A 99,273-nucleotide genomic window follows, 5' to 3' on the forward strand; every position below is an offset into this window, starting at 1 on the left:
ATCCTCTCTGAGCCGCAGGTGGTGATTCTTGATGAGGCCACCTCGGCGCTGGATGCTGCGACCGAGTACAGCCTGCACCAGGCTCTGGGCCGCTTTCTGCAAAGCCGGACCACGCTGATCATTGCCCACCGCCTGTCCGCCGTGAAGCAGGCTGACCGGGTGCTGGTGTTCGATGGCGGGCGCATTGCCGAAGACGGCGACCATCAGCAACTGATCGCTGACGGCGGTTTGTATGCTCGGTTGTACGGGCATCTGCAGCAGGTTTGAGACGCGTTGCAGCATTTCTGGCAATTGTCGCCAATCGCCCTGCCGCGATCATGGATTTGGCCTAGGCTTGGCTGAGGATCATCAGTCAGGCAATCGGTGAAACGAACTTCATGAAGCCCGCACGGACTCTTGCCCGACCGCGTTTGCTGGGCATCGTATGGCCTTTTATTGTCGTGGTGCTGTTTCAGGCGCTGCTCGGCTGCTTCAGCCTGTACATGATGTCGGCCATGCGCAGCTATGTCGGTGGTGAAAGCCTCTGGTCCAAAGGCCAGAAGGACGCGGTCCGTTATCTGGACCTGTATGCCTTGAGCCATGACCCGCACGACTACCTCAGGTATCGCCAGGCGATTGCCATCCCTGAGGGCGGGCGCAAGCTGCGCGAGGCGCTCGATCTCCCTGAACCTGATCTCGCCGCGGCGCGTGCGGGTGTTCTACAAGGCGGCAATCATCCTGAAGATGTCGCACGCATCATCTGGCTGTATCGCCATTTCCGTGACATCGGGGCCATGCAGCAAGCGTTGCATTGGTGGTTGCAGGGCGATGCTTATCTGGCCGAGCTTGATGAGCTGGCGAGCAGCATGCGCCAGCACATCGCTCAAGGGCAGCCTGATGCGCAGACCGTGGCGCAATGGCGCGAGCGAATCGAGCAGCTCAATGCCCGTATCACCCCGGCGGCCATGGCCTTCAGTGAGGCGCTGGGGCAGGGGTCTCGATCGTTATTGCGGGTGCTGATCGTCATCAATCTGCTGACGGCCCTGATCCTGATTGCGCTGGCCTTGCTGCGCACCCACAACCTGTTGGTGCTGCGCCGGGCGATTGCCGATGACTTGCAACGCGAAAGAAAACGCGCCCAGGTTACGCTGGAGTCAATTGTTGACGGGGTCATTACCACGGATGTGCAAGGCAATATCCTGTACCTGAACCCGGCCGCCGAGCAACTGACCCACTGGCAGAGTGACCAGGCGGCCGGCACGCCGCTGGCAGCGCTGTTCAACCTGCTGGACGAGCATGCCCGGCGCGAGAGTGCCACGCTGATCGAGCATGTCCTCGGCGGTCAATTCAAGAGCGGCGCGTTGCATTGCAAACTGATCCAGCGCCTGGACGGCAGCACTGTTGCGGTTTCTCTGGTCGGTGCGCCGATTCTCACCGACGGCCAGATCAGCGGCGCGGTATTGGTGCTGCACGATCTGACCCAGGAGCGCCAATACATCGCCAATCTTTCCTGGCACGCCGCTCATGACCCTTTGACCGGGCTGGTCAACCGCAGCGAGTTCGAATATCGGCTTGAGCAACTGCTTGAACAGCCGGTGGCGCAAGAGCTCGAGCGAGTGCTGATGTTGCTCGATCTGGACCAGTTCAAGCTGATCAATGACAACTACGGACATGCGGCCGGTGATGCCCTGTTACGACACCTGTGCACGGTGCTGCCGCAAGGCTTGCGTGAGGGTGACACCCTGGCGCGGCTGGGCGGCGACGAGTTTGGCATTTTGCTGCACGATTGCCCGGCCGATTCAGTGCAGGGCGTCGCTGAAGGGCTGCGCAGCGTGGTGGAGAACCTGCATTTTGTCTGGAAAGGCCGCGCGCTGGTGACCACTGTGAGCATCGGTGTGGTACTGATCGGCGCGGCTCAGATCAGCCTGGAGGATGCCCTGCGCGCCGCCGACCTGGCGTGTTATATGGCCAAGGAAAAGGGCCGCAACCGTATCCAGCTGTATCACCCCAATGATTTGGAGTTGTCGCTGCGCTCTGGCGAGATGGCCTGGATTCAGCGCCTGCATCGTGCGCTGGAAGAAAACCGTTTCTGTCTGTACGCTCAGGAAATTGCCCCGCTCGGTGATGATGGCGACCCGGTACGGCACATCGAGATTCTCCTGCGCCTGCGTGACGAGTCCGGCAACATCGTGGTTCCGGATCGCTTTATCCCTGCTGCAGAGCGCTTTGGCCTGATGACCTCGCTGGATCGCTGGGTGGTGCGTAGCGTGTTCAAACTGATTGCCGAGTGCCGGAGCGACGAACAGCATGCCGAGCCCAGGGTGTTATGTGCTATCAATCTGTCCGGTGCCAGTATTGGCGACACGGCCTTTCTGGGCTACCTCAAGGAGCAGTTCAGCCAGTACGCCGTGGCGCCGCAGACCATCTGCTTTGAAATCACCGAAACCACGGCCATCGCCGATCTGGGCAGTGCGATCGTGTTCATCAACGAACTCAAGGCATTGGGATGCCAGTTCTCGCTTGACGATTTTTGTGCGGGCATGTCGTCGTTTGCCTACCTCAAGCATTTGCCGGTGGACTTTCTCAAAATTGATGGCAGCTTCGTCAAGGACATGCTCGACAACGCGGTCAATCGCTCGATGGTGGAGGTCATCAACCACATTGGCCATGTGATGGGTAAGCGGACCATTGCCGAATATGTCGAGACGCCTTTGATCGAAGCGGTTCTGCAGGAAATGGGCGTGGATTTTGCGCAGGGTTACCTGATCGGTCGCCCCGAATTATTGACTCGCGAAAGTCTTTATAAGGAGCCCGTGCGGCGTGGCGTGCAGCCAGCACGGGAAAGGATGGCTCCGGCAGGGGGGGAGGAGGTTTCGCTCTACCGGGGCAGGATCGAAACGTAGCACCCGTGAGGTGCGAATAAATGGAGTTATACAATGATCGACACTTTTGTCCGAACTGGCCCACTCATGGAACCGGGCAGTTACCCGGGTTGGGCACAGCAATTGATCAACGATTGCAGTGGCGCCAAGGCTCGCGTGGTCGGGCATGAGCTGTACCAGCGGATGCGTGACGCACGCCTGAGCCCTACGGTCATGCGCCATTACCTGATTGGCGGTTGGCCGGTGGTGGAGCAGTTTTCGGTGTACATGGCGCAGAACCTGATCAAGACCCGTTTTGGCCGTCATCCCGGTGAAGACATGGCGCGCCGCTGGCTAATGCGCAATATTCGCGTCGAACTTAATCACGCTGATTATTGGGTCAACTGGTGCGAGGCCCACGACGTCAGCCTCAGCGACCTCAAGGCGCAGCGCGTTGCGCCTGAGCTGCATGCGTTGAGCCACTGGTGCTCGCAGAGCTGCACCAGCGACAGCCTGGCAGTGGCCATGGCGGCGACCAACTATGCTATCGAGGGCGCTACCGGCGAATGGGCTGCCCTGGTGTGCTCCACCGGCACCTACGCCGAAGCCTTCCCGAATGAGTCCCGCAAACGGGCCATGAAATGGCTGAAGATGCACGCCCAGTATGACGACGCCCATCCATGGGAAGCGCTGGAAATCATCTGCACCCTGATCGGCAACCATGCCAGCGAAGCGCAGCAATATGAATTGCGTCAGGCCATTACCCGCAGCTACGACTACATGTACCTGTTTCTGGAACGCTGTATGCAACTTGAACGCAGCAGTAAGCCGGTACGTGAACTGCTCGCCGAACCTGCGTAAAGATACGGGTCGGGTGGGGATGTGCGGGAGCGGATTTATCCGCGAAGAACATTCGAAACACGCAATGTATCGTGGCTAACGCCGCTCCTGTGGCGGGCTCAGCCCGCCATCATCATCCGGTTGCGGCCTTCACGCTTGGCCGCATACAGCGCACTGTCAGCCCGGCGCAGCAAGCTGTCGACCGATTCGGCCGGCAATAATGTCGCGCAGCCCAGGCTGATACTTGGCCGCAGGCCATCCAGACCAACAACCTCCAGCGCCTCCACCGTCTGGCGCAAACGTTCGCCAATCATCGCCGCGGCCTCGCGATCAGTGTTCACCAGAATGATCACGAACTCCTCGCCGCCATAGCGAAATACCCGGTCGACATTACGCACTTGCTGCTTGAGCGTCTGCGCCACACTTTTGAGTACCTGGTCACCATTGACGTGCCCATGGGTGTCATTGATCTGCTTGAAATGGTCGATATCCAGCATCAGCAACGACAGCGGCTGGCGATAACGCCGCGAGTCATCCACCTCCCGGGTCAGAACCTGGTCCATCGCCACACGATTGCCGGTATCGGTCAGCGGGTCACGCAACGCGCTTTTGATCGCCATCCGGTACAGCAAGGCATTGCGCAAAGGGTAGAGCAGGCAACTGACCAGCCCTTGCAGGTCATCGCCCAGCGCAGCACTCAACGGATGGCGGTGATGCAGTTCCAGTTGCCCGAGCGGCTCACCAGCATGGCTGAGATCGTAACGGGTGCCAGGTGGGGTGCAGTCGCCGAACGACAGTTGCAGGTCACTGGCGGCATGGCTGTAAGTGAGGCCATCGAGCAGCCCGGCCTGGGTCAGCCCCTTGCAGAACATCTCCAGGATGCGGTCGGCCTCCAGGCTGGTCTGCAGTTGCTGAGCCAGTTGATAACCCAGTTGACGCATGTCCACAGGGTGTTCCTGAACTGACAGGCGAGGGCGCGCCGGTGGGCGCGGCACGCTGCTGGTATCAATGACCACTGGGTCGATCCGGGGTGGAGAACTCATCTATTCACTCCTCAGCACATTCCTTGAGGCTGGTTTGGTTAGAGCGAAATGCATGCCAATCGGTTCATTCATCCTGAATGCTAGAAAAAACAACGTCTTACAGATGAGATGGCGCCCAAGATAGCGGCAGCGGCTTGACGCAGGGGCATGTTTTAACAGATTTCGGCGTCACTATGCGTCGTTTTGCCGCCGCATGTGACGCCTTGCACATCATTTTTGGGCGTTGAACGCCTGGCCGTTGATGCCAGCGCTGTCCGGCCCCATCAGGTACAGGTACACCGGCATGATCTGTTCGGGAGTGGGGTTGTCGAGGGGATTCTCGGCAGGATAGGCCTGGGCGCGCATGTCAGTGCGGGTCGCGCCGGGGTTGACGCTGTTGGCACGGACCGCCGCCACACCGTCCAGTTCATCGGCCAGGGTCTGCATCAGCCCTTCGGTGGCAAACTTCGACACGCCGTAGGCGCCCCAGTAAGCACGGCCCTTGCGTCCGACGCTGCTGGAGGTGAAGACCACCGAGGCGTCACTCGATTGCTTGAGCAACGGCAGCAGCGCCTGGGTAAGCATGAACATGGCGTTGACGTTGATGTGCATCACGCGCATGAAGTTTTCACCCGACAGCTGTTCCAGCGGCGTGCGCGGGCCAATGATCGAGGCATTGTGCAACAGGCCGTCAAGCTGGCCGAATTCGGCTTCGAGCATCGCTGCCAGTTCGTCGTACTGATGTGGCAGGGCGGTCTCCAGATTGAACGGGATCACCGCCGGGCGCGGATGGCCGGCTGCTTCGATCTGGTCGTAGACCTGGCTGAGGTTGGCTTCGGTCTTGCCCAGCAACAGCACCGTCGCACCGTGGGCGGCGTAGCTGCGTGCTGCGGCAGCACCGATACCGCGGCCGGCACCGGTGACCAGAATGACCCGGCCTTTGAGTAGCTCGGGGCGGGCGCAATAGTCGAACATTGTCAGTCTTCCTTGGAGTCGGGCAGTGCTCAGCAGCTGCACAGAGCGTTATCGAGGACCTGGCGCAACTGCAGCGGATGATCCACCACCACATCGGCGCCCCAATGGTTCGGGTTGTCGTTGGGGTGAATGTAGCCATAGCGCACGGCGGCCGTGCGGGTGCCGGCATCGCGGCCCGACTCGATGTCGCGCAGGTCGTCGCCGACGAACAGCACGCTGGCAGGATCCAGGTCCAGGCGGCTGCAGGCCAGGATCAGTGGCTCGGGATGCGGTTTGCTGTGGGTCACATGATCCGGGCAGATCAACAGTGCCGAGCGCTGCGCCAGGCCCAGTTGCTCCATGATCGGTGCGGCGAAGCGCACCGGCTTGTTGGTCACCACGCCCCAGATCAGCCCGGCTTTTTCGATGTCGGCAAGCAACTCGGCCATGCCGTCGAACAGGCGGCTGTGCACTGCGCAGTTGTGTTGGTAACGTTCGAGAAACTCCAGGCGCAGGGCTTCGAATTCCGGAGCGCTGGGCGACAGGCCGAAGGTTGCCGAGACCATGGCCTTGGCGCCGCCGGAGATTTCGTCGCGGATCAGCTTGTCGTCCACTGGCGCAAAACCGCGCTCGGCCAGCATCGCCTGGCAAATGGCGATGAAGTCCGGGGCGGTGTCCAGTAACGTGCCATCCATATCGAACAGGACCGCTCTCAAGCGCATGCTCAGGCCTCCTTCACGGTCTGGATCATGTAGTTGACGTCAACGTCGGCGGCCAGCTTGTAATGCTTGGTCAGCGGGTTGTAGGTCAGGCCGATGATGTCCTTGACCTGCAGTCCGGCAGCGCGGCTCCAGGCGCCCAGTTCCGAAGGGCGGATGAATTTCTTGAAATCGTGGGTGCCACGCGGAAGCATGTTGAGGATGTACTCGGCCCCGACAATGGCGAACAGGTAGGCCTTGGGGTTGCGGTTGATGGTGGAGAAGAACACCTGGCCACCCGGTTTGACCATACGGCAGCAGGCCGCGATCACCGAGGACGGGTCAGGCACGTGTTCGAGCATTTCCAGGCAGGTGACCACATCGAACTGTTCGGGCATTTCCAGCGCCAGGTCTTCGGCAGTGATCTGCCGGTATTGGACTTGCACCCCGGATTCGAGCTGGTGCAACTGGGCCACCGCCAGCGGCGCTTCGCCCATGTCGATACCGGTCACGGTGGCACCGCGCAAGGCCATGGCCTCGCTGAGGATGCCGCCGCCGCAGCCGACGTCGAGGACGTTCTTGCCGGCCAGGCTGACCCGCTCGTCGATCCAGTTGACCCGTAGCGGGTTGATGTCGTGCAGAGGTTTGAACTCACTTTCGCGGTCCCACCAGCGATGGGCCAGGGCCTCGAATTTGGCGATTTCAGCGCGATCGACGTTGCTCATCGGATGTCCCTCTTGAAGATGTGAATTCGGTGGAGTCCGGCAGCCGCCAACAGACGGATGGTCAGGGGGCGCTGGACAGTCATTGAGTGCGGTCGGCAATGCGCCGACCCCATGCCATGGCGCTTGCGCACAGGGCTTGTTCATCCATGCGGGTCAGGCGGCGATCTTCCAGTAATGGCTTGCCGGCGACCCATACGTGGCGGACGCAATCGCGGCCGCTGGCGTAGATCAATTGTGATACCGGATCATAGACCGGTTGTACGGCCAGCCCTGACAGGTCGAACGCGACCAGGTCGGCAGCCTTGCCAAGCTCCAGCGAGCCGGTTTGCTGCTCGATACCCAGGGCACGGGCGCCGTTGAGCGTGGCCATGCGCAATGCGCGGTGCGCGTCCAGGGCGCTGGCCGAGCCGGCGACGGCCTTGGCCAGCAAGGCGGCGGTGCGGGTTTCACCCAGCAGGTCCAGATCGTTGTTGCTCGCCGCGCCATCGGTGCCCACTGCGACATTGACCCCGGCTTGCCACAGTCGCTCTACCGGGCAGAAGCCGCTGGCCAGTTTAAGGTTCGATTCCGGGCAGTGAATGACACTGGTGTTGCTTTCTACCAGCAAGGCCAGGTCTTCGTTGCTGATCTGGGTCATGTGCACGGCCTGGAAGCGCGGCCCCAGCAGGCCAAGGCGCTGCAGGCGGGCCAGTGGACGCTCCTGGCGCTGCTCGACCGATTGTTGCACTTCGAAGGCGGTCTCGTGCACATGCATATGGATCATGGCGTCGAGTTCATCGGCGATGACCCGCACCCGTTCCAGGTTCTCGTCATTGACCGTGTAGGGCGCGTGGGGGCCGAAGGCGACGTTGATGCGCGGATGGTGGAGCAGGTCATTGAACAGTTCGATGCCGACATGCAGCGCTTCGTCGATGTTGCGTGCGCCGGGCACCGGAAAATCCAGCACCGGCACGCAGATCTGGGCGCGCATGCCGCTGTCGTGCACCCGCTCGGCAGCCACTTTGGGGTAGAAGTACATGTCCGAAAAACAAGTAACGCCGCCCTTGAGCTGCTCTGCAATGGCCAGGTCGGTGCCGTCGCGCACGAATGCTTCATCGACCCAGCGGCTTTCGGCCGGCCAGATGTGTTCCTGCAGCCATGTCATCAGCGGCAGATCATCAGCCATGCCGCGAAACAGGGTCATCGCCGCGTGGCCGTGGGCGTTGATCAGGCCGGGAGCCAGCAGCATGCCCGGCAGCTCGCGGGTTTCTGTTGGTGACAGGCGCAGGGCATCGGTCCTTGGGCCGATCCAGACGATGCAGCCGTCGCGGATGCCGATGCCATGTTCCCTCAGCACCACCCCGGCAGGTTCGACCGGCACCAGCCAGTCCGGCAGGAGCAGAAGGTCAACGGGTGTACTGGCTGTGGGCATGACAGACTTCCGGGGTTGGTTCAGATTGTGTACAACGACAGCGTGAGTCGGTGGTCAGGCAAGGTGGTGGGTCACTTGCAGCACGGGCTTTGAGCCTGGTAATGGCGAAGTATACCCGAGCGTCTGGTTGGCCGGCTCGCTATAATCGGTCGCTTTTTTATTCAGGTTCTGGATTGTTGACGATGGAGTGGGCGATGCGCGATCAGTTGTTGGCTGCGGAAAAAGTAAAGGCCATCGATTGGCGGGAAGACGCCCTGTACTTGCTTGATCAGCGGGTATTGCCGCGCGAAGAGGCCTGGCTGGCCTGTCATGATGTCCAGGCGGTGGCGGCCGCGATCAGCGCCATGGTGGTGCGCGGCGCGCAGGCGATCGGCGTCAGTGCTGCCTATGGGGTGCTGCTCGCGGCGCGGGCGCGGATGGCGGCCGGTGGCGACTGGCAGTCGGCGCTGGACGCCGACTTCGCTTTGCTGGACGCTGCGCGGCCCACGGCGGTCAACCTGTCCTGGGCGCTGAACCGCATGCGAGAGCGCCTGCAACGTCTGAAGTCTGATGACGACCCGTTGCGAATTCTGGCGGCCGAAGCGGCGGCTATTCATCTCTCTGATCGCGATGCCAACCTGACCATGGCACAACTGGGGGCCGAACTGATCCGCAAGCAGCAGGGCAACCTGCAGGCGGTGCTGACCCACGGCAACGCTGGCGCGCTGGCCACCGGCGGGTTCGGTACGGCGCTGGGGGTGATCCGCGCCGCGCACCTGGAAGGCATGATCGAGCAGGTCTATGTCGATGAAACCCGGCCCTGGTTACAAGGCTCGCGGCTGACCGCCTGGGAGCTGGCCAGCGAAGGCATCCCGGTCAGTGTGATTGCCGACTCGGCGGCGGCGCATCTGATGCGTACCAAGGGGATTACCTGGGTGGTGGTCGGTGCTGACCGGATCACCGCCAACGGTGATGTGGCAGCCAAGATCGGCACCTATCAACTGGCGGTGGCAGCGATGCATCACGGCGTGCGGTTCATGGTCGTGGCACCGAGTTCGTCGATCGACATGGACACCACCAGTGGTGACGGCATCGTCCTCGAAGAGCGCGATGGCCTTGAATTGCTGGATGTGGGCGGCCAGCCACTGGCTGCCAGAGTCGGCGCGTTCAATCCGGTGTTCGATGTCACCCCGGCGGATCTGATTGACGCCATTGTCACTGAAAAGGGCGTGGTCGAACGGCCCGATACCGCCCGGCTGGCGCAGTTGATGAGCCGCAAGCACCTGCATTGATTGCCGTTCGTCGCCTGCCAGGCAGGATTGTCGGTGGTTCTCTGGCGGCCTGAGAGCGTCTCTCGGCGTTGCCGCGCTCAAGTGGCTCACATCCATTGCTTGCAAGGGATGTGAGCGTGACGGCGATTGTGCTAACATCCGGCGGTTTTCGGGGGCGCTATTCGCAGTCCCTCCAACTGCGCAGATCCATGGCGTAACCCGTTGATTTGTCGTAAGTCGTCGCCTGGTGTCAACCGGGGGCGGCGAGCCTTGATCGTTCCGCAGGGGGCGTTGGGGTTTCACCAGAAAAAGGAATCAGGCTTCTCATGGGTGAACTGGCCAAAGAAATTCTTCCGGTCAATATCGAAGACGAGCTGAAACAGTCCTACCTGGATTACGCCATGAGCGTGATTGTCGGGCGGGCACTGCCGGATGCTCGCGATGGCCTGAAGCCCGTGCACCGGCGTGTGCTGTACGCCATGAGTGAACTGGGCAACGACTGGAACAAACCGTACAAGAAATCCGCCCGTGTGGTCGGTGACGTGATCGGTAAGTACCACCCCCACGGTGACACTGCGGTCTACGACACCATCGTGCGGATGGCCCAGCCTTTCTCGCTGCGCTACCTGCTGGTCGATGGCCAGGGCAACTTCGGTTCGGTCGACGGCGACAACGCGGCGGCGATGCGATACACCGAAGTGCGGATGACCAAGCTCGCCCACGAGCTGATGGCCGATCTGCACAAAGAGACTGTCGACTGGGTGCCCAACTACGACGGCACCGAGCTGATCCCGGCGGTCATGCCGACCAAGATTCCCAACCTGCTGGTCAACGGTTCCAGCGGTATTGCCGTGGGCATGGCGACCAACATTCCGCCGCACAACCTCGGTGAAGTCATTGACGGTTGCCTGGCGCTGATCGACAACCCCGAGCTGTCGGTCGACGAACTGATGCAGTACATCCCCGGCCCGGATTTCCCGACCGCCGGTGTAATCAACGGGCGTGCCGGCATTCTTGAGGCTTATCGCACTGGTCGCGGGCGCATCTACATGCGGGCCCGCTCGATCGTCGAAGACATCGATAAAGTCGGTGGCCGCCAGCAGATCGTCATCACCGAGCTGCCGTACCAGCTCAACAAGGCCCGGTTGATCGAAAAGATCGCCGAGCTGGTCAAGGAAAAACGCCTCGAAGGCATCACCGAGCTGCGTGACGAGTCCGACAAGGACGGCATGCGGGTGGTCATCGAGCTGCGTCGTGGCGAAGTGCCTGAGGTGGTGCTCAACAACCTCTACGCCCAGACCCAACTGCAAAGCGTCTTCGGCATCAACATTGTCGCGCTGATCGACGGTCGTCCACGGATCCTCAACCTCAAGGACCTGCTGGAAGCTTTCGTTCGTCACCGTCGCGAAGTGGTTACCCGCCGCACCGTGTTCGAACTGCGCAAGGCGCGTGAGCGTGGCCACATCCTTGAAGGCCAGGCGGTTGCGCTGTCGAACATCGACCCGGTCATTGCCCTGATCAAGGCTTCGCCGTCGCCGGCCGAGGCCAAGGAAGGGCTGATCAGCACGCCTTGGGAATCCAGTGCGGTGGTGGAAATGGTCGAGCGCGCCGGCGCCGATGCCTGCCGTCCGGAAAACCTCGATCCGCAATATGGCCTGCGTGATGGCAAGTATTTCCTGTCGCCGGAACAGGCCCAGGCGATCCTCGATCTGCGTCTGCACCGTCTGACCGGTCTGGAGCACGAGAAGCTGCTGGGCGAGTATCAGGAGATCCTCAACCAGATCGGCGAGCTGATCCGCATCCTCAACAGCGCCACGCGCCTGATGGAAGTGATTCGCGAAGAGCTGGAACTGATCCGTGCCGAATACGGCGATGCGCGCCGCACCGAGATCATCGAGTCGACTGGCGACCTGACCCTGGGCGACCTGATTACCGAAGAAGACCGTGTGGTGACCATTTCCCACGGTGGCTACGCCAAGACCCAGCCGTTGACCGCTTACCAGGCCCAGCGCCGTGGCGGTAAGGGCAAGTCGGCTACCGGGATCAAGGATGAGGACTACATCGCGCACCTGCTGGTCGCCAACAGCCACACCACGCTGATGATGTTCTCCAGCAAAGGCAAGGTGTACTGGCTCAAGACCTACGAGATTCCTGAAGCGTCGCGTGCCGCCCGCGGTCGTCCGCTGGTTAACCTGCTGCCGCTGGATGAGGGTGAGTACATCACCACCATGCTGCCGGTCGAGGAGTACACCGTCGGCCACTTCATTTTCATGGCCACCGCCAACGGGACCGTGAAGAAGACGCCGCTGGAGCAGTTCGCCCGTCAACGCAGTGTGGGCCTGATCGCCCTGGAACTCGATGAAGGCGATGTGCTGATCAGCGCTTCGATCACCGATGGCAGTCGCGAAGTCATGCTGTTCTCTGACGGTGGCAAGGTCACCCGCTTCAACGAGAACGAAGTGCGTGCCATGGGGCGTACCGCTCGTGGTGTGCGCGGTATGCGTCTGGCTGAAGGGCAGAAGCTGATTTCCATGCTGATCCCGGAAGAGGGCAGCCAGATTCTCACCGCTTCCGAGCGTGGTTATGGCAAGCGTACGGCTATCAGCGAGTTCCCCGAGTACAAGCGTGGCGGCCAGGGCGTGATTGCCATGGTCAGCAACGAGCGTAACGGCCGTCTGGTCGGGGCGATCCAGGTGCTCGACGGTGAAGAGATCATGCTGATCTCCGACCAGGGCACTCTGGTTCGTACCCGGGTCGACGAAGTGTCCAGCCTGGGTCGTAATACCCAGGGTGTGACCCTGATCAAGCTGGCCAGCGATGAAACTCTGGTTGGCCTGGAGCGGGTTCAGGAGCCTTCCGAGATCGAAGATGAAGAGCTTGATGAAGACGCGGCTGCCAGCGAGACGGATGATGAGCAACCAGCGGACGCTGCGGGTGACGAAGAGTCCGCAGACTGAAGCAATGCAGTAAATAGCTCGGGGGCAGGTTCGTTCGTGAAAACGCGTGCCTGCCCCTGCGCCTTTGCGGTGCAGTAAGGTGTGATGCCTGTGCACCGGTCCCGGATTGAGGTGCCTGCCGGCCATCCAGCGCTGTGCTGGCAGGCTGCCTGTAGCGTGAACAGACCCGAAGCATTTGACGAGAGTGGATATGAGCAAGCGAGCCTTTAACTTCTGCGCAGGTCCTGCTGCGCTCCCTGAAGCTGTTCTGCTGCGCGCCCAGGCCGAGCTGCTGGACTGGCAAGGCAAGGGCCTGTCGGTCATGGAAATGAGCCATCGCAGCGACGAGTTCGTGTCCATCGCCGAAAAGGCCGAGCAGGATCTTCGTGATCTGCTTCATATTCCCGCCAATTACAAAGTGCTGTTCCTGCAAGGTGGTGCCAGCCAGCAGTTCGCCCAGATTGCCCTGAACCTGCTGCCGGAAAACGGTGAAGCCGACTACGTCGACACCGGTATCTGGTCGCACAAGGCCATGGAAGAAGCGGCCCGCTACGGCAAGATCAACCTGGCTGCCACTGCCAAGCCTTACGATTACTTCGCCATTCCTGCTCAGCAAGAGTGGACGCTGTCGAAAAGCGCGGCGTACGTCCACTACGCGCCGAACGAAACCATTGGCGGCCTGGAATTCAACTGGATTCCAGAAACCGGCGACGTGCCGCTGGTTGCCGACATGTCGTCGGACATTCTCTCGCGTCCGGTGGATATCTCGCGGTTCGGCATGATCTACGCCGGCGCGCAGAAAAACATCGGCCCGAGCGGCATTGTTGTTGTGATCATTCGCGAAGACCTGCTCGGTCGTGCCCGTGCCCTGTGCCCGACCATGCTCGACTACAAGGTCGCAGCTGACAATGGCTCGATGTACAACACGCCGCCGACCCTGGCCTGGTATCTGTCCGGGCTGGTGTTCGAATGGCTCAAGGAGCAGGGTGGCGTCGAGGCCGTGGCCAAGGTCAATGATCTCAAGCAGCGCACCCTGTATGACTACATCGATGCCAGCGCGCTGTACAACAACCCGATCAACAAGGCTGACCGCTCGTGGATGAACGTGCCGTTCCGCCTGGCTGACGACCGCCTGGACAAACCGTTCCTGGCCGGTGCCCAGGCCAATGGTCTGCTCAACCTCAAGGGGCATCGCTCGGTAGGTGGCATGCGTGCCTCGATCTACAACGCCGTGGGCCTGGATGCCGTCAATGCGCTGGTCGCCTACATGAAAGACTTCGAGAAGGAGCACGGTTGATGTCCGATCAGGAACTCAAGGCGCTTCGCGTGCGCATCGACGCACTCGACGAGAAGATCCAGGAACTGATCAGCGAGCGGGCACGCTGCGCCCAGGACGTGGCGCGGGTGAAGATGGCGACCCTGGCCGAAGGCGAGGCGCCGGTGTTCTATCGGCCCGAGCGTGAAGCTCAGGTGCTCAAGCGGGTCATGGAGCGTAACCGTGGCCCGTTGAGCAACGAAGAAATGGCGCGTCTGTTCCGTGAGGTCATGTCTTCGTGCCTGGCGCTGGAGCAGCCGCTCAATGTTGCCTATCTCGGTCCTGAGGGCACCTTCACCCAGGCAGCGGCCATGAAGCACTTCGGCCATGCAGTGGTCAGCCGGCCGATGGCCGCGATCGACGAAGTGTTCCGCGAAGTGGTTGCCGGTGCGGTGAACTTTGGTGTGGTGCCGGTCGAAAACTCCACCGAGGGTGCGGTCAACCACACGCTCGATAGTTTTCTTGAGCATGACATGGTGATCTGTGGCGAGGTCGAGCTGCGCATCCACCATCACCTGCTGGTGGGCGAAAGCACCAAGACCCAGAGCATCACCCGCATCTACTCCCATGCCCAGTCCCTGGCCCAGTGCCGCAAATGGCTGGATGCGCACTACCCGAATGTCGAGCGCGTGGCGGTGGCAAGCAATGCCGATGCCGCCAAGCGGGTGAAAAGCGAGTGGAATTCGGCAGCGATTGCTGGCGATATGGCGGCTAGCCTGTATGGCCTGACCCGTTTGGCAGAAAAGATCGAAGATCGTCCAGACAACTCCACGCGTTTTCTGATCATCGGCAATCAGGAAGTGCCGCCGACCGGTGATGATAAAACCTCGATCATCGTGTCGATGAGCAACAAGCCGGGTGCCCTGCATGAGCTGCTGGTGCCGTTCCATGAAAACGGCCTGGACCTGACCCGCATCGAGACCCGTCCTTCGCGCAGCGGCAAGTGGACCTATGTGTTCTTCATCGATTTCGTCGGGCATCATCAGGACCCGCTGGTCAAGGCCGTGCTGGAGCAGATCCGCCAGGAAGCCGTAGCGCTCAAAGTGCTGGGTTCCTACCCCAAAGCGGTGCTCTGAAATCATGAGTGTGCAATCCAACGGGCCGCTGATCGGCCGCCTGGTGGTGGTCGGGCTCGGTCTGATCGGTGGCTCCTTTGCCAAGGGTATTCGCCAGAGCGGTTTGTGCCACGAGGTGGTGGGGGTTGACCTCAATGCCCAGTCGCGCCGCCTGGCGGTCGAGTTGGGCGTGGTGGACCGTTGCGAAGAGGATCTGGCCAAGGCCTGTGAGGGCGCCGACGTGATCCAGTTGGCGGTGCCGATACTGGGCATGGAGAAGGTCCTGGCGCGTTTGGCGCCGCTGGACCTTGGCAACGCCATCCTCACCGATGTCGGCAGCGCCAAGGGCAATGTGGTGCGTGCCGCGCAAGAAGCATTCGGTGCAATGCCGGCGCGATTCGTGCCTGGGCATCCGATTGCCGGTTCTGAGCAGAGCGGCGTCGAAGCCTCGAATGCTGACCTGTTCCGTCGCCACAAGGTAATCCTCACGCCGCTGCCGCAGACCGATCCGGACGCGGTCAGCGTGGTGCATCAGTTGTGGGCTGCACTGGGCGCGGATGTCGAGCACATGCGCGTCGAGCGTCATGATGAAGTGCTGGCCGCGACCAGTCACTTGCCGCATCTGCTGGCATTCAACCTGGTTGACTCGCTGGCCAAGCGTAACGAAAACCTGGAAATCTTCCGCTACGCGGCGGGAGGCTTTCGCGACTTTACCCGTATCGCCGGCAGTGATCCGGTGATGTGGCATGACATCTTCCTGGCCAACCGCGAAGCGGTGCTGCGGACCCTGGACACCTATCGCAGCGATCTGGATGCGCTGCGCGAGGCGGTCGAGGCAGGCGATGGTCACCAGTTGCTCGGTGTGTTCACCCGGGCGCGCATGGCGCGTGAGCATTTCGGCAAGATTCTTGCCCGGCGTGCCTATGTCGAACCTGAGGTGGCTGCTGATCTGGCGTTTGTGGCGAGCCCCGGCAGGCGGCTGGCTGGCCGGGTGCGAGTGCCGGGCGACAAGTCGATTTCCACCCGGGCGATCATTCTCGGCTCGCTGGCTGAAGGCGTTACCGAGGTCGAGGGGTTGCTTGAGGGTGAAGATGCCCTGGCGACCCTGCAGGCGTTCCGTGACATGGGCGTGGTTATCGAAGGCCCGCATCAGGGCCGGGTGGCGATCCACGGCGTTGGCCTGCACGGTCTGAAGTCGGCGCCGGGGGCGATCTACCTGGGTAACTCCGGGACCTCGATGCGCCTGCTGGCCGGTTTGCTGGCGGCGCAGAGCTTCGACAGCACCCTGACCGGCAATGCCACGTTATCGCGGCGTTCCATGAACCGCGTCGCCGAGCCATTGCGGGCCATGGGGGCGGTCGTCGAGAGTGGCGCTGAGGGTCGTCCGCCGCTGACCATTCGCGGTGGCCGACAACTGGTCGGGCAGGTCTTTGAGGCGCCGACTGCCAGTGCGCAGGTCAAGTCCTGCTTGTTATTGGCAGGGCTGTATGCCCAAGGGCGTACTACGATTATTGAGCCGACACCGACTCGCGATCATACCGAGCGGCTGCTGGAAGGGTTTGGTTACCCGATCCAGCGCAGCGCGGGGCGCTTGAGTATCGAGCCGGGGCATCGGCTGAACGGCACGCGCATCGAGGTGCCAGCGGATATGTCTTGCGCGGCGTTCTTTTTGGTCGCCGCCTCGATTGCCGAGGGTTCCGAGTTGCTGCTTGAGCACGTCGGCATCAACCCGGCCCGCACGGGTGTGATCGATATCCTGCGTCTGATGGGGGCCGATATCGAGCTGGAGAACCCGCGTCAGGCTGGCGGTGAGCCGGTCGCCGATCTGCGGGTGCGCTCGGCGCCGCTGACCGGTATCGAGATTCCCGAGGCGCTGATACCGCTGGCCGTCGACGAGTTTGCGGTGTTGTTCATCGCGGCAGCCTGTGCGCGTGGTCGCACGGTGTTGCGTGGTGCCCAGGAGTTGCGCGCCCGTGACAGTGACCGGATCCAGATCATGGCAGACGGTTTGCAGGTATTGGGTATCAAGGTCGAGCCAACCGCCGATGGCATCATTATCGACGGTGGTACTTTTACGGGCGGTGAGCTGGATGCCCGTGGCGATCATCGCGTTGCGATGGCGTTCAGCGTTGCCGCTTTGCGGGCCTCGGCGCCCATACGGATCCGCGACTGTGCCAATGTCGTGACATCCTTTCCCAATTTCCTGGCACTGTGCGCCCAGGTTGGCATGTCCGTCGCGCAAGAGGAACAATCGTGAAAATCAAAGCACCTGTCATCACCATTGACGGACCCAGTGGTTCGGGCAAAGGCACTATTGCCGGTTTGCTGGCGACCCAGTTGGGCTGGTGTCTGCTCGATTCTGGTGCGCTGTACCGTCTGCTGGCCTTTGCGGCGAGTAATCACGGGGTCGACCTGACCAATGAAGAGGCGCTCAAATTGCTGGCAGCGCACCTCGATGTGCAATTCGAGGTCGGTGACAACGGTCAGCAGCAGCGGATCATTCTTGAAGGTGAAGACGTGACCCATGCGATCCGCAACGAGCAGGTCGGCAGTGGCGCGTCTCAAGTGGCTTCGCTGCCGGCAGTGCGGGACGCTTTGTTGCAGCGTCAGCGGGCTTTTCAGGAGCAACCGGGTCTGGTCGCTGACGGTCGGGACATGGGAACCGTGGTATTTCCCGATGCCCCATTGAAGATTTTCCTGACCGCCAGTGCCGAAGAACGCGCGCGTCGTCGTTACCTGCAGTTGAAGGCCAAGGGTGATGATGTTAGTCTGTCGAGTCTGCTAGATGAGATACGTGTTCGCGACGAGCGTGACACCCAGCGAGCGGTAGCCCCGCTCAAGCCGGCGCACGACGCCATTCAGCTGGACTCCACCGAGTTATCCATCGACCAGGTGTTGCAACGCATCCTCAGTGAAGTCGCCCTGCGCGATATCACGGGATGATCAAGGAGCCATGCGGGAGACCAGACTACATCCTGCAGGCTTCCTTTTACATGAACGAAACCCACGTGGTCTGGAACGTGGCAGATGGGCGTATTCTTCGCCCTTGATCACACAGGAATTAAAATGAGCGAAAGCTTTGCAGAACTTTTTGAAGAAAGCCTGAAAACCCTGAATCTTCAGCCAGGCGCAATCATTACCGGTATCGTTGTCGACATCGACGGCGACTGGGTAACCGTACACGCTGGCCTGAAGTCCGAGGGCGTCATCCCGCTCGAGCAGTTCTACAACGACGCTGGCGAGCTGACCATCAAGGTCGGTGACGAAGTGCACGTTGCGCTGGACGCGGTCGAAGACGGCTTTGGCGAAACCAAGCTGTCCCGCGAAAAAGCCAAGCGCGCCGAGTGCTGGATTGTTCTGGAAGCAGCTTTCGCCGCTGAAGAAGTGGTCAAGGGCGTCATCAACGGCAAGGTCAAGGGCGGTTTCACCGTCGACGTCAACGGCATCCGTGCGTTCCTGCCGGGTTCGCTGGTCGACGTTCGTCCGGTTCGCGACACTACCCACCTCGAAGGCAAAGAGCTCGAGTTCAAGGTCATCAAGCTGGACCAGAAGCGCAACAACGTTGTCGTTTCCCGTCGCAGTGTCCTGGAAGCCGAGAACAGTGCAGAGCGCGAAGCGCTGCTGGAATCCCTGCAGGAAGGCCAGCAAGTCAAGGGTATCGTCAAGAACCTCACCGACTACGGCGCATTCGTGGATCTGGGCGGCGTCGATGGCCTGCTGCACATCACCGACATGGCCTGGAAGCGTATCAAGCACCCATCGGAAATCGTCAATGTTGGCGATGAGATCGATGTCAAGGTTCTGAAGTACGATCGCGAGCGCAACCGCGTTTCGCTGGGTCTGAAGCAACTGGGCGAAGACCCATGGGTTGCTATCAAGGCTCGTTACCCAGAGAGCACCCGCGTTACTGCACGCGTTACCAACCTGACCGACTACGGCTGCTTCGCAGAGCTGGAAGAAGGCGTGGAAGGTCTGGTGCACGTTTCCGAAATGGACTGGACCAACAAAAACATCCACCCGTCGAAAGTCGTTCAGGTTGGCGACGAAGTGGAAGTCATGGTTCTGGACATCGACGAAGAGCGTCGTCGTATCTCCCTGGGCATCAAACAGTGCAAGTCCAACCCATGGGAAGACTTCTCTGGCCAGTTCAACAAGGGCGACCGTATCTCCGGCACCATCAAGTCGATCACCGATTTCGGTATCTTCATTGGTCTGGACGGCGGCATCGACGGTCTGGTTCACCTGTCCGACATCTCCTGGAACGAAGCCGGTGAAGAAGCCGTTCGTCGTTTCAAGAAGGGCGACGAACTGGACACCGTTATCCTGTCGGTTGACCCGGAGCGTGAGCGCATCTCCCTGGGTATCAAGCAACTGGAAAGCGATCCGTTCTCCGAGTACGTCACTGTCAATGACAAGGGCGCGATCGTTCGCGGTACCGTGAAAGAAGTTGACGCCAAAGGCGCCATCATCGTTCTGGCCGACGACATCGAAGCGACTCTGAAAGCTTCCGAAATCAGCCGTGACCGCGTTGAAGACGCGCGTAACGTTCTGAAAGAAGGCGAAGAGATCGAAGCCAAGATCATCAGCGTTGACCGCAAGAGCCGCGTAATCAACCTGTCGATCAAGTCGAAAGACGTTGAAGACGAGAAAGAAGCCATTCAGAGCCTGCGCAACAAGCCAGAAGCTACTGAAAGCACTGGTCCTACCACTATCGGTGACCTGCTGCGTGCTCAAATGGAAAAGCAGAACTGAGTTCTGTGATCCATTGAAAAAGGGCGACTTCGGTCGCCCTTTTTTGTGCGCGCAAGAAATATTTCGTCACTCATCCCGGGCGCCCTTGTTGCGCGATGCAAATCCATCCGGTCTGGCGCAAAGCGAGGCGGGCTGCAAGCTGCCGCGCGTCATCCTCTCGTCACCTGAATATGCCGTATCAACCAGGCCGCACATAAGTCAAGATGCAGGCTGTTCAAAATCATCCGGTCATGCTAAAACCTTCGAAGCACTGATCTAGCTGCTTGAAAAAGAAGGGAAAAATATGACGAAGTCGGAGTTGATCGAACGAATTGTCACCCATCAGGGTCTTCTCTCATCCAAGGATGTCGAGTTGGCTATCAAGACCATGCTTGAACAAATGTCTCAATGTCTGGCTACCGGCGATCGAATCGAGATCCGCGGGTTTGGCAGCTTCTCGTTGCATTATCGTGCTCCCCGTGTTGGGCGCAATCCGAAGACCGGCCAGTCGGTAAGCCTGGACGGCAAGTTCGTTCCTCACTTCAAGCCCGGCAAAGAGCTGCGTGATCGGGTCAATGAGGAAGAAGAGGCGATGGGCTACAGCGTAGAAAAGGATCAGTGAATGCGTATTTTCAAACGAGTGCTGGCGGTAACCATCGTCTTGCTGTTGGTGCTGGTGACCACAGTGTTCGTCCTGGAGAACCGTCAGCCGGTAGGCCTGGTGTTCTTCGGTTGGTCGGCACCTGAGCTGGCGCTGGCTGTGCCTGTTATCCTGGCGTTGTTACTGGGCATGTTGATCGGTCCTGTGCTGGCCTGGTTTGGTAGCTTGCGGAACAAGCGTTCGGCCTCCAGTCGTACCGCCTGATGGGGATAGCGGTAGACGTCCTTTAGCTCAGGGCTATGGGTGCTGTGCCTGCTGCTGCCATGCTTGCCTACAGGCTTGGCTGATATTTTTCTCGCTACTGTGTGGCCTATGTTCTCTACGCTTGTAGGAATATTCATCACGTGCTGAGCGAATGTTCGATTAAGTGCTCAGGTTAATTCTTGGGTTTCAGCTTTTTCGGATTAAATCCGACCTTCTTCGGCTATCTTGCTGCAAAACTCCGGCTTTCTGGACATCCCCGTCCCGGCTTGAAAGTGCCTCTCCCCAAGGCACAATGCCTCCCGAACTGAACAGGTTGCTGGAGGAAGCTGCATGGATTACCCGCATATTGTTCACCATGGCGCGATCGAGCGGGTTACGGGGTCGTGTCACCAGCTGTTTATGGCGCCTCGTGAAAGTCTGCTGATTGACTGTGGTGCGGACAGTGGCGAGCTGAGCATGACAGCGCCTGATATGGATCTGGGCGTAATCAAAGCGCTGGTGATCAGCCATGTTCACAACGACCATGTCGGCCGCCTGCCAGCGCTTCTGGCTGCCGGTTACCGTGGGCCTGTGTTGTGCACCGAGCCTTCCGCCAGGCTGTTGCCGCTGGTTATCGAGGATGTGTTGAAGCACTGCGCTGTAGCGGACAAGGCTCTGTTGCGCCAGCTCGAACGGCAGCTGGTGGTCTTGGCCTTTGATCAGTGGTTCGAGTTGCCCGGCACAGCCCTGTCATGTTGCCGATTGCGTCTGCAAAGGGCGGGGCATATTCTCGGATCGGCCTATGTTGAATGTGATGTGCGCTATGGGGAGGACGGGCCTGCAACACGGGTGGTGTTTTCCGGCGATCTTGGCGCTTGCCAGACGCCTATCCTGCGCAGCCTGCGTGCACCTGAGTATGCTGACATCCTGGTGCTTGAGAGCACCTATGGCGACCGTTTGCATAAAGATCGCGGCAATCGTCAGCAGCGCCTGGAAAAGCTCATCGATCAGGCGCTGGTTGATGGCGGCACCGTGCTGTTGCCGGCATTCAGTATTGGCCGCACGCAAGAGCTGTTGTACGAGCTTGAGGATATTCTGCAGCGCAAGGCGCTAGCTGGGCCATTGCCGGCAGGTGATTGTCCGCAGGCGCTGGCCCACATCGACTGGCAGCAACTGCCAGTGATTCTTGACTCGCCACTGGCCAGCCGCTTTACCCAGGTCTATCAGGCATGCAAGGCGCACTGGGATGACGATGCGCAGCAACGACTGGCAGAGGGGCGGGCACCGTTGGCATTCGCGCAGTTGATTACCATCGACAGCCACGCGCAGCACCAGCAAGTGGTCAACTACCTGAGCAGTACGTTGCGCCCCGCCATTGTGATTGCCGGGCATGGCATGTGTGTGGGTGGCCGGATCGTCAATTACCTCAAGGCGATGCTGCAAGAGCCCCGTCACCATGTGCTGTTTGTCGGCTATCAGGCCAGGGGCACGCCGGGTTCACTGATACAGCAGGCGGCGGGGCAGGGTGAGGTGTCGCTTGACGGGCAACGCTTTGCCATCCGGGCAGGGGTCAGCACGGTGGCGGGTTACTCCGCGCACGCCGACCAATCGGGGTTATTGGCCTTCGTGCGTGACATGCAGCGTTGGCCCGCAGAAATACGTCTGGTGCACGGCGAAACACGTGCCAAACGTACGCTGGGCAAAGCGCTTGAACAGCTTTATGCGACCGTCGACCGGCCGCTGCAGTTGTTGATTCCCGGTGACTGCTGATCCTGCGTCCAGTCGGTCAGCCAGGCTGCCATGATGTTAAACTTGCTGCTTATTGGAATTACCCATCCGTGTTTTTTCCGTGTTCAGAGGTCAGATATTGAGAGTCAGGGAATGCGCCAGCCTGTAGCGGTTGCGGTAACGGGCGCGACAGGATTTGTTGGCCGGGCGCTGGTCCGGCGCCTGGTTGCCCTTGAGCTGCCCTGCGTGCGGGCGGCTGTGCGCAAGGTTGGGCACGGGCTGGACCCGGCAGTGGAAGTGGTCATGGTCGATGACCTGGCTGCCGATAATCGCTGGCATGAGTTTGTCGCAGGTATCGATGTGGTTGTGCACTGCGCCGCCCGGGTTCATGTGCTCGACGAGTCTGCCGGCGACCCGCAGGCGGAATATTTCCAGGCTAACGTGGCAGCGACGCTTAACCTTGCGGAACAGGCGGTTGCCGCGGGTGTCAGAAGATTCGTATTCATCAGCTCGATCAAGGTCAACGGCGAGTACTCGCTGGCTGGCTCGCCTTTCAAGGCCAGCGACCCCGGTCGCCCTGAAGATCCCTACGGCGTGTCAAAGCAGGCCGCCGAGCAGCAACTGCGTGAACTGGCTGCACGTACTGGCATGGAGGTGGTCATCGTCCGCCCGGTGCTGGTTTATGGGCCTGGGGTCAAGGCCAACTTTCTGAACATGATGCGCTGGCTGGACAAAGGTGTTCCCCTGCCGTTGGGGGCGATAAACAACCGGCGTAGCCTGGTGGCGCTGGAGAATCTGGTTGACCTGCTGGTGACTTGCCTGGCACATCCAGGCGCGGCCAACCAGACCTTGCTGGTCAGTGATGCGCAGGATCTGTCGACCACTGAATTGCTCAAGCGTGTCGGCAAGGCATTGGGCAAGCCCGCCAGGTTATTGCCAGTGCCAATGTGGTTATTGAGCACACTGGCCGCGCTATTGGGCAAGCGGGCGTTTTCGCAGCGCCTGTGCGGCTCTTTGCAGGTCGACATCGACCAGACCTGTACGCTGTTGGATTGGCGGCCGCCGGTAAGTGTCGATCAGGCGCTGCGCGAAACCGCGAATCATTATCTGGAAAATAAAAAGCATGGTTGAGTGGTTGTGGGTTCTCGGATTTGCGCTGTTGTCCTTGCTGTTGACTGCAGTCCTGCGCAGGTATGCCTTGGCTCGTAGCCTGATGGACATTCCCAATGCTCGTAGTTCGCATTCGATACCGACGCCCCGTGGCGGCGGAGTATCGATTGTCATCGCATTCTTGCTGGCAGTTTCGTGGTTAGGCGCGACAGGACGCATGCCTGCCGATCTGCTGATGGCCCTGGCCGGGGCCGGTGGCCTGGTGGCGGTTATCGGTTTTATGGACGACCACGGGCACATTGCGGCCCGCTGGCGTCTGCTTGGGCATTTTGCCGCAGCGATCTGGGCACTGGCGTGGCTGGGCGGTATGGCGCCGCTCAAGCTGCTGGGCTGGTCACTGGAGCTGGGTTGGCTGGGCAACGTTCTGGCGGTGTTCTATCTGGTCTGGATGCTCAACCTGTACAACTTCATGGATGGCATTGATGGTATCGCCAGCATTGAAGCGGTAACTGTGTGTGGCAGTGCGTGTCTGATTTATGCGCTGACCGGGCCTGGCGATCAGGTGCTGGTCGCCGCATTGCTGGCGGCTGCAGTGGCAGGTTTCCTGTACTGGAATTTTCCGCCGGCACGAATTTTCATGGGCGATGCCGGCAGTGGTTTTCTGGGCATGGTGCTCGGCGTACTGTCCTTGCAGGCTGGCTGGGTGTCGCCTTCACTGTTCTGGGCATGGCTGATCCTGCTCGGCGTGTTTGTGGTGGACGCTACCTTGACCCTGATCCGGCGTTTGCTGCGCGGCGAGAAAGTGTATGAAGCGCATCGTAGCCATGCCTATCAGTTTGCTTCGCGTCATTACGCCCGGCATCTGCCGGTAACCCTGGCGGTGCTGGTGATCAATCTGGTCTGGTTATTGCCTTGGGCACTGTTGGTGGCCAAAGGCTGGGTCGATGGTGTGACAGGTCTGGTCCTTTGCTGGTTGCCATTGGTGTGGCTGGCCTTGAAATTCAAGGCCGGGCAGGCTGAGCGGGGCTGATTTGACAGCGCGGACCAGCGGTTTTTCATATAGATTGTAACAATTGCTTCGACGAGCTCGGGGCCTGGATGGTTGTAGTGAGGTTTCAAACGAGGTGGCAAGGATTGATTGAGGACACCATGGACAAGATACGAACCTTTCTGCTGGCGCTGCCGCGTCGCCAGAAACGGATCATTCAGGTCGGCACTGACGTCCTGCTGGTCTGGTTCGCCTTGTGGATGGCGTTCGTGGTCCGTCTTGGGGTCGATGATCTGATCAACCCGCTGGACAAGTACACCTGGCTGTTTGTCAGTGCCCCGCTGGTTTCGATCCCGCTGTTCATTCGCTTCGGCATGTACCGGGCGGTGATGCGCTATTTCGGCAACGATGCGCTGATCGCAATCATCAAGGCGGTGACTCTTTCGGCGCTGATTCTCGGTTGCGTGGTGTACGTCTACAGCAACCATCAGCAGATCGTGCCGCGGTCGATCATGTTCAACTACTGGTGGTTGAGCATGGTCATGATCGGTGGGCTGCGCCTTGCCATGCGCCAGTATTTTCTCGGTGACTGGTTTGCTGCCGTGCAGCATGTGCCCTTCGCCAGCCGCGACGATGGCCTGCGCAAGGTGGCCATCTATGGTGCCGGAGCCGCCGGTAATCAATTGGTAGCTGCACTGCGCATGGGGCGGTTGATGCGCCCCGTGGCGTTCATCGACGACGATGAGTCGATTTCCAACCGGGTCATTTCCGGGTTGCAGGTCTACAAGCCCAAGCATATCCAGCGCATGATCGAGGTGACCGGCGCCCAGGAGATCCTGCTGGCGGTGCCTTCATGCACCCGTGGCCGGCGCCGCGAGATTCTCGGCTACCTGGAGGGCTTCCCGCTGCATGTGCGCAGTGTGCCTGGTTTCATGGACCTGGCAGCCGGGCGGGTCAAGGTCGATGACTTGCAGGAAGTTGATATCGCAGACTTGCTGGGGCGTGATTCAGTGCCGGCCCAGGACAACCTGCTGGAACACTGTATCAAGGCCCAGACCGTACTGGTCACCGGTGCCGGCGGCTCGATCGGTTCGGAGCTGTGCCGCCAGATCCTGCTGCTCAAGCCGGCCACGCTGCTGTTGCTGGATCACAGCGAATTCAACCTTTACACCATTGTCAGTGAGCTGGAGCAACGTCTGGCCCGTGAGGCGCTTTCGGTCAAGTTGCTGCCCATCCTGGGCTCGGTGCGCAACCATCCCCGGCTGCTTGATGTGATGAAAACCTGGAAGGTCGACACCGTCTACCATGCGGCGGCCTACAAGCATGTACCGATGGTCGAGCACAATATTGCCGAGGGCGTGGTCAATAACGTGGTTGGCACCCTCAATACCGCACAGGCGGCGTTGCAGGCCGGAGTTTCCAACTTTGTCCTGATCTCCACCGACAAGGCGGTGCGCCCCACCAATGTCATGGGCAGTACCAAACGCCTGTCGGAGATGATCCTGCAAGCGCTCAGCCGCGAAGCAGCGCCGGTGATGTTTGGTGATCAGTCCAATGTGTATCAGGTCAACAAGACCCGCTTCATCATGGTGCGCTTTGGTAATGTGCTGGGCTCTTCAGGCTCGGTGATTCCGTTGTTTCACAAGCAGATCCAGACTGGCGGGCCGTTGACGGTTACCCACCCGAAGATCACGCGCTATTTCATGACCATCCCCGAGGCCGCCCAACTGGTGATCCAGGCCGGTTCCATGGGGCAGGGCGGCGACGTGTTTGTGCTGGACATGGGGGAGCCGGTAAGAATCATCGAGCTGGCGGAAAAGATGATCCATCTCTCGGGCCTGAGCATTCGCTCGGAGAAAAACCCGCACGGCGATATTTCCATCGAGTTCACCGGTTTACGGCCGGGAGAGAAGCTCTATGAGGAGTTGTTGATCGGCGACAACGTGGTGGCTACCGAGCACCCGATGATCATGAGTGCCAATGAGGACTACTTGTCCTGGGATATGCTCAAAGTGTTACTGACCCGCTTGCTGACAGCGGTCGACAAGGACGATTACCACACGGTTCGGCAGCTGCTGCGCGAGACCGTCAGCGGCTATGCGCCGGATGAAGATATCGTTGACTGGATTCATCAGGAGCGTCGCCGGGAAACCTGAAAAAGCAAGGCGAAACGGGGTAGGAACTGGCTGTTTCGTGACTGTTTGTGAGGTAATTCCCTGACATGCTCAGGCACTTTTACAGGTTCGCTTACTGGATTAGCTTTCAGGGGCAGTATTGGAATGCTGCTTGAACCTATAAACCCAAGGAGTGCCTGTCATGCGTAATGTGTTGCTTTCTTCTGTTTTGTCCGTCCTGCTGGCAACTGCCTCCCTGACGGCTGTTGCCAACCCGATGGGGGCTGCTGCCAATCCCATGGCGGCTGAAACCATGCCCATGGGGGCTGGTGCCATGCCTATGGGGGCTGAATCCATGTCCATTGGGGCTGAAGCCATGGCCGGCCAGGCCCAGCAGGTCGCTGACAAAATCAACATCAATACCGCAGATGCCTTGACCCTGCAGAAAGCGCTGTCCGGCGTTGGCCTTAACAAGGCCAATGCCATCGTGGCGTACCGTGAAAGCAATGGTAACTTCACCTCGGTCGACGAGCTCATCGAGGTCAGTGGCATCGGCAAGACCCTGCTCGACAGGAATCGTGACAAGCTGGCCATCGAGTAACGTCAGCGCAGCATGAACGAGGCCGATCCTGATCGGCCTTTGTTTTTCAGCCCCACAGACGTTTGCTGCCTGCCTGGGTGTACCTCGCAATGCACGTTTTGTGCTGTCAACCAGATTAATGTGCTCGTTTTGCCATTTGTCACGGTGTTTTTCGCACGGTTGATCTGATATTCCTTGCTTTCCGGTTCTGATCACGGAAAATCGCGCCCCTGCTTTTCAGGGCGGGCGCCGCGCTGCCAATTCCATCCGTGGCGTCCTTGCTTGTGCAATTACCGGAAACGGAGACACGACCGGATGAACGATCAGGCCAATAGCGTCGTAGAACGCCTGGATACAGTCCCCGCAGAGAATGCTGCTTGGAATCGCAACGATACCACCTGGATGCTGGGCCTGTTCGGCACCGCCATCGGCGCAGGTACCTTGTTCCTGCCCATCAGTGCCGGTATCGGCGGCTTCTGGCCTTTGATGGCGCTGGCGATCCTGGCTTTCCCGATGACCTTCTTTGCCCACCGCGGCCTGACCCGTTTCGTACTTTCGGGTCGCAGCGGCGGCGATATCACCGAGGTGGTCGAAGAACACTTTGGTAAAGGCGCCGGGGCAATGATTACCCTGCTGTATTTTTTTGCGATCTTCCCGATCCTGCTGATCTACAGCGTTGGCCTGACCAACACCGTCAGCAGCTTTCTGGTCAACCAGTTGCACATCGCGCCGCCACCACGTGCATTGCTGGCGTTCGCGCTGATCCTCGGCCTGCTGGCGGTGGTCCGTTGCGGCGAGCGGGTCATCGTTAAAGTGATGAGCATGATGGTCTATCCGTTCATCGTCTCGCTGCTGTTTCTGGCGGTGTTCCTGATTCCGCACTGGAATGGCGGTATCCTCAGCACGGCCTCCACGTTGCCTGAGCCTGCGACCTTCCTGCCAGCCCTGTGGCTGGCGATCCCGGTGATGGTGTTCTCCTTCAACCACACGCCAATCATCTCGGCGTTCGCGGTGGACCAGAAGCGCCTGTACGGTGAACAGGCCGATGCACGCAGTTCCAGAATTCTGTCCCGCGCCCATTTGCTGATGGTATTGATGGTGCTGTTCTTTGTGTTCAGTTGCGTGCTGACCCTGTCGCCCGCTCAACTGGCTGAAGCCAAAGCCCAGAACCTTTCAGTGTTGTCCTACCTGGCTAACCACTTCCAGAACCCGACCATCGCGTTTGCCGCGCCGCTGATCGCGCTGGTGGCGATCTCCAAGTCGTTTCTGGGGCATTACATCGGCGCCAGCGAGGGCTTCAAGGGTCTGGTGCTGAAGTCTGGCGCGCGTCCGGGCAGCAAGGCTCTGGATCGTCTGACAGCGCTGTGCATGCTGGTGGTGTGCTGGATCGTTGCGACCATCAACCCAAGTATCCTGGGCATGATCGAAACCCTGGGCGGGCCGGTGATCTCGGTGTTGCTGTTTCTGATGCCGATGTACGCGATCCGTAAGGTGCCGGCCATGCGCAAATACTCGGGCAAGCTGTCCAACGTGTTTGTGGTGATGTCCGGCGTGGTAGCGATTTCTGCGCTGGTCTGGTCGTTGACCCACTAAACGACCTGCAGCGACAGGCGGCGGGCGTGCTCGTCGCCTTGCTGGATGGGACGGTGGCGCTGGTCAATCCTGCGGCGCAGGATGCAGTGGCCGGGTCAGGCTCATGAGATGGGCATAGTCGTAGATGTACTGCCGGCCGGCATGGCTGGTCAGGCGCAACTGCTCGATCAGTTGCAGTTCCTTCTTGCTCAGGTACTTCAGCGCCGGATGCTCATTGGACTTCAGGCGATTACGTTCATGGGCGTCAGGAAATGCGATGACGTTCGTCATGAAAAATCTCCTTGGGTAATTAGTCCTTCAAACTGCCCCGTCACTTTCCTACAGCGACAACGAACCTTACCCACAAACTCTCCGCACCCGCAAGCCCACTAATGGGTAGGACATCACAGTGCTTGCGTGACCTCGAAGACCTGACGCTGACCGCTGACGACGATTTCCACGCTATCGCCTTCAGCCTTGCCCAGCAGGCTGTGGCCCAGCGGTGCGCGTGAGGTGATCACCGTGATCAACTGGTCATCGGCCTGAATCTTCAGGCCTGCGGCATCGGGTCCCAGAAATAGCTGGCGCGAGTCACCGTGCTCGGTTTCGAGCATCACCAGATCGCCGACCTGAATCCCGCGTTGTTCGTCGAAGGGTTTGCCCGCTGTCTGCTGATAAACGCTCAGCGCCTGACGAATCTCTTCGACCCGGCGTGCCTGGCCGGCGGCCAGATAGGAGGCCTCCAGGCCCAGCGTGTCGTACTTGTTTTCGGCGATGTTCTCTTCGTGGGTCGCGGCCTCATAGGCTGTTTGTGCGGCACGCACGGCAATGTCGAGGTCATGCTGCAAGCGTTCGACGATCAGGTGCAGCAGGTGATTCTTGTCCATGGGTTATCCGCAGAATTCATTGATGCTGGCCCGGCTTTTTTCGCTGGGAGCGGTGCGATCCTGTTGCATCCAGAAGTCGCACTTGGCGCGATTGAAGTGTTTGTTCTGCTGCGCCTCAGCGTATTCACGCGCCTGGCGTGCTTCACTTTCGCGCAGGCTTTGCTCGAATTTCTTGAACATCGCATCAGGTTGTTGAAGGGCCGGTTCTGGCACGGGTGCTGGTGCGACCCGGGTGACCGCTTCGGCCAGGGCGCGGGTCTGGGTTTCAGGCAAGGCCTTGAGCAGCAGCGGGCCGGTCAGGATCACGGCAACGGCGCCGAGCCAGATGCCCAGGGCAATGCACACAATCAACTTGAGTGACACGTAGAGTTCGTGACGACGGCTTTAGCTGGACATGGCGATCACTTCCTTTGACGGCGTAGGCGGTGGAGGGCGCAGTTGACTCATTGTGCCACGCCCGGCGCTGGTGCAAAGCGCTTGTTACGGGCGACAATCGCCGCTTTGAGGTTGGCTTCGGGAAGCGTAATGCAAGTTTCATGGGACATCTTTTGCGATGTCGTGGATAACTACGGCGATGTAGGCGTCACCTGGCGTCTGGCCCGCCAATTGGTGGCCGAGCATGGCTTTGCCGTACGCTTGTGGATCAACGATCTATCGGCCTTCGTGCGCCTGTGCCCGCAGGCCGATCCAGTGGCGGCCCGGCAGTGCCAGGCCGGCGTTGAGGTCTGCCACTGGCCTGAGGACTGGCAGCCTGCCTCAATTCCCGATGTTGTGCTCGAAGCCTTTGCCTGTCGCTTGCCCGAGGCCTACACCCAGGCCATGTTGCAACGCAGCCCGCGACCGGTATGGCTGAACCTCGATTATCTGAGTGCCGAGGACTGGGTCAGTGGCTGTCATGGTCTGCCATCGCCGCAAGCCAACGGCTTGAAGAAGTTCTTCTTCTTTCCAGGCTTTACCGGGCAGACTGGCGGTTTGCTCCGTGAGCAGTCGCTGATTGCCCAACGCCAGGCGTTTCAGGCCGACCCCGCTGCCCAGCAGGATTTCTTGCGCAGGCTTGGGGTACAGCCTGAGTCCGGTGCGCGGTTGATTTCGCTGTTCGCTTATGAAAATCCGGCATTAGGCAGTTGGCTGGACCAGTTGCTGGGCGAAGGCGTTGTCACCCACTTGCTGGTGCCGCAAGGGCGCATTGTCGGCGACTTGCAGCGCTGGCTGGGGGAGGGCGGCCTGCAAGCCGGTGCCATTCGTCGGCGCGGGGCTTTGACCATTCAAGTGCTGCCGTTCGTAGCTCAGGAACAATACGACCGCTTGTTGTGGTGCTGCGATTTCAATGTGGTGCGCGGCGAAGACTCGTTCGTCCGGGCGCAATGGGCTGCGCGGCCGATGCTCTGGCACATTTATCAGCAGCAGGACGATGCCCACCAGCCCAAGCTGGAGGCGTTTCTGGCGCTCTACCTCGCGACGTTGCCCGCAGAAGCTGCGCAGGCGACTGCCGAGCTGTGGCGCGCCTGGAGCGCCGGGGAGGAGCTGCAGGAGGGCTGGCAGCAACTGAATCGATATTGGCCGCAAATGCGTGAGCATGCAGAACATTGGTGCCAACAGCAGGCAGCGCGCAGCGACCTCGCCTCAGCGCTGGTACAGTTTTACCGAAATTCGCTATGATACGCGGCCTTGATATCAGGCTCTGTACGAAAAACCGCCTGCACAGGCTGCTTCTCGTACAGAGCCTTCGCTAACTCCATCCAAATTCGGATATCTGCAATGAAAACTGGTAAAGAGCTGAAACCCGGCACCGTGATTCGTATCGACAACGATCCTTGGCTGGTTCAAAAGGCTGAGTTCACCAAGTCCGGCCGTAACAGCGCGATCATGAAGACCAAGCTGAAAAACCTGCTGACCGGCTACAAGACTGAAACTGTCTACGGTGCAGACGACAAGCTGGACGATGTGATCCTGGACCGCAAGGAAGCCACCCTGTCGTTCATCAGCGGTGACACCTACACGTTCATGGACACCACCGACTACACCATGTACGAGCTGAACGCCGAAGACATCGACGCCGTTCTGCCATTCGTCGAAGAAGGCATGACCGACGTTTGCGAAGCCGTGTTCTTCGAAGAGCGTCTGGTTTCGGTAGAGCTGCCGACCACCATCGTGCGTCAGGTTGACTACACCGAAGGTTCCGCTCGTGGCGACACCTCTGGCAAAGTGATGAAGCCTGCCAAACTGAAAAACGGCACCGAGCTGAGCGTTGCTGACTTCATCGAAATTGGCGACATGATCGAGATCGATACCCGTGAAGGCGGTTCCTACAAAGGCCGTGCCAAATAAGCACAGCTTTGTAGCCACGCTTCACGAAAAAGCCCGCACAGTGTTGCGGGCTTTTTCGTTGCGGATGAAAAAACGGGAGATCCGCAAGGGATCTCCCGTTAGTGCAAGCCAAACCGTTTGCAGCAATCAGACGGTCACGTGCAGGCGTACATCAACGTTGCCACGGGTGGCGTTGGAGTACGGGCAGACCTTGTGCGCTGCATCGACCAGTTGCTGGGCGTCAGCCTGTTCCAGGCCCGGCAGGCTGATGTGCAGGTCGATGTCCAGGCCGAAGCCACCCTCAATCTGACCAATGCCCACGTGAGCGGTGATCGAGGCGTCTGCCGGGATACTACGCTTGCTCTGGCCGGCCACGAACTTCAGGGCGCCGATGAAGCAGGCCGAGTAGCCGGCGGCAAACAGTTGCTCAGGGTTGGTGGCTTCACCACCCGCGCCGCCGAGTTCTTTTGGGGTGGCCAGCTTCACATCGAGAATGTTGTCACTGGAGATCGCACGGCCGTCACGGCCACCGGTGGAGGTTGCTACTGCGGTGTAGAGCGCTTTCATGAGGTTTCCTCGCTGGTTTTGTTTAGCGCTAAAATTTAGCGTGCTAACTAATGTGAGGTGAAATGTATCCCGCAATTATCTTGCGCGCAAGTTAATTGTTGGGAATTTTTCGGGCTGGTGCGTAGCAAGGGTAGAAGAAGGTGTCAGAACCTGCACGCCGCAGGGCTAAACCGGTCCTGCGGCGTGCATACAGTCGTTGAACGATCCGGATCAGAAGCTATAGGTCCCGGTCACCACCAGGCTGCGCGGATCACCGAGACGGATCTGCCCGGCGCTGGTGGCCGAGCTGTAGTAGTTCTGGTCGGTCAGGTTATTCAGTGCCGCACGCAGGTCCCAGTCCTTCTGCCGGTAGCCGGCCAGGGCATCCCAGCGGCCGTAGCCAGGCAGTACCGTGGTGTTCTGGTTATCTGCATAGCGCTGGCCGACCAGGGTCAGGCCGGTTTCGGCGTACCAGCCGCTTTCCGGCTTCCAGGTCAGGAACACACTGCCGTTGCGCTTGGCGACGTTACTGACCCGGTTGCCCGCCAGGCCATTGTTGTCCTCGACGATGGTTGCGTTCTGAATGCCGATGCCGCCGCGCACGTACCAGTTGCCGGCCAGTTGCCCGGTCGCTGTCAGTTCCACGCCCCGCGAGCGCTGCATACCGGTGAGCACCGTCAGGCTCGGGTCGTTCGGATCGGTTGTGCGGCGGTTGTAAAGCTCCAGCTCATAAATGGCCAGGGTGGTGCTCAGACGATCATTGAGCCAGTCGCTCTTGACGCCGATTTCCTTCTGCTTGGTCAACTCGGGGCTGACATCATTGGTATTGCCGGTGGCTCCGGGGGTGATACCGATCAGGCCACCGCCGACCGGCGAGAAGGTCTTGGTCCAGGAGGCATAGAACGAATGTTCCGGCAGTGGCGTCCAGACCAGGCCGACACGCGGGCTGGTGCTATGGCTGTCACGGGCTTCGCTGATACCGCGCAGGCGGTTGGTGGTGTCGACCTCGAAGCGGTCGTAGCGCAAACCGCCAAGCAGTTGCCATTGGTCGTTCAGGCGCAGTTGATCCTGTACATACAGTGCGCGGCTGTCGACCTCGGTGTAGTTGTGGCTCGACGGGCTCATCAGCCCGGTGTGCCGCTGGTTGCGGTCCGGGTTATAGGGATCGAGCGAGGGCACCGAACCGTTGGCGGCGCTGTAGAGCTTGGGATCGCGGCGCTGGTTGCCCACTTCGATCCCGGTCAGCACCCGGTGTTCCAGGCCAAAGGTGTCGAAACTGCCTTCAAGCTCGATGTTGTTGAAGACATTGCGGGTATGCAGGTCTTGCTGGAAGCGCGCACGGGTGACCCGGTTGGTCGCGGCGGTATAGCCGGTCAGGTAGGTGTTATCAAAATCGCTGTCGAGTTTGAAGATCCCCAGGGTCTGGCGCAGTTGCCAGCGTTCGTTGAGCTCATAACTGAGCTTGGAGCGCAGCGACTGGGCCTTGTCGTCGATGTAGTCGCGGCTGTCGCCGTAAGTGGTGTCGCGGCTGACGTCCGCCGGGCGGCCACCGATACCCGGAATGCCACGATCCGGGGTGCGGTCGAAGCGGCTGTACTCGTACTGCACCAGCCAGTTCAGGTCCGGGGTCAGTTGCCAGCTCATCGACGGGGCGAACAACTGGCGATGGCTGGAGATGTCATCACGAAAGCTGTTGCTGTCCATGTTGCCCATGTTCAGGCGCAGGCTGATGTTCTCGCTGGGGTCGGCGCTCAGGTCGGCGTACAGGCTGCGCAGGTCATTGGTGCCGCCTTGGGCCTCGATGGTCGAGCGGCGCCCGGCCTGCGGTGTCTTGCTGACGCGGTTGACGATACCGCCCTGGCTGCCGCGTCCGTAAAGCACCGCCGCCGGGCCTTTGAGAACTTCCAGGCGCTCGGTGTTGTGCAGGTCGCGGACGTACTGGCTGTCGTCGCGGATGCCGTCCAGATAGAAGTCGTTGCTGGCATCGAAGCCGCGAATACGCAGGCCGTCAAAGCGGGTATCGGAACTGTCGCTGATGTTCGGCAGGCCGCTCAGCGCCGTGCCCAGGTCCTTGACACCATAGTCCAGCACGTTGGCGGTCTTGACCGTGTCGATGGCCTGCGGCACATAGCGGACCGGGGTTGAGGTGCGTGTCGCGGTGCTGACCTCTTTGACCCGTGGGCTGGTTTCTTCCTGTTCAGCGTTGGCGTTGATCGACAGTTCTGGCAGGGTGGTCGAGGCGGCGCTGACAAAACCTGCGCCAAGCAGGGCTGAGATGCCGATAGCCAGGGGCGAAAGGCGGGATGGGGCAGACATGGGTGATGCATCCTGAGTATGTGTAAGCGTTATTATTTAGGATGCGAATGTTAATGCTTGCCATTTACTATCAAGAAGGCATTCCAGCGTCGCCTTCTGCCGCGATTGTATCTTTATGTTTCAAATTGACATCAAAGGGTTATCCTAGACACTTGCCAGCCTGGCCGCGTTGGATCGGCATCAGCGATGCGCGCTCAGGTTGTCGCGCAGGTCCAGCAATTGCTCTTGCAGCTTGACCAGTCGATCCAGATCCAGGCCGCTGGCCGAGAGAATGCAATTGGGGACGGCTTGTGCCTTGAGTTGCAGGGCACGGCCCTGCTCGGTCAGGTGCAGCAGGACCACGCGCTCGTCGTCCTTGCTGCGGGTGCGACTGAGCAGGCCTTCGCCTTCCAGGCGCTTGAGCAAGGGGGTCAGGGAGCCGGGGTCGGTGAGTAGACGGGTGCTGATTTCTCCCACCGTCAGACCATCGCGTTCCCAGAGCACCAGCATGGCCAGGTACTGCGGATAGGTCAGGCCCAACGCCTGGAGCAGCGGTTTGTAGACCTTGGTCATCATCAATGAGGTGGAATACAGCGCGAAGCACAGCTGGTTATCCAGTTTCAGCGCGTCGCAGGTCGAAGGTGTGTCAGTCATGAAAACTCCTGGTGCATTCGAAGCAGGGGCGTAATTTAGTGTTGTGATCTTTAATGCGCCAGATAATTCAGGCCGGCGCACAGTCTGAACCGGGGAAGTGGCGTGATTGATGTGGTGATGTTTGTGGTGCTCGGTGCGGCGATGGGCACGCTGGGCGGCTTGTTCGGGATTGGTGGCGGGTTGGTGGCGATCCCGGCGCTGGGCGTGTTGTTCGGTCTGGATCAGCAACTGGCCCAGGGCACGGCGCTGTTGATGGTATTGCCCAACGTGTTGCTGGCGCTATGGCGCTATAACCAGCGCAACAGGATTCAACTGCGCCACGCGCTGATGCTGATTGTGCCCAGTTTCATTTTTGCCTGGCTGATGTCGCTGTGGGCGGTCAGCCTCGACCCGCAGAGCATGCGCCTGGGGTTTGTCGGCTTTCTGCTGATACTGATCGTTTTCAATCTGATGCAGATGATCCGCAGCACGACCCGGCTCGGGGCTGGCCTTCAGCGCGAGCGCTGGCTCTGGTTGCTGGGGGTTGGTTCAGGGATTACCGGCGGGCTGTTCGGTGTCGGTGGCGGCGTGGTGGCGACGCCGATTCTGACCAGCCTGTTCGGTGCCAGTCAGGTGGTGGCCCAAGGCCTGGCACTGGCGCTGGCCGCGCCAAGTACCGGCATCACGTTGTTGACCTATGCCTGGCACCAGCATGTCGATTGGCACATGGGCGTGCCACTGGCGGTAGGCGGTCTGGCCAGCATCAGTTGGGGCGTCAAGCTTGCGCATTCGCTGCCGGAGCGGCAGTTGCGCAAGCTGTTCTGCGTGTTTCTGATGGTTTGCGCGGTGATCCTTGCGCTCAAGGTCTGAGCACGCGGTGGTTCAACGCTTGACCTGTTTGAGCGTATCGGCAATCAGGAACGCCAACTCCAGCGACTGGTCGGCGTTCATCCGCGGGTCGCAATGGGTGTGATAGCGGTCTGACAAGCCATCCTCGGTGATCGGCCGTGCACCGCCAATGCATTCGGTGACGTTCTGCCCGGTCATCTCGATATGAATGCCGCCGGCATGGGTGCCTTCGGCCTGATGGACCTGGAAGAACTGCTTCACCTCACTGAGGATCTGCGCAAAGTCGCGGGTCTTGTAGCCGCTGCTGGCCTTGATGGTATTGCCATGCATCGGGTCGGAACTCCACAGCACCTTGCGGCCTTCGCGCTCGACGGCGCGGATCAGCCCCGGCAGGTGATCACCGACCTTGTCAGCGCCCATCCGCGCAATCAGGTTCAGGCGCCCTGGGTCATTGTCCGGGTTGAGAATATCGATCAGGCGAATCAGATCCTCGGTGTTCATGCTCGGGCCGACCTTGACCCCGATCGGGTTATGCACGCCGCGCAAGAACTCGACATGGGCGCCGTCGAGCTGTCGGGTACGGTCGCCGATCCAGAGCATGTGTGCCGAGCAGTCGTAAAAGTCCTGGGTCAGGCTGTCACGGCGCACGAAGGCCGCTTCATAGTTGAGCAGCAGCGCTTCATGTGCGGTGAAAAAACTGGTTTCGCGCAGTTGCGGGGCGCTGTCCAGGCCGCAGGCGCGCATAAAGGCCAGGGTCTCGTCGATACGGTCGGCCAGTTGGCTGTATTTTTCAGCCAGTGCCGAGTTGGCGATGAAATCCAGATTCCATTGATGGACCTGATGCAGGTCGGCAAAACCGCCCTGGGCGAAGGCGCGCAGCAGGTTCAGAGTGGCGGTGGACTGGTGGTAGGCCTGCAACAGGCGGTCCGGGTCCGGCACACGGCTCTGGCTGTCGAAGCCGATGCCGTTGACGATGTCGCCGCGGTAGGCCGGCAGGGTCACGCCATCGATGGTTTCATCATTGGCCGAGCGCGGCTTGGCGAACTGGCCAGCCATGCGCCCGACCTTGACCACCGGGCAGCCCGAGGCAAAGGTCATGACAATTGCCATCTGCAGCAAGACCTTGAAGGTATCGCGGATCTTCGCTGCGGAGAATTCTGCGAAGCTCTCGGCGCAATCACCGCCCTGCAGCAGGAAGGCGCGCCCTTCGGTCACTTCGGCAAACTGGCGGCGCAACTCGCGTGCCTCACCGGCGAACACCAGTGGCGGGAAACCGGCCAGGGTCTGCTCGACGCGCTGCACATGAGCGGCATCGGGGTACAGGGGTTGTTGCTGGATCGGCAAGGCCCGCCAGCTGTCCGGGCTCCACGGTTGGTTCATTGTCGGCTCATGTCAGGGCAATTCGGGAGCCGCATGTTAGGGGCTGTTGCCGTTTCATCACAACCGCGCCGAGTTCTGTTTGTCGGCCAGCATAGGCTTCACTCTGTTGGAATGCGTGTGACAACACAGCCACGGCCCTACGGGTTGCGCCCCAAATCGCACCAGCTCGGGCGGCGCTCCGCTCTTCGAAAGGCTTGAAAAGGCTGCGACCATTTCCTGCGTCCTTCGCCTCGCCTGACACGACTTGGCGCTGCAACGCGGCCTGCGCTGAAACGGCAGCAGACCCTGGCAGCTTGATGGGGGCTACCGAATGCCGGGCGACGACAGCCAGCAGATCAATGTTGTGACAAGGCCCGGCATTTGGTCGACAATTCGCATTTTGCGCTCAGCACTGCATGAGCCAGCCGCCAGGAGAGGTCATGACCGACGAGCGTGAAGAACGAATCCTGGCCGAGGTCCACGATGACTTCGGCATGATCCGTGTACTGGAAGTCGAAGATTATCGGTTTCTCGAATTTGGCGATGCGATCGAACAGAGCTGCACCTTCACCGCCGACCCGGCCTGGCTGGAGTACGATTACACCCGTGCCATGCTGATCGGTGCGCTGTGCCATGAAGCGCCGGAAAGCGCGTTGTTCCTGGGCCTCGGTGCCGGCACCCTGACCCAGGCGTGCCTGAAGTTCCTGCCGCTGGAAGACGTCGAGGCCATCGAATTGCGCCCTGAAGTGCCGCGTCTGGCCATGGAGTACATGGGGCTTGAAGATGATCCGCGACTCTACATCCGGGTCGGCGATGCCTTGCAGTTGCTGGAAACCGCCGAGCCTGCCGACCTGATCTTCGTCGACCTGTACACCGATGTCGGCCCGGGTGCCGGGCATCTGGCCTGGAGTTTTCTGGAGAACTGCCAGAAACGTCTGACCCCCGGCGGCTGGCTGGTCATCAACCAGTGGGCGAACGATGACGGCAGGCCGCTGGGCGCGGCGCTGTTGCGCGGGCTTTATCATCGGCATTACTGGGAGCTGCCGGTCAAGGAAGGCAATGTCATTCTGATTGTACCGGCCGACCTTGAACAGGTGCTTGAGCTCGATGCCCTGATGGCCCGTGCAGAGGCTCTGGCACCACGCCTGGGCTACTCGTTACAGACGCTGATCAAGGACATTCGTCCGGCTTCATGACACGCGGCGGCGGGCAGATTGTCGCAGTAGACAGACGGCGCGGGCAGGGCCATTGTCAGCAAACATGAATCGATTTAGCCGGGATGTACCGATATCCGCTGCTCGGCGCCTGCATCACCCGCGAAAACGGCGGCGCCGGGCTGCATGAAACGTGTGTCAAATGGCCAATTTTTCATAAAAAAACCCTCACTTAACCTGGCAATTCCGGTATAGTGCGCGCCGGCCTTTCACCGGGCCGTCGTTCAGAGGGATGCATTAGCCGGAGCCTGCTTCGGTGGCTGGTTCGCAAGCCGGACTATCCTGAACGATCCATTCATCAATTGTTTTCGCAAATCCCCGCCACAAAGCAGCCAGGGTGACTCTTGAGTCGTACACGGCACGCGCAGCTTTGCAGCATGGGTCTTTGCGGATGCACCAGAGGCAGACCCATGACCCAGGAAAACGGCGGCTTCGCCGCTCTCGATCTTCATCCGAATATTGTTGCTGCTGTTATCGCTACAGGCTACGAAGAGCCTTCGGCCATTCAGCAACAATCGATCCCTATCATTCTTGCCGGTCACGACATGATTGGCCAGGCGCAGACCGGTACCGGCAAGACCGCCGCGTTCGCCCTGCCGATCCTCAATCGTATCGATCCGAGCAAGCGTGAGCCCCAGGCCCTGATCCTGGCGCCCACCCGCGAGCTGGCCCTGCAAGTGGCCACTGCGTTCGAAACCTACGCCAAACAGATGCCGGCCGTGAACGTCGTCGCTGTCTACGGCGGTGCGCCGATGGGCCCGCAGCTCAAGGCTATCCGCAATGGCGCGCAAATCATCGTCGCCACCCCGGGCCGTCTGTGTGACCACCTGCGTCGTGACGAGAAAGTCCTGACCACCGTGAACCACCTGGTTCTGGACGAAGCTGACGAAATGCTCAAGCTGGGCTTCATGGATGACCTCGAAGTGATCTTCGATGCCATGCCGGAAACCCGTCAGACCGTACTGTTCTCGGCGACCCTGCCGCCGTCGATCCGTGCGATCGCCGAGCGTCATCTGCGTAACCCGCAGCACGTCAAGATTCAGACCAAGACCCAGACCGTCACCAAGATCGAGCAGGCTCACCTGCTGGTTCACGCTGACCAGAAGACCAACGCGGTCCTGAGCCTGCTGGAAGTCGAAGACTTCGACGCCCTGATCATGTTCGTGCGCACCAAGCAGGCCACTCTGGACCTGGCCAGTGCCCTGGAAGCCAAAGGCTACAAGGCTGCTGCGCTGAACGGTGATATCGCCCAGAACCAGCGTGAGCGCGTCATCGACTCGCTCAAGGATGGCCGCCTGGACATCGTGGTCGCGACCGACGTCGCCGCCCGTGGTCTGGACGTACCGCGCATTACTCACGTATTCAACGTCGACATGCCGTACGACCCTGAGTCTTACGTGCACCGTATCGGCCGTACCGGCCGTGCCGGTCGCGAAGGCCGTGCGCTGCTGCTGGTCACCCCGCGTGAGCGCCGCATGCTGCAGGTCATCGAGCGTGTAACAGGCCAGAAGGTTGCGGAAGTCCGCCTGCCGGATGCCCAGACCATCCTCAGCGCCCGCATCAAGAAACTGACCAACAGCCTGACGCCGCTGGTGGCTGATGCTGAAGCCAGCCATGGCGAGCTGCTGGACCGCCTGACTGCCGATATCGGTTGCACCCCGCGTGCCCTGGCTGCCGCGCTGCTGCGCAAGGCCACTCTGGGTCAGGCGCTGACCCTGGCCGATATCGAGCGTGAGCGTCCGCTGGTTCCAAACAACGCCCCACGTGCTGATCGCGGTGAGCGCGCCGAGCGTGGTGACCGTCCAGAGCGCGAGCGTCGTGCACCGCTGCCACTGGGTGAAGGCCGTGCGCGTTGCCGTACTGCACTGGGTGCCCGTGACGGCATTGCTGCCAAGAACCTGCTGGGTGCGATCCTTAACGAAGGTGGTCTGGCGCGTGACGCCATCGGCCGTATCCAGATCCGTGACAGCTTCAGCCTAGTTGAACTGCCCGAAGAAGGTCTGGAGCGTCTGCTGGCCAAGCTCAAGGACACCCGCGTAGCCGGTAAGCAGCTCAAACTGCGCCGCTATCGCGAAGATTGATCTGAGCGAATAAAAAATCCCCGACTGGTTCGGGGATTTTTTTTGCCTGCACGACAGCCAGGCATTTTTTGGCTTGGCTTGGCGGTACAGACAACCGCGGCAAACAATCTTGCACCGACCGAAAAACCTTCGCGACCAAGGTCGCCCCACAGAGGTCTGTAGTGGCGAAACCTCAGGTGTAACGCCTCATCCAAACCTATAGATATCCATCCCCAGCGCCCCTAGGGTAAACCCCTGATGGGCGATGCTGAACGCACCTCCCGCGCCACGGGCGAAATACAGCGGCAACAGATGCTCATCACTCGGATGATTACGCACCGCATGGGGTGCCAGGCGACGGTAATCATGCAACGCCGCTTCGTCGTCGCTGCCCAGCCTGTCGATCATCCAGTCACGAAACGCCAATGCCCAATCAGTGGCCCGCTCGGGACCGGCCTGCCAGTCCAGTTCGCGCAGGTTGTGGGTAATGCTGCCGGAGCCGATGAGCAGAATGCCTTGGTCACGCAGCGGTGCCAGCGCCTTGCCAATTCGGGTCTGCAACTGCGGGCCGTGCTGGCTGGGCAGCGACACCTGGACCACGGCAATGTCTGCCTGCGGATACATCAGGCTCAGCGGCACCCACACCCCATGGTCAAACGGGCGGCTTTGGTTCAGCTTGACCGGCAGGCCGTCGGCGCTCAGTAGCGCCGCAACCTGGGCCGAAACCTCAGGAGCGCCAGAGGCTGGATATTGCACCGCGAACAGTTCGGCGGGAAAGCCACCGAAGTCGTGCCAGGTGTCAGGCTGTGGATTGACGTTGACCTCCAGTTGCGGGCTTTCCCAATGCGCCGAGACAATCACGATTGCCCGTGGGCGCGGCAGGTTGGCAGCGATGCGCGCCAGGGCCGGGCCGCTGGCACCCGGTTCCAGGGCAAGCATGGGAGAACCGTGAGAAATGAACAGGCTGGGAAACATGGACGGCTACCGGATGGGAGTGAGCCTTCATCTTCAGGCACAATACCTATCCAGTTCCAATATAAGTTTTTCGGGCTTTTAATCGAATTTTCGGGAGGATCAATGGAGCCGGAGTTCTGGCACGAGCGCTGGGCCAACAGCCAGATTGGCTTCCATCAGGCTGCCCCCAGCCCCTACCTGGCGCGCTATTGGCCCGGCTTGCCGCTGGCGCCCGGCGCACGGGTGCTGGTGCCGCTGTGTGGCAAGAGCCTGGACATGGCCTGGCTGGTCGAGCAGGGCCATTACGTGGTGGGCGTCGAACTGTCGGCCAAAGCGGTGCAGGACTACTTCAGCGAGCGTCAGGTGAAACCGCAGATTACCCGGCGCGGTGCGTTTGAGGTGTACAGCGGGGCAGGTTGTGAGTTGTGGTGCGGGGATATCTTCAATCTCGACCCTGAGCTGCTCGGGCCGGTGCAGGGGCTGTATGACCGCGCCGCGATGATTGCCTTGCCGGTACTTATGCGCAAGCGCTATGTCGAGCTGCTGGATCGCTTGCTGCCAGCGTCCTGCGCTGGGCTGCTGGTCACGCTCGACTACGAGCAGGAGCAACTGCCGGGCCCGCCTTTTGCGGTGTCGCCCGAGGAGGTCGGGTTGTTGTCGCAATGGCGCTGGCAAGCCACCCTGCTTGAGCAAGTCGATGAGCTGCCCAACAGCATCAAGGCGCGCAAGGCCGGTGCAACGCGGCTTCAGGAGCAGGTCTATCAGCTGGAGCGCTGACCCCATAAAAAAGGGCGACCCCAGGGTCGCCCTTTGCGTAGCGGCCTGTCATCAGCCGCGACGGCGCAGTGCCTCGATCCGTACTTCCAGCGGCGGGTGGCTCATGAACAGGCCTGCCAGGCCGTGCTTGAGGCCGCCATTGATGCCAAACGCGCTGAGAGTGGCCGGCATCTGGACCGGCACACCTTGCTCGGCCTGGAGGCGTTGCAGGGCGCCGATCATGGCCTGGGTGCCGGCCAGTTGCGCGCCGGCCTCGTCGGCGCGGTATTCACGTTTGCGCGAGAACCACATGACGATGGCGCTGGCCAGAAAGCCCAGTACCAGCTCGGCAAAGATGGTCGTCACGTAGAACGCAATGCCCTGGCCGCTCTCGTTCTTGAAGATCACTTTGTCGACGAAGTTGCCGATGATCCGTGCGAAGAACATCACGAAGGTGTTCACCACACCCTGCACCAGCGCCAGGGTGACCATGTCACCGTTGGCCACGTGGCCGATTTCGTGGGCCAGCACGGCCTTCACTTCGTCGGGCGAAAAGCGCTCAAGCAACCCCTGGCTGACGGCGACCAGCGCGTCGTTACGATTCCAGCCGGTGGCGAAAGCGTTGGCCTCGTAGGCCGGGAAAATCCCGACTTCCGGAGTCTTGATCCCGGCCTCGCGGGCCAGTTGCTCGACGGTTTGCAGCAGCCATTGTTCATGGCGAGTGCGCGGCTGGGTGATGATCTGGGTGCCGGTACTCATCTTGGCTGACCATTTGGAAATCAGCAAAGAGAACAACGAGCCGGCAAAACCGAACACGGCGCAGAACAGCAAGAGCTGATTGAGGTTCAGATCAACCCCGTTGGCCGCCATGATCCCGTTGAAGCCAAACAGGCTCAAGGTGATGCTGGCAATCAGCACCACCGCCAGGTTGGTGGCCAGGAACAGCAGAATGCGCATCATGGTCGAAAGGTTCTCCTCGGATAAATTGCAGCGTAATGCCGGGTATATAAGGCGATGCCAGTCGCTATTCAACAGGGGGACTATTTCAAACTGTGTCGCCTCGTCCTGCCTGAGAATAAAACCTTCGGGCTGAACAGTGGCTGAGCGTGACCCGATAGTGGACATCGGGTCAGCGGGGGAAATTCCCGACCCTGCCAGGGCGGCAGGATCGGCGGCAGCCATTTACTGGCGATAATTCTTGAGGAAGTTGCCGATCCGGCCGATCGCCTGTTCCAGGTCATCGACCCGCGGCAGGGTCACCACCCGGAAGTGGTCCGGCCATGGCCAGTTGAACGCGGTGCCCTGAACGATCAGCAGCTTTTCCGAGAGCAGCAGGTCAAGGGCGAACTTTTCATCGTTGAGAATCGGGCAGACCTTCGGGTCGATGCGCGGGAACGCGTAGAGCGCACCCATCGGTTTGACGCAGCTGACGCCCGGGATGTCGTTGAGCAGCTCCCAGGTACGGTTACGCTGCTCCAGCAGCCGGCCAGGTGGCAGCACCAGGTCGTTGATGCTCTGGTAGCCGCCCAGCGCGGTCTGGATCGCATGCTGGCTCGGTACGTTGGCACACAGGCGCATGTTGGCCAGGATGTCGATGCCTTCGATGTAACTCTGGGCGGCATGCTTCGGACCGGAGATGGCCAGCCAGCCGGAGCGGAAACCTGCCACGCGATACGACTTGGACAGGCCGTTGAAGGTCAGGCACAGCACGTCCGGGGCCAGCGAGGCGGTGCTGATGTGCACGGCTTCGTCATAGAGGATCTTGTCGTAGATCTCGTCGGAAAACACCACCAGGTTGTGCTGGCGGGCCAGCTCAAGCATGCCTGACAGCACTTCTTTGGGGTAGACCGCACCGGTTGGGTTGTTAGGGTTGATGATCACCATGGCTTTGGTGTTCGGGGTGATCTTGGCCTTGATGTCGGCCAGATCCGGCCACCAGTTGGCCTGCTCGTCGCACAGATAGTGCACCGGGTTGCCACCGGCCAGGCTCACGGCGGCGGTCCATAGCGGGTAGTCCGGCGCCGGGATCAGCACTTCGTCGCCATTGTTGAGCAGCGCCTGCATCGACATCACGATCAGCTCGGACACGCCGTTGCCCAGGTAGATGTCTTCGATACCGACACCTTCGACCTGCTTCTGCTGGTAGTACTGCATGACTGCTTTACGGGCGCTGAACAGGCCCTTGGAGTCACTGTAGCCCTGGGCAGTCGGCAGGTTGCGGATCACGTCCTGAAGAATTTCGTCCGGGGCTTCGAAACCGAATGGCGCCGGGTTGCCGATGTTCAGCTTGAGGATGCGATGGCCTTCCTCTTCCAGACGCTTGGCGTGCTTGAGCACCGGCCCGCGAATGTCGTAGCAGACGTTGGCGAGCTTGTTCGATTTGCTGAACTGCATGTTGATGATCCCGAAGATGGACGTGCGGCAACGATGTGCGGCGCAATGGCCGTGAAAATGGGTTTGTCTGGTCTTGAAGCGGGTGACAGACTGATGACTGATGAGGCGCAATCATACGTGCCACCCGACCCGTGGAAAAGACACAGATCGGGGTTTTTCCGAACCGGAGGTGTATCAGTGGACAAGTTGCAAAAGACCCTCAAAGAGTGGGAAGAGATGCTCGATCCGCTGCAGTATCAGGTGTGCCGGCTCAAGGCTACCGAGCGGCCGTTTACCGGCAAATACAACAGCACCAAGACGGCGGGCATCTATCATTGTGTGTGCTGCGGGCTGGCGCTGTTCGATTCGGCGACCAAGTTCGACTCCGGCTGCGGCTGGCCCAGCTTTTATCAGACCCTGGACGACAGTGCGGTACTTGAAGTGCGCGATGTCAGCCACGGCATGATTCGTACCGAGGTGGTCTGCGCTCAATGTGATGCGCATCTGGGCCACGTGTTTCCGGATGGCCCGCCGCCCACCGGGCTGCGCTATTGCATCAACTCGGTGTGCCTTGACCTGGTGCCGAGCGCCTGACGGCGTCAACCAATCTGCCATTGAATACAAAGGGACATAAGCATGAGCCAGGACCTGCTGAACATTGCCTGCACCACACTCAGTGGCGAGCGCAAGAGCTTGGGTGACTATGCCGGCAAAGCCTTGCTGGTGGTCAATACCGCCAGCCAGTGTGGCTTCACGCCGCAGTACAAGGGGCTGGAGCAACTCTGGCAGAGCTACCGCGAGCGCGGCCTGGTGGTGCTTGGTTTTCCGTGTAATCAGTTCGGCAAGCAGGAGCCGGGCAGCGATCAGGAGATCGCCGGTTTCTGCGAGTTGAACTATGGGGTCAGTTTCCCGCTGTTCAGCAAAATCGACGTCAATGGCCACAATGCCCATCCATTGTTCGTCCAGCTCAAGCAGCGCGCGCCTGGCTTGCTGGGCAGCAAGCAGATCAAATGGAATTTCACCAAGTTTCTGATCAGTGGCAATGGCCAGCAGATCAAGCGTTTCTCGCCGCTGACCAAGCCCGAGGCACTGCACGACGAGATCGAAGCGCTGCTGCGCTGAGCCTCACAGGGCGATGGGCGGCAGGCCCTGAGTGGCGGGCAGCCATTGATCCAGCACACTGAGCAGGTCGGCGCGGCGAAACGGTTTGGCCAGGTAATCGTTCATTCCGGCTGCCCGGCAGCGTTCACGCTCTTCGGGCATCGCGTTGGCGGTCAGCGCGACGATGGGCAGGTCCGGCCAGCGTCCGCTGCGGCGAATCTGCTGGCTGGCTTCGTAGCCGTCCATGACTGGCATATTGCAGTCCATCAACACCAGATCAAAGCTGCCGGACTCCAGCTGTTCCAGCGCCTCGCCACCGTGGCTGCTGATGATCACTTCGCAGCCCAGCTTATTGAGCATGCCCTTGGCCACCATCTGGTTGACCGGGTTGTCCTCGACCAACAGGATGCGTGCCTTGTGCGGCAGGCTGGGTTTTTTTTCGGTGTGCTCGGCGCTGTCACTGGACTCTTGGCGCAGGGTGCGGCGCAAGGTCTGGTACAAGGCGTTGCGAGCCAGCGGGCGGGCCTGTTGCTGCAGCGGCGCCAACGCGGTGACCTGCTCGCCAGGCATGAAGTTGCCGTAGGCCGTCACCAGCAGAATCGGGATCGATGTAATGCGGCGGATATCGAACAGGCATTCCGGGCAGTCGGTGACCAGCAGGTCCGGTTGCTGAGGTGCCTCCAGCAAGGTGCTGGCCTCGTCGATGCTGCGGCGCTCCAGGGTGACGCCCCAGGCGGGCAGCAGGCTGCCGAGTAATTCCACCAGGCCGCTGCCGGCCATGCTGATGACGGTGACATGACCGCTGAGCCGGTTCTGCATGATCGCAGACAGGTGCACCGGCAGCGGCAGGTCTGCGCAGAAACGACTGCCAAACCCGGGCTGCGATTCGATGCTCAGTTCGCCGCCCATGGCTTCACACAGATTGTGAGTCAGCGCCAGGCCCAGCCCGGTGCCGCCAAACTGGCGGGTAATGGCGGCTTCGGCCTGGGTAAAGGGCTGAATGATTCGCGCCTGGGCTTCCCGGGCGATACCGATACCGGTGTCACGTACCTCGATACGCACCCGGTAATCAAGGCTCTGCGGCTGCTGGTAATGAGTCAGGCGCACGTCAACCCGGCCAAAGCGGGTGAACTTCAGAGCGTTGGACAGCAGGTTACTGACAATTTGCCGGACCCGGGTCGGGTCGCCGATGATCAGTGAGGGAAAGTCCGGCGCGATCAGGCAGGTCAGTTCAACGCTGGGCGCGCTGTTCTGCGAGAGTAGGGTGGCGGTGTCCTCGATCAGGTTGCACAGGTCGAACGGAATACGCTCGAACTCCAGATGACCCGAATTGAATTTGGACATGTCCAGAATATCGTTGAGCAGTTCGACCAATACTTTGCCCGAGTCGTGGGCAATCATCAGTTGTTGGCGCTGTTCGGCGCTCAGCGGTCCGTCGAGCGATAGCGCCAGCATGCCCAGCAGGCCATTTAGCGGGGTGCGGATTTCATGGCTCATATGCGCCAGGAACGCCGAGCGGGCCTGGGCCATGTCCAGCGCGGTACTGCGTGCCTGTTGCAGTTCTTCGTTGGACTGGCTCAGGCGCAGGTTGCTCGACTTCAATTCTGTGGTGCGCGCCGCAACGATGTTTTCCAGTTCGTCCAAATGCGTGGTAAGGCGATTTTCTGCTTCGCGGCGCTGGGCGAACTCACTGGCGACGGTCTCGATCTGGCGGTTGACGGTTTCGACCAGGATGCCGATTTCATCGCGTTCATGGCCGGGCGGGCAGACCAGCTTCTGCTGCTCACGGCGGCGAGGGTCATGGTGGGTCAGATCGCGAATCAGGGCGACCAGCGGCTTGGTCAGGGCCAGGTAAGAAAAGGCGCAGAGAATGGCGGCCAGGAGCAGGCTGCGGGCGAAGCTGTTGAGCAGGGTGATTTCAGTACGGTGCAGGAACGGGCTGCCGAACGCAAAGGTGTCCACGGTCAGGCTCAGGGTGCCGATAGGTTCATTCGGCATGTTATCGAGGCTCAGGTTGCGCTCGAACTGGCGGGTTTCGCCAAACAGGAAGTCGCTGATCAACCGGTAGCGGCCATTGCTGAGATTGCGCTCGACACTGGCCAATACCATATTGTTGTTATCGGTCAGGCGTGCGCTGACCACTGCCGATGATTGCAACAGCCCGAGTGTAAGTTCCTGGGCCAGCTCGGAATCGATGTTGTAGGCAATGCGTGACGCCGGATTGTGGCTGATTTCCAGCAGGGCATGAATTTCATGATCGATAGCCGCATCTTCGCTGGCATAATCGAGACCGATTTGTAACAGGCTCAGCAGCGTCCCCAGCACGAACCCGACCACCACGGCCAGGCGGGCCTGCTTGAACGACAACCTGTTGGTAAACGCTATATCCATTACCTACTGCCACTTCCGTTCTGACGTGCGCAGCTAGCATAGCTGATTGGTGCGGTGGATTAATCGGATAAACCCAAGGAGATAGAGTGGATTCCCGGCTGAATGCTTTTCTTGAACGCGCCGAAGCCGTGCTCACGCGGCTCGAGCCCCTGTTACCGGCTGTCCGCGAGCCGCTCGACTGGTCTTGCTCACTGGCCGCGCGCTGGGTGCGTGAAGGCCGCAGCGGGTATTTGATGCCGTTGCAGGTCAGTCTCGACATGCGCCTCTCTGACCTGATCGGGGTCGATCAACAACGTGACCAGTTGGGCCGCAACACCCGCCAGTTCATTGATGGTCTGCCGGCCAACCACGCATTGCTCTGGGGTTCGCGTGGCACCGGCAAGTCGTCGCTGGTGCGGGCGTTGCTGGCCGAATACGCTGATGCCGGATTGCGGCTGATCGAACTGGAGCGCGATCATCTGGCTGACCTGCCGCGGGTGGTTGAACAATTGCAGAAGTTGCCCCAGCGCTTCGTGCTGTTTTGCGACGACCTGTCCTTCGAGTCGGGGGAGGGCGACTACCGGGTGCTCAAGAGCGTGCTGGATGGTTCGCTGGAGCAGGCGCCGGATAATGTTCTGCTGTATGCAACCTCCAACCGCCGCCATCTGGTGCCGGAAAAGGAAAGCGACAACGTCAACTGGAAGCATGTTGATGGCGAACTGCACCCCAGTGAGGCGGTGGAGGACAAAATCGCGTTGTCAGACCGCTTTGGTCTATGGCTGTCGTTCTATCCTTTCACCCAGCCGCATTATCTGAATGTGGTCGAGCACTGGATCGGCCAGTTGGCCGGGCAGGCCGGTTTGCAGTGGCAGCGCGACGAGGCGCTGGATATTCTCGCGGTCCGCTGGGCCACCGGTCGTGGCAACCGTAACGGCCGGTGCGCCTATCAGTTCGCCCGCTACTGGGTGGGTCTGCAACTGCTGGAGCAACAACCATGATCGATCTGAGTGATGCTGGCAGCGGCCTGCAAGGCTATGAGCTACTGGCAGCGCAACTGCAGGCGCTGTTGTCCGGGGAGCGAGACTTCATTGCCAATGCGGCGCAGTTTTCTGCCTTCTTGTATAGCCAGCTCGAAGACCTGAACTGGGCGGGTTTTTACCTTAATAAAGATGACGAGCTGGTGCTGGGGCCATTCCAGGGCCAGGTGGCCTGTGTGCGTATCGCCTTTGGCCGTGGGGTCTGTGGTGCTGCGGCACAAAGCCGACAGACCCAACGGGTCGAAGACGTGCATGCGTTTCCCGGTCATATCGCTTGCGACAGCGCCTCGAATAGCGAACTGGTCGTGCCGTTGATCAAGGACGGGCGATTGATTGGCGTGCTGGACCTGGACAGTCCGAAGCTCAAGCGGTTTGGCGAGGTGGATCAGGCGGGGATCGAGCGGCTGGCGGAGATATTTTTGCAGGCCAGTGACTGTTGAACCGTCGGGCCGGTGCGCAGCGCAACTGCGCACCGGCCAGTGATCAATCGTAGATAACCTTCTTCTTCCATTCGGTCTGTTCTGCGTCGGCCTTCAAGCCTTCGGTCAGGGCGTTTTCGTCGTTCTCGGTCGGTGCGGTATTGGTCAGTACGATGGAGTTGACGCGCGCCAGGTTCTTTTCCATGGCCGCCAGTTGCGCCTGATACGTCACCGGGTCTGGCTGGTTGCGCAGGTATTGTACGCCGCGCTCGAACGCCAGACGCGCCTGGCCTGGTTGTTCCTGGTTCATTGCTTCCTGCCCCAGGGTGTTGAAAAACTCGATGTGCAACAGGACCAGGATGGTACGGATCTCGCGAATCCAGTGCTTGGCTTCGCTGGTGTGCAGAAACCCGTCATGAGCGGCACGGGTGACCTGGCCGTGCAGGGCTTCCAGCAGAAAACGCACGTCCTTGGCCTTGGCCTCGGTCTGGATCGGCGTCGCCGGGTTGGTGACCGGGATCGACTCACCCTTGCCGACCAGCTCTTTTAGCTCTTCTACGCGGTACTTGAGCTGGGCATTGTTCTTTTCCATGCTCAGCATGCGCTGCACTACATTGAGTTCAAGGCGCGTCAGCAGCAACTTGAGGGCAGGCGACATGAGTTGCCCGGGAAAGGTTTCGCTGATTTCAGTGCAACGCCGCAGTCGGTCGCTGAGTTCGACCTTGGTGCGGGCACTATCAAGCTTTTTGTTCTCAGCCACGTGGTTCAGGTAGCCGATTGCTATAAGCAGTGCGATACCGACCAGTATGAGCACCGTGATCATGAGTGGTGTCACTGTGCAAACCTCTATTAGTCCAGGTGTGATGATGCGAGTGTAGTGGCTAAGCACTACTGCGCATAGATGTTCTTATCTGCCGCGGCAAGCAAATCTTGATCGCCAGCCATGACAATCCGACCTCCGGCAAAAGCCCAGGTTTATACCGAAGTAATTGATTTCAATAAATTTTCATACGGGGGTTGACGACCTCGCAATCCATCAATAGAATGCGCGCCACTTACAGCGTAAAGCATACAGCGTAGCGCGGTAAGCAGTGAAGTAGTAGCGTGTCCCCTTCGTCTAGTGGCCTAGGACACCGCCCTTTCACGGCGGTAACAGGGGTTCGAGTCCCCTAGGGGACGCCAATTTGCGGGAATAGCTCAGTTGGTAGAGCACGACCTTGCCAAGGTCGGGGTCGCGAGTTCGAGTCTCGTTTCCCGCTCCAGTTTCAAGCAGCTTTGCTTTGGCAAAGTTGGTGAAAACCAGAATGACCATTTGTCAGTCTGGGTACTGAAATGTAGCAATATGTTTCAGGTAGTGTCCCCTTCGTCTAGTGGCCTAGGACACCGCCCTTTCACGGCGGTAACAGGGGTTCGAGTCCCCTAGGGGACGCCAAATTTGCGGGAATAGCTCAGTTGGTAGAGCACGACCTTGCCAAGGTCGGGGTCGCGAGTTCGAGTCTCGTTTCCCGCTCCAGTTTTGGCGTTCGAAGTCTTGTGACTTCAATGCGAGAAGCCTCGCGGCAGTCGAGGCTTTTTTATGAGTCGGTTTTGGCTCATGAGTGTTCGGTAAATCGTTGTTGCTGACGATTTCCAATATGCGGGAATAGCTCAGTTGGTAGAGCACGACCTTGCCAAGGTCGGGGTCGCGAGTTCGAGTCTCGTTTCCCGCTCCAGTTTTGGCATCCGAAGCCTTGAGCTTCAATGCATAAAAGCCTCGATTAAATCGAGGCTTTTTTTTTGCAAAAAATAATCGCGACTTCTGACGAACCCTCTTTTTTATTCAAATTACCAAGCTGGCGCGAAAAGCCCCTTCCTTCAGGTGGGGGATGAAAGCGCCACCGCGAAGCGGTCATAGGGGTTAATATCCATAAAACCGCCCTTATTCTGTGTTTCATGACTGAAATGAAAGCGACCAGAACCCTCAAGATTCGAGTGCGAGATAAGCATGCAGCGCAGTTGCGTGAAGCTTCTCGTGCTGTGAATTTTGTGTGGAACTACGTAAACGAGTTGAGCAGTCGCACGATTCGTGAGCGTGGTCGTTTTCTGTCGGCGTTCGACATTCACAAGTACACCAACGGGGCCGGCAAAGACCTGGGACTGCACAGCCAATCGGTGCAGGCTGTTGCCGACGAATATGTCACACGGCGCAAGCAGTTCAAAAAGCGCCAGCTACGCTGGCGCTGCTCGGGCGGCGCTCGGCGCAGCTTGGGCTGGGTGCCCCTCAAGGCCGGTGCTGCTGTCTGGAAAAACGGCCAGGTCGTCTTCAACAGACAGCACTTCAAGGTCTGGGACAGCTACGGCCTGGCGGGCTTTAAATTCAGATCCGGTAGCTTCAACGAGGACAGCCGTGGACGCTGGTATTTCAACGTCGTGGTCGAGGTCGACCGGCAGTTATCGCCAGGCCAGAGCCACCTGCAGCGACGGTGATCGCCTTGAAAGCGGCAGGTTCTACCGGGATCTGGAGAGCGCCCTGGGCACGGCCCAGCGCGCCGGCAAGAAGGCCCGTGTGCGGGCGATTCACGCCAAGGTTGCGAACCGCCGCAAGGACGCCCTGCATAAGTTCAGCAACGCGCTGGTAGCGCGTTGTGGCGTCATTGTGGTGGGCGATGTGAGCTCACTGAAACTCGCGAAAACCAGGATGGCCAAGTCGGTGCTGGACGCCGGCTGGGGTCAATTGAAAACCATGCTGGAATACAAATGCGATCACGCAGGCACGGTTTTCAAGGTTGTTAGCGAAAGAGACACCACCCAAACCTGTTCGAGCTGCAAGCAATTGCCGGACTCGAGGCCGAGAGGTATCGCAGGGCTTGGAATAAGGGAATGGACTTGTTGTGGGTGTGGTGCCACCCACGACCGCGACGTCAACGCCGCAAAGAACATTCTCGCGCTCGGGCATGAGCGTCCAGTTGTGGGAATCCCCGCCCTTTAAGACGGGGAGGATGTCAACGACTCGTTAGAAGTGCGCCTTTAGCAGCAAGCTGATCGCGCTCTGGTCAGTCGCGAACACCTGGCTGTCTTTGATTCCGTACTTGTCGCTCCAGTAGTCGTATTCGACACCCACATAGAACTTCTTGCCGAACCCGAGTCCCTTGGCCAGGTCGTATTTGATCTGCGGGTTGAAGTGCAGGTTGGCGTGGTAGCTCTTGTCGTTGTCGACCACCCAGTCCATGAAACCGTCGAGGACCAGCTCGGAGTTACCCACCGGGACGGTATAGCTCCACACCGGCGTGATCTGCCAGACGCCGCTGCCGTCACGCTTGCCGTCGCGTTCGCGGTAGTAGGTGTTTAACTGGAAGTAATCGAAGCCGGGAATGTTCAGGTCCACCGCAGGGCCGAGCAAATAGTTTTTAGCGCCATCTTCGCCAAACTCATAGGTGGCCGCCAGCAGCACATCCTTGATTGGCCCGAACGACAGGTGGGTTCCGGTGATCTTGCCCAGCGACAGGCGCGGGCTGATTTCACCGTAAAAGGTGTGACCGTCACTGGCCGCGTTAGTGGCTTTGCCGTTGTACTTGGTGACGTCGACAAACAGGAACAGGTCGCCGAAACTCCAACCGCTGGCATGCTCAAAGGTCAGGGTCTGCTGCTTGGTCGGGTCGACTTTGAAATCGATACCGTTCAGATAAGTCAGGCTATTGTCCTGCCACTGTAAAAGGTCACCGGCCATGCTTTGACCGGCCACAAGGAGACCGCCTGCCAACATCAGGGAAGTAGCGCTGTAGTTCATTAAGTGTGCTCCGGAACTTCGGGATCAGGGTTCTAAGTTGTTGTGTGTGTCGCGCGGCAGTTCCAATGCAATCATCGCGGCACGCACCGCGGCGCGCAGTGCGCCGACGGTCGTGACCGTGTATGCAAGTTTTTTGTTATGGGCTGCAGTGAAATTTTTAAACGTTAATAAGTACCAAGGCATGACGCCTCAGCGTCGTTGTTCGCGTATATAGGGCTCGCCCAGTGCGCCAGGCTGGCTGGCCTGTTCACCGCTGCTGATGGCGACCCAGATCATCACCAGCAGGGTGACTGCATAAGGGGTCATCAGCAGAAAGTACTGCGGCAACTGCACGCCGGCAGCGGCCAGTTGTGGAATCAGGGCTTCGATGGCACCGAACAGCAACGCGCCGGCCAGGGCACGCCAAGGCGACCAGCGCGCAAAGATCACCAGTGACACGGCAATCCAGCCACGCCCGCCGGTCATGTCGGCAATCCACATCTTGGTGCTCAACACCGCGATATAAGCACCGGCCAGGCCGATCAGTGCCGCCCCCGCGACAATCGCCGCCAGCCGATAGGTCAGCACTGGAATGCCGGCCGCATCGGCAGCCTGTGGGTTTTCGCCAACAGCGCGCAGACGCAGGCCGGTCTGAGTACGCTGCAGAAACCACACCACGGCGATGAAAATCAGCACAGTCAGATACACCAGCGGGTTTTGCACGAAGACCTTGCCCATCACCGGCAACTCGGAAAGTGGCCACAGTTCAACGCTGTGCAGGCCGCTGACCGGTCGGTTGGTCCAGCCCAGTACGGTGCCTGTCAGTCCGGTCAGGCCTTGGCAGAAGAACACCAGCGCAAGACCTGCGATGACCTGATTGATCCGCAGCACCAGCACCATTACGGCGAACAGTAACGAGACGACACTGGCGGCCAGCATCGCGACCAGCAGTGACAGGCCGGCCAGGCCCAGGCCCAGTTGCATGCCGATACCGGCCAGGGCGCCGACCAGCATTAACCCTTCGGCGCCCAGTGCCAGCACGCCGGCGCGTTCGGTGAGGATCAAACCCAGCGCCGCCAGGGCGAAAGGCACCGCGAAATCCGGCGCGTTGCCGAGCCAGTGAGTCAACAGTTCCATCAGCAGTCTCCAGCCTGAATACGCCGCAAGCGATGGCGAATGAAAAAGTCCGAGCACGCCACGCAGATCACCAGAATCGCCTGAATCAACTGCACCATCGAAAAGGGGATCTGGTAGAACACCTGCAAGTTGCGCCCGGCGACGAACAGCAGGGCAATCAACAGCGCCACCACGGTTGCCGCCACGGGGTTGTTACGTGCCAGAAAGGCGATTAGCACACCCGAGAAGCCGTAGCCCTGATAGAACGACTGGGTCAGCCGACCTTCCTGGCCTGCCGTGACCACCCATCCGGCGATGCCGGCCAGGGCGCCAGACAGCAGCACGGTGGCGATGATCATCTTGCGCACCGGTACACCAATCGCTGCGGCCACCCGCGGATTGGCATCGACGAAGCGCAGGTACAGACCGGCGCGGGAGATGCCGATGAACCACAGGGTGAAGGCGGTGATGACCAGTGCCATGAGAATGGCCACGTTATAGCCGGCGATAAAGTCGGGGAGGCGCTCGAAACTCTGCAGGGGCGGTGAGTAGGGAAAGTTGTCACGCGGGTCTTTCCAACTGCCGTACACCAGATGCAGCAGGAAGTTGGCCGCGATGTAGTTGAGCATCAGTGTCGAGATGATCTCATTGACCTTCAGGTGCAGCTTCAACAGCACCGGGCCCAGGGTCCAGAGCATCGCGCACAGCATGGCTGCGAGCATCATCAGCGGCAGACGCAGGACCTGCGGGCCGATGTCGAACAGTGAAATCGCCGTGGCGCCAATCGCGCCCCAGATCATCTGGCCTTCCAGGCCAAGGTTCCAGAACCGTGCGCGAAAGGCCATGCAGCCGGCCAGGCCGACCATGATCATCGGCGCCGCCTGGAACAACACGGCACGCAGGTTCTGGGCATCGAGCAGGGTCTGCACAACAAACTCGTTGAGCAGTTCCCCCGCTGGAACACCGGCACTGATCAGGATCAACGCGCAGATGGTCAGACCCAGTAGCAGCGCCAGGCCGATCACCAGCGCTTGCTGGTGCCAGGTCATCTGCTGGCGGGTTTCCAGAGCATAGCGTCGGCCGAACAGCGGCTGACGTGGGCGTGCGGTGGATTGAGGCAGCGTGGTATCAGTCATGGCTCACCATTGCTTTACCGATGGCCTGGCGGTCGGCGGGGTGTGCGAACTCGGCGACAATGCGCCCGCCGTTCATCACGCCAATTCGGTCGGCCAGCGTCAGGACTTCATCGAGGTCTTCACTTATTACCAGTACGGCGGCGCCAGCATCACGGGCGGCACGCAAGCGGCCATGCACGGCTTGGGTGGCACGCACATCCAGGCCACGGCTGGGGCTGTGCACCACCACCAGTTGCGGGTCGCGGCTGAACTCGCGGGCAATCACCAGCTTCTGCGCGTTGCCGCCGGAGAGCAGGGCAGCACCCTGGTCCAGGCTGCGCACGCCTTGCACATCGAACCCGCTCACCGCTGCTTGCGCATCGCTGCGCATACGCTTGCCGAGCAGGCGCAGGAACGAGCCGTAGCGCCCTGCATGAACCTGACCGATGGCAAAGTTCTCGACCACGCTCAATGAACCCGCCAAGGCGGCGCCGTAGCGGTCAGCCGGAATACAGGCGATGCGCAGGGTGCGGCGCTGCTCGGCGCTGGCAGCGCGCAGATCACCGAAACCCTCCAGGTGAATCTCGCCTTCGGTCGGCTGGGGCAGGCCCATCAGGGCATTTGCCAGCTCGCTCTGACCGTTGCCGCCCACCCCGGCAATGCCGTAGATCTGCCCGGCGCGCAGGCTCATGTTCACCCCCGCCAGCGGCCCGCTACCGGGCGGGCTGCGCAGGTCACGCACATGCACCCGCACCGGCCCGGCCGGTGGACCTGCCTGATAACCGGCCTGGCTTGCCTCACCCACGGTCAGGCGCACCAGCTCTTCGATGCTGACGCTCCGGGGATCGAGGGTCTGAATGGTTTTGCCGCCGCGCATCACCGTCACCCGATCAGCAAAGCGCTTCACATCGGTCATCTTGTGGGTCACCAGCACCACGGCAGCGCCTTGTCGGGCGAACGCTTGCACGGTCGTGAGCAGTCGTTCGGCTTCCACATCGGTGAGCACGGCGGTGGGTTCATCGAGAATCAGAATGCGCGCGCCGGCGAGCAGCACCTTGAGAATTTCCACGCGCTGCTGTTCGGCCACCGACAGTTGTTCCACCGGCTGGCGTGGGTCGAGCACAAAGCCCAGATCGGCTGCCTTGGCGCTGATCTGCTCTTCCAGCCGTTTCAGGCGCTTGCCATAGCTGCCCTGTTGCGGCTCGGCGGGCAGGCCGAGCAGGATGTTCTGCGCCACCGTGAATGGCTTTACCAGCTTGAAGTGCTGATGGACCATGCCGATCCGGTAGCGGCTGGCATCCTTTGGACCGCTGAGCCGCACCAGGTTGTCATCCACCAGCAGGCTGCCGGTTTCTGGCGCATACAGGCCGGCGGCAATGTTCATCAATGATGATTTGCCAGCGCCATTTTCCCCCAGCAATGCGTGGACCTCGCCCCATGCGGCGCTGAAGTGCGCGTCACTCAAGGCCTGGAAACCGTCGAACGACTTGTTGATGCCGGTCAGTTGTAGCGCGTTGACCTGTCTCATTGCTGAGTCTTCACGCCGTTGACGAACCAGTCCATTTTCCACAGCTCGGCGTCAGGCATGACTTTGCCGGCGGCGATTCGCTCTTTGCCGTCGCGATCACTCAGCGGGCCGCTGTAGAGGACTTTGGTCCCGGCGAGCAACTCGGCGCGGGCGGCCTCGATCTTCGCCCGATCAGTAGCAGAAATGATCGGGGCGTCGGTCAGACTGATATCAGTGCCACCTTGCTGCATCGACAGCAGTGCACCGTTGGCCGAGGGCTGCCAGTTACCGGCCATGACTTTTTTCAGTTCCGGCGCCAGGAAGCGCTCCCAGACCCACATCGACGAGCAGACAGTTGCTTTTGGCGCAAACTCACTGAGGTCACGGTGATAGCCGGTGCCGTGCACACCACGCTCCTGGGCGACCAACTGCGGCGTCGGGCTGTCGACGTGTTGCCCGATGACGTCTGCACCGTTGTCGATCAGCGCCATGGTCGCGGCGCGTTCCTTGACCGGGTCGTTCCAGGCGCCGGTATAGACCACATTGACGGTAGCTTGCGGGTTGATCTGCTGGGCACCCAACTCGAAGGCGTTGACCGTCCAGTTCACCTGGCCGAAGGGGTTGGCGGCGACAAAGCCCAGCTTGCCGGACTTGGACGCTGCTGCGGCAGCCATACCGCACAGGTATTGGCTTTCATAGGTGCGCCCATAGAACGATTCAAGGTTGGCTGCGTTGGTCGTGCCTGAGCCATTGAGGAAGGCGACGTCAGGGTATTTGCGGGCCAGTTCCAGAAAGGTATCGGAGTAGCCGAAGGCTGTGCCGACAATGATGTTGGCGCCCCGGGCGATCAGCCGGTCAACGACCGGAGTGATGGCCGCAGCATTTTCAGGCACGCTCTCTACGAACTGAATCTTCTGGTCGAGTTCTTTTTCCAGTTTTTGCCGGGCCTCATCGAAGGCTTGCGTCCAGCCGCCGTCGTTACGCGGGCTGATATACACCATGGCGATCTTCGCCGGTGCCTTGAGCGTTAGCCCCTCGGCCTGTGCCAGCCCGATGGCGCTGGCAAACAGAACGGCCGCACACACAGTACTCTGCAAAACATTCCTGAACATAAGTCGTTTTCCTGCTGATAGGCGAATGATTAACAGCACAAGGCTGAGCCGGCGGGCCCTCTGGCTCAGCGCGGTATGGCCAACAGCAGCTTCCGTGCCATTAAAAATAAGTCTTTTATTAACAGTAGGTTACAAATCGAATGCGATGAAAACGGATCATATGGTCTGATTTAGAGCACTTAGTTTGTGCGTGGCGCACGAGAAGCGGGCGACACAATCGCCAGGCAGGACTGCCGGGCGTGAGCCGCAGGGGCGTAATAAGGCGTTGAGGCGGGGGCGGGCGGTGAAGCGGCGAAGTGCTGAGGCTTAAGGAGCAGTCTTGCGGGCTGCTCCAGTTGTTTGTCAGGCGATCAGCGCTCAGTGTCAGGGCGGGGGCGAATGCCGTGGCAGAGCAAGTTCTGCAGGTTATGCAAAACCTCTTCAAAGAACACCGGGTCCGCCAGTGTTTTGCCCGTAATGGCTTGTATCTGAGTGCTGAAGTCGGCGTAGTGCTGAGTCGTGCTCCAGATCGAGAAGATCAGGTGATAAGGGTCCAGCGGCGCCAGTTTGCCTGCTTCGATCCAGCTCTGAATCACTGCGGCCTTGTTCTCGACCATCTGCCGTAGCTGTTGTTCGAGTTGCGCCTTTATCAGCGGGGCGCCTTGCATGATCTCCATGCAGAACAGTTTCGACTCGGCGGGGTGGTCGCGAGACAGCTCAAGCTTGGCGCGGATGTAGTCCCCGATGGCGTCCATCGGCTGCTGTTGGACATCGAAGCCCTTGAGCGGCAACAGCCAGATCTCCAGCAGATGCTGCAGCACATTGGTGTACAGCTCTTCCTTGCTGGAAAAGTAGTAGAGCAAATTGGTCTTGGACACGTCCGCTGCTGCGGCGACCTGGTCAAGGCTGGTGCCGTGCATGCCGAACCGGGAAAACAGCTCCAGCGCTGCGTGAATGATCGACTCGCGCTTGTTCTTTATCTGCGCCTGGCGGCGCTGTTCCGATTTCGCACTCATGCTGCGCGCCACGGTGGTCTTTACCCCGGCAGCAGGCTTTTTGGTTTTGCCGGTGACCTTTTTGGCGGCAGCCTTTTTCAGTGTCTTGCCAGCGGCAGCCACGTTTTCGACGGATTTGCTTTTCACGATCTCAACCACCCAGCGAATCGAGCGGCGATTGTATCAGGCTTGCTCGTGAGGGCAGATCTGGCATCGCCAGCCTGTGGCGCTAATGCCTGTGTTATTGACGGATGTCAGGTGCCAAGCCTTCGGTGCCCCATGCTGGCTCGCTGCGCATCAATATCGGGCAGCTTTTAAAATTCAAACGGTTCAAAACAGACCATTTGGTCTGCCAATGAATTATTTTTTTATCTAACTAATTGATAAAAAACAACAAAAAATAAATGGCATGACGCATGCAAAGCTTCTTTCGACCCGCATCCAATGGGGATGTGCACGGCGAGTGGAGAAGCTTATGAAGGTGGGTATCTTTATCCCGATCGGCAACAACGGCTGGCTGATTTCCGAAAACGCTCCTCAGTACAAACCAACGTTCGAACTGAACAAACAGATCACGTTGGCGGCCGAGCACTATGGTTTCGACTTCGCCTTGTCGATGATCAAACTGCGCGGTTTCGGTGGCAAAACCGAGTTCTGGGATCACAACCTGGAGTCGTTCACCCTGATGGCGGGCCTGGCGGCGGTCACCAGCCGTATCCAACTTTTCGCCACCGCCCCTTCGCTGGTCATGCCGCCGGCGATCATCGCGCGCATGGCGGCGACCATCGACTCGATTTCCAACGGCCGCTTCGGCGTTAACCTGGTCACCGGCTGGCAGCGCCCCGAGTACTCGCAGATGGGCATGTGGCCTGGGGATGAGTTCTTTTCCAATCGCTACGAATACCTCTCTGAATATATCCAGGTACTGCGTGACCTGTGGGGCACCGGTAAATCCGATTTCAAGGGCGCGCACTTCCAGATGGACGACTGCCGCGTCAGCCCCCAGCCGCAGGCCAACATGAAAGTGATCTGTGCCGGGCAAAGCGACGCTGGCATGGCCTTTTCGGCGCAGCATGCCGACCACAACTTCTGTTTCGGCAAGGGCATCAACACGCCCAAGGCCTTTGCCCCCGCCGCGCAGAAGCTGATTGAGGCGAGCCGTGAAACCGGTCGTGACGTCACTACCTTCGTGCTGATGATGGTCATCGCCGATGAGACCGACGAAGCCGCCCGCGCCAAGTGGGAGCACTACAAGGCTGGCGTCGATGAAGAGGCGGTCGCCTGGTTGGGCGCGCAAGGTGCGGTCGACAAAACCTCCGGAGCTGACACCAATGTGCGTCAAATGGCCGATCGGACCAATGCCGTCAATATCAATATGGGCACCCTGGTGGGCTCTTACGCCAACGTTGCGCGCATGCTCGACGAAGTGGCCGAAGTGGAGGGCACCGAAGGCGTGTTGCTGACCTTCGACGACTTTATCGCAGGCGTTGAAGCCTTTGGGCAGCGCATCCAGCCGCTGATGAAAAGCCGTATCGAGGTGGCCACGCCGGTGCCCAGCCAGGCCGACTCCCAACCCGCAGCTGTCGGGGTTGCATCATGAGCACTGCCAAGAACCTGACCATCCCGGCGGGTATCGCCGAGGTGCCGGGCGCCGGTGCGCCGATCGTGCTGCCGGCGCGCCCGGAGCCTCTGTACCTGCATCAAACCAATACGGCGTTGATCGTGGTTGACATGCAAAACGCCTACGCCAGTGTCGGTGGTTATGTTGACTCGGCCGGCTTCGATATTTCCGGTGCCCAAAGCGTCATTGCCAAGACCGGCGAGGCCATCGCTGCGGCGCGGGCGGCCGGGATCTGCGTGATCTATCTGCAGAACGGTTGGGACAGCGACTACGTGGAGGCCGGCGGCCCCGGTTCGCCGAACTGGTACAAGTCCAACGCCCTGAAAACCATGCGTAAAAATCCGCACCTGCAGGGGCGCTTTCTCGCCAAGGGCGGTTGGGACTATCAGATCGTCGACGCGCTCGCGCCGCAACCGGGCGACATCGTGGTGCCAAAGCCGCGCTACAGCGGTTTCTTCAACAGCAGCCTGGACAGCACCTTGCGTGCCCGGGGCATCCGCAATCTGGTCTTCACCGGGATCGCTACCAATGTCTGCGTTGAAAGCACCCTGCGCGATGCCTTTCACCTTGAGTACTTCGGCGTAATGCTCCACGACGCCACCCATGAGCTGGGCGGCGCGCCCATACAGGCCAGCACGGTTTACAACATCGAAAGCTTCTTCGGCTGGGTTTCCACCGTAGATGACTTCATCACCAGCATCGCGGCGCACTGATCGTCAGGTCGCTCTTCTCGTTTTTAACTTATGAGGTTACTCCCATGCCCAAACAAGTCATCACTCCGCCAGGCACCGGCAAACCGCTCGCCCCTTTCGTCCCCGGCACACTGGCCGACGGCATTCTTTATGTATCGGGCACCCTGCCATTCGACAGCGAGAACAACGTGGTGCACGTCGGTGATGCTGCGGCGCAGACCCGGCATGTCCTGAACATCATCAAGGGTGTTGTCGAAACAGCGGGCGGCACCATGGATGACATCACGTTCAACCACGTTTTCCTGAAAAACTGGGAAGACTATGCGGCTATCAACAGCGTGTATGCCGAATTCTTTCCCGGTGAAAAACCGGCGCGCTATTGCGTGCAGACCGGCCTGGTCAAAGCCGATGCCCTGATCGAGATCGCCAGCATCGCTCATATTGGCAAAGCGCCTGCAGGTAACGCCCAGTGAGTACGGCCCTGCACTTTGATGTGCACGGACCTGCCGATGGGCCTGCGGTGCTGCTGTCATCCGGGCTGGGCGGCGCGGCGGGCTACTGGTCGGCGCTGGTTCCACGGCTGGTAGCCGCCGGCTATAAGGTCATCGCCTACGACCAGCGCGGCACCGGGCGCAGTCGTCAGACGTTGGCGCAGGATTACCGTATTGCCGATATGGCCCTGGACATTCGCGACCTGCTTGACATCACGCAGACCGGCGAATGCCACTTGATCGGCCATGCACTGGGCGGGCTGGCCGGGCTGCAACTGGCGCTGGATTTCCCTGAGCGGCTGCGCAGCCTGACCCTGATCAATGCCTGGGCGGCGCCCAACCCGCATTCGGCGCGCTGCTTCGAGGCGCGTCTGGCGTTGCTGGATGCGGTTGGCCCGCGCGCTTACGTCGAGGCGCAGCCGATCTTCCTGTACCCGGCCAGTTGGTGTGCGGCCAACGCCGAGACAGTGCAAGCCGAAGTGGAGCATGCCTTTGCCGGCTTTCCTGAGGTCGCCACCATGAAGGCGCGCATTGCGGCGCTTCGCCGGTTCGATATCAGTGAGCGGTTGGCCGGGATCAACGTTGCCACGCTGGTGTCGGCGGCCAGAGACGATGTACTGGTGCCCTGGACCTGTTCGCAACAGCTTGCCCAAGGCTTGCCCAATGCACGCCTGCATATCGTCGAGCAGGGCGCGCACGCCCACAACATCACTGCCGCCAGCGTGTTCAACGAACAGTTGTTGGCGTTTCTTGAGGCCCAATCCGGGGAGCGTACATGAGCCAAGCTTTGAATGATGCCGCGCTGGCTACCCTGTTCAGCGCAGCCCGTACCCACAACGGCTGGAGCGATCAGCGCATTGATGACGATGTCCTGCGTCAACTCTATGACCTGCTGAAAATGGCGCCCACCTCGGCCAACTGTTCGCCCGGTCGCTTCGTGTTTCTGCGCAGCGCGGCCGCCAAGGAGCGTCTGGCACCTGCTTTGTCCAAGGGCAATCTGGAGAAAACCATGACCGCTCCGGTCAGCGTGATCGTTGCCTGGGACCGGGCCTTCTACGAGCACCTGCCGACACTGTTTGCGCACGCCGACGCCAAGAGCTGGTTTACCCACAGCCCTGAAGCCGCGCATGAGACCGCATTTCGTAACGGCTCGCTGCAGGGGGCCTACTTGATCATGGCGGCTCGCTCGTTGGGGCTGGATGTTGGCGCTTTGTCAGGCTTCGATGCCCAAAAGGTCGATGCCGAGTTCTTTGCCGGTAGCACCTGGACGGCCAACTTCATCGTCAACCTCGGCCACGGTAACCCGGAAAAACTGTACGACCGCCTGCCACGGCTGGCCTTCGACGACGCCTGTCAGTTGCTCTGAAATCAACTTCAATCTGGTAACCCATCATGTCTAGCAGCCTTGCAACCTTCAGTGCGTCGCACGCCATTGAGCACTCGGCGCCCGGTAAAGCCGAGTTCCGCAGCGCCATGGCGCGCCTCGGTGCTGCCGTTAACATCATCACCACCGATGGTCCTGGCGGCCGGGCCGGCTTTACCGCATCTGCGGTGTGCAGCGTCAGCGATGAGCCGCCGAGCCTGCTGGTGTGCCTCAACCGCAGCGCCTCGGTGTACGAAACCTTCAAACGCAACGCGGTGCTGTGCGTGAACGTGTTGGGCGCCGGGCAGCAGGATATTTCCAACCTGTTCGGTGGCAAGACCTCGATGGACGAGCGTTTCGCGGCAGCTACATGGCAGACCGGCGTTTCTGGCTCGCCGGTGATGCAACAGGCCAGTGTCTCTTTCGATTGCCGGCTGCAGCAGATCACCGAGGTCGGCACCCACGATGTGCTCATCTGTGAAGTGCTGGCGATCCACAGCACCGCGCAGGCGCACAGCCTGATCTATTTCAATCGGCAGTATCACGAACTGCAAGCCAGTTGCTGACCCTTGACCAGACTGAGAATGTCATGAGCAAAGTCGTTTTTATTACCGGCGCTACGTCCGGCTTCGGTCGCGCGACTGCGCGGCGTTTCGCCGCTGCCGGGTGGTCGCTGATCCTGACCGGGCGACGCATTGAGCGGCTGCTGGCGTTGCAGGACGAACTGGGCGCAAGCGTGCCGGTGCATATCGCGCAACTCGATGTGAGCGACGCCGAGGCTGTAGCGCATGCCGTCGCGCAGTTACCGCCCGCTTTTGCGCGCATCGACGCACTGGTCAACAACGCAGGTCTGGCACTGGCGCCGCAGCCTGCGCAGACGGTGGCGCTGCAAGATTGGCACACCATGATCGACACCAACATCACCGGGCTGGTCAATGTCACCCATGCCGTGCTGCCCAAACTGCTGGAAACCGGCCAGGGCGCGAGCATCATCAATATCGGCTCGGTGGCGGGCGAATGGCCTTACCCGGGCGGGCATGTGTATGGTGCCAGTAAGGCGTTCGTCAAACAGTTCAGCTATAACCTGCGCTGCGACCTGATCGCCACTGGTGTGCGGGTCACCGACATTGCCCCAGGAATTGCCGAAACCGAGTTTACCCTGGTGCGAACCAACGGCAATCAGGCTGCCAGCGATGCGCTGTATGGCAGTACAACGCCATTGACTGCTGAGGACATTGCCGAGCAGATTTTTTATGTGTGCAGCCTGCCGTCGCATATCAATATCAATCGTCTCGAAGTGGTTCCGACACGCCAGGCGTGGGCGGCCTATGCCATCGATCGCGACAATTAATGGATGGGAAAAGCGTCTTGGCTGGCCTGTGACGGGGGGGATGTCTATCTGAAGTCAGTGACGGGCACAGTTTCAAGTCAGTGATTTCAAAAGCGGAATTCTGTCATTACCCGTACTTTGAGCGCCGAGTTGCCGGCGCAGGCGTGCACGATCCGGCTTGCCGGAGGTTGTCAGCGGCATTTTGTCGAGCACCGTGATGGTTGCGCTGATGCCCAGCCGGTCGAGCAGGCCGCGCAGTGCCGTCTGCTGCTGGTCAGCCGCAGTGGCACTGGCCTGGACAGCGACACAGGCGCGGCGACGGTCGTGCTCGTCCACCATGACCACGACGCACTCCGGCATCAGTGTCTGCGCAATATGTCGCTCGATGTCGGGCGTGAACTGAATGCCTTGTGTGCTGAGCAGGGCATCAGTGGCCCGGCCCATCAAGATCAGGCTGCCGTCAGCAAGTCGACGGGCGATGTCGCCACAGGCGTGAACATCATCCTCTCTCGCATCGCTCGCAAGCGGGTAGTAGCCTGATCCATGGTGGGCGCAGCGGGCGCTGATCTCGCCGATGTCGGGGTACCCTGGGTCGATGGCGGTCAGTGTCACTTCAACGTTGCCCAGCGGGCGCATGCCACTTTCGAGCTGCAGACCGGGGCTGAAGTCGGCGAGGATCATGCCGAATTCAGCGCAGCCGTAAATCCGCTTGATATGAATGCCCAGGCAGCGCTCGGCTTGCAGCAAGATCTGCTCATCCAGATAAGGGTCTTCACACAATGGCATGGCCAGTGCTGGCAAGCGAATACCAGTCTGTTCGGCGGCCTGTGTCAGGGCCAGATACTGTGACGGCAATGCACTCATCACGGTGATGCGCTGTTGGTCGAGAGTGCGCAGGGTCTCTTCGACGTTCGCGGCCTCGCCTAAATATAATGTCGCGCCGGTCAAAAGCGCCGGGAACACATGCAGGTCTGTGGCATGGCGGCTATCAAGGCTATGGATGTTCAGATAGCGTGCGCTGGCGTCGAGCCCTGCGGATTCGACCCAGTGCAGGATCTCCCGATGCAGATGCTCCTGGCGCCATAACGCGAGCCGGAGTGCGCCAGGGGCGCCAGTGGTTTCCTGCATGCGCATCAAGCCGGTCTGTTGCTGGTGGGCAGGCGCTTGCAGGGTGGCAGGTGGCTGGCTGCGCAGGGCGAAACTGGGAACCTGGGTGCCTGCGGGCATGGTGCCGTATTCTGTGACCAGCACGGCGGCATGCACCTGTTTCAGGCGTTTGGCCCGGTACGCCGTGCTGCAGGCCAGGCTTATCGGGCAGTGCACCAGCTCCAGGCTGGCCATGGCGAACAGTAGCGCGACATAGCCGATGCTGTTGCCCAGCTGCGTGACCACCACATCGCCGTTACGCAAGCCGACCGCGTGCAGGCGGGCGCGCAAGGCTTCTATGTCCTGAAGCAGATCAGCATAGGTGCGGATGTTGCCGTGGCGATCGACAACTGCCGGGTGGTCTGGGTGGCGGGTCGCCACGTTCAAGAACTGCTGCTGAAGCACTCGTGGGTCTCCTTGAAGATCAGCTGAAAGACAGCGTCGGGTATTGGCGCCGGATCAGTTGGTTCGTCGGCCACAAGTTGGGTCGGTGTGCAGCGTCGAGGTGTGGTGGCATTGCAGGTTCGGCAGATCAATGGCGAGTCTTGGCAAGGCAGCGCCGGCTCGCGGTCGTAACCAGGCCAGCTTGTTCAAACCGGCTTAGTTAACAGGGGCGTTGCGCAAACGGCTAGCTCCCGGATGAGGGGGGTTGTAGTGTGTTTTGGTTTCTGAATGCCTTGGCAACTTGTACATGCCGTGGATTGATTTCAAAAAGCCATATCACTATTTTGTCTATGGTTTCAGTGAATGGATTGATCCGCTCGCGTACCATCTCGGGATGGTGCACCGGGTAAAAGGTGGCACCAGGGTGGGAGAGTGGCCATGCTGGCAATTGATGAACTGATACAGCTCTGTGAGACAGAGCGTTATGAGAACTGGCTGGCGAGTCTCAAGACGTTGACGCTCAAGCTGGGTTACTCGAATTTTCTGGTAGGCCTCAAGCCAGGCGTCGCCGCCGCTGGCCAGCAAGTGCTGATTCACACTGACTACCCGGTCGCCTGGCGGACCCAGTACGATGCCCAGTCCTATATGGCTGTCGACCCGATTGTTCATCACTGTCTGGGTTCGAACCGGCCGCTGATCTGGAAGCGGGAAAATTATCGGCTGCCGTCGGAGTCAGCGTTCTTTGAGGAGGCGACGATGTACGGGCTCGAACAGGGGCTGGCGTTGCCCCTGCACGGCCCCAGAGGCGAGGCTGGCATGCTTTGCCTCAAGCCTGATGAGAAGGGTGCCCAGGCTGGCGTGACCATGCTGCAGTCGTTGCCGATGGCAACCATGTTGCGTGATTACGCCATTGAGTGGGTGCTCAGGGCTCAGGCCGAACACAACGCGCCGGTGCATCTGACGGCACGGGAGAAAGAGGTGCTGCAATGGAGCGCCGCCGGCAAGACGACCTGGGAAATCTCGATGATCCTGTCCTGTACCACCTCAGCGATCGACTTCCATTTCAAGAACATCCGCCGCAAGTTCCAGGTCAGTTCTCGGCAGATGGCGGTGCTGCGAGCCATTCAACAGAAACTGATCACGCCCTGACTGGCGTGGGGTTTGCGCCAGGTCGCTTTCTTGCAGGCGCCCGCTGAGGTAAAGGCGAAGCAGAATGTAAACCGGCGCGGGGACCTGGCTGGTGCACTCGATGCGGCTGGCGCAGGCCTGGCTGATGCCGAACCTTGACCAGAATTCGGTCTGGCTCTGCTTGAGGTTCAGGCGCCGACTAATGGCTTGATGGGCGACCTCGCGGACTGCCGAGGTGTTGAGAAGCTTCATCTGGATAGATCCTCGCAAAGCCCCAAACTAACAAACCCGCCAGGCGTGAACCACCTCCTTAATCTGGGAGGCTCTAATTTATTCATTTTGAATATACCGTTCTCGGCAATATCCAGCCAACGGTAGTCACCATGTTTATTTCTATTGAGCGCCGCACTAATACCCATCCACAAGCGTTGAACGCCATGCACAAGCTGCGTGCGCGGATCTTCAAACATAAGAAGATGTGGGATATTCCGCTGATCAATGACATGGAAATCGATGGCTATGATGCGCTTGATCCTTACTACATGATTATTAACGAAAGTTCTGATCAGGCGTATGTTTGCGGTTGTTGGCGGATTCTGCCGACGACAGGCCCAAACATGTTGGCGCATACCTTCCCGGAACTGTTGCACGGCCAGCCGGCGCCCTGTTCCGAATCGATCTGGGAGCTGAGCCGGTTTGCCATCGAGTTGCCGGACGGCAACCGTTTCGGTTTCTCGATGGGCACCACCCAGGCCATTCACGCGATCGTCAACTTCGCCATTGATTGCGGCGTCGAGCAGTTCGTTACCGTGACGACGGTCGGTGTTGAAAAAATGCTGATCCGGCTGGGGCTGGATATCAGCCGTTTTGGCCCGGCGCTGCAGATCGGCGTCGAGCGTGCGGTCGCGCTGCGCATCGAGTTGAACGATAAAACCACCGCAGCGCTGGAAAAGGCACTCAGTGGCATGCGCCATTGAGTGCAGCGTTTGATGACGGTCAATGATCAACATGCACAGTCTTTGGCAAAACTGTAAGTTACAGACCTACCCTTCAATAGCGGGGCTGGCCTAAAGTCTGTTCTTGATATCTCAGGCGCGGGTGGGTCATGAATCTCTGGTTTCGATTGTTGTGCATGTTATTACGCCGGCCGTGGCGGCACCCGGTTGAGGGGACCGCTGTTACTTCACTGCATCTGCGGGTGTGGCCGCTTGATCTTGATTTGAATCGGCATGTCACTAATGGTCGTTACTTTACCCTGGCGGATGTCGGGCGCATGGATTTCGTACTGCGTACCGGTGCCTATAAAGTTGCACTGCGACATAAAGCCGTGCCCATCGTCGGTGACGCCTGGGGCAAGTTTCGTCGGGAGTTGAAGCTGTTCGAAGCCTTCGAGCTTCAAACCCGCCTGTTGGGCTGGGACGAAAAGTGGGTGTTTCTTGAACACCGCTTCGTCAGTCGTGGGCGGGTGGTGGGCGTGGTCATCATCCGTGGGCTGTTTCGCTCGGCCAGAGGGCTGGTCGCACCGGCTGAGCTGGTCAGCGCGCTGGGGCTGGCGGAGCAGTCTGCGGCCATTCCCCAGTGGCTGGCGGCCTGGTCGAGCAGTTGCGACCAGATGAGTCAGGACCTGCGTGATGAAGCTTTATAAGAACAGGGTTCAGAACGGCCCTGCAGTGGTAAAGGCGCCGCCCTGCAAGGTGGCGCTGCGGTCGTCGGCTGCCGGTTTTGGCAACTGCTCCATCCTGGCGCGAAAGCGCTCGGAGCTGTCTTGCGGGTTGAAACCCAGGTGCGCCGCGTAGCGGTTGTTCCACCACAGATCGCGGTTGGCCGATACGCCATACACCACGGTGTGCCCGACGTTCTCGGCAAGCAATGAGCGCTCGACCAGATGGGCCAGGTCGCTGTAGCTCAGCCAGGTCGAGAGCATGCGCAGGTTGCGCGGTTCCGGGAATGCCGAACCGATTCGCAGGCTTACGGTTTCGATGCCGTAGCGATGAAAATAGAACGTTGCCAGGTCTTCGCCGTAAGACTTCGACAGTGCGTAGTAACAGTCTGGCCGGCGCAGAGAATGAGCGTCGAGCTGTTCATCCTGTGGGTAAAAGCCGGTCACATGATTGGAGCTGGCGAAGATCACCCGTTTGATGCCGTGGATGCGCGCAGCCTCATAGATATGAAAGGTGCCACGGATATTGGCATCAAGAATCTCTTCGAACGCTCGCTCGGTAGAGATCCCGCCCAGATGCACAATCGCATCGACATCCTGAGCGAGTGCCAGTACGCCTGGCTTGTCGGCCAGGTTGCAACTTATCACTTCTTCATGATCGCCGGCGGCGGGCGCCATCGGGCTGATGTCCGATGCGCGCACGATGTTGGCATGGGCCTGCAGTGCTTCACGCATGATCTGCCCCAGACCGCCGGCAGCGCCGGTCAGCAGCAGACGATTGAAGGGTTTGCCTGAGTCGGCAGGCACGGATGAGGTGGTCATGGCGAGCGCCTTCTGTTGAGAAAACGAGGGTTGAGCAAGCGGGGGATTTCGCGTCTTGCAGCAATGCCGGGCAACCCTGGTGGTTGCCCGGCGGCGGGGGTATTACAAGAAGTTGTACTGGATGCCTACACGCCAGCGGGCCTGACGGTCATCGGTGGTGGAGTTGACTTTGATGTCACCCACTTCCATGAACGGCTGCCACTGTTTGTTGATCTTGTACTTCACGACCATGTTTTGCTCGTAGTCGCTCTTCTTGTTGTCGTAGCGGATGTAATCGGTATCGAAGTAGATGTACTGGTACTCGAAGGCCCAAGGGCCTGACGGGGTCCAGCCAAGCCAGCCTTCAAAACGCGTGGTGTTCTGGTTGTCTTTGGCGCGGTCATCCTTGCTGCGATCGATCACGTCGCGGTCCAGGCGTCTGGCGTCATGGCGAATGCGGGTTGCGACATACCAGGCATCGTCGATCTTGTAGGTGTACTTCAAGCCGAACTTGTACGTGGTGGCGTCTTTGACGCTGTCCATGATGAACAAGGGCTGCAGTGTCGATTTGGCACTGAGCTTGTAGTTGTAGTCCACCGTGAACTCGTGGCCGTTGTTTACGACGTTGTCGTAGGCAACGTCTTCGCGATCACCGGCAGTCTTGTATTTGACCTCGGCAGCGAAGCCCAGACCGCTGTCCATGCGGTAGCTGAGTTTGATCCGGTCGGAGTGGATGCTGTCGTCTTCAGTAAAACTGTGACGGTAGTTGATGCTCGCAGAATCGGCGCAAGCGTAGAAAGACAGGCCGAGCGTACCTACAGCAATGAGGTTGCGGAGTGTTGTGTTCATGCGATCTTCTTTTTTGTTGTTGTAGAGGTCGTTATGAGTGGTGTGCGGTGGGTGTGAGTGGGGTGTGGGTGGCGCCTCCGTGGTGAATTTCCAAATAAGTTATCGTACAACTTTTAGGTTGTCTAGAAAATCTTTGAATGTTGTCATATCACGGGTGTTAAAGGCTCTAAATCAATGGTTTCAGGCTTGATTACCATCTTTTGACAGGGGTTTTTTGGGAGAAATATCGCCGGATAGGCGGGTTTAGAAAGTTTTCAGGGGGTGCTTTTCAAACGTTGTATGATGACGTAGGATCGATCCCAGAGCGTGACACACCCGCCACAAATCCAAGAAGAAGGCCCGACCTCAATGATCATCACCGCTGTCAACGTCCAGATCTTTTCCTACCCCACGCGCCGCGCTGTAGACAGCGCCGGCCATGCCCATCCGGGCGACGTGAGCCAGGCCAAAATGGCCTTGCTGCGGATCAAGACCGAATGCGGCAACGAAGGTTATGCACTCGGTGCGCCCGAGCTGATTCGTCCTTACGTGCTGGATAACTTCGTGCGCAAGGTGCTGGTTGGCGCCAATGCATTCGATCGCGAAAAAATCTGGCACGACCTGGCGCACTGGCAGCGCGGCAGCGCCAGCCAGCTGACCGACCGTGCTCTGGCGCTGGTCGAACAGGCGCTGTGGGACTGGGCCGGCCGCAAGCTGAACGTGCCAGTGCACAAGCTGATTGGCGGCTTCCGCGACAAGGTCCCGGCCTACGGCTCGACCATGTGCGGTGACGAGCTCGAAGGCGGTCTGTCGACCCCGGAAGAGTACGGCCGTTTCGCCGAGACCCTGGTCAAGCGTGGCTACAAGGCAATCAAACTGCACACCTGGATGCCGCCGGTGTCTTTCGCGCCAAGCGTGAGCATGGACATCAAGGCCTGCGCCGCAGTCCGTGAAGCGGTAGGTCCGGACATCGCGCTGATGATCGACGGTTATCACTGGTACAGCCGTACCGATGCCCTGACCATCGGCCGCGCGCTGGAAAAACTCGATTTCGCCTGGTTCGAAGAACCGATGATGGAAGACTCGGCCGAGTCTTACGCCTGGCTGGCGCGTCAGCTGGACATCCCGATCCTGGGCCCGGAAAGTCTGGGCGGCAAGCACCTGAGCCGCGCCAGCTGGGTGAAGAATGATGTGTGCGACATCCTGCGTGCCGGGGTTGCCGGTGTCGGTGGTATCACCCCGTGCCTGAAGGTCGCCCACATGGCCGAGTCGTTCGGCATGGATTGCGAAATCCACGGTAATGGGGCTGCCAACCTGAACGTGGTCGGTGCAATCAAGAACTGCACCTGGTACGAGCGCGGCCTGCTGCACCCGTTCCTGGACTACGACGAAGTGCCGGCCTACCTCACTCGTCTGGTCGACCCGATGGACCAGGATGGTTTCGTGCACCTGTCTGACCTGCCAGGTCTGGGCGAGGACATCGACTTCAACTACGTCGAGACCAATACGCTCCAGAGTTTCTGATTCGCGCAACACGCTGAGATTGGCGGTACGCACCATTGCGTGCCGCCCGAGAGTCCAATAACTACAAGAAAGGCTACTCACATGAACGTTCTCCCCAAGTTTTGGGCGGGGGTGTTTGCCGCCTCGCTGGCAATGACCTCGGTCCCCGCTGCTTTCGCCAAGACGCCTGCCGATCAATTGATCGTCGGCATGAGCATGATTAACCTGCTGTCGCTGGACCCGGCTGCGGCCACCGGTCTGGATGTCTCGGAAGTCAACGCCAACCTGTACGACATGCTGCTGGTGCAGGACGTCAAGCAGCCAGACGTGCTGCAACCGGCGCTGGCCGAGAGCTGGCAGATCAGCGACGACCGCAAGACCCTGACCTTCAATCTGCGCAAGGGCGTCAAGTTTCAGTCCGGTAACGCACTGACCTCCGAAGACGTGGCGTGGTCGTTGCAGCGCATCCTCAAGCTGAACATGGCACTGGCCTCGACCTGGAAGGCTTACGGGTTCACCGCCAGCAATGTCGAGCAGTACATGCGTGCCACCGACGAGCACACCTTCGTGGTCGAGCTGCCACGCCCGACCGACCCGATGCTGGTGCTCAATACCCTGGCGACCTCGCCCAGCGCATTCATCCTTGACCGCAAAGTGGTGCTCAAGCACCAGAAAGGCGATGACATGGGCGGTGCCTGGCTGACCACCCATGCCGCTGGCAGTGGCCCGTTCATTCTCAATGACTGGCGCGCCAACGATGTGATTCTGATGACCCGCTTCGATGGCTACTGGGGCGGTCCGGCCAAGCTCAAACGGATTGTCATGCGCAACATGACCGAGTCGCAGTCGCTGCGCCTGATGGTCGAGCGTGGTGACCTGGACCTGGCCAAGGGCATGTCTGCCCCGGATATCGCTGCGCTGGAGAAGTCCGACAAGGTCCGCGCCGAGACCGTTCAGCGCGGCACCCTGTATTACGTGGCGCTGAGCGTCAAGAACAAGCCCTACGATGACGCCCGGGTGCGCAAGGCGGTCCGTTCGCTGATCGACTATCAAGGCATCAACCAGACCGTCATGCCGCACTACGGGCTGATCAACCAGCGTCCGCTGCCGCTGGGTCTGCCGGCGCGGCTGGACGATCCGGGCTATACCCTGAACGTTGCGCAAGCGAAGAAACTGCTGGCCGAAGCCGGTTACCCGGACGGTTTCAAAACCACCATCCGGGTGCTCACCGAGCCACCGTTCATCAACATCGCTTCCAGCCTGCAAGCCACCCTGGCCCAGGCAGGCATTCAGGCGACCATCATCACCGGCACCGGCAACCAGATCTACGGCGCCATGCGTGAGCGCAGTTTCGACATCATGGTCGGCCGTGGCGGCGGTGGTGCCGAGCGCCATCCGCATTCGAGCTTGCGCACCCTGGTGTACAACCCGGATAACCGCGACGAGGCCAAGCTGAGCAACTTCCAGGGCTGGCGCACCTCGTTCTACAGCCCCGAGTTGAACAGCCTGATCGAGAAGGCCGAGGTCGAGCCGGACAAGGCGCAGCAACTGGCGCAGTACCAGCAGATCCAGAATATTCTGGACGAGCAGGTGGGAGCCATCATGCCAATCTCGCAGATGACTGACACCGTGGTGCTGTACCACGATGTGCAGAACTACCAGGGCCATACTGCGGCCACCACCCGATATAAAGACGTCTACAAGTCGCGTTGATGGGTAGCGGGGCGTGCGCGCCCCTCACACCTCGGTGATTGGTAAAGCTTTCTCAGGAGCCTGTTATGTTTCTTTCGACTGCCTCTGTTCTGGGTACTCGCGTATCCGGTACTGCCCGCCGCGCAGGCACCGTTCTGGTGACCTTGCTGGGCCTGCTGGCGCTGACTTTCTTCATTGGTCGGGTCATGCCGCTGGACCCGGTGCTGGCCGTGGTCGGTCCAGACGCCGACAGCTCCACCTACGACCAGGTGTATCGCTCGATGGGCCTGGACAAACCCATCTATGCCCAGTTCGGCCTGTACCTTGGCGATCTGTTGCGCGGTGATTTCGGCAATGCCCTGCTCACCGGTCACCCTGTGCTGGAAGACATCAAGCGGGTGTTCCCGGCGACCATCGAGCTGGCCACGCTGGCGATCCTGTTCGGTATCGTCATCGGCTTGCCGCTGGGCGTCGTCGCGGCGGCCAACCAGGGCCGGGTCGGTGACCACGTGGCGCGAGTGATTACCCTGTTCGGCTATTCCACCCCGATTTTCTGGGTCGGCATGATGGGCCTGCTGATTTTCTACGCCTGGCTCGGTTGGGCCGGCGGTGCAGGGCGGATCGACCTGGCCTACGACGGCATGGTGCCGGAAGTCACCGGCCTGCTGCTGATCGACACCGTCATTGCCGGTGACTGGGATGCGTTCTCCAGTGCCCTGCGCCACATCGTCCTGCCGGGCCTGATCCTCGGCCTGAACTCGGTGGCCTACATCAGCCGCATGACCCGCAGCTTCATGCTTGAGCAACTGTCGCAGGAATACATCATCACCGCCCGGGTCAAGGGCCTGTCGCGCCGTCAGGTGGTCTGGGGTCATGCGTTTCGCAACATTCTCGTGCAACTGCTCACCGTGGTTGCCCTGGCCTATGGCTCATTGCTCGAAGGCGCGGTACTGATCGAAACCGTCTTCGCCTGGCCTGGTTTCGGTCAGTACCTGACCAGCAGCCTGATGCTCGGTGACATGAACGCGGTGATGGGCTGTGTGTTGGTGATCGGTCTGATCTTCGTCGCCCTCAACCTGATCAGTGATGCCCTGTACAAAGTGTTCGACCCAAGGACCCGCTAAGCCGCGAGGCTGGCGCGAACACATTGAATAACTATAAAAAGAAGGATGCCCACATGAAGACTGTATTTCCGACACTGCGTATGAGCCTGCTTGGCGTCATGCTGGCGCTGGGGCCAATGGCTGCGGTACAGGCCAAGACCCCTGCCGACCAGTTGATCGTCGGCATGAGCATGGTCAACCTGTTCTCCATCGATCCGGCCAACGCACCGGGCCTGGATGCTTCCGGAATCAACGCCAACCTCTACGACACGCTGATCAAGCGTGACAACGGCAGCCCGGAAAAGCACTTGCCGCAACTGGCCGAGCGCTGGACGGTGAGTGACGACGGCAAGCAGATCACCTTCAACCTGCGCACTGACGTCAAGTTTCACTCTGGCAACCCGCTGACCGCAGAAGATGTGGCCTGGTCGCTGTACCGGGTGATGAAACTCAACTTCGGCCTGGCCACCACCTGGAAGGCCTATGGCTACAGCACTGAAAACATCCAGAGCCTGATCCGCGCCACGGACAAGCACACGCTGGTGGTCGACCTGCCGCAACCGACCAACCCGTTGCTGGTGATCGACTCGCTGGCGGTGTCGCCCAGTGCGGTGATCGTCGATCGCGTCGAAGCCTTGAAGCACGAGAAGAATGGCGATCTGGGCGCTGCCTGGCTGGTGACCAACGCCGCCGGCAGCGGCCCGTTCACCCTGACCAAATGGAGCGCCAACGACTCGCTGGTGATGACCCGCTTCGACGGTTACTGGGGCGGGCCTGCCAAGATGAAGCGGGTGCTGGTCCGGCACATGACCGAATCGCAATCGCTGCGTCTGATGCTGGAGCGCGGCGACCTCGACCTGGCCTACGGCATCGCGGCACCGGATATCAAGGCCATCGAAAGCAATAAAAAGCTGCAAGTCCAGGCGCTGACCCGCGGCACCATGTACTACGTGGCGATGAGCATGAAACAGCCTGAATTCGCCAACAAGAAAGTTCGCGAAGCGGTGCGTAACCTGATCGACTACAAAGGCCTGGACGAGCAGGTCATGCCGCACTACGGCACGCTCAACCAGCGGCCGATGCAACTGGGCCTGGAAGCCCGCCTGCCTGATCCGGGTTACAAGATGGACGTGGCCAAGGCCAAGGCGCTGCTCACCGAAGCGGGCTACCCGCAAGGCTTTAGCACGACCATTCGCACCCTGTCCGAACCGCCGTTCATCGACATCGCGGCGCGCATGCAGTCGACCCTCGCCGAAGGCGGAATCAAGGCCAGCATCATCACCGGCACCGGCAACCAGGTGTACGGCGCGATGCGCGCGCGCAACTTTGACATGATCGTGGCGCGCGGCGCCGAACGCTATCCGCACCCGTACTTCAGCCTGCGCGTATTTGCCTATAACCCCGACAACAGCGACAACGCCGGCTTGCCCAACTTCCAGGGCTGGCGCGCCTCGTTCTTCGATCAGCAGATCAATGAACTGGTCGACCGCCTGGGTGAGGAGCGTGATGCCGACAAACGCCTGGCCATGTATCACCAGGCGCAGAACCGCTACGAGCAGGAGGTCGGCCCGATCATGGTCATCTCGCAGATGACCGACACCGCCGTGAGTGCGGTGGACGTCAAAGGCTTTACCGGCGATGACGCCGAGGCGACCCGTTACCTGGGTGTCTACAAACAACGCTGAACACTGCTGCAGCGCCTGCGGGCGCTTGCAGTGGCCATGACTTCACATCGAGAGCATGCCGATGATTGCCAACATGTCTTCTACCGAAGCCGCCAAGCGCAAAGCCGACAACACGCCCGCTTCCAGCATGGAAGCGCTGTATAAAAGCAGCTTGCGGGTGTTTAACCACCTGCTGCGCAACCCCATGACCCTGGCCGGGTTGCTGGTGGCCCTGCTGCTGGTGGTGGTCGCTGCCTTCGCCCCCTGGATCGCCACCCATGACCCAGTGGTGCAGAACCTCGCTGCCGCCCTGCAGCCGCCCAGTGCGGCCAACTGGTTCGGCACCGATGAATACGGCCGCGATATCTTCAGCCGGCTGGTGTACGGCGCGCGCATTACCCTTTACATCATTGCCCTGGTGACCATCATCGTCGGGCCGATCGGGCTGTTCATCGGCACCGTCTCGGGCTACTTCGGCGGTATCGTCGATACGGTGTTCATGCGCATCACCGACATCTTCATCTCCTTCCCCAGCCTGGTACTGGCGCTGGCCTTCATTGCCGCCCTGGGCCCTGGTCTTGAGCATGCGGTGGTCGCCATCGCGCTGACCTCCTGGCCACCGATTGCCCGCCTGGCACGCGCCGAGACCCTGTCGCTGCGCAAGGCAGATTTCGTGGTCGCGGTCGAACTGCAGGGCGCTTCTTCGACGCGCATCATCCTGCGCCACATCGTGCCAATGTGCATGTCGTCGGTGATCATCCGCCTGACCATGAACATGGCCGGCATCATCCTGACCGCCGCTGCACTGGGCTTTCTCGGTCTGGGCGCTCAGGCGCCGCTGCCAGAGTGGGGCGCAATGATCTCCACCGGCCGGCGTTACATGCTCGAATGCTGGTGGCTGGTCGCGGTACCGGGCGCGGCAATCATGCTGGTCAGCCTGGCGTTCAACCTGTTGGGCGATGGCCTGCGGGACATTCTCGATCCGCGTAGCGAGTAACTGGAGGCTTTATGTCGACGATCAAACTCAATGTCGATTCGCTCAATGTGCGTTTCGTCAACGGCAAGAAAGAAATGCACGCGGTTCGTGATGTGTCGTTCACCCTGGGCCGCGAGAAGCTGGCCATTGTCGGTGAGTCCGGCTCGGGCAAATCCACCGTAGGCCGCAGCTTGCTCAAGCTGCACCCGGCCAGCACCCAGATCACCGCCAAGGCCCTGCAGTTCGGCGATGTCGATCTGCTCAGCGCCAGCGAAAAGGCCATGCAGAAGATTCGCGGCCAGCGCATCTCGATGATCATGCAAGACCCCAAGTACTCGCTCAACCCGGTGGTCAAGGTTGGCGACCAGATCGCCGAGGCCTACCTGGCGCACCACAAGGCCAGCCGGGCCGAGGCCCGCGACCGGGTGCTGTTGATGCTCGAGAAGGTCCACATCCGCGACCCCAAGCGGGTCTACGATCTGTACCCGCATGAGGTCAGCGGCGGGATGGGCCAGCGCATCATGATCGCCATGATGGTGATCACCAACCCGGAAGTGATCATTGCCGACGAACCCACCTCGGCGCTTGACGTGTCGGTGCGCCAGCAGGTGCTTAACGTGCTTGAAGAACTGGTGGTCGAGCAGCAGATGGGGCTGATTTTCGTCAGCCACGACCTCAACCTGGTGCGTAACTATTGCGACCGGGTGCTGGTGATGTATGCCGGGCGTGTGGTCGAGTCACTGGCCGCCTGCGACCTGCAATACGCCGAACACCCTTACACCCGTGGCCTGCTGGCTGCCCTGCCGAGCATGGACAACCGTCGTCCGCGCCTGCCGGTGCTGCAACGCGACCCACAATGGCTCACCGCCTGAGGTAACTGAGCATGTCCATGATCCAAGCACAATCGCTGAACCTGAGCTTCGGTGTCGGCCCGGCGCTCAACCAGGTCCTGCACGACGTCAACCTGAGTGTCGAAGACGGTGAGTCGTTCGGCCTGGTGGGTGAGTCGGGCTCTGGCAAAACCACCGTGCTGCGCTGCCTGGCCGGCCAGTACCGGCACTGGACCGGCGCGCTGAGCATTGCCGGCGTGCCGCTGCAGCACAAGATTCCCAAGGAGCACTTTCGCAAGGTGCAGATGGTCTTCCAGGACCCCTATGGTTCGCTGCACCCGCGCCACACCATCGACACCGCGCTGCGCGAGCCGCTGACCATTCACGGCATGAACGAGCGTGACGACCGGATCAACGACATCCTGATCAAGGTGGGTCTGAACGACAGCTTCCGCTATCGCTACCCGCACCAGTTGTCCGGCGGTCAGCGTCAGCGGGTGGCGATTGCCCGGGCGCTGATTCTCGAACCGCGCGTGCTGTTGCTCGATGAGCCGACCTCGGCCCTCGACGTGTCGGTACAGGCCGAGATTCTCAACCTGCTCTCGGACCTGCGCCAGCGTGAAAAACTCACCTACCTGATGGTCACCCACGACCTCGGGGTGGTCAGCCACCTGTGTGACAAGGTGGCGGTGATGCAACAAGGCCGCATCGTCGAGCGCCTCGACAGCCAGGCGCTGAGCCAGGACCTGGCCACCCACGACTACACCCGCATGCTGGTCCAGGCCAGCCGCGATTTCAGCGCCGAGTCGCCACGCGCCGTGGCAGGCTGATTAGCTGCCCGCACCGCGCTTTACCTGCAAGCTCCCGCAATACCCGTCCTGCGCATTTATGCTGCGCAGGACGGCTGTGCGCTGGATGTAATCAGTCGTGCATCACGCAAAGGAAGGCGTATGAAGCTGCGTCATCGATTCACTCTGATCATTTTTTGTTGCGTTCTCGGGCTGCTACTGATTGCCGGCTTCGGATTGAGCGCCTTGCGCTCGAACATGCTGGAAAACAAACGCAGCGAAATCTTTACCGTGCTGGACCTGGCCGCTCATCAAGTGGCTTATTTCCAGTCGCTGGAGCAGCGCGGCGTGCTGAGCCGCGCAGACGCTCAGGCCAAGGCTGTAGAAGCGCTGTCGAGCCTGCGCGACGGCAAAAAATCCTATGTATGGGCGCGCACTGTCGGCGCGCTGGGTCTGGTCCATCCCAATGCGGCGGTGATCGGCAAGGTCGATGTCGGCGTGACCCTGGCCGATGGCCGAACCAAGTGGCAGTCCTATCTGGACGGCTTGAAAGACCGCCCCTATGCGTTTTTCGATGACCTGGCCAAGTATCCGGGTGCCGAGCAGCCGGTGCCGAAAATCAACGGCATCATACGTATCGAAGGCTGGGACTGGCTGGTGGGCTTCGGTATTTTCGTCGATGACATCGATGCCGCGTTCTGGCGCCTGGCCAGCTACTTCTTCGGCGTGGGGCTGCTGGTGGTGCTGGTGACCTCGGCACTGGCGGTCGGCATGTCGCGCAGCATCTACCGCAGCCTGGGCGGTGAGCCGGCCTATGCCAGCGAGGTGGCGCGGGCCATCGCCGGCGGCGACCTCAGCCGCCCGGTGCACGGCCACTACGCTGCCGACAGCCTGTTGGCGGCGGTGGCGACCATGCAGGCGAGCCTGCGCGAGATGATCCACGGCATCCACAGCGGTTCGCAATTGCTTGGCCAGGCCGCCATTGGCCTGAACGGGCAGATGCAGCAGATCGACCACGCCTCCCGACAGACCTCGGAGGCGACCACGGCCACGACGGCGGCCATCGAGCAGATGTCCATCACCATCGGCCAGATATCCTCCAGTGCTCAAGAGACTGAAACCAGTTCGGCGCGTTCGGCGCAACTGGCTGCCGAAGGCGAGCAACGGGTCAGTGAAGCGGCCGGCGCGATTGCCCAGGTGTCCAGCCAGGTTGAAGACGCTTCGCAGCGCATTGCCGGGCTGGTCAAGCGCACCCAGGAAATCGACGGCATCACCAGCGTGATCAGCAACATCGCCAGCCAGACCAACCTGCTGGCGCTCAACGCCGCCATTGAGGCAGCACGGGCAGGCGAGCAGGGCCGCGGCTTTGCCGTGGTCGCCGATGAGGTCCGCAATCTGGCTCAGCGCACCGCCCTGGCCACTCAAGACATTACCCGCATGATCAGTTCGATCCAGGTCGACACCGGCTCGGTGGTCGATGGCATGACCGCCGTGACCCCACAGGTCGCTGCCGGCCTGGCGCTGGCCGAACAGGCGGCCGGCGCGCTGCGGCAGATCAACAGCGGCGCCTCGCTGACTCTGGTTCAGGTGCGCGAAGTGAGCGCTGCCACCGCCGAACAGAGCCTGGCCAGCGCCAGCGTTGCACAGAACATCGAGAACATCGCCACCCGCGTCGAAGAGTCTGCCACTTCGGTACGGGCCGCCCACGGTAACCTGCATTCACTGGAACGTCTGGCCGATGAGCTGCGTGAGTCGGTTGCGCGTTTTCGTCTTTAGACACGCCTTACTACTGAAGGAAAGAACCTATGCCGCACTGCACCATTGATTGTCCCGCCAGCCTGGCCCGGCGCGTGGGTGAACAGACACTACTGGCGGCGGTACACGACGCCATCGACGCCAGCGGGTTGTTCAAGCCCGGCGACATCAAGGTACGCCTGGCGCTGTACGAGCATTACCGCTGTGGCACCACCCAGGACGATTTTGTCCACGTGACCCTGGCGTTGTTCGCCGGGCGCAGTGCCGAGCAACGTCGCAGCCTGTCGCTGGCGACCCTGGCGGCATTGGTGGCCCTGCTGCCAGAGGTCGAGGCGTTATCCATGGATGTGAGGGAAATGCCCAGAGAGACCTTCGTCAACCGCAAACAGTACCTTGAGGAAGCCGGCTCGCCGGCGTAAATACGGCGCAGCAATGCCGCCGGGATGTGATGGACACAATAAAAAGGAAAACAAGATGCCCGCTCAACACGCTGTTTTGAACTTGCCCCGTAACCCGCTGGCGCGCTCGCTGCTGGCTACCCTGGTTTTAGGCGGCAGCCTGCCGGCCTGGGCACTGGATGCTCCGCTGAAGTTGCAGGTTCCGACCCTGGCCTATGACGACCGGCAGATCATTCTGGTCTGGGAAAAACCGGCCAATCACAGCGAAATCCAGGACTACCGGGTCTATGCCAATGGCAAGCTGCTCGGTGGCGCCAATGCCAACAATGACAAGGTGTCGCCGGCCAAACCCTACATCGACAAGTTCTATGAGCAAGACACGCGCAACTTCCATCACCGCATCTCGATTCACAGTTTTACCGCCGAAGGCCTGACGCCGGACACCGAGTACCGCTTTACCGTGCGTTCGGTGGATCGTGACGGCAAGGAGTCGGCTGACAGCCCGGTGGTGGTACAACGCACCACAGCTGTACCGGCACTGTTCGACGTCCGTCAGTACGGGGCCAAGGGCGACGGGACGACGCTCGACACCGCGGCGATCCAGAAAGCCATTGATGCCTGCACCGTTGGCTGCAAGGTATTGCTGCCGGCCGGTACCTATAAAAGTGGCGCCCTGTACCTCAAGAGCAACATGACCCTGGAGATTGCCCAGGGCGCAACCCTGCTCGGTTCCGAGCGTACCGAAGACTATCCGCGTGACGGCTATATCCAGTATCCGTATTCCACCACCGTGCGTCCGGCATCGCTGATCAACGCGCTGCCGCGTGACCCGCGCAAGCATCAGGCATTCGAGAATATCCGCATCGTCGGCAAGGGCACCATCGATGGCAACGGCTGGAAACGCAAGGCCGATGAGACGGACGAGCGCGGCCAGCCATTGCCGTTCTACCTGCCCAGCGACAATACCCGCTACATGCAGGACGGCATCCTGGCCAAGTCCCAGGTCGAGCGCGCGGTAGCCGAAGGCCTGAACGTCAAGGACTCCTACGGCCAGATGCGTTCGTCGCTGATTACCGTGCGCGATGTCAAGAACGTGTTCTACGGCGGCTTCACGGTGCTCAATCCGGCCTTTCACGGCATCATGAACCTGGAAACCGAAAACGTGGTGATGGCCAACACCACGCACAAGACCTACGACGCCAACAACGGTGACGGTATCGAGTTCGCCAACAGCCGTGGTGCCATGGTCTTCAACAACTTCTTCGACACCGGCGATGACTGCGTCAACTTCGCCTCCGGCACCGGCGCCGAGGCGGTCAAGCAGAAGCCCCAGGAAGATGCCTGGATCTTCAACAACTACTTCCGCAAAGGTCACGGCATGGTGGTCGCCGGCAGTCATACCGGGGCCTGGATCCAGAATATTCTGGCCGAAGACAACGTGTCTGACGGCACCGACGCCGGCCTGCGCATGAAGAGCACCAACTTCATGGGCGGTGGCGCGCGCAACGTCATCTTCCGCGACTCGGCAATCCGCAACACGGTCAAGCAGGCGTTCATCTTCACCCTCGACTACCACGACCCGAACGCCAAGCTCGACTACCAGCGCTCGACCATCCCTGGGCAGTTCCGTGATATCCGGGTCAGTGACGTAACCGTCGAAAACGCCCGCAGCGCCGCGATCGAGGTCAAGGGTGACAGCGAACACGACGCCTTCCACGAGAAGCTGGTGTTCGAGCGGGTACGCTTCAGCGGCCCGGCAGTGGCGAAAATCAACGGCCTGAAAGACTCACGCTTCGACACCGTGACCTTCAGCGAAACCGGCGACGCTCAGCCATGGCAGGTCAGCAACAGCCAGGGCCTGACGTTCCGCAATGTAGAGCCGGTGCCGAAGTAAGCCCCGACAAGCACGCCTGACCTGTAGGAGCGATCCTGGTCGCGAAGGCTGCATGACATTCACAGCAAATGTTGTGCTTTTACCGGCCCCTTCGCGAGCAAGCTCGCTCCTACCGATAACCTGGCTTTTGCAACTCATACCTCTGCGGCAGTAATCCTCAATCCCGTCCTTTCAAGGATGGGTCGGCCTGACCAGATCCAGCAGGTTATCCCTGGATTTGAGGCTCTGCAGAATGATGTCTGAACGGATGTCCGTCACGCCGGGTGTGGCATGCAGGCGGTTGACGATGAAGTCGGTGTAATGCGCCAGGTTGCGGGTGCGTACCCGCAGCAGGTAATTGCTCGCCCCGGTGACGATGAACGCATCGGCCACCTCAGGCCATTGCTGAATGGCTTCGATAAACCGCTCGTGCCAGCCGTCCACGTCCTGACGCACGTTGATGTTGACCATCGCCTGCACCTCGATTCCCAGTTTCGCCGCGTCCAGCCGCACGCCATAGCCGGCAATGATCCCTTCGCTTTCCAGGTTGCGCAGCCGGCGCAAACAGGCCGAGGGTGACAGCGAGACTTTCTCTGCCAGGTCCTGATTACTCATCCGTCCATCCTGATTGAGAAAGGCCAGGATGCGCAGGTCAATGCTGTCCAGTTTCACGATTGAAGAATCCTTCGATATTTGTTTAAAGATTCGAATAATCTGCGAATAAATGTCATTGGATCGAGCATTTGGCAAGATAATTCTGCTTCCCTGCGGATAAGATTCTTCAAAGGCTGCACGGGAGCAAAATAACAATGCAACAGCACAATGCCTGGTGGGACATCAGCCCGCCGTTGAACACCCAGACCCCCACCTGGCCGGGTGACACGCCGTTTCAGGAAGAGCGCGTCTGGGCCTATGGGCCACAGTGCCCGGTCAATGTCGGGCGCATTACGCTCTCGCCACACACCGGCGCGCACGTCGATGCGCCGCTGCATTACAGCCCCGATGGCCTGCCGATTGGTGAGGTCTCGCTGGACCTGTACATGGGGCCGTGCCGGGTCATTCACTGCCTGGGCAGCGGCGCCCTGGTCGAACCCGGCGATATCGAACAGGCTCTGGCTGCGGTGCCTGAGCGGGTGCTGCTGCGCACTTATCAGCAGGCACCGCTGAGCCACTGGGACAGTGCCTTCACGGCCGTCGCCCCGGCCACTATTGAATTGCTGGCGCGCCACGGGGTGCGCCTGATCGGCATCGACACGCCGTCTCTGGACCCGCAGGACTCCAAGACCCTGGACGCTCATCGCTGCGTGGAACGCTCACGCATGGCGATTCTGGAAGGCATCGTCCTGGATGAGGTGCCTGAAGGCGATTACGAGTTGATCGCCTTGCCCCTGCGCTTTTCCCATCTCGACGCCAGTCCTGTGCGTGCGGTACTGCGACCTTTGAAAGGATAAAACCATGTCACTTGAACAAGAACTCAGAGAGCTGGACCAGGCCGACCCGCTGGCTGCGCTGCGCAATGAATTTGCCCTGCCGGACGGGGTGATCTACCTGGACGGCAACTCTCTCGGTGCACGGCCCAAAGCCGCACTGGCCCGCGCGACGCAGATGATCGAGCAGGAGTGGGGCGAAGGCCTGATCCGCAGCTGGAACACCGCGCAGTGGAGCACGCTGTCGACCCGTCTGGGCGACAAGCTGGCCGGCCTGATCGGTGCCGGGCCTGGTGAAGTAGCGATCACTGATACCACCACCGTCAACCTGTTCAAGATCCTCGCCGCCGGCTTGCGCATCCAGGCCGAGCGCGCGCCGCAGCGCAAGATCATTGTCTCGGAGCTGCACAACTTCCCGGCCGACCTGTATGTCATCGAAGGTCTCGCTGACCTGCTGCAGCAAGGCTATGAACTGCAACTGATCGACAAGCCCGAAGACTTGCCCACATTGCTCAATGACAAGGTCGCGCTGGTGCTGCTGACCCACGTCAACTACAAGAGCGGGCACATGTTCGACATGAGCGCGACCACTGAGCTGATTCACCGGCACGGTGCGCTGGCGCTCTGGGACCTGGCGCACTCGGCTGGTGCGGTGCCGGTTGATCTGACCGCTGCCAAGGCTGATTACGCGATCGGTTGTACCTACAAATACCTCAACGGCGGACCAGGTTCACCGGCCTTCGTCTGGGTCTCGCCAGATTTGTGCGACCTTGCCTGGCAGCCGTTGTCTGGCTGGTGGGGGCATGCCCGCCAGTTCGCCATGGAGCCGCACTACCAACCGGCCTCCGGTATCACCCGCTACCTGTGCGGTACTCAGCCGCTGGTGTCGCTGGGCATGGTCGAGTGCGGCCTGGACCTCTTCGCCCGAACCGACATGCAGGCGCTGCGCCGCAAGTCGCTGGCCCTGACCGACCTGTTCATCCGGCTGGTGGAGGAGCGCTGCAAGGATCATCCGCTGACCCTGGTGACCCCGCGTGAGCATGCACAGCGCGGCAGCCATGTGAGCTTCGAACACCCTGAAGGCTACGCTGTGGTCCAGGCGCTGATTGCCAAGGGCGTGATCGGTGATTACCGCGAGCCGCACATCATGCGCTTTGGTTTCACCCCGCTGTATACCTCGTTCCAGGACGTCGGGCTGGCCGTGCAGGCGCTGGTCGAAGTGCTCGATAACCAAGAGTGGCGTGCGCCACAATTTCAGACCCGTCACGCGGTGACCTGAGGAGATTTCCATGAGCCAATGCCCGTTCTCCCAAGGTAATGCTGCCCAGCAATGGCATGACGCCAAGCTGGATTTCAGCAATGACATGACCTACGGCGACTACCTGGACCTCAAGCGTATTCTCAGCGCCCAGCATCCGTTGTCCAGCGACCACAACGAGCTGCTATTTATCATCCAGCACCAGACTTCGGAGCTGTGGATGAAGCTGATGCTCCATGAGCTGCGTGCGGCCCGTGAACAGCTCAAGCAAGGGGATCTGCCGCCGGCGTTCAAGATGCTCGCCAGGGTTTCGCGGATTTTCGACCAACTGGTACATGCCTGGGCCGTACTGGCGACCATGACCCCCAGCGAATACGTAGCGTTTCGCCCGTCGCTGGGTCAGTCATCGGGCTTTCAGTCGTTCCAGTACCGCGAGATCGAATTCATTCTGGGCAACAAAAGCGTGCCACTGCTGGAGCCTCATGCTCATCGCCCGGAGTTGCTGGCCGAATTGCAGAAAACCCTTGCCGAGCCGTCGCTGTATGACGAAGCCATTCGCCTGCTGGCCAAGGCCGGTCTGGACGTCGACGCGCAACGCCTGCAAGAGGTGGCGCCAACCCGCACGATCCATAACGAGTCGGTGGAAGCGGCGTGGAAGGTGGTCTATCAGCACCCGCACCAGTACTGGGACTTGTACCAGTTGGCCGAGAAGTTCATCGACCTGGAAGACTCCTTCCGTCAGTGGCGTTTCCGCCATGTGACCACCGTCGAGCGGATTATCGGTTTCAAGAAAGGCTCGGGCGGCACCGAGGGCGTGGGTTACCTGCGCAAGATGCTCGACACCGAACTGTTCCCGGAACTCTGGAGTTTGCGTTCCACCTTGTAACGAATCTGGCGCATCGACTGCGATGCGCCATGTTGTACTGCGTGTCATTAGAACAAAAAAACATCCAATAATAATAAGGTAAGCCATGAGCCTCTCTGATCGTACTCGACGTACCGACTGCCCGTAATAAAACCAAAAAACGCACAGTTTATTGCTGCTCTTCCATGACCTGCATCCGTATGGCCCTGCGCGGCGTTATTGCGTGCGCGGGCACGTGGCATGCCGGCCTTATCGAGGTTGCATACATGAGTATCGAAAACACGACGACCACACTCCAACGTGGTCTAAGCAGTCGGCATATCCAGCTTATTGCCCTGGGCGGGGCGATTGGCACGGGCCTGTTTCTGGGCACCGCCGGGGTATTGAAAACCGCAGGTCCCTCAATGATTCTTGGCTACGCGATTGCCGGGTTCATTGCCTTTCTGATCATGCGCCAATTGGGTGAAATGGTGGTTCAAGAGCCGGTAGCCGGCTCTTTCGGTCATTTCGCCACCCGTTATTGGGGGCGCTTCGCCGGTTTTCTCTCCGGCTGGAACTACTGGATCATGTACGCTCTGGTGTGCATGGCCGAATTAACCGCCGTTGGTAAGTATGTGCAGTTCTGGTGGCCGGAAGTGCCGATCTGGGTCAGCGCTGCGCTGTTCTTCGTGCTGGTCAATGTGATTAACCTGAGTAGCGTCAAAGCCTTTGGCGAGACCGAATTCTGGTTCGCGATCGTCAAAGTCGCCGCTATTATCGGCATGATTGTGCTCGCCAGTTACCTGCTGGTCAGCGGCAATGGCGGGCCGCAGGCGTCGGTGAGCAATCTGTGGGAGCACGGCGGGTTCTTCCCCAACGGGTTCACCGGCATGCTGATGGCCATGGGCTTTATCCTGTTCGCTTTTGGCGGCATGGAAATGATCGGCATCACCGCGGCCGAGTCGGACAACCCGCGCCGGGTAATCCCCAAGGCGATCAATCAGGTGGTGTGGCGCATCATCATTTTCTATGTCGGTGCCCTGACCCTGCTGTTGGCGCTGTACCCGTGGGATCAGTTGCTGGTCAGCCTGTCATCCAGCCAGGACGCTTACGGTGCCAGCCCGTTCGTGAAGATCTTTTCCCTGATTGGCAGCGATGTCGCGGCCCATGTGCTGAACTTCGTGATCCTCACCGCCGCGTTGTCGGTTTACAACGGCGGTGCCTACTGCATGAGCCGCATGCTGTTCGGCCTGGCCGAGCAAGGCAACGCGCCGAAAGTCTTCCTGCGCGTCAACCGTCGCGGTATTCCTGTGGCGGCGGTGCTGGCCTCTGCGGCGGTCACCGGCGTGTGCCTGTTGATTAACTACCTGGTGCCGGGCAATGCCTTCGAGTTGATGATGACACTGGCGGTGGCGGCGCTGTTGATCAACTGGGTAATGATTACCCTGACCCACATGCGCTTTCGCCGGGCCATGCGGATTAAAGGTGAAGCCCTGCATTTCCGGGCGCTGTGGTTCCCGTTCGGCAACATCCTCTGTCTGGCCTTCATGGCGATGATCCTGGTGGTCTTGCTGATGATTCCTGGCATCCGTATTTCGGTGTTCATGATCCCGGTGTGGGTCGTGCTGTTGTGGGTCGCCTTCAAACTCGCAAAGCCGCCAATGAGCGAACTTCAAAGCCCGGCTTTTACCTCTCAGAAGCCATGACTGGCAAGTAACCAAGTCAGGTTGTAATCCTGTTTTTCATGGAGTGAGTGATATGTACGTTCGTCTGTTTATGGCGGTTGCGGGTGTTTTAGGCGCGGCTCCGGTATGGGCCGCAGCACAATCAGCGTCAGCCGGTTTTGTCGAAGATGCTCATCTGAATGTATTGATGCGCAATGCTTATATCAGCCGTGACTATAAACACGGCGCGCAAGATAAAGCCGAATGGGGCCAGGGCTTCATCGGCAAGTTCAGTTCCGGATTTACCCAGGGCACGGTTGGCGTGGGCGTGGACGCCTTTGCCATGTATGCCGTGCGTCTGGATGGCGGCAAGGGCCGCAGCGGTGCGCCGGGGATCGAGTTCTTCAAGCGGGGAGACTCGGGCGCGGCTGCCGACGACCTGGCCCGCGCCGGCGGCGCGATCAAACTGCGGGTGTCCAACACCGTGCTCAAATACGGCGACATGATGCCGACCCTGCCAGTGCTCAATCACGACGACTCACGTCTGCTGCCGGAGAGTTTTACCGGTGCGATGCTGGTGTCCAATGAAATCGAAGGCCTGGAGCTCACTGCGGCGCAGTTTCATGCCGAGGCTCGCAAAGGCGCGCAAGGCCGTGACAGTGGTGACATGACGTCGATCCGCTTGTGGGGCGCGCGTTATCAGTTCACGCCACAACTGAGTGCGTCGTTTTATGCTTCCGATGTCGAGGACCGCATCGCCAAGCAATACCTGGGCGCGACCTACAGCTTGCCGTTGCACAGCGATCAGTCGCTGACCTTTGACTTCAATGGCTATCGTTCCACGCTCGATCGCGAGTTTGCCAACAGCCTGGCCACCGGCCGCGATAACAAAATCTGGAGCCTGGCGGCGACCTATGCCTTTGGTCCGCATTCGGTGACTATTGCCCACCAGCGCAGCTCCGGCGACACCGGTTATCAATATGGCTGGTACGGCAGCGGCGGTGGAGTAGGCGACGGCGGCTCGACGGTGTTTCTGGCCAACTCCTACTGGTCGGACTTCAACGCTGAAGACGAGCGCTCCTGGCAACTGGGCTATGGACTGGATTTCACCGCTTTGGGCGTGCCCGGCCTGACCTGGCGCGTGGCTTATGTGCGTGGCGACAACATACGCACCGGCCAGGGCGAAGGGCGTGAGCATGAGATCTTCAATCAGTTCCAGTACGTGGTGCAGAACGGCGCGGCCAAGGATCTGAAAGTGCGCCTGCGCACCTCCTGGCTGCGCACCTCCAATAACATGCGCCCGGCCGGCTACATGGATGACGGCAACGAGGTGCGTGCGTTCATCGAATACCCGCTCAATATCTTCTGAGCCTTGCGGCCAGGCCCTGCCAGTTCTGGCAGGTGCCCGGCCGAGGCGGATGTTCTGGTTTCGTACTGGACGACCTGTCATCAGGTGGATTGGATTTTCTGTGTCATATGGCGTTATATTTTTGCCATATGGCAAGAGGAGTGACCGTCATGATTTCAGAAAATCGCGCCACCTATTGTGTGCCCCACGATCCGGCAAGGCCGCTGTTGTTGTTGTTCGGCGACAACCTCAAGCCGCCGATCAACGACGCTTTCGAGCTGCATTCGCTGATGGAAAAGGGCTTTCCGTCAGAGCGGGTCATCGCCTTCGTACAATCGTGCAGCGAGTTTCGTGATCATCAGGTGTTCTCACGCATCATTGGTCTGTCTGACCGCACTCTGCAGCGGCGAATCAAGAATCCTGAACCTTTGACGGCTGAACAGACCAACGGCGCCTGGCGGTTGGCCAGTGTGCTGAGCCGCGCCGAAGAGGTGCTGGGTGAGCGCAAGCGCGCGTTGAACTGGATGACCACGCCGGCCATGGGGCTGGAGGGCAGGGTGCCGCTGGAGCTGCTGACCACCCAGATGGGCTTTGAGCTGGTTGAAGACTTCCTCACCCGCATGGATTACGGGGTGTACTCCTGATGCTGGTGGCGCCAGGTAGCCGTGAGCTGTACCTGTGGCGTCTTGATCAGGCCAGGCATGCCAGCAGTTGGGCTTCGGGGATCGGTGCCGAAATGGCCGGTGGGCGCTGGAACTCCAGGGGGATCAAAACGGTGTATTGCAGTGCCGACCCGGCCACTGCAATTCTTGAAGTCGCGGTGCACAAGGGCTTTCAGACGCTCGACACAATGGCGCATGTGCTGACCTGCGCCCGGGTGCTGGAGCCTGAGCGGGTGCATCGGGTCTTGCCCCATGAGGTGCCCAACCCCAACTGGCTGGTTCCCGGTTCACCCGGTCGCGGTCAGCAGCAGTACGGCGACCGTCTGCTGGCGCAGCACCCCTTGATCCTCATCCCCTCGGCGGTATCACGTTACAGCTGGAACGTGCTGATCAACCCGCTGACCGCCGACGGCCTGTTCGAAGAGCTCAGTCAGGAACGCTTTGCCCTGGATACGCGGCTCAACCCGCCAGTCAACTAGCCGGCTGCGGCTGCATCTATAACCCCAGGCTGCTCCTGATCAAGCCATACGCCTGAGCAATGATCGGATTGACGCCGTATACCCGATGGGAGAGGCCGGCCGGTGCTTCGGTTGCCGACGAAGATTGCTGCACAGGCGCAGCAGATGCTGTGACTTTACCGGCCTCTTCACGACCAAGGTCGTTCCCACCCCGATTCTGTCTTGAAATACGGTGGGCACGACCTTGGTCGTGAAGAGGTTGCCTTCATGCAACACACACACCTGTGAAGGGCTGTCTTATATCAAAATTATTTTGCATCTTTTCCATATTAGAATATGACAAAAATGCATTTCACAAGGGGCAAGGTTCTCGATATCTTATGCGAAAAGGTTTTTAGCGGGGTTAAATTTATAACCGCTAAATCAAGGTTCGCTATCAAGGAGACCCCTATGAGCGTTCAATTCATCGGCATGCTCGGCCATCGCCTGACTTCCGAGACCCTGGCACCGACGGGGCCGATCTTCGATAAACACGTGATCACCGACTTCGCCCGTGCCCACGAAGAGGCCGGTTTCGACCGGATTCTGGTCGGCTACTGGTCCGATCAGCCTGACGGTTTTCTGGTCACTGCGCTGGCCGGCCAGGTCACTTCGAAGATCAAATTCCTGCTGGCTCACCGTCCCGGTTTCGTTGCGCCGACAGTGGCCGCCCGCAAGCTCGCCACGCTGGATCATCTGCTTGATGGTCGTCTGGCCGTGCATATCATCAGCGGTGGCAGCGATGCCGAGCAGCGCAAGGATGGCGACTATCAGGATCACGACCAGCGCTATGCGCGCAGCGACGAGTTTCTGGAGGTGGTACGCCGGGTCTGGACCGAAGAGCAGCCCTTCGATCATCAGGGCACGTTCTATCAGGCCGAGGCCGCCTTCTCGGCCATCAAGCCGCTGCAGAAACCGCACTTGCCGGTGTACTTCGGTGGTTCGTCACAGGCCGCCCTGCAAGTGGCCGGTAAGCACGCCGATGTCTTCGCGTTGTGGGGCGAGTCGCTGGAGCAGACCCGTGAGACCATCGAGCAGGTGCGTGCCGAGGCCGCCCGCAACGGCCGTGAGGTGCAGTTCAGTGTGTCGTTCCGGCCGATCATCGCGGCTACTGAAGACGCCGCCTGGGCCAAGGCCGACCAGATTCTCACTGCCGCCCGCCAGCGCATCGAACAGGCAGGCCAAGTGATCGCCAACAAACCGCAGAGTGTGGGTGCCCAGCGCCTGCTTGATACCGTGGCCAAAGGTGAGCGCGTGGATGAGCGGCTGTGGACCGGTATCGCCAGGCTGGTGGGTGGCGGGCATAACTCCACCGCCCTGGTCGGCACTCCCGAGCAAGTGGCCGATGCGTTGCTGGCTTATTACGAGCTGGGCGTGACCACCTTTCTGATTCGCGGCTTCGACCCCATCGAAGACGCCAAAGACTATGGCCGTGAGTTGATCCCGTTGACCCGCGCCAAAATCGCTGCCCGTCAGGGCTGAGCCCTCCTCATTCTGAATCGACTCAGGCTGTCACGAGACCGCACGCGCGGATCGGGCTCCTCACCTTGCTGGCCGTTGCCTGTGCAACCGGTCCTGGAGACTACCGTGCGTAAACCCCTGAAACTGGCCGTCGGCCTGCTGGCTGCGGCCCTGAGCTTGAGCGCCTCGGCGTTGACCTTGAACGTCGGTGATCAGAGTTACAACGCCCAGGCGGTGATGGAAGCCGCCAACGTTCTCAACGATTTGCCTTACACCCTGGAGTGGAAGCAGTTCACTGCCGGTTCGCCAGTGGCCGAAGCGCTCAACGTCGGCAGCCTGGACATCGGCTTGCTGGGTGACGCACCGCCTTTGTTTCTCGGGGCGCTGGGCGCGCCGATCAAGGTGATTGCCGTCAGCCGGCAGAACCTTGACGGGGTGGCGATTCTGGTCCGCAAGGACTCGCCCATCAAGACTCTGGGCGACCTGCGCGGCAAGCGGGCCGCGATCTGGAAAGGTTCCTGGAGCCAGCAGTTGTTGCTCACGGCGCTGGACAAGGCCGGTGTCCCGCGTGATGCGCTGGAGCTGCGCTACCTCAGCGCACTGGATGCCTCCCATGCCCTGGACGGCGGCTCGGTGGACGTGATTGCCACCTGGGAGCCCTATGTCACCCAGCAAGAGCGCCAGGGTGCTCGGGTACTGGCCACGGCCAAGGACCTGATCCCGGCACAAAGCTTCGTGGTGGCCAACGACAAGGCCATCGCCGAGAAGCGCGCGGCCATCGAAGATTTTCTGCAGCGCCTGAAAAAGGCCCGTGACTGGGCTCAGCGCGATCAGGCCCACAGTGAGCAGTATGCCGACAGTTGGGCGAAGCGTACCCGCGCCGACGCTGACATCGCACGGGTCTGGTTTGTCCGGGCCAAAACCGATCTTGGGCCGCTCAACGAGCAGGTGATTGCCGGTGCGCAGCAGACCATCGAGTTTTTCAGCGGGCTGGGCCTGATCAAGTCCTATCCGGCCGCCAGCCTGTTCGACCTGTCGTTCTCGGCGGCACTGCAACCGGGCGTCGCGGCTGCGACCGCCAGTGCCAGGACCACGCCATGAAACGCTTGCCGGCGCGGGTCAGCGATGCCCGTGACGTGTGCGCCGGGCTGTTGTTTCTCGGCTTCGGCGGCGTCGCCCTGAGCCTGGCCGGGGACTACAGCGTGGGTACGACAATGCGCATGGGCGCCGGCTACTTTCCGTTGCTGATTGGCACTGTGCTCAGTGCGCTGGGGGTGTTGATCCTGTTGCGCGGGCTGGCGTTTTCCAGTGAGCAGGTCGGCCTGGGCGGGCTGTTCAGCGTGCGTGCGGGGTTATCGATCATCGGCAGTGTGGTGGCTTTCGCGCTGTTGCTGCCCAGTCTGGGGCTGGCCCTGGCGACGTTGGTCATGACCCTGCTCAGCGGGCTGGCGCGGCGCAAACCCAGTTTCAAGGAACTGACCGTGCTGGGCAGTGTGCTGGGCGGCTTCAGTGCCCTGGTGTTCACGTGGGCACTGGGCCTGAATCTGCCTGTACTGCCGGTCTGAGGAAGCCCCATGGAACTGCTCGCCCACCTGAGTCTCGGCCTGGACGCAGCCTTTACCGTCAACAATTTGCTCTACTGCCTGCTGGGCGTAACCCTCGGCACCCTGATTGGCGTGTTGCCAGGGCTGGGGCCGGTGGCGACCATCGCCATGCTGTTGCCGATCACTTATGGCCTGACACCTTCGGCGGCGTTGATCATGCTCTCGGGCATCTACTACGGCGCGCAGTACGGCGGTTCGACCACCGCGATTCTGGTCAACTTGCCGGGCGAGTCGTCCTCGGTGGTGACCTGCATCGACGGTCATGCCATGGCGCGCAAGGGCCGGGCAGGGGCTGCGCTGGCCATCGCGGCGATCGGCTCGTTCATTGCCGGCAGCCTGGCGATCCTGCTGCTGGCCGCCGCGGCGGCACCGCTGGCGGAGTTCGCGCTCAAATTCGGCCCGGCCGATTACTTCTCGCTGATGCTGCTGGGCCTGGTGGCGGCCATCGTGCTGGCCCAGGGCGACGTGCTGCGGGCACTGGCGATGACCGAGCTCGGTCTGTTGCTGGGCATGGTGGGCACTGACGTCAACTCCGGGGCCGAGCGCTTCACCTTCGGCCTGCCGCAACTGAGTGACGGCATCAGCTTTGTGGTGATCTCCATGGGCATCTTCGGCATCGCCGAAATCATCGCCAACCTGGAGCGTGACCACAGCGGCAAAAGCCAGATCGCCCCGGTCGGACGCCTGTTGCCCAGCCGCGATGACTACCGCCGCGCCTGGAAGCCGATTCTGCGCGGCACCGGCCTGGGTTCGCTGTTGGGCGTACTGCCGGGCGGCGGGGCGATGCTCGGCTCGTTTGCCTCGTACATGCTCGAAAAACGTCTGGCCAAGGACCCTGCGCGCTTCGGCCAGGGCGCCATCGAAGGTGTCGCGGGTCCGGAGTCGGCCAACAACGCCGGGGCGCAGACCTCATTCATCCCGATGCTGGTCATGGGCTTGCCGTCCAACGCGGTGATGGCGCTGATGGCCGGCGCAATGATGATCCACGGCATCGTGCCCGGGCCGCAGGTGCTCGACGAGCGCCCGGAGTTGTTCTGGGGGCTGATCGTCAGCATGTGGATCGGCAATTTGCTGTTGCTGGTGCTCAACCTGCCGCTGGTAGGTATCTGGGTGAAGCTGCTGTCGGTGCCTTACCGCCTGCTGTACCCGGCGATTCTGTTGTTCTGTTGCATTGGCGTGTACAGCGTCAACAACAGCCTGTTCGATGTGCTGCTCACCGTCGGCTTCGGCCTGCTTGGCTACCTGTTCATCAAGCTGCGCTGCGAACCGGCACCGCTGCTGCTGGGCTACATCCTCGGGCCGATGATGGAAGAGAACCTGCGCCGCGCCATGTTGCTGTCGCGCGGCGATCCGCTGGTGTTCGTGCAGCGCCCGCTGAGCCTGAGCCTGCTGATTGTGACCCTGTTGATCGTGACTTTGCTGCTGTTGCCGCGTTTTCGCGCCACCCGCCAGGTGGCGTTCAACGAAGACTGACCCTGCGCTTTTTGCCCAACACTGAAAAACGAGATGTCCATGAACAAGACCCGTACCTTCACTGCCGCTTTGGCCGGCCTGACCCTGGGTGTGCTGAGCAGCCTGGTGCATGCCGATACTGCTGTTGAACAGAACTGGCCCAGCCGTCCGTTGACCTTGATCGTACCGTTTCCGCCGGGCGGCGCGGCAGACACCGTCGGCCGTTACTACGCCGAACAATTGTCCACCTCACTGGGCCAGCCAGTGGTGGTCGAAAACAAACCCGGTGCCGGCACTGCCATTGCTGCCGAGTATGTGGCCAAGGCCAAACCTGATGGTTACACCCTGTCGCTGGCCACCGCCGGGCAACTGACCATCTTGCCTAACCTGAAGAACGACCTGCGCTACGACTATCAGAAGGATTTCACCCCGGTGGCCGTGGTCGCCTCGGTGCCCAACGTGGTGGCGGTGAATGCCAGCAGCAAGATCAACAACCTGCAAGAGCTGATCAGCAACGCCAAGGCCCGCCCCGGTGCACTGAGCTATTCCTCCTGCGGCAACGGCACGCTGTGCCACCTGTCCGGAGAACTGCTGAAAAACCAGGCGCAGATCGACCTGCTGCATGTGCCCTACAAAGGCAGCGCTCCGGCGGTCACCGGGTTGCTGGGCGGGGAAGTGGACATCGCGGTCGACACCCTGACCGTGCTGGCGCCGCAGATCAAGGCCGGCAAACTCAAGGGTCTGGTGCTCAGCAGTGCCGAGCGTTCGCCGCTGCTGCCGGGCGTGCCCGGTGCCGTCGAGGCCGGCTTGCCAGGTTTCGTGGCTTCCGGCTGGTTCGGCGTGGTGCTGCCCAAGGACGCCCCGGCACCGATCGTCGAGCGCCTGAGCAAGGCCATCGAAGCGATCGCCAATGCCCCGGCAACCGCCGAGCGTTTCACGCAGAACGGCATCAGCCTTGAAAAAAGCACCCCGGCCGGCTTTGCCAAGGTGATTGCCGATGACCATCAGCGCTGGGGCGAGGTGATTCGTGCGGCGAAGGTGACGATCGAGTAAAGGCAACCTGCTGGCTGTGATTCAGGGCGCCTTTAGCAACGCCCTGATGTCCTCTGGCAATTGGGCCTCGATCAACCCGGCCTGCTCCTGCGCGTAGGTGATCTCACCTTCGGTCCAGTTGTCCCATTGCATTTCAATCACCGGCTCACCGCGGTGCAACGTTGCCCATGAGTGATCCAGCCCGCCACCCCTGATCAACGTCCAGCCATCGGCGGCCAGTTGATCGCGCAAGGCGATCCACCGGGCGCGCGGTACATCGCTGATCCTGATCAAGTGCGCCATGGCGAGGACCTACTGCGCAATCGCCAGCAGATCGACCTTCAGCTGGTACACCCCCACGGTGGTGCGCACATGCGCACATGCGCGCCTGCATCGCTCAGCGCCTGCAAGCCGGCTTCGTAACGCTGCTGTCCGATCATGGGCGGTAGTGCTCCTTTATTGGGCAGGGCAATGCGCTATCAGGTATTTGCAACTATGCTTGCCAAGTCAGCTTGTCGTCCACTTTCAGGTTACCCTGATGCACCTCTCGACCAATTCCCTGCGCTACACAGGCTTGCGAGCCTTGAAGCGGTTTTGCGCAGCCTTGATGGTCGGCGTGCTCTACCCATGGCAGACCCTGCTCGCGGCCCCGGCAGATATCTACCTGCTTGAGGCGCCGCCGCTGACCATGTCTGGCCCGGTTGGCCGCAGCGGCATTCTGGGCGACGTCTCGCAGAAGGCCGCCGCTCTGGCAGGCTATGAGCTGAACGTTCGATCCATGCCCTGGAACCGCGCGCAGCGTACGGTCCAGATGGGCGAGAACCTGCTGATCATCCCCCTGTCGCGCATCCCGTCGCGGGAAAACAGCTACACCTGGATCGTGCCGATCATGACCATGGAACGGGCGTTCTTCAGCCTCGATAAACGGGTGGAGAATTTCGACGAGGCCCGCCGCAGCTACCGGCGCATCGCAGTGGGGCTGGGCAGTGCCCAAGAGCAGATGCTGCGCGAACAAGGCTTCGCCGATGAGCAGATCTACCCGTTGAAAATCGGCGAGAACCCGGCGCAGATGCTCTTGCTGGGCCGGGTCGATGCCTGGTTCAACGGGGTGCCGGAAACCCGCTACATCTGGCGCGACGTGTCCAGTAGGCCATTGCTGATGAGCCCGCCGATGATGCCGACCGACCTGTACCTGGCCTGCTCGAAAACCTGTGCCGAGCCGATGGTCCAGCGGCTGAAAAAGGCCGTCGAACGCTTGCGCGACGACGGCAGTATTGAGCGCATCATCGATAGCTACCTGCACGACTTGCCGGGTCCGCAAGCCAGCCGCCTGCCGTGACCGCCGTATCAGGAGGTCAGGGTGAAGCAGTGGTTATGGAAGCTGTACTCGAACAGCTCGCTGTAGCGGCCCCATTCGATGGCAACGTTCAAGACCCGCTCGGCCTGTTCTTCATCCATCCACTCTGCCAGCCTGCCAAGCACCACGGTTCTGGCCAGGCTGGCACCCGGTTCAAGATGCAGACGGTCCAGAATGAAATTCACCAGTGCAATGCGTCCCCGGCATTGACCATCGGGGCGCGACAAGCCCCGCCGTTCAGGGCGGGGAAGGATAGCGCGGACGGCGTAGCCGTCCCTGGCTGCAGTGGGGTGTCTGCTGCTGTTCGATGGACGCACTGCCACAGGATGATGCGCAGTAATACGGCGACACAGTATGCCCTTCTACGGCGGTATTTCGTTACAAAGACCCCATGGGCATGCACTGCAACGACTTCAAGCCTTCAAGTACGAACTCATGCCAGACGGCCAGCAGGAGCGGCAAATGCGCCGCTTTGCGGGCTCCTGTCGCTTCGTCTTCAACAAGGCGCTGGCGTTGCAGAAGGAGCGCCACGAGCAAGGCGAGAAGAAGCTCGGCTATGCGGGCCTGTGCAAGTTGCTGACCGAGTGGCGCCATAGCCCGCAAACCGCATGGCTGACCGATGCGCCTGTTCACCCGTTGCAACAGAGCCTCAAGGATCTGGAGCGGGCCTACGCCAACTTTTTCGCCAAGCGAGCCGACTTTCCCCGGTTCAAGAAGAAGGGGCAGCGCGACAGTTTCCGCTACCCCGACCCGAAACAGATCAAGCTCGACCAGACCAACAGCCGCCTGTTCTTGCCCAAGCTGGGCTGGCTGCGTTACCGCAACAGCCGCGAGGTGCCTGTGAGTATCCAGACCGAACGCGAGATCGATGAGCAGCCCACGGCACAGGGTGCGGCAGTCGGCATCGACATGGGCATTGCCCGGTTCGCCACGCTTTCGGATGGTTCGTTCTACGCACCACTGAACAGCTTCAAACGCCATGAAACCGCGCTGTGCAAAGCGCAGCAGGCGATGAGCCGCAAGGTCAGATTCAGCCGCAACTGGAAGAAGGCGAAAGCCTGCGTCCAGCGCATTCATTCCCGCATCGGCAATGCCCGCCGCGACTACCTGCACAAGTGCTCCACCACGATCAGCCAAAACCACGCGATGGTGTGTATCGAGGACTTGCAGGTACGCAATATGTCCAGGTCGGCGGCAGG

93 protein-coding genes, 5 tRNA genes and 1 pseudogene (1 of these 99 only partly in view) are annotated in these 99,273 nt (G+C 60.4%); 69 read left to right on the forward strand and 30 right to left on the reverse strand.

Annotated features, from left to right (window positions below):
• The 3 genes from NJC38_RS12935 to NJC38_RS12945 form a co-directional block, all read left to right on the forward strand.
• Positions 1-267: the final stretch of an ABC transporter ATP-binding protein gene (locus NJC38_RS12935; protein WP_045482038.1), read on the forward strand. 1,554 nt of this gene lie to the left of the window's left edge; the window shows 267 of its 1,821 coding nt (coding positions 1,555-1,821); its start codon lies off the left edge, out of view; the stop codon is at positions 265-267.
• Positions 268-377: 110 nt separating this feature from the next.
• A complete protein-coding gene (locus tag NJC38_RS12940) occupies positions 378-2,882 on the forward strand; it encodes an EAL domain-containing protein (protein WP_253115072.1) in 2,505 nt (834 codons plus the stop codon).
• A gap of 33 nt (positions 2,883-2,915) precedes the next feature.
• Complete coding sequence (locus NJC38_RS12945) at positions 2,916-3,701, forward strand: iron-containing redox enzyme family protein (protein WP_253115073.1); 786 nt, start codon at positions 2,916-2,918, stop codon at positions 3,699-3,701.
• A 98-nt stretch (positions 3,702-3,799) separates the two neighbouring features.
• Here NJC38_RS12945 and NJC38_RS12950 read toward each other — a convergent pair whose 3' ends face one another.
• The 5 genes from NJC38_RS12950 to NJC38_RS12970 all read right to left on the reverse strand — a co-directional run bounded on the left by NJC38_RS12950 (position 3,800) and on the right by NJC38_RS12970 (position 8,490).
• The gene (locus NJC38_RS12950; protein ID WP_253115074.1) at positions 3,800-4,723 is read right to left on the reverse strand and encodes a GGDEF domain-containing protein; all 924 of its coding nucleotides are present in this window, start codon (positions 4,721-4,723) and stop codon (positions 3,800-3,802) included.
• A gap of 210 nt (positions 4,724-4,933) precedes the next feature.
• Positions 4,934-5,677, reverse strand: a complete 744-nt coding sequence (locus NJC38_RS12955; RefSeq protein ID WP_045482029.1) for a YciK family oxidoreductase — start codon at positions 5,675-5,677, stop codon at positions 4,934-4,936.
• Between the two features lie 29 nt (positions 5,678-5,706).
• Positions 5,707-6,378: an N-acetylmuramic acid 6-phosphate phosphatase MupP gene (mupP, locus tag NJC38_RS12960; protein WP_045482027.1), complete on the reverse strand. Its 672-nt coding sequence runs from the start codon at positions 6,376-6,378 to the stop codon at positions 5,707-5,709.
• Positions 6,379-6,380: 2 nt separating this feature from the next.
• On the reverse strand, positions 6,381-7,079 hold the full coding sequence (gene ubiG / locus NJC38_RS12965; protein ID WP_253115075.1) for a bifunctional 2-polyprenyl-6-hydroxyphenol methylase/3-demethylubiquinol 3-O-methyltransferase UbiG: 699 nt from the start codon (positions 7,077-7,079) through the stop codon (positions 6,381-6,383).
• A 79-nt stretch (positions 7,080-7,158) separates the two neighbouring features.
• Positions 7,159-8,490, reverse strand: a complete 1,332-nt coding sequence (locus tag NJC38_RS12970; RefSeq protein WP_253115076.1) for a TRZ/ATZ family hydrolase — start codon at positions 8,488-8,490, stop codon at positions 7,159-7,161.
• Between the two features lie 194 nt (positions 8,491-8,684).
• On the opposite strand from NJC38_RS12970, the gene mtnA reads away from it, so the two are divergent.
• From mtnA to NJC38_RS13045, 15 genes and pseudogenes are all read left to right on the forward strand, one after another.
• Positions 8,685-9,761 carry an S-methyl-5-thioribose-1-phosphate isomerase gene (gene mtnA / locus NJC38_RS12975; RefSeq protein WP_253115077.1) on the forward strand — a complete coding sequence of 359 codons (1,077 nt, stop codon included), beginning with the start codon at positions 8,685-8,687 and terminating at the stop codon, positions 9,759-9,761.
• Positions 9,762-10,066: 305 nt separating this feature from the next.
• A pseudogene (gyrA, locus tag NJC38_RS12980) lies at positions 10,067-12,622 on the forward strand (DNA gyrase subunit A); the annotation flags it as partial.
• A gap of 265 nt (positions 12,623-12,887) precedes the next feature.
• The gene (gene serC, locus NJC38_RS12985) at positions 12,888-13,973 is read left to right on the forward strand and encodes a 3-phosphoserine/phosphohydroxythreonine transaminase (RefSeq protein WP_253115078.1); all 1,086 of its coding nucleotides are present in this window, start codon (positions 12,888-12,890) and stop codon (positions 13,971-13,973) included.
• The gene (gene pheA, locus NJC38_RS12990) at positions 13,973-15,067 is read left to right on the forward strand and encodes a prephenate dehydratase (RefSeq protein WP_045482010.1); all 1,095 of its coding nucleotides are present in this window, start codon (positions 13,973-13,975) and stop codon (positions 15,065-15,067) included. The genes serC and pheA overlap by 1 nt, the downstream gene beginning before the upstream one ends.
• 28 nt (positions 15,068-15,095) lie before the next feature.
• A complete protein-coding gene (locus tag NJC38_RS12995; protein ID WP_253115135.1) occupies positions 15,096-17,303 on the forward strand; it encodes a bifunctional prephenate dehydrogenase/3-phosphoshikimate 1-carboxyvinyltransferase in 2,208 nt (735 codons plus the stop codon).
• Entirely contained in the window at positions 17,300-17,989 is a 690-nt protein-coding gene (gene cmk / locus NJC38_RS13000) for a (d)CMP kinase (protein ID WP_045482007.1), read from the forward strand. Before NJC38_RS12995 ends, cmk begins: the two co-directional genes overlap by 4 nt.
• Before the next feature lie 123 nt (positions 17,990-18,112).
• Positions 18,113-19,798, forward strand: coding sequence for a 30S ribosomal protein S1 (gene rpsA, locus NJC38_RS13005; RefSeq protein ID WP_045482004.1), 1,686 nt, complete (start codon positions 18,113-18,115; stop codon positions 19,796-19,798).
• Between the two features lie 283 nt (positions 19,799-20,081).
• Positions 20,082-20,399, forward strand: coding sequence for an integration host factor subunit beta (gene ihfB / locus NJC38_RS13010; protein ID WP_045482001.1), 318 nt, complete (start codon positions 20,082-20,084; stop codon positions 20,397-20,399).
• Entirely contained in the window at positions 20,400-20,642 is a 243-nt protein-coding gene (locus NJC38_RS13015) for a LapA family protein (RefSeq protein ID WP_253115079.1), read from the forward strand.
• A 330-nt stretch (positions 20,643-20,972) separates the two neighbouring features.
• On the forward strand, positions 20,973-22,391 hold the full coding sequence (locus NJC38_RS13020; protein WP_253115080.1) for an MBL fold metallo-hydrolase: 1,419 nt from the start codon (positions 20,973-20,975) through the stop codon (positions 22,389-22,391).
• Between the two features lie 111 nt (positions 22,392-22,502).
• On the forward strand, positions 22,503-23,480 hold the full coding sequence (locus tag NJC38_RS13025) for an SDR family oxidoreductase (protein WP_253115081.1): 978 nt from the start codon (positions 22,503-22,505) through the stop codon (positions 23,478-23,480).
• Positions 23,473-24,489, forward strand: coding sequence for a glycosyltransferase family 4 protein (locus tag NJC38_RS13030; protein WP_253115082.1), 1,017 nt, complete (start codon positions 23,473-23,475; stop codon positions 24,487-24,489). Before NJC38_RS13025 ends, NJC38_RS13030 begins: the two co-directional genes overlap by 8 nt.
• A 119-nt stretch (positions 24,490-24,608) precedes the next feature.
• Positions 24,609-26,603 carry a nucleoside-diphosphate sugar epimerase/dehydratase gene (locus tag NJC38_RS13035; protein WP_253115083.1) on the forward strand — a complete coding sequence of 665 codons (1,995 nt, stop codon included), beginning with the start codon at positions 24,609-24,611 and terminating at the stop codon, positions 26,601-26,603.
• A gap of 160 nt (positions 26,604-26,763) precedes the next feature.
• Complete coding sequence (locus NJC38_RS13040) at positions 26,764-27,162, forward strand: helix-hairpin-helix domain-containing protein (RefSeq protein ID WP_253115084.1); 399 nt, start codon at positions 26,764-26,766, stop codon at positions 27,160-27,162.
• A 294-nt stretch (positions 27,163-27,456) separates the two neighbouring features.
• Positions 27,457-28,734 (forward strand): aromatic amino acid transport family protein, encoded by a 1,278-nt coding sequence (locus NJC38_RS13045; protein ID WP_253115085.1) that lies wholly within the window; start codon positions 27,457-27,459, stop codon positions 28,732-28,734.
• Between the two features lie 63 nt (positions 28,735-28,797).
• On the opposite strand, the gene NJC38_RS13050 is transcribed toward NJC38_RS13045, so the two are convergent.
• The 3 genes from NJC38_RS13050 to NJC38_RS13060 all read right to left on the reverse strand — a co-directional run bounded on the left by NJC38_RS13050 (position 28,798) and on the right by NJC38_RS13060 (position 29,963).
• Positions 28,798-29,004, reverse strand: coding sequence for a hypothetical protein (locus NJC38_RS13050; protein ID WP_045481983.1), 207 nt, complete (start codon positions 29,002-29,004; stop codon positions 28,798-28,800).
• A 113-nt stretch (positions 29,005-29,117) separates the two neighbouring features.
• Entirely contained in the window at positions 29,118-29,600 is a 483-nt protein-coding gene (locus tag NJC38_RS13055) for a transcription elongation factor GreAB (protein ID WP_253115086.1), read from the reverse strand.
• Positions 29,601-29,603: 3 nt separating this feature from the next.
• Positions 29,604-29,963 (reverse strand): hypothetical protein, encoded by a 360-nt coding sequence (locus NJC38_RS13060; RefSeq protein ID WP_253115087.1) that lies wholly within the window; start codon positions 29,961-29,963, stop codon positions 29,604-29,606.
• 162 nt (positions 29,964-30,125) lie between these two features.
• Between NJC38_RS13060 and earP the strand changes: the two genes are divergently transcribed.
• Positions 30,126-31,259, forward strand: a complete 1,134-nt coding sequence (gene earP, locus NJC38_RS13065; protein WP_253115088.1) for an elongation factor P maturation arginine rhamnosyltransferase EarP — start codon at positions 30,126-30,128, stop codon at positions 31,257-31,259.
• 99 nt (positions 31,260-31,358) lie between these two features.
• Positions 31,359-31,928: an elongation factor P gene (locus NJC38_RS13070; protein ID WP_045481975.1), complete on the forward strand. Its 570-nt coding sequence runs from the start codon at positions 31,359-31,361 to the stop codon at positions 31,926-31,928.
• A gap of 126 nt (positions 31,929-32,054) precedes the next feature.
• Here NJC38_RS13070 and NJC38_RS13075 read toward each other — a convergent pair whose 3' ends face one another.
• From NJC38_RS13075 to NJC38_RS13085, 3 genes are all read right to left on the reverse strand, one after another.
• A complete protein-coding gene (locus NJC38_RS13075) occupies positions 32,055-32,474 on the reverse strand; it encodes an organic hydroperoxide resistance protein (protein ID WP_253115089.1) in 420 nt (139 codons plus the stop codon).
• A gap of 210 nt (positions 32,475-32,684) precedes the next feature.
• Complete coding sequence (locus NJC38_RS13080; protein ID WP_253115090.1) at positions 32,685-34,769, reverse strand: TonB-dependent siderophore receptor; 2,085 nt, start codon at positions 34,767-34,769, stop codon at positions 32,685-32,687.
• Positions 34,770-34,949: 180 nt separating this feature from the next.
• On the reverse strand, positions 34,950-35,402 hold the full coding sequence (locus NJC38_RS13085; RefSeq protein ID WP_253115091.1) for a MarR family transcriptional regulator: 453 nt from the start codon (positions 35,400-35,402) through the stop codon (positions 34,950-34,952).
• 102 nt (positions 35,403-35,504) lie between these two features.
• On the opposite strand from NJC38_RS13085, the gene NJC38_RS13090 reads away from it, so the two are divergent.
• Entirely contained in the window at positions 35,505-36,251 is a 747-nt protein-coding gene (locus NJC38_RS13090) for a sulfite exporter TauE/SafE family protein (protein ID WP_253115092.1), read from the forward strand.
• A 12-nt stretch (positions 36,252-36,263) separates the two neighbouring features.
• Here NJC38_RS13090 and NJC38_RS13095 read toward each other — a convergent pair whose 3' ends face one another.
• Positions 36,264-37,610, reverse strand: coding sequence for a class II 3-deoxy-7-phosphoheptulonate synthase (locus tag NJC38_RS13095; RefSeq protein WP_253115093.1), 1,347 nt, complete (start codon positions 37,608-37,610; stop codon positions 36,264-36,266).
• A gap of 419 nt (positions 37,611-38,029) precedes the next feature.
• Here NJC38_RS13095 and NJC38_RS13100 point away from each other — a divergent pair, with 419 nt between their 5' ends.
• Positions 38,030-38,785 carry a spermidine synthase gene (locus tag NJC38_RS13100; protein ID WP_253115094.1) on the forward strand — a complete coding sequence of 252 codons (756 nt, stop codon included), beginning with the start codon at positions 38,030-38,032 and terminating at the stop codon, positions 38,783-38,785.
• 395 nt (positions 38,786-39,180) lie between these two features.
• Positions 39,181-40,884 (forward strand): DEAD/DEAH box helicase, encoded by a 1,704-nt coding sequence (locus NJC38_RS13105; protein WP_253115095.1) that lies wholly within the window; start codon positions 39,181-39,183, stop codon positions 40,882-40,884.
• A 186-nt stretch (positions 40,885-41,070) separates the two neighbouring features.
• Here the strand turns inward: NJC38_RS13105 and NJC38_RS13110 are convergent, their stop codons facing one another.
• Positions 41,071-41,838: a class III extradiol ring-cleavage dioxygenase gene (locus NJC38_RS13110; RefSeq protein ID WP_253115096.1), complete on the reverse strand. Its 768-nt coding sequence runs from the start codon at positions 41,836-41,838 to the stop codon at positions 41,071-41,073.
• A 102-nt stretch (positions 41,839-41,940) separates the two neighbouring features.
• On the opposite strand from NJC38_RS13110, the gene NJC38_RS13115 reads away from it, so the two are divergent.
• Positions 41,941-42,594: a thiopurine S-methyltransferase gene (locus NJC38_RS13115; RefSeq protein ID WP_253115097.1), complete on the forward strand. Its 654-nt coding sequence runs from the start codon at positions 41,941-41,943 to the stop codon at positions 42,592-42,594.
• Between the two features lie 51 nt (positions 42,595-42,645).
• On the opposite strand, the gene htpX is transcribed toward NJC38_RS13115, so the two are convergent.
• Both htpX and NJC38_RS13125 read right to left on the reverse strand, forming a co-directional pair.
• Positions 42,646-43,533, reverse strand: a complete 888-nt coding sequence (gene htpX / locus NJC38_RS13120) for a protease HtpX (protein ID WP_045481949.1) — start codon at positions 43,531-43,533, stop codon at positions 42,646-42,648.
• Between the two features lie 222 nt (positions 43,534-43,755).
• Positions 43,756-44,967: a pyridoxal phosphate-dependent aminotransferase gene (locus tag NJC38_RS13125; RefSeq protein ID WP_045481946.1), complete on the reverse strand. Its 1,212-nt coding sequence runs from the start codon at positions 44,965-44,967 to the stop codon at positions 43,756-43,758.
• A gap of 177 nt (positions 44,968-45,144) precedes the next feature.
• Here NJC38_RS13125 and msrB point away from each other — a divergent pair, with 177 nt between their 5' ends.
• Positions 45,145-45,540 (forward strand): peptide-methionine (R)-S-oxide reductase MsrB, encoded by a 396-nt coding sequence (gene msrB / locus NJC38_RS13130; protein ID WP_045481942.1) that lies wholly within the window; start codon positions 45,145-45,147, stop codon positions 45,538-45,540.
• Positions 45,541-45,582: 42 nt separating this feature from the next.
• A complete protein-coding gene (locus NJC38_RS13135) occupies positions 45,583-46,068 on the forward strand; it encodes a glutathione peroxidase (protein ID WP_253115098.1) in 486 nt (161 codons plus the stop codon).
• Between the two features lie 3 nt (positions 46,069-46,071).
• Here the strand turns inward: NJC38_RS13135 and NJC38_RS13140 are convergent, their stop codons facing one another.
• Complete coding sequence (locus NJC38_RS13140; protein WP_253115099.1) at positions 46,072-48,438, reverse strand: response regulator; 2,367 nt, start codon at positions 48,436-48,438, stop codon at positions 46,072-46,074.
• 86 nt (positions 48,439-48,524) lie between these two features.
• On the opposite strand from NJC38_RS13140, the gene NJC38_RS13145 reads away from it, so the two are divergent.
• Both NJC38_RS13145 and NJC38_RS13150 read left to right on the forward strand, forming a co-directional pair.
• On the forward strand, positions 48,525-49,415 hold the full coding sequence (locus NJC38_RS13145; RefSeq protein WP_045481932.1) for an ATP-binding protein: 891 nt from the start codon (positions 48,525-48,527) through the stop codon (positions 49,413-49,415).
• The gene (locus NJC38_RS13150; RefSeq protein ID WP_045481929.1) at positions 49,412-49,894 is read left to right on the forward strand and encodes a GAF domain-containing protein; all 483 of its coding nucleotides are present in this window, start codon (positions 49,412-49,414) and stop codon (positions 49,892-49,894) included. The genes NJC38_RS13145 and NJC38_RS13150 overlap by 4 nt, the downstream gene beginning before the upstream one ends.
• A gap of 43 nt (positions 49,895-49,937) precedes the next feature.
• Here NJC38_RS13150 and NJC38_RS13155 read toward each other — a convergent pair whose 3' ends face one another.
• Positions 49,938-50,696, reverse strand: a complete 759-nt coding sequence (locus NJC38_RS13155) for a hypothetical protein (protein WP_144403177.1) — start codon at positions 50,694-50,696, stop codon at positions 49,938-49,940.
• 283 nt (positions 50,697-50,979) lie between these two features.
• Here NJC38_RS13155 and NJC38_RS13160 point away from each other — a divergent pair.
• From NJC38_RS13160 to NJC38_RS13190, 7 genes are all read left to right on the forward strand, one after another.
• Positions 50,980-51,055: transfer RNA gene (locus tag NJC38_RS13160), tRNA-Glu, on the forward strand.
• 4 nt (positions 51,056-51,059) lie between these two features.
• Positions 51,060-51,135, forward strand: a tRNA-Gly gene (locus NJC38_RS13165).
• Positions 51,136-51,229: 94 nt separating this feature from the next.
• Positions 51,230-51,305, forward strand: a tRNA-Glu gene (locus NJC38_RS13170).
• Between the two features lie 5 nt (positions 51,306-51,310).
• A tRNA-Gly gene (locus NJC38_RS13175) sits at positions 51,311-51,386 on the forward strand.
• A 123-nt stretch (positions 51,387-51,509) separates the two neighbouring features.
• Positions 51,510-51,585 (forward strand) — tRNA-Gly (locus NJC38_RS13180).
• Positions 51,586-51,814: 229 nt separating this feature from the next.
• Positions 51,815-52,339 (forward strand): hypothetical protein, encoded by a 525-nt coding sequence (locus NJC38_RS29170; protein ID WP_253115100.1) that lies wholly within the window; start codon positions 51,815-51,817, stop codon positions 52,337-52,339.
• Positions 52,260-52,841, forward strand: coding sequence for a transposase (locus tag NJC38_RS13190; protein WP_253115101.1), 582 nt, complete (start codon positions 52,260-52,262; stop codon positions 52,839-52,841). Before NJC38_RS29170 ends, NJC38_RS13190 begins: the two co-directional genes overlap by 80 nt.
• A gap of 24 nt (positions 52,842-52,865) precedes the next feature.
• Here the strand turns inward: NJC38_RS13190 and NJC38_RS13195 are convergent, their stop codons facing one another.
• The 7 genes from NJC38_RS13195 to rutR all read right to left on the reverse strand — a co-directional run bounded on the left by NJC38_RS13195 (position 52,866) and on the right by rutR (position 59,463).
• Complete coding sequence (locus NJC38_RS13195) at positions 52,866-53,639, reverse strand: outer membrane protein OmpK (RefSeq protein WP_253115102.1); 774 nt, start codon at positions 53,637-53,639, stop codon at positions 52,866-52,868.
• Positions 53,640-53,663: 24 nt separating this feature from the next.
• Positions 53,664-53,822 carry a hypothetical protein gene (locus tag NJC38_RS13200; RefSeq protein WP_253115103.1) on the reverse strand — a complete coding sequence of 53 codons (159 nt, stop codon included), beginning with the start codon at positions 53,820-53,822 and terminating at the stop codon, positions 53,664-53,666.
• Between the two features lie 6 nt (positions 53,823-53,828).
• Positions 53,829-54,755 (reverse strand): ABC transporter permease, encoded by a 927-nt coding sequence (locus NJC38_RS13205; protein ID WP_253115104.1) that lies wholly within the window; start codon positions 54,753-54,755, stop codon positions 53,829-53,831.
• Positions 54,755-55,870, reverse strand: coding sequence for an ABC transporter permease (locus NJC38_RS13210; protein WP_253115105.1), 1,116 nt, complete (start codon positions 55,868-55,870; stop codon positions 54,755-54,757). Before NJC38_RS13210 ends, NJC38_RS13205 begins: the two co-directional genes overlap by 1 nt.
• Positions 55,863-57,377, reverse strand: a complete 1,515-nt coding sequence (locus NJC38_RS13215) for an ABC transporter ATP-binding protein (RefSeq protein WP_253115106.1) — start codon at positions 57,375-57,377, stop codon at positions 55,863-55,865. Before NJC38_RS13215 ends, NJC38_RS13210 begins: the two co-directional genes overlap by 8 nt.
• Positions 57,374-58,468, reverse strand: coding sequence for a BMP family ABC transporter substrate-binding protein (locus NJC38_RS13220; protein ID WP_045481909.1), 1,095 nt, complete (start codon positions 58,466-58,468; stop codon positions 57,374-57,376). Before NJC38_RS13220 ends, NJC38_RS13215 begins: the two co-directional genes overlap by 4 nt.
• Positions 58,469-58,818: 350 nt before the next feature.
• Entirely contained in the window at positions 58,819-59,463 is a 645-nt protein-coding gene (rutR, locus tag NJC38_RS13225; RefSeq protein WP_084710191.1) for an HTH-type transcriptional regulator RutR, read from the reverse strand.
• 454 nt (positions 59,464-59,917) lie between these two features.
• Between rutR and rutA the strand changes: the two genes are divergently transcribed.
• Genes rutA through NJC38_RS13260 form a run of 7 tightly spaced genes read left to right on the forward strand, consistent with a single transcriptional unit; the run spans position 59,918 to position 64,960 of the window.
• The gene (rutA, locus tag NJC38_RS13230; RefSeq protein WP_045481906.1) at positions 59,918-61,042 is read left to right on the forward strand and encodes a pyrimidine utilization protein A; all 1,125 of its coding nucleotides are present in this window, start codon (positions 59,918-59,920) and stop codon (positions 61,040-61,042) included.
• Positions 61,039-61,776, forward strand: coding sequence for a pyrimidine utilization protein B (gene rutB / locus NJC38_RS13235; RefSeq protein ID WP_253115107.1), 738 nt, complete (start codon positions 61,039-61,041; stop codon positions 61,774-61,776). Before rutA ends, rutB begins: the two co-directional genes overlap by 4 nt.
• 44 nt (positions 61,777-61,820) lie before the next feature.
• On the forward strand, positions 61,821-62,228 hold the full coding sequence (rutC, locus tag NJC38_RS13240) for a pyrimidine utilization protein C (protein WP_045481903.1): 408 nt from the start codon (positions 61,821-61,823) through the stop codon (positions 62,226-62,228).
• A gap of 8 nt (positions 62,229-62,236) precedes the next feature.
• Complete coding sequence (gene rutD / locus NJC38_RS13245) at positions 62,237-63,025, forward strand: pyrimidine utilization protein D (RefSeq protein ID WP_144403359.1); 789 nt, start codon at positions 62,237-62,239, stop codon at positions 63,023-63,025.
• Positions 63,022-63,612, forward strand: a complete 591-nt coding sequence (locus NJC38_RS13250; protein ID WP_045481897.1) for a malonic semialdehyde reductase — start codon at positions 63,022-63,024, stop codon at positions 63,610-63,612. Before rutD ends, NJC38_RS13250 begins: the two co-directional genes overlap by 4 nt.
• A 26-nt stretch (positions 63,613-63,638) precedes the next feature.
• Positions 63,639-64,175, forward strand: a complete 537-nt coding sequence (rutF, locus tag NJC38_RS13255) for an NADH-dependent FMN reductase RutF (protein WP_253115108.1) — start codon at positions 63,639-63,641, stop codon at positions 64,173-64,175.
• A gap of 23 nt (positions 64,176-64,198) precedes the next feature.
• Entirely contained in the window at positions 64,199-64,960 is a 762-nt protein-coding gene (locus NJC38_RS13260; protein ID WP_253115109.1) for an SDR family NAD(P)-dependent oxidoreductase, read from the forward strand.
• Between the two features lie 72 nt (positions 64,961-65,032).
• On the opposite strand, the gene NJC38_RS13265 is transcribed toward NJC38_RS13260, so the two are convergent.
• Positions 65,033-66,490, reverse strand: a complete 1,458-nt coding sequence (locus tag NJC38_RS13265; protein WP_253115110.1) for a class I adenylate-forming enzyme family protein — start codon at positions 66,488-66,490, stop codon at positions 65,033-65,035.
• Positions 66,491-66,907: 417 nt separating this feature from the next.
• Here NJC38_RS13265 and NJC38_RS13270 point away from each other — a divergent pair, with 417 nt between their 5' ends.
• From NJC38_RS13270 to NJC38_RS13280, 3 genes are all read left to right on the forward strand, one after another.
• The gene (locus tag NJC38_RS13270; protein ID WP_253115111.1) at positions 66,908-67,618 is read left to right on the forward strand and encodes a LuxR family transcriptional regulator; all 711 of its coding nucleotides are present in this window, start codon (positions 66,908-66,910) and stop codon (positions 67,616-67,618) included.
• A gap of 362 nt (positions 67,619-67,980) precedes the next feature.
• Positions 67,981-68,574, forward strand: coding sequence for an acyl-homoserine-lactone synthase (locus tag NJC38_RS13275; RefSeq protein WP_253115112.1), 594 nt, complete (start codon positions 67,981-67,983; stop codon positions 68,572-68,574).
• 128 nt (positions 68,575-68,702) lie between these two features.
• Positions 68,703-69,242, forward strand: coding sequence for a thioesterase family protein (locus NJC38_RS13280; protein ID WP_045481875.1), 540 nt, complete (start codon positions 68,703-68,705; stop codon positions 69,240-69,242).
• Positions 69,243-69,251: 9 nt separating this feature from the next.
• On the opposite strand, the gene NJC38_RS13285 is transcribed toward NJC38_RS13280, so the two are convergent.
• Positions 69,252-70,079 (reverse strand): NAD(P)-dependent oxidoreductase, encoded by an 828-nt coding sequence (locus NJC38_RS13285; protein WP_253115113.1) that lies wholly within the window; start codon positions 70,077-70,079, stop codon positions 69,252-69,254.
• 102 nt (positions 70,080-70,181) lie between these two features.
• Positions 70,182-70,907 carry an oligogalacturonate-specific porin KdgM family protein gene (locus NJC38_RS13290; RefSeq protein WP_253115114.1) on the reverse strand — a complete coding sequence of 242 codons (726 nt, stop codon included), beginning with the start codon at positions 70,905-70,907 and terminating at the stop codon, positions 70,182-70,184.
• A gap of 348 nt (positions 70,908-71,255) precedes the next feature.
• Here NJC38_RS13290 and NJC38_RS13295 point away from each other — a divergent pair, with 348 nt between their 5' ends.
• The 10 genes from NJC38_RS13295 to NJC38_RS13340 all read left to right on the forward strand — a co-directional run bounded on the left by NJC38_RS13295 (position 71,256) and on the right by NJC38_RS13340 (position 83,489).
• Positions 71,256-72,410 carry a mandelate racemase family protein gene (locus tag NJC38_RS13295; RefSeq protein ID WP_045481867.1) on the forward strand — a complete coding sequence of 385 codons (1,155 nt, stop codon included), beginning with the start codon at positions 71,256-71,258 and terminating at the stop codon, positions 72,408-72,410.
• A gap of 81 nt (positions 72,411-72,491) precedes the next feature.
• Entirely contained in the window at positions 72,492-74,102 is a 1,611-nt protein-coding gene (locus tag NJC38_RS13300; protein WP_253115115.1) for an ABC transporter substrate-binding protein, read from the forward strand.
• A 65-nt stretch (positions 74,103-74,167) separates the two neighbouring features.
• Positions 74,168-75,205, forward strand: coding sequence for an ABC transporter permease (locus tag NJC38_RS13305; RefSeq protein WP_253115116.1), 1,038 nt, complete (start codon positions 74,168-74,170; stop codon positions 75,203-75,205).
• 53 nt (positions 75,206-75,258) lie between these two features.
• Positions 75,259-76,869 (forward strand): ABC transporter substrate-binding protein, encoded by a 1,611-nt coding sequence (locus NJC38_RS13310; RefSeq protein ID WP_045481858.1) that lies wholly within the window; start codon positions 75,259-75,261, stop codon positions 76,867-76,869.
• A 61-nt stretch (positions 76,870-76,930) separates the two neighbouring features.
• Positions 76,931-77,845, forward strand: a complete 915-nt coding sequence (locus NJC38_RS13315; protein ID WP_045493676.1) for an ABC transporter permease — start codon at positions 76,931-76,933, stop codon at positions 77,843-77,845.
• A gap of 11 nt (positions 77,846-77,856) precedes the next feature.
• A complete protein-coding gene (locus tag NJC38_RS13320; RefSeq protein WP_045481856.1) occupies positions 77,857-78,696 on the forward strand; it encodes an ABC transporter ATP-binding protein in 840 nt (279 codons plus the stop codon).
• A gap of 11 nt (positions 78,697-78,707) precedes the next feature.
• A complete protein-coding gene (locus NJC38_RS13325; RefSeq protein WP_045481854.1) occupies positions 78,708-79,484 on the forward strand; it encodes an ABC transporter ATP-binding protein in 777 nt (258 codons plus the stop codon).
• A 120-nt stretch (positions 79,485-79,604) separates the two neighbouring features.
• The gene (locus NJC38_RS13330) at positions 79,605-81,218 is read left to right on the forward strand and encodes a methyl-accepting chemotaxis protein (protein WP_253115117.1); all 1,614 of its coding nucleotides are present in this window, start codon (positions 79,605-79,607) and stop codon (positions 81,216-81,218) included.
• Positions 81,219-81,247: 29 nt separating this feature from the next.
• A complete protein-coding gene (locus NJC38_RS13335; protein WP_253115118.1) occupies positions 81,248-81,616 on the forward strand; it encodes a 5-carboxymethyl-2-hydroxymuconate isomerase in 369 nt (122 codons plus the stop codon).
• A gap of 55 nt (positions 81,617-81,671) precedes the next feature.
• Positions 81,672-83,489, forward strand: a complete 1,818-nt coding sequence (locus tag NJC38_RS13340) for a glycosyl hydrolase family 28 protein (RefSeq protein ID WP_253115119.1) — start codon at positions 81,672-81,674, stop codon at positions 83,487-83,489.
• A 171-nt stretch (positions 83,490-83,660) separates the two neighbouring features.
• On the opposite strand, the gene NJC38_RS13345 is transcribed toward NJC38_RS13340, so the two are convergent.
• Positions 83,661-84,140: an Lrp/AsnC family transcriptional regulator gene (locus NJC38_RS13345; protein WP_045481844.1), complete on the reverse strand. Its 480-nt coding sequence runs from the start codon at positions 84,138-84,140 to the stop codon at positions 83,661-83,663.
• Positions 84,141-84,277: 137 nt separating this feature from the next.
• Between NJC38_RS13345 and kynB the strand changes: the two genes are divergently transcribed.
• The 12 genes from kynB (at position 84,278) to NJC38_RS13405 (ending at position 96,738) form a co-directional block, all read left to right on the forward strand.
• A complete protein-coding gene (kynB, locus tag NJC38_RS13350) occupies positions 84,278-84,919 on the forward strand; it encodes an arylformamidase (protein ID WP_253115120.1) in 642 nt (213 codons plus the stop codon).
• Between the two features lie 4 nt (positions 84,920-84,923).
• A complete protein-coding gene (gene kynU / locus NJC38_RS13355) occupies positions 84,924-86,174 on the forward strand; it encodes a kynureninase (protein ID WP_253115121.1) in 1,251 nt (416 codons plus the stop codon).
• Between the two features lie 10 nt (positions 86,175-86,184).
• Positions 86,185-87,039, forward strand: a complete 855-nt coding sequence (kynA, locus tag NJC38_RS13360) for a tryptophan 2,3-dioxygenase (protein WP_253115122.1) — start codon at positions 86,185-86,187, stop codon at positions 87,037-87,039.
• Positions 87,040-87,284: 245 nt separating this feature from the next.
• A complete protein-coding gene (locus tag NJC38_RS13365; protein WP_253115123.1) occupies positions 87,285-88,703 on the forward strand; it encodes an amino acid permease in 1,419 nt (472 codons plus the stop codon).
• A gap of 70 nt (positions 88,704-88,773) precedes the next feature.
• Entirely contained in the window at positions 88,774-90,030 is a 1,257-nt protein-coding gene (locus NJC38_RS13370; protein WP_253115136.1) for an OprD family porin, read from the forward strand.
• A 149-nt stretch (positions 90,031-90,179) separates the two neighbouring features.
• Positions 90,180-90,653 (forward strand): antitoxin Xre/MbcA/ParS toxin-binding domain-containing protein, encoded by a 474-nt coding sequence (locus NJC38_RS13375; RefSeq protein ID WP_045481829.1) that lies wholly within the window; start codon positions 90,180-90,182, stop codon positions 90,651-90,653.
• Entirely contained in the window at positions 90,653-91,150 is a 498-nt protein-coding gene (locus NJC38_RS13380; protein ID WP_253115124.1) for an RES domain-containing protein, read from the forward strand. The genes NJC38_RS13375 and NJC38_RS13380 overlap by 1 nt, the downstream gene beginning before the upstream one ends.
• Positions 91,151-91,579: 429 nt before the next feature.
• Positions 91,580-92,650: an LLM class flavin-dependent oxidoreductase gene (locus NJC38_RS13385; RefSeq protein ID WP_045481823.1), complete on the forward strand. Its 1,071-nt coding sequence runs from the start codon at positions 91,580-91,582 to the stop codon at positions 92,648-92,650.
• A 105-nt stretch (positions 92,651-92,755) separates the two neighbouring features.
• A complete protein-coding gene (locus NJC38_RS13390) occupies positions 92,756-93,730 on the forward strand; it encodes an ABC transporter substrate-binding protein (RefSeq protein WP_253115125.1) in 975 nt (324 codons plus the stop codon).
• Entirely contained in the window at positions 93,727-94,194 is a 468-nt protein-coding gene (locus NJC38_RS13395; RefSeq protein WP_253115126.1) for a tripartite tricarboxylate transporter TctB family protein, read from the forward strand. Before NJC38_RS13390 ends, NJC38_RS13395 begins: the two co-directional genes overlap by 4 nt.
• Positions 94,195-94,203: 9 nt before the next feature.
• A complete protein-coding gene (locus NJC38_RS13400; protein WP_253115127.1) occupies positions 94,204-95,706 on the forward strand; it encodes a tripartite tricarboxylate transporter permease in 1,503 nt (500 codons plus the stop codon).
• A 39-nt stretch (positions 95,707-95,745) separates the two neighbouring features.
• Positions 95,746-96,738, forward strand: coding sequence for a tripartite tricarboxylate transporter substrate binding protein (locus tag NJC38_RS13405; RefSeq protein WP_253115128.1), 993 nt, complete (start codon positions 95,746-95,748; stop codon positions 96,736-96,738).
• 21 nt (positions 96,739-96,759) lie between these two features.
• On the opposite strand, the gene NJC38_RS13410 is transcribed toward NJC38_RS13405, so the two are convergent.
• Positions 96,760-97,020, reverse strand: coding sequence for a hypothetical protein (locus NJC38_RS13410; protein ID WP_253115129.1), 261 nt, complete (start codon positions 97,018-97,020; stop codon positions 96,760-96,762).
• Between the two features lie 235 nt (positions 97,021-97,255).
• Between NJC38_RS13410 and NJC38_RS13415 the strand changes: the two genes are divergently transcribed.
• Positions 97,256-98,056, forward strand: a complete 801-nt coding sequence (locus NJC38_RS13415; RefSeq protein ID WP_253115130.1) for a transporter substrate-binding domain-containing protein — start codon at positions 97,256-97,258, stop codon at positions 98,054-98,056.
• 8 nt (positions 98,057-98,064) lie between these two features.
• Here the strand turns inward: NJC38_RS13415 and NJC38_RS13420 are convergent, their stop codons facing one another.
• Positions 98,065-98,397 (reverse strand): AAA-associated domain-containing protein, encoded by a 333-nt coding sequence (locus NJC38_RS13420; protein ID WP_366855909.1) that lies wholly within the window; start codon positions 98,395-98,397, stop codon positions 98,065-98,067.
• 79 nt (positions 98,398-98,476) lie between these two features.
• On the opposite strand from NJC38_RS13420, the gene NJC38_RS13425 reads away from it, so the two are divergent.
• Positions 98,477-99,273 (forward strand): transposase (locus NJC38_RS13425; protein ID WP_366855913.1); only part of this gene is annotated, 797 nt, incomplete at its 3' end.

Source organism: Pseudomonas sp. 21LCFQ010 (assembly GCF_024129905.1).
GTDB lineage: Bacteria > Pseudomonadota > Gammaproteobacteria > Pseudomonadales > Pseudomonadaceae > Aquipseudomonas.

What these genes read in the sequence shown, in the direction of transcription:
- NJC38_RS12940 (WP_253115072.1), top strand. Translation starts at nt 378, where the DNA reads ATGAAGCCCGCACGGACTCTTGCCCGACCGCGTTTGCTGGGCATCGTA.
- NJC38_RS12945 (WP_253115073.1), top strand. Translation starts at nt 2,916, where the DNA reads ATGATCGACACTTTTGTCCGAACTGGCCCACTCATGGAACCGGGCAGT.
- NJC38_RS12950 (WP_253115074.1), bottom strand. Translation starts at nt 4,723, where the DNA reads ATGAGTTCTCCACCCCGGATCGACCCAGTGGTCATTGATACCAGCAGC.
- NJC38_RS12955 (WP_045482029.1), bottom strand. Translation starts at nt 5,677, where the DNA reads ATGTTCGACTATTGCGCCCGCCCCGAGCTACTCAAAGGCCGGGTCATT.
- mupP (WP_045482027.1), bottom strand. Translation starts at nt 6,378, where the DNA reads ATGCGCTTGAGAGCGGTCCTGTTCGATATGGATGGCACGTTACTGGAC.
- ubiG (WP_253115075.1), bottom strand. Translation starts at nt 7,079, where the DNA reads ATGAGCAACGTCGATCGCGCTGAAATCGCCAAATTCGAGGCCCTGGCC.
- NJC38_RS12970 (WP_253115076.1), bottom strand. Translation starts at nt 8,490, where the DNA reads ATGCCCACAGCCAGTACACCCGTTGACCTTCTGCTCCTGCCGGACTGG.
- mtnA (WP_253115077.1), top strand. Translation starts at nt 8,685, where the DNA reads ATGCGCGATCAGTTGTTGGCTGCGGAAAAAGTAAAGGCCATCGATTGG.
- serC (WP_253115078.1), top strand. Translation starts at nt 12,888, where the DNA reads ATGAGCAAGCGAGCCTTTAACTTCTGCGCAGGTCCTGCTGCGCTCCCT.
- pheA (WP_045482010.1), top strand. Translation starts at nt 13,973, where the DNA reads ATGTCCGATCAGGAACTCAAGGCGCTTCGCGTGCGCATCGACGCACTC.
- rpsA (WP_045482004.1), top strand. Translation starts at nt 18,113, where the DNA reads ATGAGCGAAAGCTTTGCAGAACTTTTTGAAGAAAGCCTGAAAACCCTG.
- ihfB (WP_045482001.1), top strand. Translation starts at nt 20,082, where the DNA reads ATGACGAAGTCGGAGTTGATCGAACGAATTGTCACCCATCAGGGTCTT.
- NJC38_RS13015 (WP_253115079.1), top strand. Translation starts at nt 20,400, where the DNA reads ATGCGTATTTTCAAACGAGTGCTGGCGGTAACCATCGTCTTGCTGTTG.
- NJC38_RS13020 (WP_253115080.1), top strand. Translation starts at nt 20,973, where the DNA reads ATGGATTACCCGCATATTGTTCACCATGGCGCGATCGAGCGGGTTACG.
- NJC38_RS13025 (WP_253115081.1), top strand. Translation starts at nt 22,503, where the DNA reads ATGCGCCAGCCTGTAGCGGTTGCGGTAACGGGCGCGACAGGATTTGTT.
- NJC38_RS13030 (WP_253115082.1), top strand. Translation starts at nt 23,473, where the DNA reads ATGGTTGAGTGGTTGTGGGTTCTCGGATTTGCGCTGTTGTCCTTGCTG.
- NJC38_RS13035 (WP_253115083.1), top strand. Translation starts at nt 24,609, where the DNA reads ATGGACAAGATACGAACCTTTCTGCTGGCGCTGCCGCGTCGCCAGAAA.
- NJC38_RS13040 (WP_253115084.1), top strand. Translation starts at nt 26,764, where the DNA reads ATGCGTAATGTGTTGCTTTCTTCTGTTTTGTCCGTCCTGCTGGCAACT.
- NJC38_RS13045 (WP_253115085.1), top strand. Translation starts at nt 27,457, where the DNA reads ATGAACGATCAGGCCAATAGCGTCGTAGAACGCCTGGATACAGTCCCC.
- NJC38_RS13050 (WP_045481983.1), bottom strand. Translation starts at nt 29,004, where the DNA reads ATGACGAACGTCATCGCATTTCCTGACGCCCATGAACGTAATCGCCTG.
- NJC38_RS13055 (WP_253115086.1), bottom strand. Translation starts at nt 29,600, where the DNA reads ATGGACAAGAATCACCTGCTGCACCTGATCGTCGAACGCTTGCAGCAT.
- earP (WP_253115088.1), top strand. Translation starts at nt 30,126, where the DNA reads ATGCAAGTTTCATGGGACATCTTTTGCGATGTCGTGGATAACTACGGC.
- NJC38_RS13070 (WP_045481975.1), top strand. Translation starts at nt 31,359, where the DNA reads ATGAAAACTGGTAAAGAGCTGAAACCCGGCACCGTGATTCGTATCGAC.
- NJC38_RS13075 (WP_253115089.1), bottom strand. Translation starts at nt 32,474, where the DNA reads ATGAAAGCGCTCTACACCGCAGTAGCAACCTCCACCGGTGGCCGTGAC.
- NJC38_RS13080 (WP_253115090.1), bottom strand. Translation starts at nt 34,769, where the DNA reads ATGTCTGCCCCATCCCGCCTTTCGCCCCTGGCTATCGGCATCTCAGCC.
- NJC38_RS13085 (WP_253115091.1), bottom strand. Translation starts at nt 35,402, where the DNA reads ATGACTGACACACCTTCGACCTGCGACGCGCTGAAACTGGATAACCAG.
- NJC38_RS13095 (WP_253115093.1), bottom strand. Translation starts at nt 37,610, where the DNA reads ATGAACCAACCGTGGAGCCCGGACAGCTGGCGGGCCTTGCCGATCCAG.
- NJC38_RS13100 (WP_253115094.1), top strand. Translation starts at nt 38,030, where the DNA reads ATGACCGACGAGCGTGAAGAACGAATCCTGGCCGAGGTCCACGATGAC.
- NJC38_RS13105 (WP_253115095.1), top strand. Translation starts at nt 39,181, where the DNA reads ATGGGTCTTTGCGGATGCACCAGAGGCAGACCCATGACCCAGGAAAAC.
- NJC38_RS13110 (WP_253115096.1), bottom strand. Translation starts at nt 41,838, where the DNA reads ATGTTTCCCAGCCTGTTCATTTCTCACGGTTCTCCCATGCTTGCCCTG.
- NJC38_RS13115 (WP_253115097.1), top strand. Translation starts at nt 41,941, where the DNA reads ATGGAGCCGGAGTTCTGGCACGAGCGCTGGGCCAACAGCCAGATTGGC.
- htpX (WP_045481949.1), bottom strand. Translation starts at nt 43,533, where the DNA reads ATGATGCGCATTCTGCTGTTCCTGGCCACCAACCTGGCGGTGGTGCTG.
- NJC38_RS13125 (WP_045481946.1), bottom strand. Translation starts at nt 44,967, where the DNA reads ATGCAGTTCAGCAAATCGAACAAGCTCGCCAACGTCTGCTACGACATT.
- NJC38_RS13135 (WP_253115098.1), top strand. Translation starts at nt 45,583, where the DNA reads ATGAGCCAGGACCTGCTGAACATTGCCTGCACCACACTCAGTGGCGAG.
- NJC38_RS13140 (WP_253115099.1), bottom strand. Translation starts at nt 48,438, where the DNA reads ATGGATATAGCGTTTACCAACAGGTTGTCGTTCAAGCAGGCCCGCCTG.
- NJC38_RS13150 (WP_045481929.1), top strand. Translation starts at nt 49,412, where the DNA reads ATGATCGATCTGAGTGATGCTGGCAGCGGCCTGCAAGGCTATGAGCTA.
- NJC38_RS13155 (WP_144403177.1), bottom strand. Translation starts at nt 50,696, where the DNA reads ATGATCACGGTGCTCATACTGGTCGGTATCGCACTGCTTATAGCAATC.
- NJC38_RS29170 (WP_253115100.1), top strand. Translation starts at nt 51,815, where the DNA reads ATGAAAGCGACCAGAACCCTCAAGATTCGAGTGCGAGATAAGCATGCA.
- NJC38_RS13195 (WP_253115102.1), bottom strand. Translation starts at nt 53,639, where the DNA reads ATGAACTACAGCGCTACTTCCCTGATGTTGGCAGGCGGTCTCCTTGTG.
- NJC38_RS13200 (WP_253115103.1), bottom strand. Translation starts at nt 53,822, where the DNA reads ATGCCTTGGTACTTATTAACGTTTAAAAATTTCACTGCAGCCCATAAC.
- NJC38_RS13205 (WP_253115104.1), bottom strand. Translation starts at nt 54,755, where the DNA reads ATGGAACTGTTGACTCACTGGCTCGGCAACGCGCCGGATTTCGCGGTG.
- NJC38_RS13210 (WP_253115105.1), bottom strand. Translation starts at nt 55,870, where the DNA reads ATGACTGATACCACGCTGCCTCAATCCACCGCACGCCCACGTCAGCCG.
- NJC38_RS13215 (WP_253115106.1), bottom strand. Translation starts at nt 57,377, where the DNA reads ATGAGACAGGTCAACGCGCTACAACTGACCGGCATCAACAAGTCGTTC.
- NJC38_RS13220 (WP_045481909.1), bottom strand. Translation starts at nt 58,468, where the DNA reads ATGTTCAGGAATGTTTTGCAGAGTACTGTGTGTGCGGCCGTTCTGTTT.
- rutR (WP_084710191.1), bottom strand. Translation starts at nt 59,463, where the DNA reads ATGAGTGCGAAATCGGAACAGCGCCGCCAGGCGCAGATAAAGAACAAG.
- rutA (WP_045481906.1), top strand. Translation starts at nt 59,918, where the DNA reads ATGAAGGTGGGTATCTTTATCCCGATCGGCAACAACGGCTGGCTGATT.
- rutB (WP_253115107.1), top strand. Translation starts at nt 61,039, where the DNA reads ATGAGCACTGCCAAGAACCTGACCATCCCGGCGGGTATCGCCGAGGTG.
- rutC (WP_045481903.1), top strand. Translation starts at nt 61,821, where the DNA reads ATGCCCAAACAAGTCATCACTCCGCCAGGCACCGGCAAACCGCTCGCC.
- NJC38_RS13250 (WP_045481897.1), top strand. Translation starts at nt 63,022, where the DNA reads ATGAGCCAAGCTTTGAATGATGCCGCGCTGGCTACCCTGTTCAGCGCA.
- rutF (WP_253115108.1), top strand. Translation starts at nt 63,639, where the DNA reads ATGTCTAGCAGCCTTGCAACCTTCAGTGCGTCGCACGCCATTGAGCAC.
- NJC38_RS13260 (WP_253115109.1), top strand. Translation starts at nt 64,199, where the DNA reads ATGAGCAAAGTCGTTTTTATTACCGGCGCTACGTCCGGCTTCGGTCGC.
- NJC38_RS13270 (WP_253115111.1), top strand. Translation starts at nt 66,908, where the DNA reads ATGCTGGCAATTGATGAACTGATACAGCTCTGTGAGACAGAGCGTTAT.
- NJC38_RS13275 (WP_253115112.1), top strand. Translation starts at nt 67,981, where the DNA reads ATGTTTATTTCTATTGAGCGCCGCACTAATACCCATCCACAAGCGTTG.
- NJC38_RS13280 (WP_045481875.1), top strand. Translation starts at nt 68,703, where the DNA reads ATGAATCTCTGGTTTCGATTGTTGTGCATGTTATTACGCCGGCCGTGG.
- NJC38_RS13285 (WP_253115113.1), bottom strand. Translation starts at nt 70,079, where the DNA reads ATGACCACCTCATCCGTGCCTGCCGACTCAGGCAAACCCTTCAATCGT.
- NJC38_RS13290 (WP_253115114.1), bottom strand. Translation starts at nt 70,907, where the DNA reads ATGAACACAACACTCCGCAACCTCATTGCTGTAGGTACGCTCGGCCTG.
- NJC38_RS13295 (WP_045481867.1), top strand. Translation starts at nt 71,256, where the DNA reads ATGATCATCACCGCTGTCAACGTCCAGATCTTTTCCTACCCCACGCGC.
- NJC38_RS13300 (WP_253115115.1), top strand. Translation starts at nt 72,492, where the DNA reads ATGAACGTTCTCCCCAAGTTTTGGGCGGGGGTGTTTGCCGCCTCGCTG.
- NJC38_RS13305 (WP_253115116.1), top strand. Translation starts at nt 74,168, where the DNA reads ATGTTTCTTTCGACTGCCTCTGTTCTGGGTACTCGCGTATCCGGTACT.
- NJC38_RS13310 (WP_045481858.1), top strand. Translation starts at nt 75,259, where the DNA reads ATGAAGACTGTATTTCCGACACTGCGTATGAGCCTGCTTGGCGTCATG.
- NJC38_RS13315 (WP_045493676.1), top strand. Translation starts at nt 76,931, where the DNA reads ATGATTGCCAACATGTCTTCTACCGAAGCCGCCAAGCGCAAAGCCGAC.
- NJC38_RS13320 (WP_045481856.1), top strand. Translation starts at nt 77,857, where the DNA reads ATGTCGACGATCAAACTCAATGTCGATTCGCTCAATGTGCGTTTCGTC.
- NJC38_RS13325 (WP_045481854.1), top strand. Translation starts at nt 78,708, where the DNA reads ATGTCCATGATCCAAGCACAATCGCTGAACCTGAGCTTCGGTGTCGGC.
- NJC38_RS13330 (WP_253115117.1), top strand. Translation starts at nt 79,605, where the DNA reads ATGAAGCTGCGTCATCGATTCACTCTGATCATTTTTTGTTGCGTTCTC.
- NJC38_RS13335 (WP_253115118.1), top strand. Translation starts at nt 81,248, where the DNA reads ATGCCGCACTGCACCATTGATTGTCCCGCCAGCCTGGCCCGGCGCGTG.
- NJC38_RS13340 (WP_253115119.1), top strand. Translation starts at nt 81,672, where the DNA reads ATGCCCGCTCAACACGCTGTTTTGAACTTGCCCCGTAACCCGCTGGCG.
- kynB (WP_253115120.1), top strand. Translation starts at nt 84,278, where the DNA reads ATGCAACAGCACAATGCCTGGTGGGACATCAGCCCGCCGTTGAACACC.
- kynU (WP_253115121.1), top strand. Translation starts at nt 84,924, where the DNA reads ATGTCACTTGAACAAGAACTCAGAGAGCTGGACCAGGCCGACCCGCTG.
- kynA (WP_253115122.1), top strand. Translation starts at nt 86,185, where the DNA reads ATGAGCCAATGCCCGTTCTCCCAAGGTAATGCTGCCCAGCAATGGCAT.
- NJC38_RS13365 (WP_253115123.1), top strand. Translation starts at nt 87,285, where the DNA reads ATGAGTATCGAAAACACGACGACCACACTCCAACGTGGTCTAAGCAGT.
- NJC38_RS13370 (WP_253115136.1), top strand. Translation starts at nt 88,774, where the DNA reads ATGGCGGTTGCGGGTGTTTTAGGCGCGGCTCCGGTATGGGCCGCAGCA.
- NJC38_RS13375 (WP_045481829.1), top strand. Translation starts at nt 90,180, where the DNA reads ATGATTTCAGAAAATCGCGCCACCTATTGTGTGCCCCACGATCCGGCA.
- NJC38_RS13380 (WP_253115124.1), top strand. Translation starts at nt 90,653, where the DNA reads ATGCTGGTGGCGCCAGGTAGCCGTGAGCTGTACCTGTGGCGTCTTGAT.
- NJC38_RS13385 (WP_045481823.1), top strand. Translation starts at nt 91,580, where the DNA reads ATGAGCGTTCAATTCATCGGCATGCTCGGCCATCGCCTGACTTCCGAG.
- NJC38_RS13395 (WP_253115126.1), top strand. Translation starts at nt 93,727, where the DNA reads ATGAAACGCTTGCCGGCGCGGGTCAGCGATGCCCGTGACGTGTGCGCC.
- NJC38_RS13400 (WP_253115127.1), top strand. Translation starts at nt 94,204, where the DNA reads ATGGAACTGCTCGCCCACCTGAGTCTCGGCCTGGACGCAGCCTTTACC.
- NJC38_RS13405 (WP_253115128.1), top strand. Translation starts at nt 95,746, where the DNA reads ATGAACAAGACCCGTACCTTCACTGCCGCTTTGGCCGGCCTGACCCTG.
- NJC38_RS13410 (WP_253115129.1), bottom strand. Translation starts at nt 97,020, where the DNA reads ATGGCGCACTTGATCAGGATCAGCGATGTACCGCGCGCCCGGTGGATC.
- NJC38_RS13415 (WP_253115130.1), top strand. Translation starts at nt 97,256, where the DNA reads ATGCACCTCTCGACCAATTCCCTGCGCTACACAGGCTTGCGAGCCTTG.